The following is a 115343-nucleotide window of genomic DNA, read 5'->3' as shown; positions in this document are numbered from 1 at the left end:
GGCGTCCGCGCCGCCCCAGCTATCGCCCGATGCGGTTGGATGCCAATGACTTCGCACCCGAAACCGCCCTGCACGGTACGCAATTCGCCTATACCGTGCCGAATTTCTCTAACCCCACCGGGCGCTTGGTGCCGCTGGCCGATCGTCAGGCGTTAGTCGCCGCTGCGCAAGCCACTGGCACTTGGCTGATCGAGGATGACCCCTACGGCACGCTTTACTACGACAGCGCCCCCTTGGCGCGTATGCTGACGCTTGCGGCGACGGGCGGGGCCTATGATGGCCCGGTGATCTACCTTGGCACCCTGTCCAAAGAACTCGCCCCCGGTTTTCGCGTTGGTTGGGTGATCGCAGCCCCTGAAATGATCCAAGCCCTTGTGATGGCGAAGCAAGGCTCTGACATGTCCACCTCTGGCATCGGCCAGCGCATCACGCTGGATGCTTTCGCCTCTGGCCTGACTGACAGTATCCTGCCCAACATCCTGAACCTCTACCGCGACCGCCGCGATGCGCTGTGCGCCGCGATGCGAACCCATCTCGCCGACCTGTTCGATTGGCAAACACCGGAAGGCGGCATGTTCGTCTGGGCCACCGCCCGCAATCCGGCGCTGAACACCGACCATCTGCTGCGCGCCGCCCTTGCCAATGGCACCTGCATCACGCCCTCCAGCGTGTTCGACCCCACAGGGCAGAACCGCCGCGCCATCCGCATCAACTTCACCTTCAACCCGCCCGAAAAACTGACCGAAGGCATCCGCCGTCTGGCCACCGCCACCCGCGCCTGCCTTGCCGAAGCCGCCTGATCCACCTGAACCAAGAAAGGGACTGCCATGCACCTGAAGTCGTATCTGCCGCTCGCCACGCTGTTTGCCTTGGCGCTGGGCACCGCCGCCCAAGCCGAAGACCCCGGCCTGTGGAAAGTCTATAACGACAGCTTAAAATCGGCGAAATATGTCGATCTGACCCACACCATCACCCCCGACATTCCGGTCTGGGCGGGCTTTGGTGGCCCCACCTTTGCGCCCGCCACCGCTGGCGTCGCGACGGAGGGCTATGTCGCCAAGGGCGATGCCTTCACCTACGAAAAGCATGGGTTCGAAGCCACAAACTACATCCTGCGGACCGATCAGCTTGGCACGCAGCTGGACCCGCCAGCACATTGGGCCCCGGAATATCCGGCGATTGATGAACTGCCTGCCACCTACACTTTGCGCCCGTTGGTGGTGATCAACATGGAGCCGCAAGTTGAAAAGGACTTTGGCTATGCGCTGAAAGTCTCGGATATCGAGGCGTTCGAGGCGGAATATGGCCGTATCCCCGAAGGCTCGGTGGTGATGGTGCGCTCGGGCTGGTCGAAAGGTTGGCCGGACAAAGAATTTGCGGCCCGCGCGCCATTCCCCGGTGTCAGCCTTGATGCGCTGAAATTCCTGCATCTGGAACGCCACATCCTGTTCCACGGCCACGAGCCTTTGGATACCGACGCCACGCCCACGCTGGAAGGCGAATACTGGCTGATGCACAACGGCTTTGCCCAGGCCGAGGGCGTCGCCAATCTCGATAAAGTCCCGCCAGTGGGTGCGCTGGTCGCCATCGGTTTCCCGAAATTCGGCGGCGGTTTGGGCGGCTATGCCCGTTACATCGCGATCTGCCCGCCGGATTGGAAATATGGCGTCTCGGTTGGCGAAGTCGCTGAAGCGCCGCTGCCGAAATCCGACAAGCCGCTTGCTTTTGATGAAAAGCTTGGCATGCGCGTGCGGAAATAGCCCATCAGCCAGCCGCCACCCCGGCGGCTGGCCCACTACTCAAGGACAGCACATGCCCGTCACACAAGCCAATCCAACGCTTGACGCCATACCACACGAGCTGCTGGCCCGCTGGCAGCGCATCCCTGTCTCGGTGGCGGTTGATCTGGTCCCCACGCAGCAAATCAGCCCGCTGATCCGCCCCCTGCGCCCCGCAGGCCAACAACCCCGCCTCTGCGCCCGCGCTGTCACCGTCCACTGCACCGCCCCCGATTTCGGCGCGGTGCTGCATGCCATCGGCCAAACCGGCGCGGGACAGGTCTTGGTAATCGCCGCCGCAGGCCATGCCGCACATGCGATGATCGGCGACGTTCTGGGAGGACAACTCCACACCCAAGGCGCGGCGGGCATTGTCTGCGACGGTGCTATTCGCGACACGGGCACCCTTGCCGGTCTGGATAACTTCGCCGTCTACAGCCGAGCGATCACCCCGCGTGGCCCGACCGGAGCCGACCATGGCGCAGTCAATGTTCCCGTCAGCTTTGGCGGCATTGTCGTGCAACCCGGTGATCTGATCTTGGGCGACGACGATGGCCTTGTCGCTCTTCCCGTGACCAGTCTTGCCGAACTGATCGACGTTGCCGAGGCCAAACTGCGGCTAGAGGCCGAATGGAGCCGCCGTCTGGCCGCAGGTGATCCGGTCAGCAGCATCTTCAGGCTCGACTGAACCCATCCAGAATCAGCAGGCGCGCGGAACTGCCGCGCGCCGCCGCTTGCGCAGAAGAAATTTCCCCCGCGCCCCGGAACTTTGGAAAAATAAATCACGATTAGTTTGATAGAGTAATCAGAAGCAACACAGCGAGGCCGCTATGGTGAAAACGCTTCTGGTTCCCGGTCTGGATGGATCGCCCGCACCGCATTGGCAAGATTGGTGGGCTGCAACGGACCCTGATGCGCTGATGGTCGATCTGTCCGACCCCGCCCGCCCCGATCCGGCCCGGTGGGAGGCTGAACTGGCAGGCAGCATCCTGCGCCACCCCGGCGCCGTTCTGGTTGGCCATAGCCTTGGCGCTGTGCTGATTGCCCGTGTGCTGACAGCTTGGCCACAACTCAACGCCCGCGCGGCCCTGTTGGTCGCCCCGGCTGAACCCGCAGGCCAACCGCGCATCCAATCCTTCGCGCCCATCCGCGAAACGCCACTACACATCCCCGCTACCGTTGTCGCCAGCCGCAACGATCCGTGGATGCGCTTCCACCGCGCCCGCCATCTGGCAACGGCATGGCGCGCCGATCTGGTGGACCTTGGCTTTGCCGGGCACATCAACGTCGTCTCAGGCTTTGGCCCCTGGCCACTCGGCAAAATCCTGCGCGATGATCTGCTGCTGCAATCCGCCCCGCGCTTGGCCCGCCCCGCGCGGCACCCTCAGCCTTTCCCCCCAGCGATAGGAGATACCGATGTTCTACTGCGGTTATGATCCCGGTCTTGAAGCCTACCTTGCCCACCAAGACACCGATGTTGTCACACCCCCCGCACCCGGCCATCTCTGGGCGGCCACCGGCCTGCTAGCGATCACCATCGTCAGCCTGATCACTATAGGCCTGCTATGAACGATCTGTTCATCCCGCCCTCCACCGCCGCCACAACGCCGGCCAACCTGTCCTCTGGTCCGCCGAAAGGCGCGCATGTCGCCATCATCGGCGGTGGGGCGAGTGGTGTGCTGATGGCGGTGCATTTGCTGCGTCACCCCGACACCGCCCGCGTTACCCTGATCGAGCGCACGGGCGCGATGGGTGCGGGCATCGCCTACAGCACCATCGACCCCGAGCATCTGCTGAACACCCGCGTCCATAACATGAGCGGCTTTCCCGATGATCCGCAGCACTTCCACGCATGGCTGCAACGCTATCATGACACCACGGTCAGCGATCAGGGCTTTGTCAGCCGTGCCACCTATGGCAGCTATCTGGGCGCATTGCTGGCCGAGTGGGATGCCGATCCCCGGCTGATCCGCATCTACCAGAACGTCACCGATCTCGCCGAAACCACCGAGGGCGTCGCCCTGCATCTGGCCGATGGCCAATCCCTGCGCGCCGACCGGGCCGTGCTGGCAACCGGCCATGTCGTGCCCGATCAGGCCCGCGAATGGCCGTTGACCGACGCGTGGAGCCCGCAGGAACCCCCGCCGCCGCAATCGCGCATCATCATCATCGGATCGGGCCTGTCGATGGTCGATCAGGTGCTGACCATCCTGCGCTCGGGCCACACCGGGCCGATCCTGTCACTGTCCCGCCGGGGCCTGCTGCCGCGGGATCACACCGCCACCAAACCGATGCAGCTTGACGCCAAACACCTGCCGCGCGGGGCCACGGCCTCTGCCCTGCTGGCTTGGGCGCGCGGTCTGACCCGTGCCGCCATCGCGCAAGGCGGCACGTGGCGCGATGCCGTCGATGGCATCCGCCCGCATGTCGCAACCCTGTGGCGCAGCCTGCCGACGCCCGAGCGCGCCCGCTTCCTGCGCCACGGGGCGACGTGGTGGGACGTGCATCGCCACCGCATCCCGCCACAGTCACAAGCCGCCGTGCATCAAGCCATTCTGGACGGCCAACTGATCATTCGCAAAGCCGCCTTTCAGGATGCCGTGCCGCGCGCCGAGGGTGGATTCTTCGCCTATGTCCGCCCCTTTGGCAGTGCAGACAGCGAGGCCATCGCCGCCGCCCGCATCATTGATTGCCGTGGCATCCGCCGCGACCCCGAACAAAACGCAACGCCCTTGGTGAAAAGCCTGCTGGCGCAAAAAGCCGCCCGCATCGACCCCTTGCGCATCGGGCTCGAGGTCGATGCCCACTGCCGCCTGATCCGCGCAGATGGCAGCACCAGCCCGCGCATCCACGTCATCGGCCCCGCCTCCCGCGCCGCCTTCTGGGAAATCACCGCCATCCCCGACATCCGCGAACAGGTGGCGGGGTTGGCCGCCGAAATCGCAGTGGTGTGATTTGCAAGACACCCCCAGACCGTCAAGCGCCCTAGTCCCAAAAGCGCGTGGCCGCGTCTCAGATAAACAGCAGCGATGCATCCAACTGCGTGACATCAATCCCGCTGAGCAGAACGGTGACACCTTGATACGAAAACAACGCGCCATCGGCCGTTTGTGAAAACGCGGCCAATGCTTCGTCCGCATTTGCGAAATGCAGGCCGCGAAAGTTCAATATGTCCTGACTGGGGTCGAAATCGGTGATGCGATCTGCGCCGCTTCCTGCTTGAAACACGAAGTTATCGCGATCTGCTCCGCCCGTCAGCACGTCATTGTTCGCGCCACCTACAAGCGTATCGCGCCCAGCACCCCCCGACAGCCTGTCGTAGCCATAACCGCCATAGATTAGATCGTTACCCAAGCCACCGGTCAAAACGTCATTCCCAGCCTCACCAAGCAGGCGATCGTTACCAGCCCCACCGTTCAATCGGTCCGCTCCCAGACCGCCAGCGATGCTATCGTTAAAACGTGTGCCAAGCATATGCTCATCGCCATTTTTGCCGTGAAGATCTACCGCCGCAAGTCGGGGATCAATGATCTGGGTCAGCAGATCAGGGCGGTCAAATGGCCCAGCCTGAACAGAATATGTGATTGACACACGCCCATCGGCAAGCGTTGAAACGGTAGGGCTGGTTGCCCAGTTCGCGGCAGCCTGCTCAACGATGAAAGGCGCCTCAGCCGTGCTGCCGTCCGCACCAATGATCCGTGCAACGACATGGGTGAACCTTTCATTCAAGTCAGAGTTAAAGGTATATTCTGTCCAGGCCGTGATGAACCGGCCGTCTTGCAACGCGGTGATGGTGGGATTTACCGGTGACATACCCGCCGCCGCGACAGAAATCTCCGTCTCTGGCGTAACGGCCGCGCCGGTGCTGCTGAAAACGCGCGTTACGATTGTGTCGATGGTGCGACCCAAGCCATCTGTTGTATCGACGCTATGCTGCCACACCATCGCGATATTGCCACCCGCAAGCACTGTTACGGCAAGCGCATGGCTTATATCATGGCTGCCATTGATGCTTTGGTTCACCCGGAACGGTGCGGAAATCGGCGTGCCATCGGCCTGAAACAGCCGCGCCACTTGCGAAGCGCCATCAACCAAACTGTAAGGGCCGCCCTGATCGGTCCAGACAGCAACAAATCCGCCGCCCTCCAAGGCCTGTATCTCGGGATAACCTTGTGAACCCCGGACAAAGGCGTTCAACTGCACCACCGGCGAGACGGCGACTCCGCTGGCGTCATACGTCTGCGCGTAGCACTCGTAAGACCTGTTGTGATATTGTCCCCATGCCGCAACGAACCCGCCGTTTGAAAGCGCGGTGATATCCAGCCCGTCAGACCCGTTCCCCCCGCTAACCGGATCGGCCTGTGTTACCGGCGTCAAAGCCGTGCCCTGCGCATCAAACATCCGAAACAACGCATGCACGCCCACGCCAGCCACATAGAGGCTTGTCCACGACACCACAAAATTGCCATTCGCCAGTGCCACGACCTCGGGCAACGTAGAACGCGCGCTTTCAGCGCCAAGATCAAGCGTGATCTCAGCGCCAACGGTGCCCACAACGCTGTCGATGATCCGTATCTTGAACCCTTCCGAAACGGGGGTATGCCCCTCCATCCGGTCTTGCTGCCAAAAGGCCAGCACGTTGCCATTCCCAAGGCCGATGCCGCCGCCCACTTCATCAGAAATCGGGTTTGTGGCTGTCGGGATCGGGCGGCCTAGAAAAACGGGGCGCGGCATACTCGGACTCCAAAGACAAAATCATCTGTTGATCAATGCTTAGAAGGTCGCATTTGCAAGTCAATTCAAAGCTGCCTCGCCGTCCGGGTGACGAAAACAAGAAACCCCGCAGCAATCAAGCTGCGGGGTTTTCTGTAAGACTTGGTGCCCAGGAGAGGACTCGAACCTCCACGTCTTGCAACACTGGTACCTGAAACCAGCGCGTCTACCAATTCCGCCACCAGGGCAAGTGTCGTGGGGGCGATGTAGCCGCGCCGTTGGGGGGAGTCAACAGGGGCAAAACGAAAAATCTGGAAAATCTGTCGCGGTGAATGGACTTGCCGCATTAGACTTGCCGCTGTGGCCCGGTCAGATTATTCAGGCAGCAACCACATCGGCGGCCAAAGGGGTTACGCATGAGCAAGCTTGTCACGATCTACGGCGGATCGGGTTTCGTTGGCCGCTACATTGCGCGCCGGATGGCGAAACAGGGCTGGCGCGTCCGCGTCGCCTGCCGCCGCCCGAATGAGGCTTTGTTTGTCAAACCCTACGGCACACCGGGTCAGGTCGAGCCTGTGTTCTGCAACATCCGCGATGATGCTTCGGTGCTGGCCGCGATGGCCGGGGCAGATGCGGTGGTGAACTGCGTCGGCACCTTTGATCGTGGCGGCAAGAACAATTTCGCCGCCGTGCAGTCCGAAGGCGCTGGCCGCATCGCGCGTCTGGCCGCACAGCAAGGCATTGCAAGCTTGGTGCATATCTCGGCCATCGGGGCCGATGTGAACGGTGCCAGCCTTTACGCGCAATCCAAGGGCGAGGGCGAGGCTGCCATTCTTGCTGCCTATCCGACAGCCATGATCCTGCGCCCCTCGGTAATTTTCGGCAACGAGGACGGCTTCTTCAACCGCTTTGGTGCGATGTCGCGTCTTGGGCCGATCCTGCCTTTGGTCGGCGCGCAGACCAAGTTCCAGCCGGTTTATGTCGATGATGTCGCGCAAGCCGCCGTCAAAGGCATTCTGGGTGAGGCGACGGGCATCTATGAGCTTGGCGGCCCCGATGCCGAAAGCTTCCGCGACATCATCACCAAGATGCTTGGCGTGATCCGTCGCCGCCGTCTGGTGCTGAACTTGCCGTTTCCCATCGCTTTGATCCCGGCCAGCCTGCTGGATTTCGCATCCTTCGCGACCGGCGGTATCTTCAAGAACAGCATGATCACCCGCGATCAAGTCGCCTCGCTGCGCAGCGACAACGTCGTCGCCCCTGGTGCCAAAACCTTGGCCGATCTGGGCATCCCCGCCACCGATTACGCTTCGGTGATCCCGGAATATCTGTGGCGCTACCGCCCCTCGGGCCAATATGCCGCGATCAAGGAATCGGCCAAGAACCTCAAGAAAGCCTGATCGCCCGAGGGAATCGCCATGCAATACCTCAGCGACATCCTGCTTGGCGTGATCGAAGGCATTACCGAGTTTCTGCCCATCTCCAGCACCGGCCATCTTCTTTTGGCCGAACACTGGCTGGGTGCGCGGTCTGACACCTATAATATCGTCATTCAGGCTGGGGCGATTCTGGCGGTGACGCTGATCTATTGGCGGCGCATCATGGATCTGCTGTTGAACTTCCGCGTGCCGGAAAACCGCGATTACCTGATCAAGCTGACACTCGCCTTCCTGATCACCGCCATCCTCGGCCTGATCGTCAAGAAACTCGGCTTTCAACTGCCAGACACCATCCAGCCCATCGCTTGGGCCTTGGTGATCGGTGGCATCTGGATGCTGGTGGCCGAGCATTTCGCCGCCAAACTGCCAGACAGCAGCCGCATCACACTGCGCGTCGCCATCGCTGTCGGTCTGGCGCAAGTCGTCGCGGGGGTGTTCCCCGGCACCTCGCGCTCTGCCGCCACGATCTTTGTCGCCATGCTTCTGGGCACCTCGAACCGCGCCGCCGCCACCGAATTCGCCTTCCTCGTCGGTATCCCGACCATGTATGCCGCCAGCGGCTACGAGTTGCTGAAACAGGTTAGCCACGGCGGCACAGAGGGCGATTGGCTCTCGCTCGCCATCGCCTTTGTTGTCTCTACCATCACCGCCTTTGTCGCGGTGAAATGGCTGCTCACCTATATCCGCAGCCACCGATTCACCGCCTTTGCGATCTACCGCATCGCCTTCGGCGGCCTGCTGCTGGCGCTAACGGCTGCGGGTATCCTCGCCTGACAATCCCGAATCGCCTTGAGATTGAGCAGAAAATGGCTCGTTTTCCCGATATAGGTAACGAATGCTGACCTATATTTCAGTCGATCCGTCAGAAATGTTGACCTAACAGCGTTAAAACTGAAAGATAGGTCAATCATACTGACTTTTATTTGATTCCGTTCCAAAGTATCAACGCCCAACAGTGACATTCCACCTAAGGGGCAGATCATGGCCGGGCAGAAAATGCTGAAATTCGTGACGCTGGGCAAAGAGATGCCCACCAAGCGCGATGCTGACACCCGCAGCCATGATTTCGATGAAATCTATCGTCAGTTCGCGGTCGAAAAAGCCGCCGAGCAGGCCTCGCGGTGCAGCCAATGCGGCGTGCCCTATTGCCAGTCGCATTGCCCGTTGCACAACAACATCCCCGATTGGCTGCGCCTCACCGCCGAGGGCCGTCTGGAAGAAGCCTATGAGCTTAGCCAAGCCACCAACACCTTCCCGGAAATCTGCGGTCGCATCTGCCCGCAGGATCGCCTTTGCGAAGGCAACTGTGTGATTGAGCAATCCGGCCATGGCACCGTCACCATCGGCTCGGTCGAGAAATACCTGACCGACAAGGCCTGGGAAATGGGCTGGGTCAAGCCTATCGCCCCCCGCGCGCAACGCTCGGAATCCGTCGGCATCATCGGCGCTGGCCCCGGTGGCCTTGCCGCCGCTGACGTTTTGCGCCGCGCTGGTGTGCAAGTCACCGTCTATGACCGCTACGACCGCGCAGGCGGCTTGCTCACCTACGGCATCCCCGGCTTCAAACTGGAAAAACCCGTGGTGATGCAGCGCATCGAACAGCTTGAGGCCGGCGGCGTGTCCTTCGTGCTGAACTGCAAGGTCGGCGAGGATCTGTCGTTTGACGCCATCCGTGGCCAGCATGACGCCATCCTGATCGCCACCGGTGTCTATAAAGCCCGTGATATCGAGGCCCCCGGTGTTGGTGCAAAAGGCATCGTGCGCGCGCTCGATTATCTCACCGCGTCCAACCGCAAATCCTTTGGCGACGAGGTTGCCGAATTTGACAGCGGCGAGCTGAACGCCGAGGGCAAGCGCGTCGTCGTCATCGGCGGTGGCGATACCGCGATGGATTGCGTCCGCACCGCCATCCGTCAGGGGGCCACGTCGGTGAAATGCCTCTACCGCCGCGACAAAGCCAACATGCCGGGCAGCCAACGCGAGACGCAAAACGCCGAGGAAGAAGGCGTCGAGTTCGTCTGGCTCTCCGCCCCCAAAGGTTTCACCGGCGGCACCACGGTTGAAGGCGTCATGGTGCAGAAAATGCGCCTCGGCGCGCCGGATTCCTCTGGCCGCCAAACCCCCGAACTGATCGAAGGCGCCGACTATATCGAACCCGCCGATCTTGTCGTGCAAGCGCTCGGCTTTGAACCCGAAGCCGTCCCCACCCTCTGGGGCGTCCCCGACCTCGCCGTCACCCGCTGGGGCACGATCAAGGCCGATTTCCGCACCCACGCCACCAACCTGCCCGGTGTCTACGCCGCAGGTGACATCGTGCGCGGTGCAAGCCTTGTGGTCTGGGCGATCCGCGACGGCCGCGAAGCCGCCGACAGCATCTTGGCATATCTGGCACAACCGGCCTCGGTTGCGGCAGAGTGATCCCACACCGATCACAGCTTTAAGGACATTGAACCATGCGGATTGCCCTGCTTCCCCTGTTCTTCCTCGCCGCTCCCGCCCTCGCGGGCAGCTTCACCCCACCCGAGGGTTGCACCGCCACCCTCACCGTGCAGGGGCGCGGCTGCTATGTCGCGAACTACTACACCTGTGCTGCGGACAATCCCGGCGACAAATGGCGTGCGGATTTCGATCAGGAAGGCATGTTCTACCTGTCGAAAATCGACCGCGAGACCCAGTGGATCGAAAGCTATGATCTGAACCCCACCGTCAAGCAAACCCTTGATCCGAACCCGGCAGACCCGGCGAACTTCTCCAGCCTTCTTGCCACGGGCCGCGATGATTTCGAATTCGGCCTGACGAAAGACGACGGCGAACACACCAATGTCAAAGGCTTCGACAAGCTGACCGGCGAGACTGCCACCATCGACGGCGTTACCCTGCAACGCACTCAGTTCGAATATGTCGAAACCGATGACGCCGGGAATGAGCTGCGCAAGGCCCGCGGCCACGAATACATCAGCGCCGAGTGGCGGAATTTCTTCTCGGGCCAGTCCGAATGGTGGGATGGCACGCAGTGGCTGCCGCTGGAAGGCAGCCCAGTCGAATTCATTCTGCCCGGTGAGAAAGGCTTCGCCGCCACCCAACCGATTTTTGAATGTGATGCCGTGATGTCCGAAGCCACCCCGCTTGAACAGTTGTGGAGAGCATCCGATGGCCGATGAACGCACCGCCCAATGTCTTTGCGGCGCAGTCCGCTTGCAGATCAGCGGATTGAGCCCAGACATCCACGCCTGCCATTGCGAAAACTGCCGCCGCCATTCCGGTGCCCTTGGCATGACAGTGATCGTGCCACATGATGCGGTGATCGTTCACGGTGGAGAATCCGTATCGACCTATCAATCCTCGGATTGGGCGGCACGCAGCTTTTGCAGCCGTTGTGGCTCGGGCCTTTGGTATCGCTTCACAGAACCGGGCGATCAGGCCGATTACTTCCTGTCCGCAGGTCTGTTGGATGATTTGCGTGGGCTGAAGCTGACTCAGGAAATCTACTATGACCGCAAGCCCGATGCCTGGGCCTTTGCGGGTAACACGCAAAAACTGACAGGGGCCGAAGTGGAAGCCCTTTACGCAGCCAGCCCCAAGGAGTGAGCCATGACGATTTATGATGAAGCCTGGGTGCGTGCCGAAGAAGCCAAGCGCGCCTATATGGATGCCAACAGCCTGTATAAATCCGAAGACGAACATTCGTCCTGCGGCGTGGGTCTGGTGGTCGCAGTATCGGGCAAGCCTTCCCGCAAAGTGGTCGAAAACGGCATCAACGCGCTGAAAGCGATCTGGCACCGCGGCGCCGTCGATGCGGATGGCAAAACCGGCGATGGCGCGGGCATCCATGTGCAGATTCCGGTCAAATTCTTCTACGATCAGGTCCGCCGCACCGGGCACGAGCCTGACATCCACAAGTTGATCGCCGTCGGCCAGGTCTTTCTGCCGCGCACCGATTTCGGCGCGCAAGAGCGTTGCCGCACGATTGTAGAGGCTGAAGTCCTCCGCATGGGCCACTACATCTACGGCTGGCGTCACGTCCCGGTCGATACCAGCGTGCTGGGCGAGAAAGCCAATGCGACCCGGCCCGAGATCGAACAGATCCTGATCCGCAACGACAAGGGCATCGACGAGGAACAGTTCGAACGCGAGCTTTACATCATCCGCCGCCGCATCGAAAAGGCCGCCCTCGCCAGCCAGATTCAGGGCATGTATCTGTGCAGCCTGTCGTGCCGCAGCATCATCTACAAAGGCATGATGCTGGCCGAGCAGGTCGCCACCTTCTACCCCGATCTGCAAGACGAGCGTTTCGAATCCGCCTTCGCGATCTACCATCAGCGCTATTCCACCAACACTTTCCCACAGTGGTGGCTGGCGCAACCCTTCCGCATGTTGGCCCATAATGGTGAGATCAACACGCTGAAAGGCAACGTCAACTGGATGAAATCCCACGAGATTCGGATGGCGTCCAACAACTTTGGCGACGCCGCCGAAGATATCAAGCCGATCATCCCCGCAGGCACCTCTGACTCCGGTGCGCTCGATGCCGTGTTCGAGGCCCTCGTGCGTTCGGGCCGCAATGCTCCCCTTGCCAAAACCATGCTGGTCCCCGAAGCGTGGAGCAAAGCCACCACTGACATGAAGCCCGCTTGGGCCGATATGTATGCCTATTGCAACTCAGTGATCGAACCATGGGACGGCCCCGCTGCCCTTGCGATGACAGATGGCCGCTGGGTTTGCGGCGGGCTTGATCGCAACGGCCTGCGCCCGATGCGCTATGTGGTGACGGGTGATGGCCTGCTGATCGCAGGCTCCGAAGCTGGCATGGTCCCGGTCGATGAAGCCACCATCCGCGAAAAAGGCGCGCTTGGGCCGGGGCAGATGATCGCTGTCGATATGGCCGAGGGCAAACTTTACCACGACGTCGCGCTGAAAGACAAACTCGCCGCCGCCCAGCCCTATGCCGACTGGATTCAGAAGATCGTCGATCTGAACGCTTTGCTGCGCGACGTGCCGGAAGTGGCGATGTACGAAGGTGCCGAGCTGCGCAAGCGCCAGATCGCCGCTGGCTTTACCGTCGAAGAACTCGAACAAGTCCTCGCCCCGATGGCCGAGGATGGCAAGGAAATGATCGCCTCAATGGGTGATGATACCCCTGCCGCCGTGCTGTCGTCGGTCTACCGGCCTCTGTCGCATTTCTTCCGGCAGAACTTCAGCCAAGTCACCAACCCGCCGATCGACTCGCTTCGCGAAGGCCGGGTGATGTCGCTGAAAACCCGCTTTGGAAACCTGCGCAACGTGCTGGATGAAACCAACGCCCAGTCGGAAATTCTGGTCTTGGAAAGCCCGTTCCTTGCCAATGCCGAATTTGATGTGCTGGTGAAACGCTTCGGTGATCAGGTCGCCTTCATCGACTGTACCTTCCCGGCCAACGCTGGTCCCGACGCCCTGCGCCAAGGTCTGGAACGTATCCGCGCCGAGGCCGAAGACGCCGTGCGTTCGGGTGCTGGCCAGTTGGTGATGACCGATCAGCATCAGTCTCCCGAAAAGGTGGCAATGCCGATGATTCTGGCCACCTCAGCCGTGCATAGCTGGCTGACCCGCAAGGGCCTGCGCACCTTCTGCTCGGTCAACGTCCGCAGCGCCGAGTGCATCGACCCCCACTATTTCGCCGTCCTGATCGGCTCGGGCGCTACCACCGTCAACGCTTACCTTGCGCAAGATAGCATCGCCGACCGTATCCGTCGTGGTCTGATCGAGGGCAGCTTGGTCGATGCGATGCGCCGCTATGGCTATGCCGTCGATGCGGGCCTGCTGAAAATCATGTCCAAAATGGGCATTTCGGTGATCTCGTCCTATCGCGGCGGCCTGAACTTTGAAGCCGTGGGCCTGTCGCGCGCCATGGTGGCCGAGTATTTCCCCGGCATGCAAAGCCGCATCTCGGGCATCGGTCTGCAAGGCTTGCAGATGAAGGTCGAGGAAGTCCACGCCAAAGGCTGGCTTGGTGGCGCAGACGTTTTGCCCATCGGTGGCTTCTACAAGGCGCGGCGTTCCGGCGAAAAGCACGCATGGGAAGCGCAGACGATGCACATGCTGCAAGCCGCCTGCGACCGCGCCAGCTTTGATTTGTGGAAGCAATACTCCGCCGCGATGCGGTCGAACCCGCCCATCCATATCCGCGATCTGTTGGATATCAAGAGCTTGGGCAAGCCGGTGCCGATCGAGGAAGTTGAATCCATCACCTCGATCCGCAAACGGTTTGTGACGCCGGGCATGTCGCTGGGGGCCCTCGGGCCAGAGGCGCACAAGACCCTGAACGTCGCGATGAACCGCATCGGCGCGAAGTCGGACTCTGGCGAGGGCGGTGAAGATCCCGCCCACTTCCTGCCGGAAGCCAATGGCGACAACCCTTCGGCCAAGATCAAACAGGTGGCTTCGGGCCGTTTCGGTGTCACCGCCGAATACCTAAACGCCTGTGAAGAATTGGAAATCAAAGTCGCCCAAGGTGCCAAACCCGGCGAAGGTGGCCAGCTTCCCGGCATGAAAGTGACCGAATTGATCGCCCGCTTGCGCCATTCCACCAAAGGCGTGACGCTGATCAGCCCGCCGCCGCACCACGACATCTATTCCATCGAAGACCTCGCGCAACTGATCTACGACCTGAAGCAGATCAACCCGCGCGCCAAAGTCACGGTGAAACTGGTGTCGGCATCGGGCGTCGGAACCATCGCCGCAGGCGTGGCCAAGGCCAAGGCCGACATCATCCTGATCTCGGGCCACAACGGCGGCACCGGGGCATCCCCCGGCACTTCGATCAAATACGCCGGCCTGCCGTGGGAAATGGGTCTGACCGAGGCGCATCAGGTGCTGTCGATGAACAACCTGCGCGAACGCGTGACGCTCCGCACCGATGGCGGCTTGCGCACGGGACGCGATGTGGTGATGGCGGCCATGCTGGGGGCCGAGGAATACGGCATCGGCACCGCTGCCCTGATCGCCATGGGCTGCATCATGGTACGTCAGTGCCAAAGCAACACCTGCCCGGTCGGCGTCTGCACCCAAGACACCACCCTGCGTGCCAAATTCACCGGCACGGCGGATAAGGTCGTCAACCTGATCACCTTCTACGCACAGGAAGTCCGCGAAATCCTCGCGCAAATCGGCGCGCGCAGCATGGATGAAATCATCGGTCGCGCTGACCTGCTGAGCCAAGTTTCGCGTGGCTCGGCCCATCTCGACGATCTTGACCTCAACCCGCTCTTGATCACCGTCGATGGCGCGCAGAAGATCACCTATGACCGCTCGAAACCCCGCAACCACGTCCCCGATACGCTGGACGCCGAAATCGTCAAAGACGGCGCGCGGTTCTTTGAAGACGGCGAGAAGATGCAGCTTTCGTATGCTGTCAGAAACACCCTGCGCACCATCGGCACGCGGGCCTCATCGCATATCGTCAAGAAATTCGGTATGCGCAACACCCTGCAACCCGACCATCTGACGGTGAAACTGCACGGCTCTTGCGGCCAGTCGCTTGGCGCCTTCGCGGTCAACGGGCTAAAGCTGGAAGTCCAAGGCGACGCCAACGACTATGTCGGCAAAGGCCTGTCCGGTGCCACCATCGTCGTGCGCCCGCAAATGTCGTCGCCGCTGAAGGCCGAGGATAACACCATCATCGGCAACACCGTGCTGTATGGCGCAACCGCAGGCTTCCTGTTTGCAAGCGGTCGCGCGGGTGAGCGCTTCGCCGTCCGCAACTCGGGTGCATCGGTGGTGGTCGAAGGCTGTGGTTCCAACGGCTGCGAATATATGACCGGCGGCGTCGCGGTGATCCTGGGCCGCATCGGTGCCAACTTCGGCGCGGGCATGACCGGGGGCATGGCCTATGTCTACGACCCCCACGCCACGGCGGAAGATTTCGTCAACGACGAAACCGTCCTCACCTGCGCCGTCGCCCATCCGCATTGGGAGCTGCAACTGCGCGGCCTGATCCAGCGCCACGCGGCCGAAACCGGCTCGCGCATCGCCGCCCGCATCCTTGCCGATTGGGTGAACGAACGCGCCAACTTCCTGCAAATCTGCCCGAAAGAGATGCTGCCCCACCTGTCGCATCCCTTGTCCGACGAAGTGCAGAAAGTTCCTGCAGAGTAACGACAAAAGGCCCCCGATAGGGGGCCTTTTTCAATCGTGAACCAAAGCTTACTTCAGGCGGGAAACAACGCCGTCAGCAAACGCGTTCACCATCGCGTTGTAATAGACCTTGCCATCTGCATCAGCGGCGGTGAAGTCATAGCCCTGCGGCAACAGCGGTTTGGCCGCGTTCACGTCGACCGTCAGGTCATAGGCGTCGTCGCCCACGTGGTTCTTGTCGTCCTGCACCAGAACGTTACCCGTCAGCGTGGTCTCGCCCAGACCCAGCTTCTCTTGGAAGCCATTGGCCAGCGAAACATCATCAATGCGGATCTTGATCACATAGGCAGCCTCGTCGTCAGACGGTGCCACTTTGGTCAGGATCGACGCCTTCAGATCGTCTTGCAGCGTGCCCCAATACGCAGCAGCCTGCGGGTTGCCGATGCCGGCGGTGTCAACCTTGACCTCAACCTCGCGGATGGGTTTCAGGTCTTGTGCCAGCGACGGGAAAGCCACAGCGGTTGCCATAAGGAAGGCAGCGATGGAAGTGCGAAACATGATGATCTCCATTGTTACACAGCGGCTCGGTTTCCCAAGCCCTATGCAGCAAGAACCCACAACATGTGTTTTCGTTCCCCCAGGCGCTGCGATTTAATCCGTGACGCCACGTCACGACCGCAGCCGTGCGCCGTCCGGGTCAAGAAACGCCCGCCGCGAAATCACTGCTTTCACGCCGTCGACGAGCACTTCTGCCCCATCCACAGCATAGGCTTTCTCGATATGGGCCGAGGCCAGAACTGCCCCCACCGAATAGCCGTGATCGCTGTAGGTCACATGCCCCACCCGGCGGCCATCGACCATCACCGCAGCGCCCTCTGCGGCCGGAACGTCCCCCTCCAGCCGCAGCCCGACCCATGCCGTCGCCACGCCCGCATCGCGCGCCCGCAGCAACGCCTCGCGCCCGATGAAATCGCCCTTGTCGAATTTGATGAACGCATCGGTGCCGACATGAAACGGCGTCACGCTTTCATCCATATCAATGCCATGCGCCGGATACAGCTTTTCCAGCCCCAGCGTGAACATCGCCTGCACGCCGTAGGGCCGCAACCCATATGCCCCGCCCGCCGCCAACAACCCGTTCCACACCGTCGCCGCCTCGTCCGAGGGCACGAACAACTCAAACCCCAATTCCCCCGTCACCCCGGTGCGTGAGATCATCACCCGCGTCTCGCCAAAATGCCCCCAGGTGAAGCTCCACCGCTTCAGCGCCATAAAATCCGCGTCAGGGATCAGCCGTTGCAGCAGCGCCCGTGATTTCGGCCCCTGCACCGTCGGAAACGCAATCGCCGCCGTGATGTCGGTAACATAAGCCCGCCGCCCCACCGCATGCTGCATCGCCCAATCGCGGATTTTCAGCCGATTGCGGCTGCCCGAGACGATCAGAAAATGCTCATCCCCCAGCCGGAACACCGTCAGATCATCCATCACTCCGCCATCCGGCGCACAGACGCTGGCATACCGCGCCGCGCCCACCTTCATGGCGGCTGCATCATTGACGATCAGATAATTCACCAGTGCCTCGGCCTCTGGTCCCTTCACGTCGATCTTGCCCATGGTGGAAAGATCCTGCACGCCGACATTGCTGCGGGTGTTCAGATGTTCAGCCTTCACATCACCATAATGATGCGCGTTGACAAACCCGCCCCCCACCGGCCCCATCTGCGCGCCATAGGCCGAGGCAAGGGCATAAAACGGCGTGCGACGTAGCGGCATGGGAACTCCGGGGTTGGGATTTGGCAAACCGTAGGCAACCAACCTTACATCTGCAGCGTCGTCCGCGACATTATTTGTCGGGATTGCAAGGTCTCTGCCGCGCAAAGCAACGCGCAGATGGCGCGCAGCCGGTGGTGCGCGATGCAGTTCTGGCCTTTCGACCGGGCAGAGCGTTGTCACTCCGCAAGCAAATCTTAAAAGAATATGAACGATTTTCGGTAACGCGTTGAAATCACATAGCACTCCAACAGTCCCAACGCGGGACCAGCCTAAAACCCGCGCCAAACCCTTGACCAAACCGCAAGCTTCGGGCCTAAGCTGCCGCATGGTCGATACCCCGAAAAAACCACGCAAAAAGGCCGAACCCGCGCCCGAGCCGAAACTGCTCGCCTCCGAATCTCGGGGCAGGCGGATCAAACGCTGGATTCTGCGCGGCCTTGGCGGCATCGCCGCCTTCTACGGCCTGCTGATCGTTCTCTTCAGCTTCCTGCCGCCGCCGATCAACCTGTATCAACTCTCCGAAAGCTGGCGCTTGGGTGGCATCAGCAAGGATTGGGTGAACTGGGATGAAATCGCCCCAGTGATGGGCCGCTCTGTCGTCGCGGCAGAGGATGCCAATTTCTGCCTGCACTGGGGCTTTGACATGGCCGCCATCCGCGCCGCTGCCGAACAGGGCGGAACCCGTGGGGCCTCGACCCTGACCCAACAGGTCGCCAAGAACGTGTTCCTCTGGCAGGGCCGCAGCTGGATCCGCAAAGCCATCGAGGCGGGCCTGACACCGGTTGTCGAACTGGTCTGGTCCAAGCAGCGCATTCTTGAGGTCTACCTCAACGTCGCCGAATTCGACGAAGGTGTGTTCGGCGTGCAAGCCGCCGCCCAGCATTACTTTGGCGTCGATGCCCGCGACCTGTCAGCCCTGCAAGCCGCCCGCCTTGCCGCCGTTCTGCCCGACCCGAAAGGCCGATCAGCCTCGAAACCCAGCAATTTCGTGCGCAAACGCACCGGGGCTATCATGTCGGGGGCCGAGACCATTCTGGCGGATGGCCGCGCGGATTGTTTTCAGGACCGCGAATAGCCGGGGATTGTGGTTGAATTCCGCGCCCCGTCGCGGCATTGAAGACCAAACCGCCATAAAAAGACCAGATACCGCATGATCCGCCTGTATCACTTCCCGCTCTCCCCGTTCTGCCGCAAAGTGCGCCTGACCCTGGCCGAGAAGCGGCTTGAGGTGGAACTGATCGAAGAGCGGTATTGGGAACCTTCCCCCGATTTCCTGCGCCGCAATCCGGCGGGCAAAGTCCCGGTGCTAAGGATCGAGAACAAGGTGCTGTCGGAAAGTCAGGCGATCTGCGAATATCTGGAAGAAGCCTTCCCCAGCCCCGCCCTGATGCCCCGCGACATCGACATGCGCTTTGAGGTCCGCCGCCTGTGCGCGTGGTTCGATGACAAATTCCACGCTGAAGTCACCTCGAAACTGCTGTACGAGCGTGTGAACAAAAAGATCATGGCGCAGGGCTATCCGGATTCCAAAGCGGTGAAATCCGGGGCAGGGCGGATCAAGTATCACCTCGATTACCTCGGCTGGCTGCTGGATCAGCGCCGCTGGCTGGCGGGTGATGTGATGACCCTCGCCGATCTGACCGCCGCCGCGCATATCTCGTGCCTCGATTACATCTCGGACGTTGACTGGAACCGCAACGCGACGGTGAAAGACTGGTATGCCAAGATCAAATCGCGCCCCTGTTTCCGCACCCTTCTGGCCGATCAGGTGCCGGGTTTCCCGCCGCCCGCCCATTACGCCGATCTGGACTTCTAGTTGACGCCGCCGGGGTTTCACACCCCGGACCCCGTGGAGTATTTTCGCCAAGATGAAGGGGCTGAAGGACGCTCTGATTGCGCGGGCCTTGGAGGAGGGGTTCTCTAAGGTTGGCATCTGTCCGCCCGATGCAGCGCCTGATACTGCGGGTCGGCTGGCTGCATTCCTGCAGGCCGACTATCACGGTCAAATGTCTTGGATGGCGGAGCGCACGCATTGGCGTGGCAATGCGGCGGCGCTGTGGCGCGAGGCGCGCTCGGTGATCATGCTGGCCGAGGTTTATACCCCCGAGGCCGATCCGATGGCGGTGATCGGCCAGCCTGAACGGGCGGCGATTTCAGTCTATGCGCAGGGCAAGGACTATCATGATCTGGTGAAACGGCGGTTGAAACGTCTGGGCGGCTGGTTTGCCACCGCCGCAAAGGCCGAGATCAAGGTCTTCGTCGATACCGCCCCGGTCATGGAAAAGCCACTGGCACAGGCGGCGGGCTTGGGTTGGCAGGGCAAGCACACCAACCTGCTGGCGCGCGATCTGGGCAACTGGTTCTTTTTGGGCGCGATCTTTACCACCGCCGATCTGCCGAAAGACGCAGCCGAGGTCAGCCATTGCGGCAGTTGCACCGCTTGTCTCGATGCCTGCCCGACCAAGGCCTTTCCTGCGCCCTATCAGTTGGATGCGCGGCGCTGCATTTCTTATCTGACCATCGAACACAAGGGCCCGGTGGACCCCGATCTGCGCGCGCTGATGGGCAACCGGATTTATGGCTGCGACGATTGCCTTGCCGCCTGCCCGTGGAACAAATTCGCGCAATCTGCCCGCGACATCGGCTATCAGCCGCGCGTCGGCGCGCCGGAACTGGCGGAGCTTGTGGCGTTGGATGACGCCACCTTTCGGGCGCGCTTTGCGGGCAGCCCAATCAAACGCATCGGGCGCGACCGCTTTGTCCGCAACGTGCTCTATGCGATCGGCAATTCAGGCCTGCCCGATCTGGCCGGCCACGCGGCGGTGTTGCAAGCTGATCCAGAGCCGACCGTGGCCGAAGCCGCTGCTTGGGCGCTCGCCCGGCTTAATACGCGATCGTGACCACAACATTGTCGGTATAGGTGCCGATGTTGGCGGTCTGGTTGCCAAAAATCCGCCCGTAGATGGTATAGACCTGCGCCGCCCCTGCGCCGGTGCCCGCAACGTTGTTGCCCAAGCTGTCGCCCCAAGGCTGGCTGCGGCCCGGATCCTGAAACAGGCCATAGGTCAGGGTCGACAGCAAATTTCTCATCTTGCGCGCAGCAGGGTCGCTGACCCCCGGCCCGCCCCCCAGACCCAACGAGACGCGATAGGGCGTGCCGCCCGTGCAGCGCACCTCAACCGTCGCCGTCTTGTCGATGGGTTGCGTCAGTTGCGCCGGGATATTGCCGAAATCCAGCGCCGTGGTCGAGACATCGCAGCTGGACGCCGCCTGTGCCCGCACGGCAAAGCCGCCCGCCGCCTGATCCTGCGCCAGAAGATTGCACGACAGCACGCCCACCCGCATTCTGACGCCATTCTGCCCGCCGCTGGCATAGCTGGCATTATAGGCCCCGGTGGGCAGTTGCACCGATTGCGACAGCACATCGGCATAGATCGGCACCGTGACGCTGCCATTGCCCAACAGCATCAGCACCTCCACAAAAATCTGTGTCATCGGTGCGCCACCGCTGGTTTGTCGCAACTGATACTCCAGAAACGAGCCGCCGGGCCCGACCATATAGCGCCGTGGCGGGCTGCCACCATCATTGGCGCTGCCGCCGCCATAGGTCAGGCAGATGCCATACGGCCGCACCACACCGCTGATGATGCCGCCGGTGCATGTCACCTTCACGCTGCCCGAGGTTTGATTGACCGCACCCGCCCGCAGGCTGACGCTGCCGAAATCGAAATCGGTGGTCTGCGCCGTGCAGGTCTCGGCAGCGGCAACGCCGGTTTGCAGGATCAATCCAAACAGCAGAAGGCAAAGCCAGCGCATCATTGGCAGGGCACCCCTTCAATCATCTGCAAGCCGCCAGACTTCGGAGCAAAATCGAAACTCGCGGTGCAACGCCCGGTGTCAGATTGCACGACCAGCCGGTTGTGGCGTTTCAGCCCCTGCACCAAGGTCTCACCGCCAAAGCCCACGAAAAACTCCTCACCGCCGCCGTTCAGCAGGGCTGTCATACCCGCCTCTAGCGGCGCACCATTCGGCCCGGTCAGCACTACGACTGCGCTGTCATCGCTGTCGCCGCTGAACTTTACCTTTACGCCCGCGCCAATCCCCGGCACCACATCCATGCCCGAGGCATCCAGAGCCAGATCGGCAGGCAGATCGTCCAGATCAACCGAGACGCGGTTGCGGTGGTTCGATTGCAGGCCCGTCACCAAGGCCTTGCCGCCTCGCCCCGTGCGCGCCACCGGGCGATTATGCACCGAAACCGGCACCCCCGCCGCGCCGACATCGACGATGGCAAAGCTGTCGGTCACGCGGTTGCCAAAGGCCATGGCGCCGCCCGCCATTGCCACCGCGCCATCCATCTGCGCCCGCACCCCCGTGGCGCCATCGCCCGAGCGGACCTCAAGCCCCACCTGACCAAACCGCCCCAGATAATCGCCGCGCCCGCTGAAGCGGATCGCCCCGCCGGAATCGCGCTGCACCTCGGCGGCATAGCCATAGTCGCCCTGACGGTCAGAGATCGCGCGGGCGACATAGACCCCGCCCAGTGCATTGCCCTCTGGGTCCACCGAACTGGTCGCGCGCAGCGATTTGCGCTTGCCCAGCGGCATCGACACCCCTACCGCCGCCCGCGTATCGCCGCTTTGCAGATCATGCGAGCCATAGACCGACAGCGAGCCGTCCCAGATTCCCAGATCGCGACCGTAAGACGCCGTCACCAGTTCATCACGCGAAGAGCTGCGGGTAGAGCTGACGTAGCCCATACCAAGATTGCCGCCACCCAACGGCACCGACACGCTCAGGGCGGTCTGCAACGTGGGCACTTCCAGCAAAGATGCGCTATCCTCGATCGCCGTCTGGCCCAGATAATCCACGCCCGTGGCATAGGCCAGGTCGGCAAACCCCTGCTGTGACCACCGCACCGAGCCGTTGATTTCCACCGCACCCACCTGGGTTTGCAGCGCGCCATAAGCGAAGCTTGCCGTCTTGCCAGCATAGTCGCTGACCCCGCCCGCCAAACTGACCTCGGCCAGATTGAACGGCACGGTGGTAAAGCCCAGACCCACCATCGTCAGATCGGATTTCGACTGCACCTGTGCTTCCATCGTCACCCGTTCAGTCAGGCCAAAGCGCAGGCTGCCCGATAGGAAACCATCGCTGCCGTAATCGTTGCTTTCCAGCCCATAGCCTTCCCGCGCGCGACCTGCCTCGATCGAGAAATCCAGCAAGCCCTTTTTCAACAGCTTGCGCGAAACATAGAACGACACCGCCTTGGTGGTCCGTCGGCCATTCTCATCCGTCACCACGATCAGCGCCTCACCCGCACCCGCCCGCACTGGCAGATCCTCCAACCGAAACGGCCCGGCATCGCGCCCGGTGCTATAGGCACGGTTGTTGTCGATGAACACATCCACGCTTGACGGCACCGCCGCCGCACCATCGAAGGACAGCAACTGCTGCGTGACCAGATCGCTGCGCAGACCGAAATCGCGGCGCAACTGCACCCCCGCCATACGAACCGAGCGCGACCATGCCAAAGACGAGCTTTGCACATCTCCCACCGCCAGCGTCAGCCGCCGCTTTGGGCTTGAAACCTGATAGGTCGTCTCAAGCCGCAAGGCTTCGCGGCCGGTGCTGTCATCAATCAGATCACGCACCACACCCGAAGACCGCAGCACGCCAAACGGTGCAAAGATCCAGCCGTCAAAGCTGGCCGCTGTGCTAACGATGTCAGAGGCCAAAGGCTGCTTTTGCAAACCCGCATCCAGACTGTAGTTCAGCACCGCGCCATAGCTGCGCTCTGCGTCCAACTGCTCGGCCTCGGGCATCGCCGAAACCACTTCAGTGCGCATCGCTGCCACTGGCACCTGCAGATCAATCTTCTGCCCCGGCTCGTCATAGACAAAGCGCAGACCGGGGATGCTGCGCAAATCGACCATGCCCGCCGACAGGTGCTTGCCATCCAGCCCCACCTGCACAAGCTCGGATTTCGGTGAAAACATCCGCCCGCTGCCCGGCTCCAGCGCGAATTCGGCCACCAGATTGGTGGGCTTGCCGTTCACGGTCACTTCCAGATACAGCGGCACCCGGCCTGCATCCGCCTCTGTCAGATCGGCAGAGACGCTTAGACCCGCTGCGTCGCCTTCTTGTCCGTCACCTTCCTGGGCGCATGCAAGATCAGCCTGTGCCAGACACAGCGCCGTCGCCACGCAAACCAAACCGATCCTGTGCATGTAAACCCCCGTTCTCTGCAACCGGAGCGGGCCATGCAAGGCCCACCCCCCGCGACCCCTGCGGGACCGCGCTTTGCGTCATCTGGTCAAGATTCAAAACACAGCGGAACCGATTGGCGGATCTGCAACTTCACCGCCTGCGGGTCTTTGCTTTTAGTTGGCAGACGGTCGATCAGCACGCGATAGCATTCGCTGCCCCGCACCGCCTTGTTCGCCGTCCGCACAATGCGCAGGGTCAGTTCCTGCCGGTTGCCCAGCTTGGCGGCGGGCGGGCTGACCTGCACCATTTTGGTGGCTTTCAGATTGTTCGGATCGGTGCCTTTTTTCCAGGCCATCACCCGAATTTGCACCACAGCCTGACCCTTGCCTTCGGCCTTGATGGTCATGGTGGTGGCCTGTGCCGGGGCAGGCACGGTCAGCCGGGTCGGCGAGACCGCCAGGCTGTCCGCAAAGGATGCACCAGGCAGCGCCAGCACAAAGGCTGCAACGGCTGCGCGAAATTTGGAACTGCTCGACATGATGTTAACCTCTGGTTTTATGGGTTGGAAACAGGGCGCTCTTGTTGGCGCCTTGAACTGGTCAGTAATTCAGCGTCACGCGGACGGTGTCGGTATAGACCCCGGCGGCATAGTTTCCGGCAGGCACTTGGCCATAGACCGGGAAGATGTTTGGCGCGACAGCGTTCAGCGGCCCGGTGTAAAGTGCGCCGTCAATCGCCACCGGCGTGGTATGCGCCGCGTCCGAGGTGATCACATAGGGCAGCAGATCATTGGTGTTGTTCTTCATATAACGCTTGCCCGCAGCGGCATTGTCGCCACCTTCCATCTTGACCGAGACATTGGGTTTCGCCGCGGTGCAAACCACAGCAACAGAACCTTGCACGGTCTGATTGGTGGCGGTGCCGGTGTTGACGCTGGCAAACACCAACCCGGTCGGGGCGGTGACAACGCAGCTATCCAGCACCGTCGCGGTGACGGAAAGATTGGTGCTGGCGACTTCGGCGGCGTGCAACGCAAGCGGGGCACTGGCAACGAAGGCAACTAAGGTAAGGCAAGGCGTCAGTTTCATTGTCGTCTATCCTGTTCGGGCCAGGCGCTTGGCGGCTGGGCGGGGTGTCTGGTCTGATCGGTTGCCGCAAAGCTGAGAAAGTGTCTTGCGGTCGATGTGTTAATGTTTGTCCGGATTTCATGGCGGCGATGAGGCGCGGTTCTGGCTGCGGCAGGCTCATCTCGGCGGGAAAATGGCAAAACCCCCTGATTTATAAGGATTTGCCGCAGTCATGACGCAATTGCCCGTAGAGGCTGATGCTGGCGGACTTGGCGGAAAATGGCTGGGGGTTGTTCGAGAATTGCAAGCAACACGTAAGGGTTGCAACCCGGCGAATCGGTCCGCTAGCAGGCGCCTGACCCCCTCCCCTCAAGCCAGCGGCCGCCATCGGGGGCATCGAGCCCCCTCCTGCGGCGTTGCCACGGAGGGCGGATCACTGGCCGCAAGCCGGATGCGGCATAGCGGATGGCGCTGCTTCTGGCGTGGATTGCGCCCGCAAATCTGCCGCGATCCGCGCAAAAGTTAAGAAAGCGTTAAAACGCATGACCTATGTTATTGCAATAAATAACATTTATTTGGTCCCGAGTTGGGACCATACCGATTTCGCCTCAGGGCGCGGTCAAATTCAACAGCCGGTCATCCATCGAAATCAGTTTCGCCTGTCTGATGCGGCTCAGATAGACATCGACAGGCTCGATCTGCGGCCCCGGTGCAGGGGCGGTCTCTGACCGCAGCACCAGCAGCATCGCAAGCCCCAGCCCAGCCGGATTGACCACCAGCGCAGGCTTGCCTGCCCCGGCCTCAGCCACCGGAAACGCCACCCGCAGCTTGCCCGGTTCCGGCTGGGTCGTGCCCGGCAAAAGCTGCAAAACCTGCCCCGACCCATCCACCACCGCGGCCGAGACATAGCCCGCATCTGCAGGCAGGGTCAGGTCGATCACCGGGTTCTGCCCGGTCACATAATGCCCGTCCGGGTTGGGATCGGCCCGATCACCATAGCCCAACGCCACGGCAATCTGCCCAGACACCAGCGGCGGCAGGCCGTTTAACACGGCGCAGATCGACGGGTTCAGCCGCTGCAATGACAGTTCCACCGGCCTGCCCTCTGCCGCTGCCGCCACGCTGGTTTGCAGCGCGTCGGCGCTGGCATCAGAGGCGGTGCGCCCGCTGATCTGCACGACCTCGCCCGCCGCATACCCAGTGGTGGGTGGGCTGGTCAGGCGAAGCGGCCCGCAATCCTGCTGCCGCGCCAGCAGATCGGTGACTGCCGCCAAGCTGAGGACGGCAGGTTGGGCGGGCGCGGGGGCTGGCGTTGCTGGGGCAGGCTTCACGCTGGGCGTATCGGCGACCTCGACGGGTTTCACGGTGAACGCACCCGAGAAATACGCCACAGCGCTGGTGGCCAGCATGACTGCGATGGCGATCAGCAGAAGCGGCGATTTCGATGCGGCTTTCTGCACCACAGGCGGCGGAGGTGCGAGGGCAGCAGTGCCGAACGGGCTGGCATCTTGCGCTTGAAGCGGCGCAATCCCACCCGGATTTGGCAGAGGCGTGCCGATGATCTGGGTGGCGTTGGGATCGGATACGCCCGGCATGGCGGGCACAGTCGCCGGGTTGTCCAACGCTGCAATCACCTGCGCCATCGACGCAGGCCGCGCTGCAGGATCGGGGGCCAGCATCCACCGCAGCAGCGGGAGCAGATCGGGGGCAACCCCACTCAGGTCCGGCACAGATGCCCGCTTACCCACCGCATCGACGATCGAATCCCCCATCGGCAGAACCGCGCCCCTGCTGGCAGCAGCCGCCACCAGACCCAGCGAATAGATATCCGACCGCGCATCGACATGGCCGCCAAAGGCCCCCAACTGCTCGGGCGCGACCCAGTTGAACTTGCCGGCGAACTGGCCCTGCAACAAGGTGCCGGCCCCAATGGCCGAGGATTTGGCGATGCCAAAGTCGATCAACTTGGCATGTTCCACCATGCCTTCTTCCAGAATGATGTTGTCGGGCGACATATCACGGTGGATCACCCCCGCGCGATGTGCCTTGTCGAGACCTGAGGCGACGCGGCGCAGCATCACCTTGACCTCGTCCAGCGGCATCGGGCCTGCGGTGATGCGGTCAGACACCGGGGTGCCGGAAACAAACTCCATCACCAGACAGGGTCGTCCGATGCCCGGATCGTTGGTAAAGACGTGATAGCGCACGATGGCTTCGTGGCTGAGCCGTGAGAGGGTGGTGCTTTCTTTCTGGAACAACGCCACGATTTTCGGATCATGTGCCAGACTGGGCAGCACGATCTTGATCGCCACAGGCTCGCCATTGTGGATGTTGTGGCCGCGATAGACCTCGCCCATGCCGCCAGCGCTGATCAGCTTGTCGATCTCATAGGTGCCAATGATCCGGGTGCCGCCTGATACGGTGGTGGCGCGTTCGGATGCGGGTGTGATGGGGGTCTCTGTCATCTACATACACCCGCCCAAAGCCCATTCCTTCAGGCCAAGCTTAAAGGTCTGCCCCAAAGGATGCGGTTTGCTCAGTGCCTCGGCCGCTTCGGGTTTGGTATAGGTTTTGGCTTGATCACACAGGCTGGCTTTGGTCCAAGCATGGCAGTTCGCGCAGGATTTGTCGCGCCAGGCTTCGTCTGGTAGGCCCTCAATCGGGGCGAATTGCGGAGAGCCGGTGGCGATCAGATCGGCAATCGACTGGCCTTTCACATGCTCGCCCGATGGCAATGGGGTGGTGAAGGTCAACCCGGCCAACTCATCTTCGGCAGGTGCTGCCGGAGCCGGGGCAAGCGCGATCAGGGCCAGTTCACTTTGTGCAAGTGCTGCGAACATGCCCTGCGGGTAGGCCGCCAGATAGGCCTCATAATCCGCAGCGGATTTTGAGGTTTGCGCGGCAGTGATCAGATCGCGCTGCTGGGCATAGCCTTCCACCGCCTCAACTGGCATCAAGCCAAGCCCGCGAGCTTTGGTAAGGTTCTGTGCAAGCAGGCCCTGCGCCTCGGCCAGATGCGGGCTTTGCGGGTGATCTTTGACAAAACCCTGCAGCAGGCCGATGTCCTGCGATTGCCGCGCGGCTTGCCAAGCGGTGTCTTCATCACTCTGAGCGTGCAGACCCGTGGCGCCGAAGGCCAGCGCCAGTGTCAGCCCGCATATCCACCACATCGCCTGCATTTACGGCTGCACCAGCGTAAATTCGATCCGGCGGTTGCGGGATTTATGCTCGGGCGTGTCATTGTCGAACAGCGGTTTATCCTCGCCATAGCCCATGGCGGTGAAACGGTCGGCGGCAAGGCCTTTTTTCACCAGATAGCGCACCACCGCCTTGGCGCGCTGCTGCGACAGATACTGGTTGGCGCTGGGTGAACCATCGGCATCGGTGTGGCCCGAGACTTCAATCTTCAGGCCGGGGCAGCGCGCGATGATATCGGCGACGCTATCCAGCAATGCGGAACTGTCAGCCTGCAGGCGGGCCGAGCCGGAGTGGAAGTTGATATTGCCGCTGCGCGACAGGATTTCAAAGCGGCCCTTACAGGCCTCAAGATCCAGATCGCCGGTCGGCTCCAACGCTGTCACCGCTGGCGCAACCTCAGGGGCCGCGGGTGGCGCTGGAGCAGTGGCCACCGGGGCTTCTGTGGCGGGGGCTTCGACGGCTGGTGCGGCAGGTGCCGGGGCTGCGCCGCCGTTGCGCTTCAAGGTCAGATCAAAGCTGACGGTGCCAGACGGTATGATCACCACATTCGCGGCCTCTTGCAGCTTTTGCACCCCCTCGGCCAAGCCGAAATCATCGGTGGCGATCACTACGGGCACAGTCGAGGAGACCACCACCGTTGCATCATCCACCATGGTGACGGCCACGTCCGTCTCTAGCTGTTTCTGCACACCGTGCAGGTCCAGCGTGTAGGTCAGATGCACGGTCTTGCGCCGCAGTTTCGGCAGATCAGCCAGATCGGCGGGGTTGATCTTGGCGGTGATCACCGCTTCGGGGAAGCGGAAGGTTTCGAACAGCAAAAACCGCATCCGCACATTGCGCAGATCGATCTTGGTATCGACCGAGTCCAGAAACACATGCAGCGAAAGTGTGCCATCAGCATCCAGCGCGCCTGAAAATGCGGCAAAGGTGCTGGATTCAACCTTGGTGACATTCTTCACCGATTGAAACCGCAACTGCGAGCTTTGCGCATCGACCTGCCATCCGGGGGCAAAGCTGGCATCCTGAGCGGCCAGCGGCACAGGCGCACACAGCAGCATGAGCGCCAGACACAACCGCAAACGGCTGAGAGCATGGAATAGGCCAGTCATCGAAAGCTCCTGATCAGCGGGGCGGTCTGGCGGGCATTAAGACGGCAACAGGTTAAAATAATCCAATACATTCAGCGTATCGAAAGCCCCAACACCGCGCAAGGCCGCTGGCACGGTTGCCAGATGGGCGAATCAGCGGCGGTGCGGGCTGCGGGCTTTGGAGTGCGGCGCGCTAAAGGGCTGCAATATATAGATAATATTGAAACAATTCGCAGCCATTGTTTCGCCTTGAAAAACGATGCTGATGGCAAGTCATGACAGGCGCTGTCAGGCAAATCCCTCATCACGCCCTTGGCGCAGAGCTGCCGCACAGCAAACACATTGCTGCCTGATTTGAATCTCAGCCCAGAGAGGTCTGCTGCTTTAACCGATCGAGGTTTGTCATGTCTGCTGCCCAATCCAGCGCCGCTTTTGCATCATCAACTGCAGCGGTTCCGGTGATCACGATTGCCGCCGGAAGCTCTGCCTCTGTAATACAGGCAGCCATCAATGCGGCCACGCCGGGCACGCATATCGTCTTGCAGCAGGGCACCTACACGTTCAACAAAACCGTGGTGATCAACAAGGATGGCATAACGCTGGAAGGGCAGGGCAACGTCACCATCATCGCGGACAAATCACTGGCCGGGGCACCTGCGGTGCAAGTCGGTGCTGGCTTGTTCCGCGAGACGGAGAGCAATGCGATGAAACTGACGGCGGCGGCTCAGGAGGGGGCCAGCAGCCTGAAGGTGGCGAATGGTGCGGCGCTAAAGGTCGGCGATGTGCTGTGGATCGAACGACCCAACGACGCGGCCCTGTTCGCCGAGATTGGCGATACCCAGTGGCAACAGGACAAACCGCTGCGCACGGCGATGGTGGTGGTGACGGCGGTGAATGGCAACACGGTCTCGCTGGATCGCCCGCTGCCATTTGCCTTTGATGCGGCGACAACAACGGTTGCGGTGGCGGATACGGTCGAGGACGTGACCCTGCGCAACCTGACCTTTCAAGGCGCTTACGGCACTGCGGACCCCAGCAACTTCAACAACATCAACCGGGCCGAAGATGGCGGCATGATGGTGCTGGTCAACAGTTCGGTGCGCACGGTGGTCGAGCATGTCGATATCATCAATCCCGGTTCCAACGGTCTGGTGCTGGGCCGCTCGATTGATGCTGTGGTGGATGATGTGACGGTGACGGGCGCTCAGAACAAAGGCGATGGCGGCAACGGCTATGGTTTCTGGATCCGCGATGTTTACGACAGCGTGTTCACGCATTTGCAGGCCGTGGACACCCGACATGCTGTGCTGTTCGCCAGCTATACTTCGGCAGCGAACAACACGATCGAGGTGGATTTCACCAACCGCGACATCAACTTTCACGGCGGTCTGGATCACGGCAATACGGTGATCGTGCATAACTCGGTCCGCAATGCGATTGAGCAGGCATACATGGCATCCGTCAGCTTTTTCAATCCGGGCACCACCTACGGCGCGCCGACCGATGCAGACGCCAATGTCATCAAGTTTGAAAATGTCGTGGCGACGGTGCGGGCCGATGCGGTGGTGGCAGTCGACACCGGGGCGCGGATCAGCACTTTGTCGGGAAATGACAGCGTGGCAGGTGGCGCGGGCAATGATTGGATTGATCTCGGCACAGGGTCTGATCTGGTTGTGGCCTCGGCGGGGGACGATACGATCAACGGCGGGCAGGGTGTAGATCGGCTGGTGATGGGTCTGCACAGCTCACAAGTCCTGGTGACAACCATCGGTGGCCAAAGCGTTGTCCTTAGCGCTTTGGGTCGCACCTTCATCTCGGGGATTGAGGAGTTTCAGTTCACAGACGGCGTAAGGGCCGTCAGCAGCAGAACCTTGTCCGTGGTGTCGGCCCCGGCATCAGCAACAACCGGCACGCCATCGCAGATTGATGTGTCCAGTGACAGCATGGCGGACAGTTCGGTTCAGGACATGCGGATTACCGGTCGAGCCGATGTTGATGTGCTGGGCAACAGCAGCGGAAATCGCATCATCGGCAATTCTGGCAGCAACATCATCTTCGGCGAGGCCGGCAATGATCGACTGCATGGATACGCCGGCAATGATCTTCTGAACGGCGGCACCGGAAATGATGTGCTTTCAGGTGGTTTGGGCAGCGACACACTGAATGGCGGCAGTGGCCTAGATAATATGCTTGGCGGGCAGGGCGCAGATGTGTTCATCGCCAGCGCAGGCAGCAACACCGTGCGCGATTTCAGCATGGATGCGGAGGACACACTGGTATTCTTTGGGTTTACTGAAACTGATCTGGCCGACTCGCTGACGCATTGGCTGGATGGCGCATTGTCCGCGGCCGATGATTTTGCAATCACCGCACAGGTGCGCGGTCAGACAAGTTTCTTGACGATGACGTCTGACTTGGGCGATTCGCTGACCCTGACGAACGTCGATGCCGTGGCCTTGCGCGACTACCTTTTGCACTGATCTGATCGCAAATCGCCGCAAGTTTGGTCCATGCCCTGGCCTATTGCTGTCAGGCGTTGCGAAAGCCATTTGTCGTGCTGTCAGGAAATGCCTTTCAACGCAGATTCTGGCGGGATGCCCAACTAGGCATTTGCCCGAAATTCCGCCGATTCGTGCATCATCCTCAGCGATTATGCGCTTGAAGCACCATGCCCCCAGTAGGGCGTTATTGTGTCGTTACGAAGCCTGCGCATACTAAGCACGTATGACGTTAAGAGGTGACATTGTTTCAATCGGGGGGAGCCGGTTTAGATCTATCCATTTTCCATGTGGCACCAGTCATCGCTTTGGTGTCGCAATGCCCACCCCCCAAAGGAACGCCAAATGTTTGCCGAAGACCAGACGCTCCACTTGGTCGTGATCGACAAAGACCCGATGTTTGCGCTGGGATTGTGCGCTTTGCTGGAAAAGCGCCCTCAGATACGCGCCTTTGCGAAATCCCCCGCCGATCTGCTGGAGGCCGCGCATGATCCAGCAAGCCAGAACACTACGCCGGTCGATATGGTTTTGCTCGACCCTGCGCAACTCGACCTGACCCCAGCCAGATTGGCGCAACGCTTGTTTGAGCGTTTTGGAACGCGTCGTCTGATCAGTTATACCAACGATCCATCAACTGCCTTGGCGAAAGCCTGCCTTGCCTCAGGCTTTCGCGGGGTGCTGCCGCGCAGTATCGGGCTAGAACAGTTAGAGCAGGCCATTTCGGTGGTGCATGGCGGGGCGACTTGTATCGATCCCAGCTTCTCGAATCTGTTCGAGGCCGCACAACCCATGTCGGGCACGCTACGCCAGCGCGATCTGACAGAGCGTGAAATCTATGTTCTGAAGTCGGTCGCCTTTGGCAAAAGCCTGAAAGAGATCGGCCTGGAACTGGCGCTTTCCTCGAAAACCATCGAGACCTACAAAGCGCGGGGCAGCAGCAAACTTAACCTGCAAGGCCGCCGTGCCATCGTCGAATATGCGATTCGCAATGGCTGGGTTCAATCGCAAGAACGTCTCGGCTAATCCTTAATAACCCTGAAAAAAACATGCCGCCGGGCGCATCTTTTGGTGCGTCCGGCAGCGCGCGTTCGTTTTCTGCATTGCAGCATAAACCTTTCGGTTTTGCCTGACAGTATACCGAATTGTGTAAGGCGTTTACGCGAAAATACGACAAAAATAAGGGTTTAGCCTGACTTTCCAAATCTCTTTGGCCGTCCTTAATGTGCCGTTAATGCTGCACTGCCGCATTTTCGCCGCAGGAATGCCACATTAGAGGGACGATTGAGATGGCCAAAATTGTCGTGTTCGGGATCGGTTATGTGGGTGTTGTCTCGGCGGCTTGCCTAGCCAAAGACGGCCACGAGGTGATCGCGGTGGACGTTGATCCGGGTAAGGTTGCCTCGATCAACGCGGGCCTTTCCCCCATCGTGGAACACGGCCTGCCAGAGCTGATCGCCGAGGTTTTTGCCGCAGGCAAGCTGACCGCCACGTTGGACGCCGCTGCCGCTGTGCGCGCCGCCGATGCGTCGTTCGTCTGCGTTGGCACGCCTTCGGCCGAGGATGGCTCCATCGGCTTGAAATACGTGGAAAGCTGCTGCCGTGCGATTGCGGCAGCGCTTCCGGGCAAAGACGGTTTCCATTCGGTGATCGTGCGCTCCACCATCGTTCCGGGCACGATGGAAAAGGTCTGCATCCCGATCCTTGAGGAATACTCGGGCATGGAAGCGGGTGTTGGTTTCGGCGTTGGCTATTACCCCGAGTTCCTGCGCGAAAGCACGGCCATTCAGGATTACTACGACCCAGGCCTGATCGTGTTCGGCGCACTGGAACAGAAGACCGCCGACTTCCTGACGATGCTGAACAAAGATCTGCCCTGCGCTGTCAATGTCGTGGATGTGCGCTCGGCCGAGATGATCAAATACACCTCGAACGCCTGGCGCGCGGTGAAGGTCACGTTTGCGAATGAGATCGGCAATATCGCCAAGGCCTGTGGGCTGGATGGCCAAGCGGTGATGAAAATCCTCTGCTCGGACCACAAAGTCTCAATGAGCCCGTATTTCATGCGCCCCGGTTTTGCCTTTGGCGGTTCGTGCCTGCCGAAAGACGTGCGCGCCCTGCGCTCGATTGCCGCTGACATCAACGTCGCCTCGCCGCTGCTGGATGCGGTTCTGGTCGCCAATGCCGAACAGATCAACCGGGCCGAGGCTATGGTGAAGGCTTCCGGCTCTACCTCGGTTGGGCTTGTCGGCATCAGCTTCAAGCCCGGCACCGATGATATGCGCGAAAGCCCGTTGGCCGAACTGGCGGCGCGGCTGATTGATCAGGGCATGACCCTGAACGTCTACGACCCCTTCGTGCATGAAGCCTACGCCAATGACATGAGCGCGGCAGGTCGTGGCAACGATTACAACATTGATCTGAAAGACCGTCTGGTGCCGACGATCAAGGAACTGCTGGCCAAGTCTGACATCGTTCTCGTCGGCAACAAATACGATGACACGCTGGAAGAACTAAATGCCTCGACCCATCCAGTGATTGATCTCACGCGCATTCAGGCCGGCAAGCGTTCGGGCGGCAGCTATCAGGGCATCTGCTGGTGATGATGATGCTGGGACATATCGCCTTTATCGCGGTGATGTTGGGGCTTGGCCTTAGCCTGCCTTTCCACGCGATTGGCGATGTGGGCAGCGCCTTGGTTGTGGTCGGGGTGATTGGCCTGTGGCGCTACACTTGGGCCGCGATCAACTTCTCACGCGCCGCGCTGTTCCTGAAATGGGTCTACCCCCGGCGCAAAGCGAGGGCGATGGCGGCCTATGCAGCCTTGCCCACGCCTGCCCATGCCTACTTCCTTGTCACCAGCTACAAGATCGAACCCGAAGTCACGACGCGCGTTTATCAGGCCTTATTCCGCGCGGCGGCAGCTTCGGCGGGTGGCGCGACTGTGGTGTGTTCGGTGGTGGATACCGCCGATGCCCGGCTTATCCGCAACATCTTTGATCGCATGGCGGTGGATACCTCGACGACCCGCCTGATGGTTGATCAGATCGCCGGCACCGGCAAACGCGATGCTTTGGCACGATCACTGCGCCTGATCGCAGGCGAGGCCCCAACCCGTCGCGACATCGTGCTGTTTGTCGATGGCGACAGCTGCGTGCCCGAAGATATTGTCGCTGCCACCGCACCCTTCTTCACCAACCCGGATATGGGTGCCGTGACCACCGACGAAAAGGTCGAAATCCGCGCCACCGACATGCCCTTGTTCCGCGACTGGTTCATGCTGCGCTTTAACCAGCGGCAGGTGATGATGTCGTCGATGGGCCTGTCAGACCGCGTTCTGACCCTGACCGGGCGGATGAGCGTGGTGCGCGCCGACCTAGCCACCAACGCGGGCTTTATCAATCAGGTGCAAAGCGACTTCATCGACCATTGGCGGCTTGGTCGGGTGAATTTCCTCACGGGCGATGACAAGTCCACCTGGTTCTGGCTGCTGAAGAATGGCTACAAGATGGGCTATCTGCCCGATGTCGCCTCGCTGTCGATGGAAAGCCAGCCGCGCCCCGGCTTTGTGGATTCCGCCCTGACCCTGATGATGCGCTGGTTTGGCAACATGCTGCGCACCAATGGCCGTGCGCTGTCGCTTTCCCCCAACAGCATCGGATGGTTCACCTGGTGGTCGATCCTGGATCAGCGCGTGGGCATCTGGACGACGCTCGCGGGCCCGATCTCGGTGCTGCTGGGCGCGGCATTCATTGAGCCGTTAGCGCTACCCGTCTACATCGCCTGGATCATGTTCACCCGCTACACCTATTGCTGGATTCTGGCGACGGTGCGGATGCAGCCCTTCCCGATCACCTATCCGTTCTTGCTGTATTTCAGCCAGATCACCGGGGCGGCAGTTAAAAGCTTCGTGCTGTTCCGCCTCGACCGCCAACGCTGGACCCGGCAATCCGCCCGCAAGGCCCGCGCTGTGGCGCTTCCCTTTGGCCAACGCCTGCAAGGCTGGTCTTCCACATTCTCTCACGCTCTCGCCATCGGATGGCTGACTTTGGGCGTGGTTCTTTTGTCTGGCATCGTCTGAATTCGTGAAGGATCGCTGAAATGGACACCAACACCGCCCAGAATACCGTTACGACCCAAACACTGCCCAACCTGCCAGTGCAGGGCGAGCATCCTTTGCTGGATATTCCCTTTGTCGTCGGTATCGACGGGCGGCAATTCAAGGGCGAGCGGCTGTCGCTGGTCGCGGCTGAGATCACCGGGTTGATGGACCCAGCCTTGGATGGCGCGACCCGCCTGATGCGCTTCATGTTCCCGTTCAAAGGCTTCAGCGTCACGCTTGAGGTGCTGGGCCAGGTGCAGGCGCTGGATCGCGGCAATGGTCACGCCACGGTCAGCTTCGTCGATCCGGCGGGCGAGCATTTGCCGCAGTTGCGCCATCTGATCAATTCCTACATTGCGGGCGATCTGGTTGCCTTGGGCGAGGTGATTGGCGTTGCCCCGTCGATCCCCTCACCTGCCAACCGCGCCGCCGCAATGAATGCCAAACGGCTGACCTTCAGCCGTGTTGTGGGCAGCGCCGGGCTGGCAGTGGCCACGCTGGCCCTGATCGCAGCGGTTGGCACTCTGGCCTATAACCGCATCTTCACCCAGCCACTGACCGCCCCCGGCTTGGCTGTTCAAGACGGCATGACGCTGACCGCCACTGCTGGCGGGCAGGTCGATTATGTCAACCTCGCCGCCGCCAAGGGCGAGGTCGCCTTCACCATCCGCGCCACCTCGGGCGAGATGTTGTCGATTGCGATGCCCTGCGATTGCACGGCCACCGCGCTGGCCGCCACCGTCGGTGCCACAGTGACAGCAGGTGAGCCGATGCTAAGCGTTCATACCGCCGACGCTCCTATAGTGATCGCCGCAACCGTGCCTGCCGCCGATGTGCTGACACTCGCCTTCGCCGATCACGTCAAGGTGCAGTTTGGCGATGGCAGCACGATCAACGCTGCCGTCGATTCCGCGAGCCTGCGCGCCGAGCCGACGGATGCGGGCCTGCCGGTGCGGCTGATCCCCTCAACGCCTTTGCCAGCCGACCAATCCGGTCAATTCGCCAAACTAACCATCATCAAGAAATCCTGGTTCTAGCCTGACAGTCACGCCTTCTACCCCTCTTTTTCAGACTTCCACTTTGGGCAACGTCTCAGCGGAGCACGCAATGAAAACGTCGATTTACCCTTTGGTTCTTTGCGGTGGCATGGGATCGCGGCTCTGGCCGATGTCTCGGGTCGAGCAGCCAAAGCAGTTTCAGCCCGTGCAGGGCAAGGGTAGCCTCAGCTACTTTCAGACCACCCTGCAACGCCATCGCGGCGGTGTTTTCAAGCCACCGATCATCGTGACCAGCGCGGGGCATACCCAACTGGTCACGCGGCAAATGCGTGATCTGCAACTGACGGGGACGGTGCTTGCAGAGCCGATGGGCCGCAACACTGGCCCCGCAGTTCTGGCGGCGGCACTGGTCGCCATCGCCGAAGACCCTGAAGCGCAGCTTTTGGTGCTGCCATCGGATCACATCATCACCGGCGATCTGAACGCCACTGTGGTGGCCATGCAGCAAGCCGCCGACAATGGCCGCATCGTGCTGTTCGGCGTTCCGCCAGCCTACCCGGAAATCGGCTATGGCTATATTGTCGATGGCGGCGGTTACACCAATTATCCCGGCCTGCACCGGGTAGAAACCTTCATCGAAAAGCCGCCCTACGAACGCGCGCAGGCGCTGATTTCTGGAGGTTATTCCTATTGGGCCTCTGGCATCAGCCTGTTCCGCGCCGATGTGCTGATCGAGGAATTTCACCGCTTCGAGCCTGAAACCTTCTACGCCGTCTCTGCCGCCGTCAGCGCGGGCAAGATGATCAACGGCGCGCTGCATCTGGAAGAAACCGCCTTTGTCAAAGCCAAATCAGAACCGACCGAGCGGCTGGTGTTTGAACGCTCCACCGCCGTCGCCTTGGCCCCGGCCCGTGACATCCAGTGGGATGATGTTGGTGCTTGGAATGCGGTACAGAAAATCTCTGCCCGCAATGCATTGGGCAATGTGATCAACGGCGATGTTCTGGCGCTGGATACCCATAACTCGCTGATCCAAAGCGACTCGCGTCTGGTGGCAGTAATTGGTCTGCGCGACATGATCGTTGTCGATACGCCGGATGCACTGCTGGTGATGAACCGCGACCATTCGCAGGACGTCAAGCAGGTGGTCGAGCATTTGAAGGGCTTGAACCGCCCCGAAGTCACCAGCCACCTATTGCGTGATACCAACTGGGGTCAGGTCGAACTGCTGGCCAAGGATGATGGCTATGACATGCGGATGCTGGTGATTGCCCCCGGTGCATCCCTGCGCGTCAACGGCACCGGCCACGGCCCCAGCCTGCTGACCTTCCTGACTGGCGGTGGCGTTTATGAACGTGAGGGCCAGATGGTGGTGGTCGCACGCGGTGACAGCGTCACCATTCCTGCCGATGTGACCTTGCCGCTGACCAACACCGGCTCGAAAGAACTGCGAGCCATGCAGCTTTTGATGACGCATGACGCCGAAAGCGTGGCTGAAGTTGCGGCCTCGGCGGTCAAGGCGGTGGCGTCGTTGTTCACCAAGCCCGAAGCTGCTGCTGCGGTGACAGGGGCAGTGCTGTAGGATGGCGCGCGCTTTGGCATATCTGCTGGTGGCGGCGCTTGGCAGCGCTTCTGCGATGCAGGCGGCACCGCAACCTGTCGACAGTGTCGCCTTGCAGGCCGACATTGCGGCGCTGCATCGGCAGGCCGATGCGATGGGCTCGGTGGATTTTGCTTATGATGCCGTGGCGCAGATGGCCGGACTTTACGGTCTGACACCCGAGGCCAAACCGCAATCCCTGCCCGCAGCACTTTTGCCGTCGGGCGATGCGGCTAAAGTTGCCATGGGCGATACCCAGATCGCGCTGACCCAGCTTTCGATCTCGGAAGGCACCAACAATCAGTTGCGCGTCCAACAGGCCCAGCACGGCAGTAAGGCTGCGATCTTTCTCAGCGCCGGGGTGATCAGCCTGCAAGACCTGGCCGTTGCGGCCAAATCAGATGGCATCGACGGCATTGCAATGGTCGATGGCGTTGTCACCCTGTCGCGTCCTTTGGTGATCTGGCAGGGGGCTACCTTGCTGATCCACCCCGGCGATATCTTGCAGTTGCAATCCGCAGGCGGCGCATTCCTGCTGAACTTCGGCAAGATTGATCTGCGCGGTGCCACGCTGCGCAGTGACGTTGCAGCATCGCAGCCCGAGTCCACCTATCGCCCCTTCGTGCTGACCTCTGGCTCGGGTCAGGTCTATGCCGAAGCCAATAGGTTGCAGGGCCTTGGCATGGCGGGGCTGGGGCCTTTTGCGGGCTTCGTGATTTCGACCCAAGGGCTGTTTGCGGCCACCGAAACCTCTATTCTGCGCGCCAATCGGTTTGAGGATTTGGGCGGTGTTGCTCTGATCGGCCCTAAATCGGTGGAAGTCACCCAGAACGCCTTTCTATCCTCGCGCGGTGGTGCCCTGACCTTGGCCCAGATCGGCAAGGCAGCGGTGCTGGGCAATACGATTTACGCCACCCGAAATGGTGCTGGATTGCGGATCACCGCGCGTTCGCAAGACATGCTGGTCGCGGGCAATCTGGTGCTGGGCGGGCAGGGAAACGGCGTGCAGGTTGATGGCGGCAGCTTTGGCGTCACCCTGCGCGGCAACGCTTTGCTGCAAAATGCGCAGACCGGGCTTGCCAGCAAGACCGCCGATTGTCTGTCCGTGCAAGGCAACGTGATTGCCGCCAATGGCGCCAGTGCCCTGCGGCTGACCAAGACCGGATATACGCAGATCCTTGGCAATGCCTTGGATGGCAACGCGGGCTCTGCGATCGAGGTGGGCGCGCAACTGCCCAAGGCGCGGATGGATGTTTCCGGCAACCTGCTGGCCAAGAACCGCATCGGCCTCACCGGTGCCGCGCTGCACCTTGTCACCCTGCGCGGCAACGATCTGTCGCAGCAACTGCCCCGGATGTTCGACGGCGAGTTCGCCCAGCACCAGGCCGCCTATCTTTCCGCAGGCCGCACCGACCAGACGGCCATTTTCCAGATTTCGAGTGCTGCGGCAGATGATGCCGATTTCGCCTCGGTTTGCGCTCAGGAGTAGCACCATGGTCTTTTCATCGGAAACCTTCCTGTTTCTGTTTCTGCCCCTGTTCCTGATCATCTACTATCTGACGCCCGCCCGTGGGCGCTCGATGGTCATCCTTTTCGCGTCCTATCTGTTCTACGGCTGGTGGCGGTTTGATTTTCTGCTGCTGCTGTTTGCAACAACACTGTGGACCTTCTGCATCGGCCTGATGATCGCCAAGAATCTCGATACGCCGCGCGCAAAAGTCTGGTGCGGTATCGGGGTGGCGGGCTGCCTTTGCGTGCTGGGCGTGTTCAAGTATCTGAACTTCTTCATCGACAGCCTCGCGCAACTGTTTGGCACCGATGCCGCGGGGCTTGGTGTGCATTGGCGGCTGATCCTGCCGATTGGCGTGTCGTTCTACGTGTTCCACTCGATCAGCTATTTGGTTGATGTCACCCGCAAAGACGCCGATGCCACGCTGAAATTCTTCGATTTCGCCGCCTTCATCGCGCTGTTCCCGCAACTGGTGGCAGGCCCGATCCTGCGGTTCAAGGATCTGGCCGATCAGTTCAAACACCGCACCCATTCGCTGGTGCTGTTCACCGATGGTCTCGCCCTGTTCATCGTCGGCTTGGGCAAAAAAGTGCTGCTGGCAGATACCGTTGCCCCCTTGGCCGACATTGCCTTTACCACACCCGACCCTTCTGCGGCGCTGTCGTGGCTGGGGTCGGTTGCCTATATGATGCAGCTTTACTTCGACTTTTCGGGCTATTCCGATATGGCGATGGGGCTGGGTCTGATGATGGGCTTCCGGTTCCGCAAGAACTTCGACATGCCCTATATCAGCCGCTCGATCACCGAGTTCTGGCGGCGCTGGCATATCTCGCTGTCGGTCTGGCTGCGCGATTACCTCTACATCCCTTTGGGCGGCAATCGGGTGGGGCCGACCCGCACCTATGTCAACCTGATGACGGTGATGGTGCTGGGCGGGCTTTGGCACGGCGCCAACATGACATTCTTGGCCTGGGGCATCTGGCACGGCGCTTGGCTTGCGATTGAACGTGCAACCGGCTGGGCCAATCGCAGCTCGACCGTCGGGCTGATCCAAACCCTGCTGCTGGTGCTGATCGGCTGGGTTGCCTTCCGCGCCGTCGACATGCACCAGGCGATGGATGTCTATGCTGGCATGATCGGCCTGCACGGCTTTGCCATCCCGATGGACATTGCCTTCCAGATCAGCGGCGAAAGCATGGTGATGTTGGTGATCGGGATGCTCTATTGCGCCGCCGAGCCGCAGATCAATCGCATCGGCAAAGAGATGTATTTCGCCCCGCAAGGTGGCATCGGCGTCAGCGGCACTGGCACTCTGACCGCTGCCACATCCTTGCTGCCCGTCGCCGTGGTGTCGCTGATCGCCATGCTGGCGATCATGAAACTGGCCGAGGCCAGCTTCTCGCCCTTTCTTTACTTCCAGTTCTGATGGAGCCTGTCATGCAAAGACTTTATCGGATGTCGCGGTACTTCCTGCCGGTGGTGTTCTTCGGCTATGTCCCCTTTGCCAATCTGGCGGTTTATGAAGAACCCGGCGGCAAGCTGGCCGCCTTTGACATGGCGGCTTTGCGCGGCACTGTCACCCACAGCTTTGATACGCTTTACAAAACCGCGATGCCGCACCGCGCGCCGTCGATTGGCGTGATGGGTGCAGCGCGCTATTTGCTGATCGGCGAAGGCCGCAAGGGCGTGGTCGTGGGCCACGATGGCTGGCTGTTCACGGCTGAGGAAACCCGCCCTCTGCCCGTCAGCCTGTCGCCTTCCGTTGCCAAGATTGCCGAGGTTCGCGATCTGCTGGCCGCCCATGGCGCGCGTCTGGTTGTGGTGCCGCTGCCCGCCAAGGTGGATGTCGAGGCTGCCAAAGCAGGCACCCCCGAATTGTCAGCCGAGATGGCAGGCTTCTATGCCGATCTGCTGGCAAGGCTGAAAGCGGCTGACATTGCCGCCGTCGACGCCCGCACGCCACTGGTCGATCTGGTGAAAACCAAACCCGCCTTTTTCGCTACGGATACGCACTGGACACTCGACGGTGCTGCGACCGTGGCGGCTGCCGTGGCGAGATCCGGGCTGATCCCGCTGGGCACTGCCGAAATGACCCGCACCGAAGAACCGAAAACCGAGTTTGCCGGTGATCTGGTGTCTTATGTCACCACTGAAGGCATCGCGCCGATGCTGGGTCTGGATCGTGAAGACGCCAACCCCTACGTCGTGGCCGCCCCCGCAGACACGTCCGACATCTTCGCCGCTGCGCAGGTTGATGTGGTTCTGGTCGGCACGTCCTACAGCGCCAATCCGCGCTGGAGCTTTGCCGAAGCACTGAAGCTTGACCTGCACCAAGACGTGCTGAACGCCGCCGAACAGGGGCAGGGGCCGGTCAAACCGATGGATAGCTATCTGGCTTCTGACAGCTTCCGCGACACCCCGCCCAAGGTGGTGATCTGGGAAATTCCGCTGCGCTACCTGACCGATCCGAAACTTTGGGACGGACACAAGATTGGTGAGGAACTCGCCAGTGCAAACTAACTTGAAACTCGTCGCGGCGGTGATGATCAGCGGCTTGCTGGCGGCCCCCGCCTTTGCCGAAAAGGTCGAGCCTCGCGCCGTGCCGCCGACGGTGGTGTCGAAGGTCTATCTCAGCAAAGCACAAAAAGCTGCGAAACTGGCCGAACGATTGGCTCAGCAGAAGGCGGCGCGTTTGGCCGCAAAACCCCCGGTTGACCCCGCGGTGGCACGCTTGAAAACCCTGCACAAACGCATGGTCGCCAAGCAAGAACTGACCCCCAGCGAAATGCAGGAACTGGCGGATTCCGGCGATGGTCTCGCCGCGTTCTATTACGCCCGCAAGTTGGAGGAGTCTGGCAGAACAAGCGTGCTTCCCACCGCGGTGCATTACTATGCAATGGCGTCCTATCTTGGCCGCGAATTCGCGATGAACCGGATGATCGCACTGATGAAATCGCCGGACGTTACCCTGTCTGACAAACAGATCAAAAGCGGCAAGGATGCGCTGGTCAAGCTGGCGCAGTCAGGCACTCCCGCCGCCGCCCTTGGTCTGTCTGACATGTATGCCATCGGTCGGCCTTTCCCCCAAGACACCGCCGAGTCGCGCAAATGGCTGATGCAGGCCGCCAAGGCAGGCGATGCCAATGCCGCACAAAAACTAGCTCAGGCCGCGATGATGCCACAAGACGGCAGCGCCCCTGATCTGCCCGCCGCCCGCGCCGCCCTGGCGTTGATGCTTGCCTCGAACGAACCCGGCAAAGTCGCGATGGCGCAGGCCTTGCTGGCCCGCCTTGATGCCACAGCCCCAACGGAGGTTTCCCAATGAACGCAGCTTTTCAGTTTGCGGCGGCGCTTGGCCTGTCCCTCGCAGCGGCGCCCGTGATGGCGCAAACCGCCTCGCATTTTGATTGCTCGAATTACGAGTTCAACACCGCGCTGCCCGCAATTGAAGGCAAGGACGGTGTGTTCTTCCGCACCTTCGCCGATCTACGTATGCAGCACCCGCTGGATGATCGCACCGTGCATATGATGGGCCAATTGGCGAAAGTGCTGAAAGAAAACGGCACGACGCTGATCTATGTCACCATCCCGTCGAAATCGCAGGGCATGCCGCAATATCTGCCTGCCCACGCCGCCGATTACGGCTTTCAGCCCGAAGTGGCCGACGCGATCTACACCGATTTCGTAACGCGCCTGAACAAGGCCGGCGTTGATGCACCCGATATGATGACCGCACTGCGCGCAAACAAAGGTGGCGAGCGCGCATTCTTCGGGGCCGATTTTCACTGGACATCGCAAGGCGCGCGACTGGGCGCGCAGGCCATTGCAGCGCGGATCAAGGCCGACCCCGCCTATGCCGATCTGCCAAAGCAAACCTTTGTCACCACCCCGATCGCGCCAGAAGTTGCGTTCTCGGGGATGCGCCGCACCCTGCAAGGCTATTGCGCCAACGCGCTGCCGCCGACCGAGACGATGGCCTACAAGACCGAAGCCGTCGCCAGCGACAGCGCGGCCGCCTCGGGCCTCGATATCTTTGCCGCTGACGATTCCGTGCTGCCCGCCGTTCTGGTCGGCACCTCGTATTCGGACAGCCCGATCAACAACTTCGCCGGTTTTCTTGCGGAATATGCGCAACTGGAAATCGTCAACTACGCCATCACCGGCGGCAACCAGTTCGGTTCGATGACGTCCTACATGACGTCAGACGAATTCAAGGCGCAGCGCCCGCGGTTCCTGATCTGGGAAAACCCGATCTACAATAACCTCGCGCAATACGGTGCTGCCCCGCTGGAAGAACTGATCGCCGCAGCAGGCAACACCTGCACCAAATCTTTGCCTGTGACCAAGCTTGACGCCAACACCGTCGAGGCTTCGCTGGAGAGTCTGAAGGTCGGCTCTGACGATGCGATCTATGCCAATTTTGGCGGGGAAGGTCCGCGCGTCGCCAATTTTAGCATCGAATCTGCCGCCGGATTAATCCGCCACTCAAAAATAGAGCGCAGTCAAAGGCTGCGGGCTACTGGGAATTTCTACTTAGGGTTGTCGGCTTTCACCATGCCCAATATCACGAAAGTGACGGTGCATTTTGATCGCCCTGTCAGTGACTCCACAACCCTGAACTTCTGCGCGAATACCAAAGGAGACGCGTCATGACGAAGAATAGCAGCTTGTTGATTGCCCTATGTGCAGGGCTTTGTGGTCTGTATGCCACCGCGGGGCTGGCTCAGGACGGCGGCCTTTATGAAGACGTGCCAGACCCTAGCGCCAGCTTTGTGCGCGTGGTCGCTGCTGCCCCGACCAATGCGGTGATCGACACCAAAACCTTCAATCAACTGGATAGTGGCATTTCCGGTTATGTCGTCGTTGCCAAACCCGGTGAGATCAAGCTTGTGACAGGTGTCGATGATGCCACCGTCAACGTCGAGGCGGGCAAGTATTACTCTTATGTCGTCGGCGCTGATGGCACCAAAACTCTGGTGCCGGAAGATATCACCTCGAACCCCGCGCAGGCGGTGATCAGCTTCTTCAACCTCAGCGATCTGGCGAAGGTCGATCTTTACGTGCCTGCCGCCAAAGCGGTGGCGGTGCCGGGCGTGGCGATGAACAGCGCCGCGAATGTGGCGCTGAAGGCGCCTCTGACGCTGGATTTTGAAGTGCGCGATGGCGACAAGGTGCTGGCCTCGTTGCCAGCGGTTGATCTGAAACGGCGCGGGGGCGTGGCGATCGTGCTGCGCGGCACGGCGGGCAACTACACCGTCGCCAGCTCTGACTCGGCGCTTGCCAACTAGCTTTAACGCCAGAACGTCGCGCAGATCATTCTGCGCGGCGTCATCCCGGCCAAAGGATAACACCATGACACGCGCCGCAGCCCTGCTTTCCCGCCCGATCCTGCCGCTTTGCCTTGCTATGCTGACGGGTCTGCCCGCCTTTGCGCAAACTGCAAGCCCGCAGACCGTCGCGGTCAATTTCGAGCCGCCGCGCATCGAGGTCGAAAAGATCTGCGCGCCCAGCACGCCGGACGAACAACTTGCGGCGCAATGGGCGAAATGGGATGGTAAGGCCCTGCCCGATGTTGCCCCCGATCTGATCCAGCGCGATCTGCGCCGCCTGATGGATGCCGACGCGATCCGTTGGTTTGACACCATCGAAAAGGCGCAAGCCCTGATGCCAACCGTTGATCCGCAATTTGGTGCTGACAAGGCCCTGCTGGCGCGGATCGAACTGCTGATCGCCGCAGGTCGGCTGAAGGAGTTGACCAATCAGCGGCTGGTCGATCAGTTGATGGCCACCGAAAACGGCGGCTCGCCACGGCTGCAGAACATTCTGGCCGATTATCTGATGGATGGCACCGGCATCGCGGTCGACAAGGAAAAAGGCATGAAAATGCTGGTCGCCGCAGGCTATGGCGGCAATGCCGATGCTTTGCTGAAGATCGTCGCCTTGCAGGAAAAAGGCACCGAGATCCCCGGTTGGGATGTGCCGCCCGATATCGCCGTGACGATGGCCTTCGGCGCCCTTGTCGGCAAGATGGACCCGATGATCTGTGATCGTGTCGCCCGCATCGCGCGCGAATACATGAATGGCACCACCGTGACCCGCGATGTCGGGCTGGCCGAAAAATGGTTCCGCTTTGCCGCCGATATGGGCGATGGTCCCTCGGCCTGGAAAGTGGCCGAGATGCACATGCGGTCTGAAGATCTGGTGAAATCCAACGACATCCTGATCACCTATATGACCAAAGCCGCCGACGCTGGCCTGCCCTATGCACAGGTGGCTTTGGGGCGGCTTTATGAACAGGGCGCTTTGGTGGGCAAGAAAGACGTGGACCACGCCCGCAAGCTGTATGAAGCCGCCGCCAAGTTCGGCGATCGCGCTGGTCTTTTGCGCAACGCGCTGTTTTTGCAATCCGAAGCCAAAACCGATGCGGCCTACCAGCCCGCCTATCGCGCCGCGCTTGAGGAATTTGCCAAGCGCGCTGATGCGCCTGCGTGGATTTTCATCGCCTTGGGCGATTTCGAAATCGCCGACAAGGGCCGCTGGGGTGGTGAAGCCGCCGCCGTTGCCTATTATGAAAAAGCCGAGGCGATGGGCGAGGTTGATGCCACCAAACGCCTGACGCCGATCCGTTTTCGCTATGCTGAAACGCCCAAGCAGTTCTATCAGGTCATCGACGAAGTCATCGACACCGTTCACACCGGCGGCGAGATTGACCCGATGAACGGCCTGAAGAACGCCTTCACCTGCCGCGCCTCACAAGCCCCGCAACGCACAGAAGCGTTGTATTGGGATGGGATCAGCGCCGCTACCGGCACCAAAACCGTGGAATTCAGCCCAGCCGGTCTGCTGGCCCTTGTCGCCAGTCCCAGCCCGCAAGACATTGCACGTCTGCAAAGCCAGGCACTCTATGGCCGCCCCAGCGCCATCGCGCAGTATATGGCTTACTTGCAGCGCAGTCAGGCACCTGCCGAAGAGCGCGCCTTCTGGGAGGAATATTCCAAACGCTTTGAAGGCATCAACACTGCACGCGGTCGGCTAGAGCGTAAGTTTGCCAAGATCGGCCAGAACCTCAGCGATCCTACGACCTATCTGAACGCCGCGATTGCCGAAGGCGATGCGACCGCCGAGATTGATCTGGCCGAAATCATGCTGGAACAAGACCCCACCGCCAACACCGCCGCCGCCCTTGCCGCGGTAGAGCCTTTGGCGGAAAACGGCATCGGTGCAGCCATGCGGATGCTGCCAACGCTCGATGCGAAAAGCTATCCCGATCTGAAAGCCGTCTATGCCAAATATGCCGAAGTGATCGCAGCGCGCGGGGATTTTGACGCCGTCGTCTTGGCGCTGCCGTTTCAGCCTGATGCAGGGCAGCGGCTGGATTACGTGCACCGTGCCACCGCAGCCACCGATTGCACTTTCGACCAAATCACCAGCCTTGCTGATGCGATGGGTCATCTTGGCGATCATGCCGCCTTTGCGAAATGGATAGATGTGGCCGAATTCCTCAGCGAAAATGATGCTTGGCGTTTGGTGCAACTGGGCGACCTGTTGCGGCTTTACGGCGGCGAGTCGATGCAGACCGCCGAGGTTGCCTTCTATCAGCGTGGCTATGAAGGCGGAAACACCACGGCGATTCACCGCTTGCTGGATGTCTATGGCCGCGCTGGCGCGCCGCAGTTCAACGTGGCCAAAGCGGCCGATCTTTATGTCGCGCTGGTGCAGAACAGCCAACCCGACGACATTCCGCGCGCGCTGTCGCGGCTTGCCGTTGCATCGCCGACCATTCAGGAAAGCGCCTATGCCCGGTTGGATGTGCCCAAGCTTTACCGCACCGCAGCCGAGGCTGGCAATCCGGCGGGGATGCGCGAATATGGCAAGCTGTTGCAAGTCAGTGCAAAATCCTCAGCCGAGCTGGAGGCTTCGACCCTCTGGATCGCCAAAGCCGCCGAGGCTGGCGATGTTCCGGCGATGCTGACCTATGCCGATGCCTTGGCGTTCGGTCTGGGCATTCCTGCGTCGCGTGAAAAGGCGTTGGTCTGGCTGCAAAAAGCTGCTGATGCGGGCAACACCGATGCCAGCGCCAAAGTCCGTAGCCTGAAGCTGCAACCAGAGGTCAGCCAATGAAACATGCCCTTACCTCGGCTGCCATGATCTTGGCTTTGCTGGCCCCCGCGCAGTCGGCACCAGCACAAACTGCGCCAGAAACGGCTGAACCCAAGGCTTTTGTCTGCTTTGATCCGGTGCCACCCGTCACCGCTCTGGCAATCCCCAGCCGCTATAAGGACGACAGCAAGAACCGCTCAGATTTCGATGCCGAGGCCAATGCGGCGGTCGAGGCTGCGCTGAATCCGCTGGATGATTTCATCAACCTGCTGGTCAAGAACGCCAATGCCGCGCTTCAGATCACCACCCCGGCAGAGGCTGATCCCGAAACGCCGCCCGATCTTGCCCGGCAAACTCTGATCGCTGATTGCGTGGTGGACCGCATCCACGATTGGGCCGCTGCGGATGCCTTGGCCGATATGAAAACCCAAGGCGCGCAGCTTTCGGTGCCCAGCCGGATTGCAGGCCTTGCGATGGCCTATGCACAGGTGCGCGGCCTTGCCACTCAGGACGCACGCCAGCCTGCGATTGAGGCTTGGCTGACGGCGCGGATGCAATCCAGCATGGTGTTTTTTGATACCGAAGCCCCGCCGAAATCGCGCGAAAACAATCTGCGCGCTTGGGCGGCCTTGGCGGCGGCGCAGGTGGGGCTGCTGCAGAACGACACCGTCATGACCACTTGGGCCGCAGATTCCGTCAAGCTGGTGCTGTGCACCTCCACGCCCGAAGGTGCTTTGCCGAATGAGATGTGGCGCGGCAAACTGGCGCTGCACTATCAGATTCATGCGGTGGGGCCGCTTGTGACCACCACCGCACTGCTGCAACCCGGCTTTCCCGACCTGCTGACCACCTGCGACAACGCCTTGCTGCGTGTCGCGCGCTTTACGTTGAAAGCGGTGGAAGACCCGAAGCTGGTCGAGGTCATCGCGGGCAAGCCGCAAAAGTTTGACTCCGCCGCCGAAATGAAGCGGGCTTTCCAGTTTGCTTGGCTCGCGCCTTTGGAAACACTGGCCCCCGAACCGGCGTTCACGGCCTTTGCCGCCAAGTTCGATCTGCTGAGCAATTCCAAACTGGGCGGCAAGCAAAGCCTGCTCTGGCCCGCACTGGATGCCAAAGACGCCACAGCGCCGTAACATTGGCGCTGCTGATCGGGGCAGGGGGCAACTTCTGCTCTATCGCCGGTAAGCCTCGACATTGCGATCACATATTTTATACTTGAAGCGATTTCCCACCGGAGTTCGCTATGACCGAGGCCTATATCTGCGACTATATCCGCACACCGATTGGCCGCTTTGGCGGCAGCCTTTCGTCGGTGCGCACCGATGATCTGGCCGCAAACCCGCTGCGGGCGCTGATGGCGCGCAATCCGGGGGTGGATTGGGCGGCGGTGGATGATGTGGCGTTTGGCTGCGCCAATCAGGCGGGCGAGGATAACCGCAACGTGGCGCGGATGGCTTTGCTGCTCGCGGGGTTGCCGCAGACCGTCAGTGGCACCACGATCAACCGGCTGTGTGGGTCAGGCATGGATGCGGTGCTGCTGGCTGCCCGGCAGATCAAGGCGGGCGAGGCTGATCTGATCATTGCAGGGGGCGTCGAGTCGATGTCGCGCGCGCCGTTTGTGATGCCCAAAGCCGAAACCGCCTTTTCGCGGGCGGCAGAGATTCACGATACCACCATTGGCTGGCGTTTCATCAATCCGCTGATGCAGGCGCAATACGGCACGGATTCGATGCCCGAAACCGCCGAGAATGTCGCCGAAGATTGCGCCATTTCCCGCGCTGATCAGGATGCCTTTGCGCTGCGCAGCCAAGCTCGCGCCAGTGCTGCGCAAGAAAACGGCCGTTTGGCGCAAGAAATCACCCCGGTCAGCATCCCGCAGCGCAAGGGCGATGCGGTGCTGGTAGCCCGCGATGAACATCCCCGTGCGACGACAATCGAAGCGCTGGCGAAACTTGGCACGCCGTTCCGCAAAGGCGGCAGTGTGACGGCGGGCAATGCCAGTGGTGTGAATGACGGGGCGGCTGCGCTGATCATCGCCTCGGCTGAGGCTGCCCGCAAACATGGGCTGACCCCGATTGCCCGCATCTTTGGCGGCGCGACGGCGGGTGTCGCGCCCCGCGTGATGGGTCTGGGCCCGATCCCGGCCAGCGAGAAGCTGATGGCACGGTTGAACCTGAGCCAAACCGACTTTGCGGTGATCGAGTTGAATGAGGCTTTTGCCTCGCAAGGCCTTGCCACTCTGCGCGCGCTGGGCATTGCGGATGATGATCCGCGGGTGAACCCAAATGGCGGCGCGATTGCGCTTGGTCATCCGCTGGGCATGACCGGCGCGCGGATCACCGGGACGGCGGCTTTGCAACTGCAATCCGGTCAGCGCGCTTTGGCGACCATGTGTATCGGCGTGGGTCAAGGCATAGCCATCGCGCTGGAACGGGTCTGAGGCCCGGTCAAGCCTGACGCGAAACAGCTTTCCCATCTGGGAATGACTTGTGGAAAGCGCGCGTTTTTAGCCCGCTTTCCACAATATGTAGTGTGTCGGGCCTGAAAGCTTAGGAAAACCGCTTTTTCCAGAACCACCGCCGCCCCTCGCGCAACGACCTGTTCGAGCGGCTGACCAGCATCAACAGCGATGGCGTCACGATCAGCGTCAGGATGGTCGCAAAGGCCAAGCCGTAGACAATCGCCGACGACAGCGAGATCCACCATTGGGTGGATGGCGCGCCAATCGTTGTCTCATGGGTCAGCAGTTCAAGGTTCAAGCCAAAGGCAATCGGGAACACCCCGAAAATCGCCGTCAGCGCGGTCAGCACCACCGGGCGGGCACGTTCGCGGCAGGTTTCCAGCACGGCCTCGATCTTGTCCATGCCCTCGTCACGCAGGCTGTCATAGGTGGCGATCAACACGATATTGTTGTTCACCACCACCCCGGCGAGGGCAATCACGCCGATCCCGGTCATCACCACGCCAAAAGGCTGGCCCATGATCATCAGGCCCAGGAACACCCCAATCGTTGACATCAGCACCGCCGACAGCACCAGACCCACCGAGATAAACTTGTTGAACTGCGCCAGCAGCACCACGAAAATCAGGAAGATCGCCGCACCAAAGGCTTTGCCCAGAAACGCGCCAGCCTCGGCCTGTTCCTGATCTTCGCCAGCCATGTTCCAGCGGAGTCCGGCCTTGGCATAGCCATCTTCGGCAAAGCTTTTCTCCAGCATCGCCTGCACGTCTTGCCGCACCAGATCGGGCTGCACGCCTTCTGCCGCTGCAATCCCCGCCTGCACGGTGATCGTGCGCGCGCCGCCCAGCCGGGTCAGCGTGCCGGTGGTGGCCGCCGCGCTACGCGTCACAAAGTTGGAAATCGGCACCGGTCCATCGGGTGTTTCAATCCGCAACTGATCCAGCGCGGAAATCGTGCGCTGCTCGGGCGGCAGGCGCAGCACGATATCCACCGGGTCATCCGAGCCTGCCGGGCGGTATTCCGACAGTTTCAGGCCAGATGTGACCATCTGCACGACTGCGCCCACCGCGGCGGGGGATGCGCCATAGCGCGCGGCCTCGCCCCTATCGACCTGAAGTTCCCAATCCACCCCCGGCAGGGGCAGGCCGTTGGAGACATCGATCACATTCGGAATCGCCTTGAGCTTTTCGGCAATCGCGCGGGCGGCATCGTTCAGCCCGGCAGGATCATCCGCCGAGAGTTCAATCTGAATGGCCTTGCCAGTGGGCGGGCCAGCGGCGGGCACGGAAACCTCGATATCCACGCCGGGAATGCCCAGCATGGCCACCCGCAAATCGGCCAGAATATCATTGGCGGGCTTACGCTCGCGCCAATCGACGAATTCATACTGGATGGTGCCGATGGTATCGGCAGGGGCCTCGCTTGCGCCATTTCCGGCGCTGCCGACGCGGGTGTAAACCGTTTTCAGCCCCGGCCAGCCGAGAATCCGCGACTCTGCCTGCCGCACCAGCGCGTCTTTTTCCTCAATCGACAGGTTGCCGCGCGCTTTTACATAAAGCAGGCCATAGTCCGGTTCGACATTCGGGAAGAATTCCACCCCATTGCCGTATTTGCCATAGGTCACAGGCACCGCAACCAGCGCCGCCACCGCCAGAAACAGCACGATGAACGGATGCCGGATCGCCTTGCCGACCACCCACATATAGGCGCCGTCCTTGTGGCGCGGCGGTTCGGCGAAGGGGCGCGCGATGATCGCGCCCAAGGTTGGCACAAAGATCAGCGCGTAAAGCATACTGGCCGACAGCGTCGCAATCAGCGTGATCGGCATGTATTTCATGAACTCGCCCACCACCCCGGGCCAGAATAGCAGCGGCGAGAACGCCGCAATCCGGGTGAGGGTCGAGGCGATCACCGGCCCGGCCATCTTGTGACTGGCCTCGGCAAAGGCATCGCGCCTGTCCATGCCTTCGTTCATCCGCCGCTCGGCATATTCCACCACGATGATGGCATCATCCACCAGCATCCCCACGGCCAGAATAAGGCTGAACAGCACCACAAGGTTCACCGTCAACCCGGCCAGCGACAGCCCCAGAATCCCCATCAGGAAGGATGAGGGAATAGCCAGACCGATCAGGATCGAAGACCGCACCGACAGCGCATACAGGATCACGATGAATACCAGGATCACCGCCGTCAGCACCGAGTTTTGCAGATCGTGCAGCATCTGGCGGATGGTGGTGGATTTGTCCTGGCTGAACGACACCACCACGCCGGGCGGCATCTGCTTTTGCAACTCGGCGGTCACGGCCTTAACCGTATCCACGGTATCAATGAGGTTGGCACCGATGCGCTTGGAGACCTCGATCGCCACGGCCGATTTGCCATCCAGCCGGGTGATGGTCTGCGGGTCTTTCAGCGCGGGCCGGATTTCGGCCAGATCGCTGACGCGCACAATCGCATTGCCCTCGGCCACCACCGGCAGGCTGGCCAGATCGTTCACCGTTTCAATCAGGGACGGCACCTTGATGGCATAGCGGCCCTCGGCGCCTTCCAGCGAGCCTGCGGCAATCAGGCGGTTGTTGGCGTTGAAACCGGCGATCATCGTATCGGGGCGCAGGCCGTAGGACGACAGTTTGGCCGGATCAATCACGATCTCGACCACATCATCACGCACGCCCTGCAAGGCCGCGTCCAGCACGCCCGGAATATCCTCAATCCGGTCACGCAAGGTCCGTGCGGTGGCGTTCAGCGTGCGTTCCGGCACATCGCCCGACAGGGTGACAACCAGCACCGGGAATTCCGACAGGTTGACCTCGTTCACCGTCGGCTCATCCACCTCCGCGGGCAGATCTCGGCGGGCGTCGTCGACTTTGTCTTTCACATCAGACTTCGCCTTGGCCAGATCGGCCCCGGCCTGAAACTCCAACAGCACGTTGCCGCCGCCCTGATAGGCGGTCGCTGTCATTTTCTTGATGCCCTGAATCGATTTCAGCGCGGTTTCCATCGGTCGCAGCAACAGGCGTTCGGAATCCTCGGGCGAAATCCCGTCCAGTGTCATCGAGACATAGATGATCGGAATCTGAACGTCTGGTTCGGCCTCTTTCGGGATCGAGTAATAGGCCATGCCGCCGGACAGGATCAGAAAGATCAGCACCGACAGCGTCAGGCGGGCGTTGCGGATGGCAAGTTCAACCAGCTTCATTTCAGCGCCTCGGCTGCTTGCGCCGGGGTCAGTTCGGAAACCGTCACCAGATCGCCATCCGACACCAGATCCTGCCCGGCCACGATCACCCGCAGATCGGTCGGAACGCCCGTCACCACCATGCCCGCTTCGCCGTCGTCAATCACCGTCACCGGCGCGAAAGCCGCCTTGTCATCCGGCCCGACCACCCGCAGACCGATCACGCCAGCCTCGTTGATGGTGATGATCGAGCGCGGCACCACCACTGCAGGCACCGCCGCTGTATATAGCCGCACCTCGGCGGTCATGCCTGCCGGGATCGCGTGATCGCCATTCGGCAAGGCCACTTCAACCCCAAAGGTCCGCGTCTTGTCCGAGGCTTGGGCCGAGACGTGCCGCACCACGCCCTCCATCTCGACCCCATCGACCAGCCGCACCTTAGCTTTGGAACCCACCGTCACAAAACCCACATCCCGCTCGCTGACCTCGGCCTTCACCACAATTGGGTCCAGCGCCAGAATGGTGGCAATCGACGCGCCGGTCTGCACCCATTCGCCCAGTTCGACATCCACCGAATCCACCGTGCCCGCGAACGGCGCTTTCAGCAGCAGCCGGTCCTGCGCGGCCTTCGCCTGCGACAACCCGGCCTCTGCCGCAGCCTTTGCGGCGCGGCGGGTGATCAGTTCCAATTCCGGCAAGGTGCCCTTGTCAAACAAGGCCTGGCCCACCCGCAGGGTTTCAGTCGCCTGTTCCAGCGCGGCCTGCGCGGTATCGACGCCAGCGATCACATCCGATCCTTCCAGCTCTACCACCAGCGCACCTTCTGCAATCTCGCCGCCCTTCACCACGCCCAGCTTGGCCACGATGCCCGAAGCCCGCGCCGCCAGCACCGCCTGCTTATCCGCCTGCGTTGCCCCCGAGATGCGGATTTCCCGCGCATAGTCGACGAATTGCGGCTTCACCGCCGCCACCGTCCGCCGCACCGCCGGTGTTTCCGGTGCCGCCGCTGCGTCACCTGTGGCCGTGGCATCGTCTTGCTTCACTTCCTGACTGCCCACAGCCGAAAATTCGCCCGTCGCCACCCAAGCGGCTGCCGCTACAAAAACCACAAGGGCGGTGACACGATGAGCGGTAAAGAATGACATGTTAATAACCCTGAGTATTTGCAAAAGCCCTGAGCGACGCCCGCAGCATCGCTGTATCCGTTTCGATCACCAAGAGTTTATCTGTTTGCGGGAAAGGTCAATGCAGCGTGTCACCAAGGCGGTGCGTTTCGAACGGATCAGTTCAAGTCAGGGGTCTTATCAAGCTGCGGCTCGGCCAAATCTGCCAAGGCGATCAGCATCTCGATCAGTTGTGCCGTGCGCGCTGGGCCATAATCGGCCTCAAGCTGCTGATAAATCGCCGTCGAATCCGGTGCCACCGCCTGCAACAGCGCGCGTCCCTGCGGCGCGATTGACAGCATCACCCGCCGTCCGTCGCTGGCGTCGCGGGCGCGGCTGATCAGCCCGCGCTCGGTCATCGCCTTGATCATCCGCGTCAGCGAAGGTGCCAGAATATTCGCCCGCACCGCCACTTCGGTCGCATCCAAGCTGTCGACCTCGCCCAGCACCCGGATTACCCGCCATTGCTGTTCGTTGATGTCATGCGCCGCCAGCATCGGGCGAAAGCGGGTCATCACGGCCTCACGCGCACGCAAAAGCGCCATCGGCAAAGCGTGGCGGGTATCGCGTGGCGGGGGGCTATCGTGGCTCATTCCCCAACTATCGCCTTTGTGCGGATTGCTGCAAGCCACCTGACGCCGAACGAGCCGCTGTTGTCTGCGGGCATCCATGCTATGAAACCCGCAAATCCGCTTGCACTGAAAGGAAAGCCCATGCCCGCGCCGAAAAACCACCTGAAAGCCGCGCTGGCTGCCAAACAGCCGCAATTTGGCATCTGGCTGAACCTCGCCAGTCCCTATTCGGCGGAGTTGTTGTCGGGCTGCGGCTTTGACTGGCTGCTGATTGATGGCGAACACGGGCCAAACTCGATCCCCACCATGCTGGTGCAGGCGCAAACCGTGGGCCAGCGCACCAGCACCGTGGTGCGGATTCCGGTGGGTGAGACTCATCTGGTCAAGCAAGTGCTGGATCTGGGTATACAGACCGTGATGGTGCCAATGATCGAAACCGCAGCCCATGCCGAACAGATGGTGCGCGCGATGAAATACCCGCCCGAAGGCGTGCGGGGTTTGGGGGCTGCCGTGGCGCGGGCTGCCGATTTTGGCCGTGTTAGTGACTATCTGGCCACTGCCAACGCCGAGACTTGCCTGATCCTGCAAGTCGAAAGCCGTGCTGGACTGGCGGCTTTGCCCGAGATTCTGGCGCTGCCAGGTGTTGACTGCGTGTTCATCGGCCCGTCTGATCTGGCCGCTGATATGGGCTTTCCCGGCAATACCGCCGCGCCGCAGGTGCAGGCGGCGATTGATGATGCGATGCGCCAGATCATCGCCAGCGGCAAAGCGGCGGGGATTTTGACCTTTGATCTGGCCTTGGCCAAGCACTACCGCGAGATGGGCGTGACTTTCCTCGGTGTCGGCGGCGACATTCCCTTGCTGCTGAACGCTGCCAATGCTTTGGCTGCGGCTGCGCGGAAATAGGCTCTAACCCGCCTGATTGCGCGCCCGAAATGCCGCCAGTTCGGCGGCAGTCGGGGCATGGCCGGTGAAGATCAGCACATAATCCGGGATATTGTGCAGACGGTATTCCAGCGACTCTTCTGTCCGCATCGAGATATAGCCCACCTGCGTCAGATACACCGTCTGCGCCCGAACCCGCGCCTCGTGTTCAGGGTAAGAAAACGTCTCGAACATGGCGGTTAGAGCCTGCACCCGCACCACATCCGCCTGCCGCAGCACCTCGGCCAAGGCCGGATCGGTCAGCGCCCAAGTGCGGATGGCAAACTCCATCCGGCTGTCAAACAACGCGGGCGTGATCCAGCAATCGTTGACGTTCAGCATAGCCTCGGCAATCGTCGCGGCCGGGGCTTGGGTGCGGGCGATCAGGTTGGCGGTGTTCTGGCTTTGCCAGCGCGCGATCAGCCCGGCCAACAGCGCCTCGCGGTCGGCGAAATGCCAATAGAAACTGGTGCGCGACAGGCCCAGTTTGGCCGCCAGAGGCATCACCTTCACTGCCTCGACCCCGCCTTCGACCAGCAGATCATAGGCGGCGTCCAGCCACAATTCGGGTGTGCCGCGCCAGCCGCGCTCGGGTGTTTGTGCCGTATCCATCCATCCAGACTAAGGCCGCGCCCCCCGGTTGACAACCTCTCGACAGGAAACTTGACACATATGTCGATTTCTGTTTCCCTCAACCAAACCCCAGCCAGTGCGAGGCCCCATGTCGACCGATCCCCTGTTGCAGCCCTATCAGTTGAAACACCTCACCCTGCGCAACCGCATCATGACCACCAGTCATGAACCGGCCTATCCCGAGGACGGGATGCCGAAGGATCGCTATCGCCTGTATCATCTGGAACGCGCCAAGGCAGGCGTCGCGCTGACCATGACGGCAGGCTCGGCGGCAGTGTCGAAAGACTCTCCACCTGTGTTCAACAACATCCTCGCCTACAAGGATGAGGTGGTGAAATGGATGAAGCAACTGACCGATGATTGCCACGAGGCTGGGGCCGCCGTGATGATCCAGTTGACCCACCTTGGCCGCCGCACCCGCTGGGACAAGGGCGATTGGCTGCCGGTGGTGGGCGCGAGTTCTTCCCGCGAACCCAGCCACCGCGCCTTTCCGAAGGTGATCGAAGATTGGGACATTGACCGTATCATCACCGATTACGCCGATGCCGCCGAGCGGATGAAAGAGGCCGGTCTCGATGGTGTGGAGTTCGAATGCTACGGGCATTTGATGGACCAGTTCATGTCGCCCTTCACCAACACGCTGGACGCACCTTACGGTGGCAGCTTGGAAAACCGCGCCCGTTTCGCGATGGAGGTTCTGGCCGCCTGCCGCAAGCGTGTCGGCGAAAACTTCCTGCTGGGGATGCGCTATACGGCGGATGAGGTTGAACAGGGCGGCATCACCGCCGATGAAGGTATCGCCATCGGCAAGATGTTCCGCGACTCGGGGTTGGTGGATTTCGTCAACATCATCAAGGGCCGCATCTTCACCGATGCCGCGATGACCGATGTGATCCCGATTCACGGCATGAAATCGGCACCGCATTTGGATTTTGCGGGCCGGATGCGGGCCGAGGTTGGCTTGCCCACCTTCCACGCCGCCCGCATCCCCGATGTCGCCACTGCGCGCCACGCCATTGCCACCGGGCAGTTGGATATGGTCGGCATGACCCGCGCGCATATGGCCGATCCGCATGTGGTGCAAAAGATCGTCGAGGGGCGTGAGGATGACATCCGCCCCTGCGTCGGTGCCACCTATTGCCTTGACCGCATCTACCAAGGCGGCATGGCTCTGTGCATTCACAACCCCTCGACAGGTCGCGAGGAGACCCAGCCGCACACCATCAAACCCGCCGCCACTAAGCGGCAGGTGGTCGTCGTCGGCGCTGGCCCGGCAGGCCTTGAAGCTGCCCGCGTCGCGGCAGAGCGCGGTCATAAGGTGACGGTGTTCGAGGTTGCCGCGAACCCCGGCGGCCAGGTGCGCCTGACCGCACAGACCAAACGCCGTGCCGAGTTGATCGGCATCATCGACTGGCGCATGGCACAATGCGCCGCACTGGGGGTGGAGTTCCGCTTCAATACTTGGGCCGAAGTTGACATTGTTCTGGCCGAAAACCCCGATGTGGTGATCATCGCCACGGGTGGCTTGCCGGAGAAAGACATTCTGAAATTCGGCAATGATCTGACCGTTTCGGCATGGGACATTCTGTCAGGCGATGTGAAACCCGGCAGCAACGTGTTGCTTTACGACGATGCGGGCGACCATACGGCTCTGCAAGCCGCACAGACACTGACTGAGGCTGGCGCGAAGGTGGAAATCATGACCCCGGATCGCAGCTTTGCGCCGGAAGTGATGGCGATGAACCTTGTGCCCTATATGCGCGCGTTGCAGGACAAGAATGTCACCTTCACCGTCACCTACCGCCTGACCGGGGTGGAAAAAGATGGCAACCAGATCAAGGCCACCGTCGATTCCGATTACATGACCTTGGGCAAGACCAGCCATTATGATCAGATCGTGGTCAACCACGGCACGCAGCCGCTGGCCGACATTTACTTCGATCTGAAGCCGAAATCGGTCAACCTTGGCGCGGTCGATTACGATGCGCTGATCGCAGGCCAGCCGCAAACCTACGGCGGCGGTCCGGCTGGTTTTCAGTTGTTCCGTATCGGTGACGCGGTAGAGGCCCGCAACATCCATGCCGCGATCTATGACGCCCTGCGTCTGGTGCGCGAAATCTGAACCAATCCGGTGCGCCCGATCATCGGGCGCGTCACCTCAGGCGAGCCGATAGCAGCGGCTCGCCCGGTCAAAGCCGACAATCCGCGCGCCCTCTGCCATGCGTTCCTGCAGGGCCGCGCGCAACTTCATCCGCAGGGCAGAGGCCGCCGTCCTATCCTGCGCCAGCAGCATATCCAGATCATCCGGCAAGGGCAGGGGAAGCAGCACGCCCTCGGCCTCGCTCATCTCTCCCTTCGCGCGCGCGGCGACCTGCGGCGCATCCAGCCGCCAATCCACCAGTAACCGATCCGAGGCGATGCCGCGGTTGATCCCCTCCATTTCGCCGTAATAGTCCACCAGATAGCGGCCCGATTGCGCCCCCAGCCGGTGAATGTTCAGGCTGGCATTGATATGGCGCAGCGGGTCATAGGTCCATTCGACCCGCGAAATCCCCCGCGCCAGACACCAGTCGCGCTGATACCATTTCAGCCTTATTCCCAGCCCAAAACCGCGCGCGTCCGGCAGAACCGCCAGCCGGTGCGAGTGCTGCACGGCAGGGTCGCGTGAGGGCAGGCCAAAGATATAGCCCATCAACCGGCCCGCCACGAAAGCCCCGCCGACCAGCCCGCCCAGACCCTGCACCACCATCATCAAATCTGCCGGATCGGGCTGATCTCCCGCCCCCCAGACCGCGCGCTGCAAGTCTTCTGCCGCGCGAAACTCGGCCATGCCCGACAGGTCGCGAAAGCTGATCTCGGTCATGCCGTGATGCTTTCATGGCTGAGTGTGGCGGTTTTCAGGTAATCGAGATCCAGCGTTACCCCAATCCCCGCCCCCTGTGGCACCGGCATCCGCCCCGCCGTGGTTTCCAGCTTTTGCTCGATGATATCCCGCATGAAATAGCGGCTGGCGGATGAGGTATCGCCCGGCTTGGTGAAATTCGGCAGGGTCGAAAGGTGGATGTTATGCGCCCGCCCGATCCCCGATTCCAGCATCCCGCCGCACCAGACCGGCACCGCAAACGCCTCGCACAGATCATGGATGCGCAGCGCATTGGCATAGCCGCCCACGCGCCCAACCTTGATATTCACCACCCGCGCCGCATCCGTTTGCAGCGCCTTGCGGGCGTGATCGACGGTGCGGATACACTCATCCAGACAGATCGGCGTGCGCAGCCGGGTTTGCAGCGTGGCGTGGTCGTGAATGTCGTCCCAGGCCAAGGGCTGCTCGATGTAATCGAGATCAAAGGCATCCATCTGCTGTAACAGCGCGGTATCGGCCAGAGTGTAGCAGGAATTGGCGTCTACCGTCAGATGCGCGGCGGGAAATTCCGCCCGCGCCGCCCGCAACAGGGCCAGATCGTGCCCCGGCTTTACCTTCAGCTTGATGCGTTTGTAGCCCTGATCCAGATGGCTGGCGATCCGCTGCATGGTGCTGTCAATCGGCCCGATCCCCAGCGAAACCCCAACGTCAATCGCATCCCCCGAGCCGCCCAAAAGGCTCTGTAATGGCAGATTCAGCGATTTTGCCCACAAATCCCAGAACGCCATCTCGACCGTGGCCTTGGCCATGTGGTTGGCCCGCCACGGCACCAGTTTGCGCGCCAATTCCTGCGGATGCGCAAAGCTGTGGCCCACGACTTGCGGCAGCAACACATCGCGCAGCAGGCCCATCGCGCCCGCCACGGTTTCCTCCAGATAATCCGGCAGCGGGTCCATCACGCCCTCGGCATAGCCTTCGATGCCATCCGCTTTCAGCACCAGCAGCGGGAAAATCTTTTCCGTCATCGTGCCGGTGGCGATGGTGAACGGCGTTACCAAGGGCAGGCGCACCAGCCGCAGTTCGGCGGCTTCGATGCGCAGGGGCGTGCGGGTCTGGGTCATGGCTGGCCTCGTCTTGGGGTCGGTTCAGGCTAGATTTATTTCAGTTTACTTGCAAGCTTGACCGATTGAAAGAATCCTGACAGTCTTTTCCCACAGCTGAAAGGACTCCCGGATTTGCCGCAGGATGACCCGCATTTGTCGCAAGAACAGGCCGCCGCGGGCGATTTGCGGCAACGTCTGACCACGGCGCATACGGATGGCACCCCGTCAGATCGTGCGATTGCGGGCTTTCTGCTGGGTAATCTGCAATCGCTGCCGTTTGAAACCGCCGCTTCGGTCGCAGCGAAAGTCGGCGTGTCCGAGGCCACGGTGGGCCGGTTTTGCCGCACCTTGGGCTATCGCCACCTGAAAGACCTGAAAGGCAGCCTTCAGCTTGATCTGGGCGACAAGGCCTGGCTGATCGGTGACCGTTTGCAGGATTTCCACCGCCGCAGCCAAAGCGGCAACGCCGAACTTTCCCGCGCGTTAGAGCGTGAGATTGCCGCCCTTGTCGCGGTCTACGAAATGGCCGCCACCCCGGCCTTTGACGCCACCGTCAAACGTCTGTCGCACCGCCGCGCCGTCTGGGTCGCCGGGTTTCAGACCGAACGCGGCCGCGCCGCCGAACTGGTCCATAACCTGCAATACCTGCGCGCAGGCGTGCAACTGGCCGACATTTCCGCAGGCCATTTCGCCGAGGTTCTGCTGGACGACCCGGCCGAGACCACCCTCGTTTTGATCGACGGTCGCCGCTATTCCCGGCTGACCCGCGATCTGGCGCTTGCCGCCCGCGACGAGGGCATTCCGGTGACGCTGATCACCGATCCCTATTGTTCCTGGGCGCATGACACCGTGACCGAAGTCTTTGCCGTGCCCACCGATCTGAACCATTTCTGGGACACCACCTCGGCAATGTCGGCTCTGATCGGGCTGATGGTCAATGGTGTGTTCCGCGAACTTGGCGCGCAGGTCGAGGCCCGGATGGCCCGCGTCTCGGCGCTGCATGGCGAATTCATCGGCCATATCGGCTCGGCCCGTGGCCCCAACAAACCCAATCCATAATTGATAAAAGCCAACAGAAGAGGATAAGACCATGACCCTAAGTCTTCGCAAAACGCTGTTGTCCGCCAGCGTCAGCCTGTTCGCGCTGTTCGCCGCCCAAACCGTGACCGCGCAAGAGGCCGTGTTCGTGCTGAACACCAGCGAGGTCGGCGCGCCCACCTATAACCCGATCAAGGCCACCAACCTGAACAAGGCCACCACGTTGATCTTTGACCGCCTTGTCAGCCAAGCCGCCGATCTGTCCTATCATCCGTGGTTGGCGGAATCGTGGGAAGAGGCCCCCGATGGCATGTCCTGGACCTTCCATCTGAAACCCGGCGTCAAGTTCCACAATGGCGAGCCGTTCAACGCCGCCACCATCGCGGCTTGGCTGCAAATCTTCAAAACCAGCGAAAACGCTTATATGACCGAAGCCATCGCATCGGTCGAAGTCGTGGATGATCTGACGGTGAAATTCGTCATGTCGCGGCCCGAGCCGAACATGCTGTATAACCTGTCCTCCAGCTATATGTCGGTGATCGAGCCGAAATCCTACACCGCCTTGGGCGACAACTATGGCGTGACCGAAGTCTATGGCACTGGCCCGTTCAAGCTGGAAAGCTTCACTGTCGGTCAGGAAACCGTGCTGACCCGCAACGATGATTACACCTGGGGCTCGCCCTTGGCGAAAAACACCGGCCCCGCGCATATCGCCAAAGTCACCTTCCGCGAGATCGCCGAGGATTCCACCGCGTTTCTGGAGTTGAAAACCGGCGGCGTCGATATGCTGCTGGGCGTCCCTGCAGACCTGCTGCCGGAAGTGAAAAAAGAGCCTAACCTTGCCGTTTTGACCATGCCCGGTCAAGACGTCTACTACATGCCGATCAATGTCACCAAGGCCCCCTTCGATGATATCAAGGTGCGCGAGGCGGTGGCCAAGGCGATCAACCAAGAAGAAATTCTGGCTTCGGTGTTCGGTGGCGTCGGTTCCATCGCCGACACCTTCCTGATCTCGGCCCTGCCGGAAAGCCATGTCTCTGATGCCGCGAAAATCCACTACGACCCCGCCCGCGCCAACGCTCTGCTGGATGAGGCTGGCTGGGTGATGGGTGCCGATGGTGTCCGCGCCAAGGACGGCGTGCCGCTGAAGGTCAGCCTGTGGACGCAAAGCGACAGCATCTTCCGCCGTCTGACCGAAGTCGTGCAGGCGCAGTTGAAAGCGGTGGGGGTCGAGGCCGAAATCACCACTTTCGACAGCTCGATGATCCGCGATCAGTATAAGACCGGCACCCAGCAACTCGCCGTCCGCTCGTATAACTGGGACAACGCCGATATCGTCGATTGGTTCTTCGGTGGCGATCGTCTGGGCTATCCGAACATCTCGATGTTCAACGATCCCAAGGCGGAAGAATTGCGGAAAACGGCCATGACAGGCTCGAAAAACATGGCCGAGCGGGTGACGAACTTCACCGCCTATCATGAATATGTGCTGACGCAATTCCCGATGGCGCCGATCTATCAGCCTGTCGATTCCGTCGCCTATAACGCCGACCGGCTGGTGCTGCCCGAAGTGCTGAACTCCCCCGGTGTCGGCTCGACGGCGGTGATGGACATGGAAGTGAAGGAATAACGGCGCAGGGCAGGGGCATCGGCCATGTATTCATATCTGATCCGTCGGGTCTTGATGCTAGTGCCGGTGTTCCTTGCCGTGTCCTTGGTGATTTTCCTGATCCTGCATTTCATCCCCGGCGATCCGGTGGATAACTTGCTGAAAGTCGGGTCCTCGCCCTCTGCACGGGCCGAGATCGAGGCCCGCTATGGTCTCGATCAGCCCTTGGCGGTGCAATATGGCATCTGGCTGGGCCGGGTGATGCAGGGCGATCTTGGCACCGCGATTGTCGCCCGCCGCCCGGTGGCTGATCTGATCCTGCAAGCCCTGCCGCATTCGCTGCGCTTGGGCGGGCTGGCAATGCTGTTCTCGTCTGTTGTGGGGGTTGCCTTGGGCGTTGTCGCCGCACTGAACCGTGACAAATGGCCGGATAGAGCTGTTATGGGTGGCGTTCTGCTTGGCTCTACCATGCCCAGCTTCTGGCTGGGGTTGATCCTGATGCTGATCTTTTCGGTCTGGCTTGGCTGGTTCCCGGTCTCTGGTGCGCGCAGCGCCAGCGCTTTGGTGCTGCCAGTGCTGACCATCGGCCTGGGCGGCACCGCTCTGGTCGCCCGCATCACCCGCGTCGCGATGATTGAGGCTTCGGGCCGCGATTTCGTCACGCTGCTGCATGCCAAGGGCCTGTCGCCGCTGCGCATCCAACTGCGCCACGTCCTGCGCCACGCGCTGATCCCGGTTGTCACCATCCTTGCCCTGCGCATCGGCTGGATCTTGGGCGGTGCAGTAACGGTTGAGGTCGTGTTCGCCCGCCCCGGCCTTGGCACCCTGCTGATCAAATCGCTCAGCCAGCACGATTACCCCGTCGTGCAGGCCTGCCTGTTGATGCTGGCGATGGCCGTGATGCTCGGCACCCTGTTGGGCGACATTCTGCAAGCCGCGATGGACCCGCGCGTGCGGGCGGCACTGGCATGACGCTTCCCGCCCCGATCCGCGCGCTGCGCCGCCCCGCTGGAGCTCCGGCTGGCCTTTGGCTGCTGCTTGTCATTGCGGCGGCCATCGCAGCCCCGCTGCTGACCCCCTATGCCTATGATATCCAAGAACTTCCAGCCGCGTGGCAACCGCCCTCTGCCGCGCATTGGCTGGGCACCGACGAATTCGGTCGCGATCTGCTGACCCGGCTGATCTACGGCGCGCGCACCTCTCTTTCGGTCAGCGGCATCGCCATCAGCATCTCGGTCCTCTGCGGCATGACCCTCGGCGCCGCCGCCGCTTGGTTCGGCGGCTGGTTCGACCGCGCCGTCACCACCGTGGTTGACCTGACATGGAGCTTCCCGGAAATCCTGATCGCGCTGATCCTCGTCGCTATCATCGGCCCCGGCACCACCGGCACCATGGTCGCGATTTCCGTCGCCTACCTCGCGCAATTCACCCGCCTGACCCGCGCCCAGATCATGACGCTGAAGGGCGAAACCTTTATCGAAGCCGCCGCCAGCCTTGGTGCCGGCAACGCCCACATCCTGTTCCGCCACCTCTTGCCCAACGCCCTCGCCCCCGTCCTTGTCAGCGCCATGCTCGCCACCGGCGACGCCATCATCCTTGAGGCCACACTCGGCTTCTTCGGCCTTGGCGCACAGCCCCCGGTGCCATCCTGGGGCGGCATGATGTCGGCAGGCTCGGCGCTGGTGTTCAAAGCGCCGTGGATCATCATCTTTCCCGGCCTCGCCGTCGCAATCACCGTCGTCGCCATCAACCTATATGGCGATGCGCTGATCGCCGAACTCGACATCCGCGCCCGGATGCGGAGGGCGGTATGAGCGCGCTGTTGGAACTGCAAAACATCAGCGTCTCCATCGGTTCGGCGCAACTGCTGGATGGCGTCAGCCTGCGGCTTGAACGCGGTCAAACCCTTGGCCTTGTCGGCGAATCCGGCTCTGGCAAATCCTTGACGGCCATGGCCGCGATGGGCCTGCTGCCGCTGATCGGAGGCCATGTTAGTGACGGTTCTGTGCGGTTCGACGGCCAAGATCTCGCCAGCCTCAATGATACCCAACGCCGCGCTTTGCGCGGCAGGCGCATCGGCTTTGTCACCCAAAACCCGATGACCGCGCTTGACCCTGTGCAGCGCATTGGCGCGCAGATTGACGTGGTCTCGCGCCTGCATTTGGGATTAACCAAACAAGCCGCCCGCGCCCGCACCATTGACCTTTTGACGCAACTGCGCATCCCCGAAGCGCAAGCGGTGGCCGAGGCTTGGCCGCATCAGCTTTCGGGTGGCATGAAGCAGCGCATCGTCATCGCCATGGCGCTGACGGGCGATCCCGAACTGATCATCGCGGACGAGCCGACAACGGCACTGGATGTCACTGTGCAGGCCCAAATCATCCAGATCCTCGCGGGTTTGGTGCGTGAAAAGGGCGTGGCCTTGCTGCTGATCACGCATGACATGGGCGTGGTCGCGCAGATCTGTGACCGGGTTGCGGTGCTTTACGCGGGGCGTCTGGCCGAGGAAGGCCCGGTCGCCCCGATCTTTGCCGCCCCGCAGCACCCCTATACCACCGCCCTGATCAACTGCATCCCGCAAGAGGGCATGGCGCGCGGCACTTTGCGCGGCATCCCCGGCGCTGTGCCCTCGGCCCGCCAATATCCCAGCGGCTGCCGTTTTCATCCGCGCTGCACCCGCGCCACCGCCGATTGTGCGGCTCTAACACCGCCCCTGATCACCCGCGGCGATGGTCAAGCCGCCTGCCTGCATCTGCCAGAGGTCGCACTATGACCGCCCCGATGATCGAGATAGAGCACCTCTCGAAGCGCTTCCAGACCGGCGGCGGTTTCCTCAAACGCCCGCGCGCTATGCTGGCCGTGCGCGACGTGTCGCTGACCATCGCCAAGGGTGAGGTCGTCGGCGTTGTCGGCGAAAGCGGTTGTGGCAAATCCACCCTCGCACGCCTCGTTTTGCGCTTGTTAGAGCCGAGTTCGGGCCGTGTCGTGCTGGATGGCACCGACCTTACGAGCCTTACCGCACGCGACTTGCGCGCGGCGCGCAAGCGGATGGCGATGGTGTTTCAAGACCCGTATTCCTCGCTCGACCCGCGCTATTCGGTTGCTGATGTGCTGACCGAACCTTTCACGGTGCAGCGCCGCCCGCTGCCCCCCGGCCAGATCGCCGAAATGCTCACCGCCGTCGGCCTTCCGACCGAAATGGCCGCCAGCCACCCGCATCAGCTTTCCGGCGGTCAGCGTCAGCGCGTCGGCATTGCCCGCGCCTTGGCGCTGCGCCCGGATTTCGTCGTTCTGGATGAACCCACGGCGTCGCTGGACGTCTCTATTCAGGCCCAAATCATCGATTTGCTGGCCAGCTTGCGCGATCAGATGGGCTTGACCTATCTGTTCATCAGCCACGATCTTGGCCTTGTGCGCTACTTCTGTGATCGCATCGTGGTGATGTATCTGGGCGCTGTCGTGGAAATCCTGCCAACCGCCGATGCCGCCCCGCGTCACCCCTACACCCGCGCCCTGATCGACAGCGGTTTCGTCCCTGATCCCGCCCGCCGCCGTGCCATAGCCCCCCTCAGCGGAGAGATTCCCAGCCCGTTCGATCTGCCCCCCGGCTGCGCCTTTGCCGGGCGCTGCCCCCGCGCAACCGATCGCTGCCGTGCCGAGCGTCCCACGCTTGACGATACCACCCATCCCACCGCCTGTTTCCATCCGCTTTGAAAGTCGCACCATGCCCTTCCACATCCTGACCGCCGCCTTCGTCCACGAAAGCAACACCTTCAAAAAGGGCGAGACGGGCTTGCAGGATTTCCGCAACGATGTGCTGGACGAAGGCCAGATCGCGGTGGATCGCTTCGGCGACGTGAACGAAGAACTCGCCGGCTTTCTCGATGTCGGTCGCGCCGCGGGCTGGCAGATCACCCACACGGTTTCCGCCCATGCCACCCCCGGCGCGCGGGTGTCGCGTGAGGCGTTTGACCATATCGCAGGCCTGATCTGCGACGGCGCGCGCCAGCACCGCGACAGCCTTCATGCCATTCTGCTCAGCCTGCACGGCTCAATGGTGCCGACCTTCTGCGAGGATGGTGAGGGCGAGTTGCTGGCCCGTCTGCGCGCCATCGTCGGCCCGGATATGCCCATCGCCGTGACACTCGATCTGCACGCGATGGTGACGCCCGCCATGGTGGCGCGGGCGCAGATCATGGTCAGCTATAAAACCTACCCGCATATCGACATGCGAGAGACGGGCCGCCACGCCGCTCGCCTGCTGGATGCGGCTCTAAACGGCCAAAATTGCCCCAAGACTCTGCGCGCCCACCGCCCCATGCTGGACGAAGCCAACGCAGGCCGCACCGATGTGCCGCAAACCGCCGCGCTCTATACCCGCGCCAAACAGCACGAATCCGAACCCGGTATTCTTGCCGTTTCGATCAACGCAGGCTTTGCCGAGGCGGATATTCTAGAGGCTGGCCCGACCGTTCTGGTCAGCTACGATCAGAACATCCCCACTGCTGCCGACCGCGCCCGCAGCATTGCCGAAAGCCTCGCCGATACGATCTGGGCGCAGCGCGACTCGGTGTCGAATGATTTCCTCACCCCCGCCGCTGCCGCCCAGCAAGCCCGCGATTTCGACGCCGCCCAAGGCCCGCTGATCATCGCCGATTACGCCGACAACCCCGGCGCGGGCGCTTACGGCGATGCCACCGCCCTGCTGCAAGCGCTGTTCGATGTCGGAGCCACAGGCGGCGCTTTTGCCCCGATGATCGACCCCGAAGCCGCAAGCGTCCTGCACAGTCACAACATCGGCGATACCGTGACGCTGGCGCTTGGCGGCAAGCAAGACCCCAGCTTTGGTGGCCCGCCCTTGACCCTGACCGGCGAAATCGTCCATCTGTCGGACGGCAGCTATACCGGCGATGGCCCGATCCTTGCTGGTATCACCCACAGCTTCGGCCCGACCGCCGTACTGCGCGTGCAAGGCATTGATATCCTTGTCGTGACCCAGCCGGGCCAAATGCTCGATCTGATGCAGGTGCGCAGCTTTGGCATCGAACCCAGTGCTTTGCGCTTTCTCGTGGTGAAATCCATGCAGCATTTCCGCGCCGCTTTTGAACCCATCGCGGGCAAGGTCATCGTCTGCGACACTGGCGCGCTGGCCACGCCGCAAGCGCATCTGCGCCCCTACACCCGCATCCGTCGTCCCGTCTGGCCGCTGGATCGCACGGGCTTCGCGATCCCATAAGCAGGCTCTAAGCGTCCTTCAGAGCCTGTTTTCGTCAAAAAACCGCACCATCCGCCCCGCGATCACATCGCGGTCTGCCGGGGTGTTCAAAGACGCACGCGCCTGTGCGGCCACCTCGGTGGGCAGTTTGCCCGCATATTCCGCCACCAGCGCCGCCATGAAGCCATGCGTCATCTCGGGGTGATATTGCGTGGTCAGCACAGACCGCCCGATGGCAAAGCTGCCCACCGCACATTCCGCATTGCCACCCAGCACAACCGCCCCCTCTGGCACCACTAGAACTTGCTCTTTATGTGCCGCGTAGAGCCGAATCTGCTGCCCCTCCATCACCGTATCCACCGCGCCAAACACCCAGCCGCCGGGATTGTCGCCCACCACGCCCCCCAGCGCCAAGGCTATCGCCTGATGGCCAAAGCACGCGCCGAACAGTCGATCCCCCCGCGCCACGATCTGCCGGATCAGCCCGAACAACTGCGCCACCCAAGCGTCAGAATCATGCACCGAGGCCGGGCTGCCGGTGATGATCCAGCCGTCAAACTGCGCCCCTGCTGCGGGAAATTCGCCATCCTTCACCGAAAAACTGCTGACCCGCCAATCGGGCCGCTGCTCGTGCAACAGCGTTGCAAACTTCGCGCCATCCTTTGGATGCCCCTGCGCAAACGCGCTTTCATCGGTGTTCGCCACCAGCACCGCGATATGCATGATCTTTCTCTTTACATATTTATGAACATGTATAGCATATTTATAAATCAGCCCCACGGCAAGCGAGGAAATATGACGCTTTGGACCCCCACCGACGATGGCCATGCCGATCTGTCCAGCCATGATGCCTTTGCCAACGGGGCCCCGCTTAATACCTTCGCCCGCCTGCGCCGTGATGATCCGATGCACTGGACGGAATATGCGCAGGGCGAAAACTACTGGTCCGTCACCCGCCACGCCGACATTCTGGAGCTGAACCGCCAGACCGATCTGCTCTCGTCAGCCCGTGGCATCCGCATCGAGGATCAATCCTACGAAGAATATCTCGCCCGCCGCACCTTTCAGGAAACCGACGGGGCCGAGCATATGGCCACCCGCATCCGCGTCGCCAAGGCGTTTTCCCGCCCGGTGATCGCGCAGTTTGAACAGGTGATCCGCGATATTTGTGTCGATATTCTCGACAACACTCTGCCGAAAGGCAGCTTCGACGCCACTGCCGAGATCGCCCGCCAACTGCCGATGCGGATGTTGGGTCGCATCATGGGCACGCCGGATGAAGACCTGCCGTGGCTGGTCGCCAAGGGTGATGCGCTGATCGCCAACACCGACCCCGATTTCACCACCCATGTGCTTGACAAGATGACCACCGATGAATTCCGCATGATGCCGTTCAACTCTCCGGCGGGGGCGGAACTGTTCGTCTACGCCAAGGATCTGATGGCGCGCAAAGCCGCCTCGGGTGATCGTTCCGGCATTCTGCCCTTGATCATGGAGCCTGCCGCTGATGGCTCGGTGATGCCCGAACACGAGTTTCGCAATTTCTTCTGCCTGCTGGTCGCCGCGGGCAACGACACCACGCGCTATTCGATCGCCGCAGGGCTGCAAGCCCTCGCGCATCAGCCCGAACTGCTGCCGCTGCTGCAAACCGGCACCGTCTGGGATACTGCGCCCGATGAAATCATCCGTTGGGCGACGCCTGCCATCTACTTCCGCCGCACCGCGACGCGCGATTTTGAATACCACGGCAAGCAGATCAAGGCCGGGCAAAAGGTGGTCTACTGGTTCCTCTCCGGCAACCGCGATGAGACCGCTTTCGACAACCCGATGCGCGTCAATCTCGCCCGCCAGAACAACCGCCACATGGCGTTCGGCCAAGGCGGCCCGCATGTCTGCCTGGGCATGTGGCTGGCGCGTCTCGAAGTACGCGTGCTGTTCGAAGAACTTGCCAAACGCATCCGCAAGATCGAACCTGCGGGCGATCACAAATACCTGCGTTCCAACTTTGTCGGCGGTCTGAAATCATTGCCCGTGACCGTCACGCTTAACTAAGCGGCCATCAGAGCCGTATTCAGGGAGCTATCATGTCTGACCACCCCCAGCGCCTGCGCGCGATGTTCTGCGATCATCTGTCGATCATGCGCGGCAAATACCTGCCCGCCAGCAAGATGAAAGACGATGAAAGCCGCTTCGCCCGCCCGACCTTCTCGGTGCATTACGACAAAGACCTGCTGATCGAAGCGCCGGGAACCATGTGTCTGGAGGGGCTGCCGGATATGGCCCTGCGCTGGAAAGGTGCCGAAATCCGCCAAGGCTGGGAGCCGAACACCCGCGTCGTCACCGGCGATCTCTATGGCGGCGATGGCAATACCATCCCGATGTGCCCGCGCTCTGCCCTGAAACGCGCGGTGGCGGCATGGGAGAAGCACGGCCTAACCCCGAAAGTCGGCATCGAGCTTGAGGCCTACGCTTTCATCCGCCGTGACGACGGCCAGATCGTCCCCTACGACACCCCCGGCGGCGTGGTCTATGGCACCGGCAACTTCACCGATCCGCGCCGGTTCACCGATGCGATCTGGAACAAGGCGCAGGAAATCGGTCTGCCGCTGGATCTGATCACCGCCGAATATGACACGCCGCAGTATGAATTCACCCTGACCTTCGATTCCGCCGTCGCCCATGTCGATACCGTGGTGCTGTTCCGCCAGATGGCGCGCGAGATTGCGCTGGATCACGGGATCATCCTGACATTCCTGCCCAAACCGATCCCCGGCAAGGGCGGCAACGGCATGCACATCAACCTGTCCTTCACCGACAATCGCGACCACAACGCGCTGGCCAATGGCGACCATGGCGATCCCGCCAACCTGAATGCTCTGGCGAAAGGCTGCATCGCCGGCTGGATGCAGCACCACAAGGCGATGGCCGGCCTGATCGCCCCCAACGCCCAAAGCTATAACCGCCTGCAACCCGCCAGCCTGTCGGGCTATTGGTGCAACTGGGGTGGCGACAACCGCAACGTCACCGTCCGCGTCAGCGCCGAGGGCGGCAAGAAGGCCCGCCTCGAACACCGCATGGCCGACGCCGCCGCCAACCCCTACACCGCCGTCGCCACGGTCTTGCAAGCCGCCCTGCTGGGGTATGAGGGCAAATACAAACTGCCGCCGATGGAAACCGGCAACGGCTTTGCCACCAACGACGCCGCCCACGGCACCGCCGCCTCGCTTGCCGAAGCCCTCGATGACCTGCAATCCGACACCGCCCTCAGCAATGCCCTAGGCGCGGGCCTTGTTGAAAACCACCTCTACATGAAACGCACCGAGGTCGAGAAAACCGCCGCCCTCGATCCCGACGCCCTGCGCGACTGGTATATCTGGTATCTATGACCCCAGCCGTTTCATCTGTCCTCAAATATCCCGGGGGTCCGGGGGCTGGCCCCCGGCTTCCGCAACGGAGCATCCCATGCACGCCACCTGGCACCTGCCCAACGGCACCACCCGCACCGAAACCGTCAAACCCGGCCAATCGCTGATGGAGGCCGCCGTCGCCCACAACATCCCCGGCGTCATTGGTGAATGTGGCGGCTCGCTGTCCTGCGCCACCTGCCACGTCGTCGTCGATCCCGCCTGGGCCGCCCGCACCGGCACCGCCTCGGCCTTTGAAGACGACATGCTCGACGTCACCGACGTCGACCGCCAGCCCACCTCGCGCCTGTCCTGCCAGATCCGCATGACCGAGGCGCTCGATGGCCTCATCCTCCACGTTCCGGGCTAAGCGCGCCCCACTTACCCGGCCTTAACCCCCCCACGGCACCCTGCCCACAACAGGAGGCCCCATGATCATCCACATCCCCACCGCCGAAATCCTCGACAACGCCCTGCTGCGTGACCGCGCCCTGCTCGACGACACAGCCATCGAAGACCTCGCCGCCTCGATCCACCGCGACGGCCTGCGCCAACCGATCGAGGTCTGGGCCCTGTCGCAACCCACCGAGACCCACCGCTACGGCCTGATCTCGGGCCTGCGCCGCCTCACCGCCACCCGCCTGCTGCACAGCCGCAACCGCGCCACCAATACCACCATCGCCGCCTTCCTGCGCACCCCCGCCTCGATCCCCGACGCCATGGCGCAGATGATCGCCGAAAACGAAATCCGCGAGAACCTCACCCCGTGGGAGCGCGGCCTCACCCTCGCCCGCGCAGTCGCCTGCGACCTGTTTCCCACCATCGACGCCGCCATCGCCGCCCTGCACCCCACCGCCACCAAGCAGAAACGCACCCGCCTGCGCACCCTCGCCCTTGTCGCCGAAGAGTTTGAGGATTGCTTCGCCACCCCCGAACTGCTGTCGCAAAACCAGATAGAGCGCCTCGCCGCCTGCCTGCGCGGCGGCCTCACCCCGGTGATCCACCAGATTCTCAAGGAAAACCGCAAAGCCAGCCTACCCACCCAATGGGCCGCCCTCACCCCCACGCTAAGCGAAGCCCTCGACCCCGAGTCCGACCCCACCCCCACCAAACCCGGCCGCCCGCGCCGGCTGCTGACGCTGAAACAGGGGCTGACGATAAGACGAGAACGCTGCGCGGGCGGCTGGTCCCTGAAATTCACCGGCCCCCACGCCCGCAAAGGCGGGTTGATGGACGACGTGATGGACCACATCGAGAGGTGGTTTCAGCCGGAGTATTTTTTATCTAGCTTCAACGGTCACAGGTAAAGCGAGGCGCTCTAATGCGTGGAGACTATGGCCGCGACCAACCAATCCGGCAACCGGTCGAGTATAAACGGATCATTCCAATTGGCTGTCTCTATTCCTGACTTAAAGTTAGCTTCTATAAGTATGGGGCTGTCTAGATTCTTAGCGCTCACCTCGAGCCATATTTTCCCAATCGTGTTTTCATCGCCAAAGACATAGAAACTGGTGCTATAGCTTTGTTTTGCGCGAAATTCATCACAGACAAGAGCCGCCTCCGTTTTCTTGGTATCTGGTGGCTCTAGCCAGTAGAAACCAGTGGGATCACGCCGCTGATCTCTCATCGGCATCTGAAGGTTCTCAAAACGACTGTTGGAAAAGATATCAGTTGGGGGTGACGGCGGTTTTTCAGCTTGTAACACTCCACCAAAGCTTTCCATCTGCCTTGCGCCAGCGATCATTATGAAGTTACCAGAGCAATTCATAGATACCCGCAGATTTATAGCGGTTACGTTGCTTCTGTTTATGATGGAGAAACTAACTTCACCAAACCGAAATGCCTCTTTAATCGACGAGTGAAGGCAAGCGATTTTCTGCCTCCATCGTGCTATGTACAGTTCATATTCCGTCCTGTAGGATGAGACTTGCTCACCAGTTATGCCACCTACACCCAATGTCATCCCATTAAAGACGGTAGCAGTTTTTTTCACTTCCTTTATTGGAAATTGGTGTCTAATCGAATCAGTGATTATATCTAATTGGGTGTTTGACAATGGTGCCAACTCTGGAATCGGCAAATAGATCATATCTTCTTTGAATATTCCGGTTAGACGCGCGTCTATTAGAGGCCAATTGGCTTTTGCCTCTTTTAGTTCGGCCTCTAATCTAGAAATCTTCTTTTCAGATTCATCTTGTTGCGCAGGTAAGCCCCAATTCTCAGGCGAGCTAATTGCGTGCAAATTCACAGATCTCGCACGAATGAGCGGCCCAGTATCGAAGCTAAGGAGAGTAGGTGGACCTTCTAAGGGTTCCGTTAAAGCGGAAGCAATCAATTGATCATCGGGCCTGTTTACATCTAGCTTTGGATACAATGACCAGCTTACGGGAGGTGCAACTGCGACAACAATATTAACTCGAAAAGGCACAACTTTTAGTTCGAGGCGCATACCAACATTCCTAGATGCCTCCTCGATCATCTTAAGGGCCGCGCGACACCTTTTTCTAATGCGATCATTCTTTTCAGTTTTCAAACGGTCAAGCTCGTCTATGACAATAGGCGCGACAAAAATATCAAGCTCCGTTACGTTCGGGAAGATTTCCTTCCAAGGTAAGTCTTTTAGGTCGCGCAAATGTAAAAAACAGTTTGTGTCAACAAAGATGCGATGCAACAATTGTGAGTGTCCTCTGCAAATTAGCATTTAATATGTAGCTTACCGGCATACATGCTGCACCAGCAAGTATTTGACAATATTGCGTTCTGCAAAGCGATAAGTCTACCTATGATTCGGAATAACTTTTTCGGCGTGGAGATTAGTCATTGATCGGTTTTGTGCTGTTCGTCCTCTACTCTGGGCACTCTAAACCTTAACAAATCCTTAAATCCACTACCTCAACCCATTGACATAAAACAACAAAAAAAGGTCCCGAGTTGGGACCCTACCCAATCTGCCCCCGAACCCCGCCCGTCTGGCCCCGGTCCAGCAGGATATGGTCGGCCAGAACGCAGGCCATCATCGCCTCGCCCACCGGCACCGCCCGGATGCCAACGCAGGGGTCGTGCCGCCCCTTCGTCACCAGATCAATCTCGGCCCCCGTCCCGTCAATCGTTGCCCGAGGTGTCAAAATCGACGAGGTCGGCTTCACCGCGAACCGCACCACCACCGGCTGCCCCGAGGATATCCCGCCCAGTATCCCCCCCGCATGGTTCGACAGAAACTCCGGCCCCGCAGCCCCCATCCTGATCTCATCCGCGTTCTCAACGCCGGTCAGGCTGGCTGCCGCGAACCCGTCGCCAATCTCGACCCCCTTCACCGCATTGATCGACATCATCGCCGAGGCCAGGTCCGAGTCCAGCTTCCCATACAGCGGCGCCCCCAACCCCGCAGGCACGCCCGAGGCCGTCACCTCAATCACCGCGCCCACCGAATTGTGGGCCAGCCGCAGCCCGTCCAGATAGTCCGCCCAAACCGTCACCGCAGCGGCATCCGGGCACCAGAACGGGTTGCCCTCGATCACCGCCGCTTCGAACCGGGCCCGATCAATCGCATGCACCCCCATCTGCACCATATAGCCGGTAATCTTCAGCCCCGGCGCCAACGAAGCCAGCACCGCCCGCGCCACCCCGCCCGCCGCCACCCGAGACGCGGTTTCCCGCGCCGAACTGCGACCCCCGCCGCGATAATCCCGCACCCCGTATTTCTGATGGTAGGTGATGTCCGCATGCCCCGGCCGAAACGCCTGCGCGATGTTGCTGTAATCCTTGCTGCGCTGGTCGGTGTTCTCGATCATCAACTGGATCGGCGTGCCCGTCGTCACCCCTTCGAAAACCCCCGACAGGATACGCACCTGATCCGCCTCTTGCCGCTGGGTGGTGAACTTGCTGGTCCCCGGTTTGCGGCGATCCAGCCAAGGCTGCAAATCCGCCTCTGACAGCTTGATCCCTGGCGGGCAGCCATCCACCGTGCAGCCAATCGCCGGGCCATGGCTTTCGCCCCAAGTGGTAACGCGAAACAGATGACCGAAGGTGTTCAGGCTCATGAGCGGGCTCCTCTTTGCCACCCCAATAAGCCAAGCCATGCCCCCGATAAACCCTTAAAGCGGTTGCTGGCGCGATCTGGCACGCTTGTGTGACCCACGGCATGTGCTATTCCCAGCTGGGAATGACTTGTGTGTCCAAGCTGGTTTGACTGCATTTTCTACCATATCTAGTGTTTGGATGATCTACACCCTAGTGAAACTTGGTTAATAATCACAAGATTTGCGACACCCTTGATGCCAATGCCCCGGCGCCCATTTGGCACCATCCAAATAGTCCCCTTGCAGCCCCGCCGGTTTTCCCTATGCTCATCCCCACCTCGGGGAGCCCCCGGTCGTTTTCTTGAAACGACCAAAAGGCTGAGATGCGAAAGCGAACCCGTCGAACCTGAACCGGATCATACCGGCGGAGGGAAGGTGCATGGGTTCTCCATTGCCGACCAATTCCGTCGCAACTTGGAGACTGCAATGAACACCAAACTCCTCGCTGCGGGCCTCGCTGTTTTCGCCTTTCAGGCGGCAGCCGATACCCCCACGCTTACCGTGCTGACCTATGACAGCTTTACCTCGGAGTGGGGCCCAGGCCCTGCGATTGAAAAGGGATTCGAGACCACCTGTGGCTGCGATGTGAAATTCGTGACCGCAGGCGATGGCGCGGCGCTGCTGGCGCGGGTCAAGCTGGAAGGCCGCGACAGCAAGGCCGATGTTGTGGTTGGCCTCGACACCAACCTGACCGCCGATGCCACGGCAACCGGGCTGTTCGCCCCGGTGGCGGCGCAGCCCAATTCGTTGCCGGTGCCGTTCACTGACCCAAACTTTGTGCCGTTTGACTGGGGCTATTTCGCCTTTGTTTACGATAAGACCAAGGTTGCCACTCCGCCGACCTCGTTCACCGAACTGGCGGCGTCAAATCTGAAAGTGGTGATCGAAGACCCGCGATCTTCGACGCCCGGTCTGGGGCTGGTGCTGTGGGTGAAGGATGCCTACGGTGACAAGGCCCCGCAAATCTGGGCGGATCTGGCCGACAACATCATCACCGTCACCCCCGGCTGGTCGGAGGCCTATGGCATGTTCACCGAGGGACAGGCCGATATGGTGCTGTCTTACACCACATCGCCCGCCTATCACCTGATCGCCGAGAATGATGACAGCAAGGCGGCGGCGGCTTTCACCGAAGGCCATTACATGCAGGTCGAAGTGGCGGGCAAGCTGGCGACGGCCCCGCAACCCGCATTGGCGGATCAGTTTCTGGCATACCTCACCTCGGACGCTGCGCAATCGGTGCTGATCACGACGAACTGGATGTATCCGGCGAAAACGCCTGCGGAAGGGCTGCCGAAGGGGTTTGAAACGCTGGTTCAGCCAGTGAAATCGCTGCTGATGTCGGCCGAAGCGGCAGAGGCTGCCCGCGCGCCTGCGATTGCCGAATGGCAAGCCGCGCTTTCCCGCTAAGCCCGGCCCAAGGGCTAGGCCTTGCCATCGCCGCGCTGATCTTGGGTAGCGCGGCGATGGTGGCTGTGCGGGCGGAAAGTTTCGCGCTGGCCCCGGCGGATTGGCAGGCGTTGCGATTTACCGTGCTGCAAGCCAGCCTGTCGGCGGCGGTCTCTAGCCTGCTGGCGATTCCGGTGGCGCGGGCGCTGTTCCGGCGGCGGTTTGCCGGGCGGGGTGTGCTGATCCGGCTGCTGTCGGCGCCGTTCGTGCTACCAGTGGTGGTGGCGGTGATGGGCTTGCTGACGGTGTTTGGCCGGGGCGGGCCGGTGAATGCGGCGCTGGTCTGGCTTGGTCTGCCCGAGGTGTCGATCTTTGGCCTGCATGGCATCGTTCTGGCGAATGTGTTCTTCAACATGCCGCTGGCGACGCGGATGCTGCTGCATGGCTGGCAGGCGATCCCGGCAGAGCGGTTTCGGCTGGCGCAGTCGTTGGGCCTGCCTGCGGGCGCGCAGTTTCGGCATCTGGAGGCACCGATGCTGCGCGCGCAACTGCCGGGGATTTTTGCGGTGATCCTGCTGATTTGCCTCGCCAGCTTTGCGATTGCCCTGATGCTGGGCGGTGGGCCGAAAGCCAGCACGCTGGAGCTTGCTATCTACCAATCGTTGCGGTTTGAATTTGATCTGGGCCGCGCGGCCCTGCTGGCGGCGGTGCAGTTTGCGCTGTGTGGGGCGATTACGCTGGCGGCGGCGGGGTTGACCTTGCCGCAGGGCTTTGGCGCGGGTTTGGGGCGTAGCGTGCAGATCGCGGCCCCCGGTGGCTGGCGCAGGGTCGTGGATGTGCTGGCGATTGCGGGCGCGGCGGTGTTTCTGTTTGCACCGCTGCTGGCGGTGGTGATCAAGGGCTTGCCGGGGTTGGCGGCCTTGCCGACGGGGCTGTGGCCTGCGGTGATCCGCTCGGTTGCGGTTGCGGTGGTGTCGGCCCTGCTGGCCACCGGCATGGCCCTGACGCTGGCCGTTGGCGCGGCGCGCAGCCAAAGCCGGGTGATCGAGTTGGCGGCCATGTTGCCGCTGGCGGCGAGTGCGCTGGTGCTGGGCACGGGGCTGTTTCTGATCGTGCGGCCGTTCATAACGCCGGAAAGCGTGGCGCTGCCGATCACGGTGCTGGTCAACGCTGTGCTGACCTTGCCCTATCTGTTCCGGCTGTTGCTGCCCGAGGCGCGGCAGATCGTGGCCGATTATGGCCGGTTGACGACCAGTCTGGGCCTGCCGCCGCTCAGCGTGTTGCGGTTTGTCACGCTGCCGCGGCTGGCGCGACCCTTGGGGTATGGTGCGGGGCTGGCGGCGGCCTTGTCGATGGGTGATCTGGGGGTGATTGCGCTGTTTGCGGGCGATGGCGGTGCGACGCTGCCACTGTTCGTGCAGCATTTGATCGGGGCGTATCGGTTGCAACAGGCGGCGGCGGGGTCGCTTATGCTGGTGGTGATCAGCTTTGCGCTGTTCTGGGGGTTTGACAGATTGGGAAGTCGCTATGCTGACAGTTGAGGCGCTGGTGCTGCAACAGGATGATTTCCGCCTTGCCGCAGATTGGTCTGTCGGCGCGGGCGAGCGGGTGGCGCTGATCGGGCCGTCGGGGGCGGGGAAGTCGACGCTGCTGATGGCTTTGGCCGGGTTTATCGCGCCTGCACAGGGCCGCGTGCTGTGGCAGGGGGATGATCTGGCGGCGGTGGCGCCGGGGCAGAGGCCAATGACGATCCTGTTTCAGGATCAGAACCTGTTTCCGCATCTGACGCTGGCGCAGAACCTTGGGCTGGGCCTGTCCCCACGTCTGCGCCTGACGCCTGTGCAGGTTGCCCAAATCGACACGGCACTGGCGCGCGTGGGGTTGGGAGGCATGGGGGCGCGCAAGCCCGGTCAGCTCTCGGGCGGGCAGCAGGGCAGGGCGGCTTTGGCGCGCGCCTTGCTGCGGGCGCGGCCTGTGCTGCTGCTGGACGAACCCTTCGCGGCACTTGGGCCAGCCCTGAAGGCCGAGATGCTGGATTTGCTGGACGAGGTTGCGACCGAGACCGGGGCGACGGTGCTGATGGTCACGCATGACCCCAGCGATGCCAAACGCTTTGCGGGCAAAACCGTGCTGGTGGCGGATGGCGTGGCGCAGCCGCCAGTGCTGACGGCGGCGCTGTTTGCCAGCCCGCCGCAAGCGCTGATAGACTATCTCGGCCAATAAAAAACCCCGCGCGAGGCGGGGTTTTTCTTGCAGCGTGATCCGCAGGATCAGTGCAGTTTCTTGCCTTTGACATTCGCCCAAAGCCGCTTGTTCGTCAGATACAGCAGCGACGACAGGATGATCAGGAACAGCACCGCCTTGAAGCCCACGTCCTTGCGGGCGTTCAGCTTGGGTTCTGCCGTCCACATCAGGAAAGCGGCCACGTCTTCGGCCATATGCTTGACGTCATTCGGCGAACCGTCGGCGAACTCCACCTGACCATCGGCCAAGGGCGGCGGCATCTTGATCCAGCCGGTCGAGAAGGTGTGGTTTTCGTAGAAGGTCGAACCCGCTTCTTCCTTTTCCTCACCGGTATAGCCGTGGAGGATCGAGACGATGTATTCCGGGCCACCGATGCCGTGCAGCAACTGGTTGATGCCCAGACCATAGGGGCCGTGGAAGCCCGCCCGTGCCTTCGCCATCAGCGAAAGATCGGGAGCGCCTGCGCCGGTGTTGGCCGGGAAGTTATCGGTCGGCAAGCCATCACGATCTTCGCCCGTGTCCTTGTCGGTCACAGAAAAGTTCTTGGCATAGGCGCGCACCTGATCTTCGGGCAGGTGCGGGCCGCCTTCATCCGACAGCGCGCGGATCGGCACGAACTTCAGCCCGTGGCAAGCCGCGCAGACTTCGGTGTAAACCTGAAGCCCGCGCTGAAGCTGATGCTCGTCGTAGGTGCCGAACGGGCCCTCAAAGCTGAACGGCACGTCCTCGACATGGCCGCCACCCTCTGCCGCGAAGGCAGCGCCCGTCATCAGACCCAGTGCAGAGACAGCGCTGATTGCGATTTTGCGAAACATCTCAGTCAGTTCCTTTCTCTCACTCAGCCGGTTCGGCGTAGTGCGACTTGAAGTCTTCTTCAATCGTAGCGGGTTGCGGCAGCGGTTTTTCCAACACGCCCAACAGCGGCATGATCACAAGGAAATACGCGAACCAGTAGGTCGAAGCGATCAGCGAGATGTAGGGGTAGATCCCGTCGGTCGGCATTGCACCCACCCACATCAGCACCACAAAGTCGATGGCGAGCAGCCAGAACCACGCCTTGAACTTCGGACGATATTTGCCCGAACGCACCGAGGAGGTGTCCAGCCACGGCACCAGCGCCATGACCGCAATCGCGCCAAACATCGCGACCACGCCGAAGAATTTGGCGTCGACGATGCCGAAGGTCACGAAATGCACCAGTTGCACCACCCAAACGTCGGCGGTGAAGGCGCGCAGGATGGCGTAGAACGGCAGGAAGTACCATTCCGGCACGATATGCGCAGGCGTCGAAAGCGCGTTGGCTTCGATGTAGTTGTCGGGGTGGCCCAGGAAGTTCGGCATGAAGGCGACAACGGCAAAGAAGATCACCAGAACCACAGCCAGCGCGAACAGGTCTTTGATCACATAATAGGGCCAGAACGGCACGGTGTCTTTCGCGGCCTCTTCCTTCGAGGCGCGGCGAACTTCAACACCCGTCGGGTTGTTGTTGCCGGTGTTGTGGAAAGCCCAGATGTGCAGGGCAACAAGGCCTGCGATCACGAAGGGCAGCAGGTAGTGCAAGCTGAAGAAACGGTTCAGCGTCGCATTGTCCACGGCCGGGCCACCCAACAGCCATTCCTGAATGGTCGGGCCAACGCCGGGGATCGCGCCGAACAGGCCGGTGATCACCGTGGCACCCCAGAACGACATCTGACCCCAGGGCAGAACGTAGCCCATAAAGCCGGTCGCCATCATCGCCAGATAGATCAACATGCCGATGATCCAGGTCACTTCGCGCGGGGCTTTGTACGAGCCATAGTAAAGGCCGCGGAAGATGTGCAGGTAGACGGCAAAGAAGAACAGCGATGCGCCGTTGGCGTGGATGTAACGCAGCATATAGCCGCCGTTCACGTCACGCATGATGTGTTCAACGGATTTGAACGCAAAGTCGACATGCGGGGTGTAATGCATCGCCAGCACGATGCCGGTGATGATTTGCAGCCCCAGACAGAACGCCAGAACGATGCCCCAGATCCACATCCAGTTCAGGTTCTTCGGCGTCGGGATCATCAAGGTGTCGTAAGCCATGCCAACGATCGGCAGGCGCTTGTGCAGCCAGGTTTGAAAGCCCGGCGTTGGTTCGTAATGGTCGTGCGGAATTCCGGCCATGTTTTCTATCCCTTACCCGAGCTTGATCGTGGTTTCGTTTTCGAACTTCGCCACCGGAACTGGCAGGTTGCGCGGCGCCGGGCCTTTGCGGATACGGCCAGCCATATCGTAGTGCGAACCATGGCAGGGGCAGAACCAGCCGTCGAAATCGCCTGCGTCGCCCAAGGGCACGCAACCCAGGTGGGTGCAAACGCCCATCATCACCAACCACTCGCCCGCTTCATCCAGCGTGCGGTTCTTGTCTTCCGCCGTGGCGGTCGCATCAAGGTTGGCGTTTTCGGCGTTGGTGTCGACCAGATCGGTCAGCGCGACGGCGCGACCCTTTTCGATGTCGTCCGGGGTGCGGCGGCGGATGAACACCGGCTTGCCGCGCCATTTCACGGTGATCTGGGTTCCAGCCTCAACGCCCGAGACATCGACCATGATCGAAGCCAGCGCGCGGGTGTCTGCCGAGGGGTTCATCTGGTTGACCAGCGGCCAAACCGCTGCGCCAGTGGCAACAACGCCCGCCCCGGCGGTTGCGTAATACAGGAAATCCCTGCGGGTGCCTGCGTGATCGTCTGCGTGGGACACGAGAACTTCTCCCTTCAAAGGCCGCGAGGCGCGCGACCCATATATCAATGCGGCCCCGGTTTCCCGGCGCCTTGCAGGCCGGGTTTAGCCACAGAAAGCGCGGTCGTCCAGCGGACAAAGGCGCGCAGGGGCAGCGGAAATCAGCTTTTCGCGAAGTGCGACCTTGAAGCTACGCAATTCATTCCTAGAGGCTGACGATTCCCTGCCCATCTGCAGCAAGTAAAGCGATTTTGTCAGGTTTCCAGTGTTACACCGCCACGGGTTTCGTCGAAGCCATCGACGGACGTTTGGCAAACTCTGCCACCCATGCCGCAAGCTTGGGCCGCCCATTGCGCCAGCCCCGCGCATCCAGCCGGAAATCGAGATACTCCAGCGCGCAGCCCATCGCGATCTGCGGCATGGTCAGCGGGCCGGACAGCTGATCCATCCATTCGGTCTCGATGGCGTCCAGCGCGCGTGCGGCCTTAAGCCATTGTGCTTCAATCCATTCCGGGAATTGCTTGTCAGCGGGGCGCAGCCGCACTTCATAAACCATTGCTAGTGCCGCTTCGAGAATACCGTCGATCGTGGCCTCGAGTGTCAGGGTTTTCCACAGCGCCGCCCCGGTCGGATACAGCGCTGCTCCGGTCCGGTCGTTCAGATAGCGGCTGATCACCCGGCTGTCATAGATCACGCCATCATCGGTTTGCAGCGCCGGGATTTTGCCCAACGGGTTCTGATCCACAGGCAGTGTTCCGGGGGCCAGCGGTGTGCCCATCACATCGACAACCTCGATCTTGTCCCGCAGCCCAAGCTCGAGAATCAGCACCATGATCTTGCGTCCGAAGGGTGTGGTGGGGGATGAAAAAAGCCGCATGGGGTCTCCGATGACAAGGCGATGATTCGTTTGGATGCCGACAGTTAAGCCGTGCAGCGCCGCCCATGACAACACTTGTCAGTTGCCAACCGCGCCCACCCCGTCGCAGGCTGTCGCAACCCGAACCGGAGCCTGACCGTGCGCGCCTTGATCCTTGCCGCCTTCCTTGCCACACCCGCGATGGCACAAGATGCGTTTCAATGGGTCGCCAAGCCCGGTTTTCAGGATGCCGGGGCCGCGCATCAGGGTGTGGTGCCGCTGAAGCAGGGTGATCTCTGGGGGCTGATGGGGCGCGATGGCCAATGGGTCGCGACCCCGCAGTATCAAGCCGTGGGCGATCCGGGGCAGGGCTGGTTTCCGGTGCAGCAGGGCGGCAAATGGGGCACGGTCGATCTGTCCGGCGCGGTGATTGCCAGCTTTGATTACGACGCCATCGGCAAACCCGCCACCTACACGCCGTTCAAATACCAAGGCATGTGGTATGCACTCGCCCCCGATGGCAATTTCGTCACCACGCCGCTGCCGTTCGACACGTTGCTGGCCAATGACGGCACCTGCATCACCGGCACGCAGAACAACACTTTCGTCAGCTATTCCGGCGGGGCCGAGCCATTCGTGCAAACCCTGTCCGACGTGCAAGACGCGCTGCCGCCATCCGAGGGCATGGTTGCCGTCAAACTGCCCGGCGGCTGGGTGCAGATCAACTGCGCCGATGGCTCCATGGTGATCGGCGATGATGCGCCATTCGTCGCAACACGGCCCGTCAGCGATGGCTATGCGGCGGTGCAGGCCGATCTGGGCTGGGGCTATGCCACGCCCTACGGCGTCGGCATCGAATTTGGCGGCGATTACAAAGCTGCGGGCGATTTCTCGGAAGGCCTCGCGCCGGTGCAGGTCGCGGATGGCAAATGGGGCTATATCAACAAGCAAAACCAGATGGTGATTCCCGCCACCTTTGACCGCGCCTATGGCTTTGCCGATGGCATTGCAGGCGTGCTGATCGGCGACAAACGCGGCTTTATCACGCCAGACGGCGAACAGGTCGCCGCTGCGCAGTTTGACGATTTCTGGCGGCATGACGGCGGGGTGATTCCGGTGCGGCAGGGCGATCTTTGGGGCGTGATTGCCCCTGATGCCACCGATCCCGCCACCCGCTTCAACCTGCCCTTGGCCAGCCTGGCCGCCGCACAAGCAGGCCAGACGCAAGCGTTCGATCTGGTGCCGTCAAACCCGCATTACTACGTCGCGCAGGATGATGTGTCGTTGCATTCCATCAGCTTTGCACAAGACGGCACGGTGATGCTGACGGTGCTCGCCAATGGCTTCAACGCTGAACTCGCGCTGTGGGACATGCGCAGCCACCGCCTGATCCGCAAGGTCAAACAGCCCGATCTGACCCAAGCCATGCTGCTGCCCGCCAGCAATTTGGTGCTGGCAGGCTATGTCTCGGGCCATATCGCGGTGCTGGATGCGCTGACGGGGGCCGAGGTGTTCCGCCTGCACCCGTTCAAAGGCCCGGTGCTGGATATGGTCGTCTCGCCCGATGGCAAACTGCTGGCGATGACCGATGGTATCGAGATCGGTATCTGGAACCTGACGACGGGTGCCGCGCTGTCTGCGATGGCAGACCCAGCGCATAAACTGCGTTTCACCGCCGATTCGACACAAATCTGGGCGGCAAATCAGCAAGGTGGCTTGGTGCGCCGCGCGCTGACTGGCGAGATTCTGGCGCGTGTGCCCGAAGGCCCGCCGCCCGAATATGCCATGGGCCTGACCACGGCGATTCCGACAATCGCGCTTGGGCCGGATGGCACTTTGGTGATGGCAGGCAATCAGTTGGTGCAGCAGCCGGATGGGTTTTACAAACCGCAGAACTGGCTGACCGTGATCACCGAAACCGGCAGCCGCCGCATTGATCTGCCTGCCAGCATTGATCGTGTGATGACGCTGGATATCTCGGGCGATGGCAAGACGCTGGCCTATTCTGCCACGCAATCCGATCCCTACGTCGCCTATCTGGCTACGCTGACACTTGCAGATGGCAAAGAGATCGCCGCGCAAAACCTTGATAACTCGGCAGAAGCGCAGGCCAAGGGGATGCCGCGCGCGATGTCGGCGCTGGACAGGCTTAGTTTTTCGCCCGATGGCGGGCTTGTTCTGATCGGCTCGGAAGGCACCGATATTCTGACGGTTGATCCGGCAACGCTGACCAAACAGGCCACCTTCGCCACGCCGCTTGCCAATGCGCAGAATGGCACAGCGCTGTTGGACGGGGATCGGTTTTTCACCACCGATGGCGGCGGTGGCGTCTGGGTGTGGAACCTTGCGCAGGCACGGCTAGAAACGCATGTGGCGATGAGTGATGCCAGCTTTGGGGTGGAGGAACAGATCGAACCCGCAGGGGATCGGTTCTACCTCTATTCGGGGCTAGAGGAGGGTTTGGCCGCCGCGTTTGATATGAAAACCATGGCGCAAATCCCGCTGAGCCAGGATGAAGCCAATGCCTTTCTGGCCGATGTCGATTACGACCCCTCGCTGCCCTACAGCGATGAACTGAACGCCGAGTTTCGCGCGCTGAACGTCGATGGCCACCGTGCCGCCGTGCTGGGCGGGCGCGTTGGGGTGGTGATTGATCCGGTGGGCCTGCACCGCGCCTATGATCTGAAATCCGGCGCGCTGCTGGCCGAGTTTCTGGCAACCCCCGATGGCGAATGGCTGATGCTGACGCCCGAAGGCTTCTTCGCGGCCTCTCCCAACGGTGCGCAACTGGTGTCGGTGTCAAACGGCCTGCGGGCGTTCTCGGTCGATCAGGTCTATCAGGCCTTGTATCGCCCCGATCTGGTGGCGGCGAAACTGGCGGGCGACCCCGATGGACTGGTGGCGAAGGCGGCGGCAGAGTTGGACCTTGCCCGCGTCCTTGGTTCTGGCCCCGCGCCGATCACCCGCTTCAAACTGCCCACCGCCAAATCCTCGGAGCCTGACTACGAGGTCGAGATCGAATTGCAGGACGAAGGCGGCGGCATCGGTCGCGTCGAATGGCGGCTGAACGGCATGACGGTTGAAGTGCAGCCCACCCGCGCGCCCGTGGCGCTGGACGAAGACCTGCCCACCGCCAAAACCCGCGTGGCGCTCGACCCCGGTGAGAATATCATCGAGGTGGTGGCCTATAACGCCGCTGGCCTCGTCGCCTCGCCCCCCCGGCAAATGGTGGTGACGTGGGATGGCGTTGCAAGTTCGGAACCGCCGTCGCTTTACGTGCTGGCAGTGGGCGTGAACGATTATGCCGATGGCCGCCTGCAGTTGAAATACGCCGCAGCCGATGCGCAAGCCTTTGCCAATGCGATGAAAAAATCCGGCGCGGGGGTGTTCAAATCGGTGAATGTCACCACACTGCTGGACCGTGACGTGACCGAGGCCAAGCTGGACGCGGCTTTCACCGAGATGGGCAAACAAGCGAAATCGCAGGATGTGTTCCTGTTCTTCCTTGCCGGGCATGGCAAGACGGTTGAGGGCAAGTATTACTTCATCCCGCAGGACTTCCGCTTTGAAGGTGATGATCCGATCCGCGCCAAGGGCATCGACCAAGACCGCTGGCAGGAATGGGCGGCGCGGGTCAAGGCGAAGAAATCGGTGATGATCTATGACACCTGCGAAAGCGGCAGCCTGACCGGCACGCGATCTGTCGATGCCGCGATGGCGCAATCGGCGGCGGTCGAACGGCTGACCCGCGCGATGGGCCGCACGATCCTGTCCGCCTCGACCGACGACGCCCCGGCGCTGGAAGGCTATAACGGCCATGGCGTGATGACCTGGGCGATGCTGGATGCGATGGGGCAGGCTGATACCAACGGCAATGCCACCATCGAAGTCACCGAACTCGCCAGCTTTCTGGATGTGAAAGTGCCCGAGGTTTCCTTCGCCGCCTTCGGCCTGCGGCAAGTGCCGCAAATGTCGATCAAGGGCAGCGATTTCGCCTTGGGATCAAAGGTTTCCGTGCTGGATGCCAGCGCCGAAAGCTTCCCCGCCACGCTGACGCATGTGGTCGCAGGCGGCACCGCTGTGCTGGACGCCCCGGCGGGCGCGCAGGTGCAGGTTATCGCGGAGGGCGTGTTCGCGGGCGTCTACAAGATCGAAGAGAAAGACGGCTTTGCCCGCATCGCCAAGGATGGCAAGGCGCTGGGCTGGGTTGCTGTGGCTGCGCTGACGCCGCTGCAATAGGCACTGATCGCTTGCCCCCTTCCCCTCGCCGCCCCGGATCAAGTCCGGGGCGGCGAGGGGAAGGGGGCAGGCTATGCCAAATCCCGACGCATCAGCGCGGCGATGGCCTGCGCGCCGGGATCGGTCTGCTGCGCCAGATGATCGGCTGCGCGTGCCCGCACTTCTGGCGTCTTGTTCTGGTTCAGCTTCCAGGTGCCCTCAACCGCCGTCACATCAAACCGAAGCGGCAAGATCATCCGCATCATTCGCGGCATCGCCCCTTCCGACATCTTGTCCGACACCCACGGCTGCTTTGGCAACAGCCGAGTCTCATGCTCGGCTGACAAGGCATCGACATGGTCGCGCAAGTGATCTTCGGGCAAGGCCTGCAGCACCCCGCGCAGATGCACCGCGATGTAATTCCACGTCGGCACTTGATCATCTGCGCCATACCAATCGGGCGAGACATAGGCATCGGGGCCGGAAACTGCGATCAGCGCCGCAATCGGCCCCGCCAAAGCCGCCCGCCCCACCGGGTTAGACCGCGCCAGATGCAATTCGGCAAAGTCCCCGTCTGCCGAAAGCAAGAACGGCACATGCGCGGCCAAGGGCCCCTCGGCCCCGTTCACCGACAAAACGCCAAAGCCCCGCGCCCGCGCGAAAGCCAGATTCTGATCCATCGGCGTGGCGCGGAACGCAGGATTGGGGTGCATGGCTGGCCTTTGACTGTTGAAATCTGTTCCGCCTCATCGGCGCACTTGCTTGCGGCAACCGCAGCAAATGAAAAAGCCGCCAGAGATTTCTCTCGGCGGCCTATTCGGTGCTGCTGCGCGCGATCAACCCTGACGGGCCTTGTAGCGCTTTTGCGTCTTGTTGATCACATAGACGCGGCCTTTGCGGCGCACGACCTGGCAATCACGATGACGCGTCTTCAGCGAGCGGAGCGAGTTTGCAACCTTCATGGCTGTCTCCCTTGTTCGCGGCGCGTCTTCGCGCCAGTTGAAAAGCGTAGCCCCCCGAAGGGAACGGTGAATGGTGGGCGGTACTGGGATCGAACCAGTGGCCACTACGATGTCAACGTAGTGCTCTACCGCTGAGCTAACCGCCCACAAACCTGACGTTCCCGCCCCCACATTTCGCCCAAGCCTTGCGACCCAAACAAAAGGACGCGGGCGGAACCGCGTCGGATGGCTGGGCTATAAACAGAGTCGGCAGGCTGTTCAAGGGGGTAAAGGGGGGTATCGGCAAAGGATATTTTGCAGTTATATCACAAAGTAACAGGAGTGTGGCGTGTCGCAGGTTTACCAGATCCATCGGCCAGAGCGGCAGAATACGGCTGTGGTGTTTGCCTCGCCGCACTCTGGGCGGGCCTATTCGGCGGCGTTTCTGGCGCAAACGGTGCTGTCGAGTGCGGCGATTCGCTCATCGGAAGATGCCTTTGTCGATCAAGTGTTTGGCAGCGCACCGCGCCACGGTGCGCCCCTGCTGGTGGCCGATGTGCCGCGCGCCTATCTTGATCTGAACCGCGCGCCGGATGAATTTGACCCTGCCGTCATCGAGGGCATTGCCCGCGTGCCGCATAATCCGCGCATCTCATCCGGCCTTGGGGTGATTCCCCGTGTGGTCTCGGGTGGGCGGCTGATTTATCGCGGCAAACTCCCGCTGGCCGAGGCCGAGGCGCGGATTACCGAGGTCTGGCACCCCTATCACCGCGCCTTGCGGCAGTTGCTGGAGGAGACTCACGCCAGCTTTGGCGAGGCCGTGTTGATCGACTGCCACTCAATGCCGCATGAGGCGATCGAGGGCCACGGTCGCCCCGGTCAGCCAAAACCCGACGTGGTGCTGGGGGACCGCTTTGGCGCGGCGGCGGGGCGGCATGTGATGGATGCAGTCGAGGCCGCGTTCAAGCGCGCGGGCCTGCGGGTCGCGCGCAACACCCCTTTCGCCGGGGCCTTCATCGCGCAAAGCTATGGCCGCCCTTCGGCCCGCCGCCATGTGATTCAGGTGGAAATTGATCGCGGTCTGTACATGGACGAGGCGACGATCACCCCGCACGCGGGCTTTGACGATTTCCGCGCCCTGATGGCCGAGGTGATCGCCGAAATCGCCGGTATCGGTCGCGCCAGCCTGCCGCTGGCGGCGGAATAACCCCCAACACCCCGGCGCCCCGGACTTGATCCGGGGCCTCATGGGCAGCGGAGAGGCCCCGGATCAAGTCCGGGGCGGCGAAGCTCTTGTGGCTACCGCAGCGCCCGTCCCTTGATAATCGCCTCACGCCCAAACCGCGCCCGGATCGCATCCGTGGCCCGCTCGGCTGCCGCTCTCTTGCCCGCATTGGGGTCCAAAAGGTCGGCAGAAAGGTCTGCTTCGGCCTCGGGGGCAAGCTCGCTGATCCCCACCCCGATCAACCGATACGGCCCCTTGTTGCCCACCTGATCAAACAAGGCCCGCGCGGCCCGATAGATCCGGTCGCCAAGCTGGGTCGGGTCGGTCAGGCTGTGGCGGCGGCTGATCAGTTGGAAATCGCCGCGCTTCAGTTTCAGCGTCACCGTCCGCCCGGCCAGCGCCTTGGCCTTGGCCCGGTCCGCCACCTGCTCGGCCAGCCGCCACAGATGCCCGTCCAGCAGATCAGGGTCCGAGGTATCCTCAAAGAACGTGGTTTCCTTGCTGATCGACTTCAGTTTCTCATCCCGCGTCACCCGCCGCGTGTCCTGCCCGCGCGCCAGATGCCACAGCCTGTCGCCCATGCTGCCAAAGCGGGCGGTCAGATCGGCGCGGTCCCAGCGCAGCAGATCGTTGATGGTGCGGATGCCGGCCTTTTCCAACGCCGCCTGACTGGCGGTGCCGACCCCCCAGATGATCCGCACCGGCTTGGGCCGCAGGAAACTTTCCGTCTCGGCCCGCCCGATCACCGAAAACCCGCGCGGTTTGTCGAGGTCTGACGCGATCTTGGCCAGAAACTTGTTGTGCGACAGACCAATGGAGCCAGACAGCCCCAACTCCTCCTCCATCCGCTTGACCAGCCGCGCCAGCACCACCACAGGCGGCGCGCCGTGCAGGCGTTCGGTGCCGGTCAGGTCCAGAAATGCCTCATCCAGCGAAAGCGGTTCAATCGCGGGGGTCAGCACCTCCATCATCGCGCGGATGGCGCGCGAGGCTTCGACATAGACTGACATCCGCGGCTTCACCACCACGGCCTCGGGGCAGAGTTTCAGCGCCTGAAACATCGGCATCGCCGAGCGCACGCCCTTGATCCGGGCAAGATAGCAGCAGGTGGAAACCACCCCCCGCGTGCCGCCCCCCACGATCACCGCCTTGTCGCGCAGTTCAGGATTATCGCGCTTTTCCACGCTGGCATAGAAGGCGTCGCAATCCATGTGCGCGATGGAGAGGCTGTTCAACTCGGCATGCGCAAGCAGACGCGGAGAGCGGCACTTGGGGCAGCGCGCACCGGCATCGAACTGGGTCAGGCAATCGCGGCAGAGGGTGGGCATGGCGGGATTATGCCAGATGGCGGATAGGGTTGTCCACGCGGGCAGATGGCTGGCTTGGCCGGGGAATCCCGGTATAACGGGCCGGATGGGCAATGTGATCAATCAAACTTTGGTGGTGGGGGCCAGCGGGCGCGTGGGCCGCTTGCTGGCGCGCGCTTGGGTGCGGGGCGGTGTTGCCCCGACCTTGCAGCATCGCGGCGCGGGATTGGCCAGCGATTTGCCGCAAATGGCATGGCAGCCGCTGACGGAAGCCTTGCCGCCAGCGCGGCAGTTCCACGCGATGATCGTGCTGGCCGGGGCGGTGCGCGGCGATCTGACGCTGAACGCGCAACTGGCTGAGGCCTGCTGTGCGGCAGCGGTGCAGGCGGGGATCGGGCCGGTTTTGCTGGCGTCATCCTCGGCGGTTTATGGGGTGAATGGCGGTCTGCCCTGCCGCGAGGATACCCGGACGCATCCGGTCAACGACTATGGCCGCGCCAAGCTGGAGGCCGAGGCGGTGGCCGACCGCTGGCGCGCGCGTGGGCTGGCGATCACGGCGCTGCGGATCGGCAACGTGGCCGGGGCGGATGCTTTGCTGGGTGGGATGCAGCCCGGAAAGCCCACCAGAATCGACCGCTTTGCCGATGGCGGCAGCCCGGTGCGCAGCTATATCGGCCCGGTGACATTGGCGGATGTGCTGGCCAAACTGCTGGGGCAAGACCTGCCGCCCATTCTGAACATCGGCGCGCCGCAGCCGGTTGCGATGGCCGATCTGGCGCAGGCGGCGCAGGCGGATTGGCAGTGTCAGGCGGCACCCGCGACCGCCTATCAACGGATTACTCTTGATTGCAGCAAGCTTGCGCAGCATTACCGCTTTTCCGAAAACCAGTCAGACGCCGCCGCGATGGTGGCCGAATGGCACGCTGCCCGAGGCCCACAATGACCCCGATGAAACGCTTTCTGGATGTGCTGGCGGTGCTGGTGCTCGCCATCCCACTGCTGCCGTTGGGGTTACTCACGGCGCTGGCCATCCTGATCATGGATGGTCGCCCGGTGATCTATTGGGCCGAGCGGATGAAAACGCCCACCCAAAGCTTCAAGCTGGCAAAGTTCCGCAGCATGACGGTGCGGCCTGCGGAAACCGGGGTTTCGGGCGGTGACAAGGCCAGCCGGATCACCCGCACGGGACGGTTTATCCGCCGCACCCGGCTGGATGAGTTGCCGCAGTTGTGGAACGTGCTCAAAGGCGACATCAGCTTTGTCGGCCCGCGCCCGCCGCTGCGCGAATATGTCGAGCGGTTCCCCGAGATTTACGCCGAAGTGCTGAAATCACGCCCCGGCATCACCGGCCTTGCCACCATCGTCTATCATCGGCACGAGGAATTGCTGCTGGCGCGCTGCAAGACGGCGGCAGAAACCGATGCGGTCTATGCGCGGGCCTGCGTGCCGCGCAAGGCCAAGCTGGATTTGCTGTATCAAAAGCGGCGCAATCTGCGGTTTGATTTTTACCTGATGCTGAAAACCGTGTTCAAGCGCCTGCCGCTTTAGGCATTCACATCAACTACAACACGGCCCTGCACATCGCCCTTCAGGATCGCCGCCCCTAGTGCCGGAACCTCTGCCAAAGCGGCGGGTTGCACCATGCTTTCCAGCAGATCCAGCGGCAGATCGCGGGCGATGCGTTGCCATGCCTGCAACCGCCGTGGCGTCGGGCACATCACGCTGTCGATGCCCAGCAGATTGACACCGCGCAGCAGGAACGGCACCACCGACGCAGGCAGGGCAGAGCCGCCCGCAAGGCCCACGGCGGCGACCGACGCGCCATAGCGCATCTGCCCCAGCACGCGCGCCAGCATGGCACCGCCGACGGCATCGACGCAACCGGCCCACACTTCCGTCTCAAGCGGGCGCTTGACGGTTTCCGCCAGATCGGCGCGCGGCACGATGCGGGCGGCGCCAAGGCGGGACAGGTAATCGGCGGTTTCCGGGCGTCCGGTGACAGCGGCAACCTCATACCCCAGCCGCGCCAGAATGGCCGTGGCGACCGATCCCACGCCCCCCGCCGCGCCCGTCACCAGCACCGGGCCATTGCCGGGTGTCAGCCCGTGATCTTCCAGCGCCATCACGGCCAGCATGGCAGTAAAGCCCGCCGTGCCCACCGCCATCGCCTGCCGCGTGGTCAGCCCTGCGGGCAGCGGCACCAGCCAGTCGGCCTTGACGCGGGCGCGGGTTGCGTAGCCGCCCCAATGCGCCTCGCCCACGCGCCAGCCGGTCAGCACCACCTTGTCGCCGGGGGCGTAGCGGGGATCGTCGCTGTGTTCGACGCTGCCAGCAAAGTCGATGCCGGGGATATGCGGATACGTCCGCACCAGCCCGCCGCCGGGGCCAAGGCACAGCCCATCCTTGTAGTTCAGGGTCGAATATTCGACCGCCACCGTCACCTCACCCGCAGGCAGGGCGGTATCGTCCTGCATCTCAACCGCCGCCGAGATGCTGCCATCCTCGGCCTTTGTCACCAGCAATGCGCGAAAGCTCATGGATCGGTCTCCTGTGTTCGGGGGCAGTTTCAGGCGGCAACCGCAAGGGTGCGGGCAAATATCAGCCGGGTTTCATCGGATTGCGCGGGGCGATAGCTGTAGCCACCAAGATCAAAGCTGCGCAGGTCATCAGGGTTGGTCAGATGGTGCTGACAGATAAAGCGTGCCATTGCGCCGCGCGCTTTCTTGGCCCAGAAGCTGACGACTTTGGCATCGCCGTCGCGTTCTTCCAGAAACACCGGCGTCACCACCCGCAGCTTCAGCGCCTTCAGATCAACCGCGCCAAAATACTCTGCCGAGGCGCAGTTGATCAGCGCCACAGCGCCATTTTCTGCCGCCAGCCCATTCAACGCCTTGGCAATCTTGCTGCCCCAGAACGCGTAAAGATCGTGACCTTTCGGGTTTTCCAGCCTGCTGCCCATTTCCAGCCGATAGGGCTGAATCGCATCCATGGGCCGCAGCAAACCGTAAAGGCCGGACAGAATCCGCAAATGCCCCTGCGCCCATTGCAGCGTGTCAGGCTCCATCTGCCGCGCCTCAAGCCCTGCGTAGGTGTCACCGTCGAACATGAAGGCAGCGGGCGCGCCCGCTGCGTCGGCGCGGAAGGATTTGAAGCGCGCGGCGTTCAACTGGCCCAAGGCGGGCGAAATATCCATCAGCGCGCAAAGGTCATCGGCGGAAAGCGCGCGGGCGGTTTTGGCCAGTTGCAGCGCATCCTTGGCGAACTGCGGGCGCGTCGGTGCGGCATCGGTGGCATGGGGTGTTTCGTTCAGCCGCTTGGCCGGAGAAATAACGCTTAGCATGTCAGTATCCTTTTCCGGCAGGACATAGAGCTTTCACCCTTCGCGCAAAACTTCAAGGAAGGCTTGGCCGAAACGGTCGATCTTCTGATCGCCCATGCCCTGAATGTTCGCCAACTCGGCCAGGGTAGAGGGCCGACGCTCGGCAATGTGGCGCAGGGTGGATTGCGTGCAGGACAGGTGCTTGCCGATGCCATCCGGGCCGCGCGCCAGTTGCACCTGCACATCGTTCAGCCGGTCATAAACCGCCCCGGCATCGCGCCCCGCCAGCGCGCGCCGGGCCGGGTGCATCGGCTGCGCCGCCGCGCCGGTGATGATCTGCAAGAAGGCGGCACCATAGCTTTCCAGCTTTTTCGCGCCCACCCCGGTGATGCCCATCATCGCATCCAGAGTGGCGGGCCGCACCTCGGCCATCTCGATCAAGGTGCGATCGGCAAAGATCACATAGGCCGGCACGCCCGCCGCCTCGGCCAAGGCCCGCCGTTTGGCCTTCAGGGCCGACAGCAGGCTGGCATCTTCCTCAGACACCTGCGTTTTGATCGCCACGCGCGGCACGGCTTTGTCAACGGTATCGCGGCGCAGGGTGATCTGCGCTTCGCCGCGCAGGATCGGGCGGGCGGCGTCGGTCATCCGCAGCGCGCCAAACCGATCCGAGTCGGGGCGGACCAGATCGCGGCCCATCATTTGCCGGAACACCGCGCCCCAAGCCGGTTTCGACAGATCGCGCCCAACCGCAAAGGTGGGCAGTTGGTCATGCCCCTTTTCACGCACTTTCTGCGTGGCGTTTCCGGTCAGAATATCAATCAGATGGCCCGCACCAAACCATTCGCCTGTGCGAAGGATCGCCGACAGCGCCTTGCGCACGGCATCGGTGGCGTCAAACAACAGCGCGGGGCGCTGGCACAGATCGCAGTTGCCGCAGGGTTCAGAGACCTCGCCGAAATACCCCAGCAGAACCTGCCGCCGACAGGCCGCAGCCTCGGCCAGACCCAGCAGCGCGTTCAGGCGGCCATGGTCGGCGGCCTTGCGATCCGCCGGGGCGGCCCCTTCGTCAATCTGCGTGCGGCGCAGGCGAATGTCGTCGGGGCCATAGAGCGTCATCGTTTCGGCAGGCGCACCATCGCGACCCGCGCGGCCGATTTCCTGATAATAGCCCTCGATGGATTTTGGCAGATCGGCATGGGCCACCCAGCGGATATCGGGCTTGTCGATGCCCATCCCGAACGCGATGGTGGCGACCACGATCAACCCGTCTTCCTGCTGAAACCGGATCTCCACGCGGCGGCGATCTTCGGCATCCATGCCGCCGTGATAGAAACAGGCCGAATGCGCCTCGGCCTTCAATGCCTGCGCCAGGGTCTCGGTTTTCGCCCGTGTCGCGCAATAGACGATGCCCGATTGACCCCGCCGCGCCGCTGCAAAGCGCAAGATCTGATCGCGCGGGCTGTCCTTGACCGCAAAAGCCAGATGGATATTCGGGCGATCAAAGCCGCGCAGAAAGCTTTCCGGGGCCTTGCCATCAAACAGCCGGTTGACGATTTCGGCGCGGGTTTCCTCATCTGCCGTCGCGGTGAACGCGGCGAGCGGCACGTTCAGCGCGCGGCGCAATTCGCCGATGCGCAGATAGTCCGGGCGGAAATCATGGCCCCACTGGCTGACGCAATGCGCCTCATCCACCGCAATCAGCGTGCAGTTGATCCGGCGCAGCAGGGCGGTGGTGCCAGAGGCCGCCAACCGCTCGGGCGCCATATAGAGCAGCTTCAGCCGCCCCTCATCCAGTGCCGCAAAAACGCCTTCCGTCTCTTCCTCGGTATTGCCCGAGGTCAGCGCGCCCGCCTCAACCCCTGCCTCCCGCAACGCCCGCACCTGATCCCGCATCAGCGCGATCAGCGGCGAGATTACCACCGTCACACCATCACGGCACAGCGCAGGCAGTTGAAAACACAGCGATTTCCCGCCACCCGTCGGCATGATTGCCAAGGTGTTGCGCCCCGCCATCACGGCATCGACAATCTCCTCTTGCCCCGGACGAAAGCCGGGGAAGCCGAAAATCGAATGCAAAAGGTCTTGCGGTGCGGGCATGGGCTTTCTTCGCGCCAAACCGGCGCTGAGGGGATCAGATCAGGAAAAGCTGTACATATTGTTATAGACCACAATGCGCAGCGCATAGATCGCCAGCAGCACGATCAGCGGTGCCAGATCCAGCCCCGGCGTGTTCGGCAAAATCTGCCGCACGCGGCTGTAGATCGGGTCCAGCAGGCGGTTCAGCCCATACCAGATTTGCGCCACCAGCGGCTGCCGCAGGTTCAGCACCTGAAAATTGATCAGCCAGCTCATGATGATGTGGATCAGGATGATCCATTTGGCGATATCCAGCACCATCAGCAGAATCTGCAACACAGAGGTCATCGGCGGCTCCAACCACAAGCTATTGTGGCAGAGGTAACGCCACACCCCCAAAAGGGCAATGCTTTCCGCAGCGTTTTGGTTGACGCAGCCCGCGACAAAAGGCACTTCAGGCGCCGGAGGTGGCCGATGTATCCCTATATCCGCATGGCGAATGAGCTTTGGAAGTTTCGCAAAGCGCCACCTTTGGGCCTGTTTGACCCGCATATCAGCACGCATCGCATCTGGCCGTGGGATCTGGACCCGTGGCGCGAGTTGAACAATGGCCGCACCCTGACGCTGTTTGATCTGGGCCGCATCCCGATGTCGGTGCGGATGGGGTTTGAGAAGGTCGCCAAGGCAAACGGCTGGGGCATCACCGTGGCGGGCAACACCACGCGCTATCGCAAGCGGGTGACGGTGTTTCAAAAGCTGACGCAAATCAGCCGGGTTGTCGGCTGGGATGATCGCTTTGGCTATATCGAGCAAAGCTTCTGGCGCGGCGACGAATGCACCAACCACATGCTGCTGCGCTATGCGTTCATTTCGAAAGGCGGCATCGTCAAGCCCGCGCAGGTGATCGCGGCCCTTGGGTATCCCACCGAAAGCCCTGCGATGCCGGATTGGATCACCGCCTGGATCACCGCTGATGCGCTGCGACCCTGGCCTCCGCTACGCCACTAACGGAGCTTGCGTGGGCGCGGTTTTTCAGGCTTGATCACCGAAAACCGCACGAAGGTGCACGGAGGGGGCAGGGGCATGGCAACGCAACGGCAGCGCATCTGGGGCTGGTGGTTTTACGATTGGGCCAGCCAACCCTACAACACCTTGTTGCTGACCTTCATCTTTGGCCCATATTTCGCCGAAGTCGCCCGCGGCTATTTCATGGGCACCGGGATGGAGGAAGAAGCCGCCAAAGCCGCCGCGCAAAGCTATTGGGGTTTCTGGTATGCGATATTCTCATTGATCATCGCATTCATGGCGCCGATTTTGGGCGCTGTCGCGCAAGGCACCGGGCGTCGCTTGGTCTGGGTCTGGGCATTCTCGATCCTTTACGTCGTCGGTGCGTGGAGCCTGTGGAACCTGACCCCCGGAGCAGATTTAAGCGGGCTGCGCGGGGCGGCGATCCTGTTCGGCATTGGCCTGATCGGCATGGAATTTACCGCGATCTTCACCAATGCGCTGATGCCCACCCTGTCAGACGACACCAACATGGGCAAAATCTCGGGCAGCGGCTTTGCCTTTGGCTATCTGGGCGGGCTGATCGCGCTGGCGATTATGCTGTCGTTTTTCGTGCTGAAGGGCGATTCCGAAGTCACCCGCGCCGGGATTGATCCCACCATCTTTGGGCTGGATACCGAAGCCCGCGAGGAAACCCGCATCGTCGGCCCGCTGAGTGCGGCGTGGTATATCGTGTTCATGATCCCGTTTGCGCTGTGGGTGAAAGAACCCAAAGGCGGGGCCGGTTCGCTGCATATCGGGGCTGCGATGGCCAGCCTGATGGATAACCTGAAAAGCCTGCGCTTTCGCCGCAGCTTGGCCGCCTATCTGGGATCGACGCTGGCCTATAGCGATGCGCTGACCGGGGTTTATGCGTTTGGGGGGATTTACGCCTCGAACGTGCTGGGCTGGGATATTGGCAAGATCGGCGTGTTCGGCATCCTTGGCGGCGTCACCGCGATGATTGCAAGCTGGCTGGGCGGGAAACTCGACAGCCGCTTTGGTCCGAAACCCGTGATCGTCGGCTCGATACTGGTGCTGATCACCGTCTGCCTTGTGATCGTCGGGATGGAGCGTGACAGCCTGTGGGGCATCGCGATGGACCCGGCCTCCACCACGCCTGACCTTATCTTTTACGTCTGCGGCGGCCTGATCGGTGCCGCAGGTGGGCCGCTGCAAGCCGCCAGCCGCACCATGGTGCTGCGCCACACCACGCCTGATCGCGCGACCGAGGCGTTTGGGCTGTTCGCACTGTCTGGCAAAGTCACCAGCTTTATCGCGCCGGTGCTGATCACGATTGCGACAGACATCACGCAAAATGCCCGTTTGGGAATTTCGCCGATTGTCGCCCTGTTCATCATCGGGTTAATTTTGATGATCTGGGTCAATCCAAGGGGCGAACAGGCATGATCCGAAAGCTTATTCTTTGCGCGGCCCTGCTGGCACCGCTGCCCGCCAATGCCGAGAAACTGGCGAACAAACTGTTCGGCGCGGTGGATCAGCCCAGCCAGCAAGACCCGATGCCCATCGGCTCTTATGCGCGCGGCTGTGCGGCGGGGCTGGTGGAACTGCCAGAGACCGGGCCGACATGGCAGGCGATGCGCCTGTCGCGCCACCGCAATTTCGGCCATCCGGTGCTGGTGCAATATCTGGAAGACCTGTCACAAACCGCGACGCAGATCGGTTGGCGCGGGCTTTACATCGGCGATATGGGCCAGCCGCGCGGTGGCCCGATGACATCCGGCCATGCCAGCCATCAGATTGGCCTCGACGCCGATATCTGGATGCTGCCGCCGAAATCGCTGAACCTGTCGCGCAAGGACCGCGAGAATATCAGCTCGATCCCGGTGCGGTCCGCCGATCAGAGGTCGGTGACAGCCAACTGGACGCCGCGCCATGCCGCCCTGCTGAAAGCCGCAGCCTCTGACCCGCGCGTTGACCGGATTTTCGTGGCCGCTGCCGTCAAGATCGAGATGTGTAAATCCGCCAAGCGGTCTGACAAGAAATGGCTGCAAAAAATCCGCCCGATTGCAGGCCACGACACGCATTTCCACGTGCGCCTGAAATGCCCGAAAGGGGCGACGCTGTGTCAAACCCAAACCCCCACGGTTTCCGAACTTTCCAATGGCGGCGATGGCTGTGATGACACGCTGGCATGGTGGGTCTCGGACGAATATCTTAACCCCAAGCCGAGCAAAAAGCCTGGCAAGCCCGCCCCCCACAAGAAAGGCCCGCGTGAATTCACGATGGCCGATTTGCCGCGCCAATGCGTAGACGTGCTTTCCTCGCCGTAACGGCGGGGCTTGTGCTGATCGCGGGCCTTGAGGGCAGCGCCAGCCCAACCCCGCCGCCCGGCTTTCTGGACACCTACCGCTGGAAGATGGACGATCCCCGCTTTGGCGGATTTTCCGGCATAGAAGTTGCCGCCAACGGTCGCGACTTCATCGCGCTGTCGGACAAGGGCGCTTACACCACCGGGCGCATCACCCGCGACGATGCCGGACGGATCAAGTCGATCACCGCAAACCCGGTTGCCCTGCTGCAAGGCCCGGACGGCAATCCGCTGAAACCCGGCATGTCCGATAGCGAAGGCATCGCCTTGGCGGCTGATGGTTCGGTCTATGTCTCGTTTGAAGGCCGCGCCCGTGTGCTGCATTATCCCAAACTGAACGCGAAGCCCAAAGCCCTGCCCATCGCCGATGGCTTCAAAACCATGCAGCGCAACTCGGCGCTAGAGGCTTTGGCCATCGACGCCAACGGCGTGATCTATACCCTGCCCGAACGCTCGGGGGCCGAGGACAAGCCGTTTCCGGTCTATCGCTTCAAGGCCGGCAAATGGGACAAACGCCTGCAAATCCCGCGCAGCGGAAACTATCTCGCCGTGGGGGCAGACTTTGGCCCCGATGGCGAGTTCTATCTGTTAGAGCGTGATTTTCGCGGCCTCGCCGGATTTTCCAGCCGTCTGCGCCGCTTTACATTGGGTGCCAAGGGTTTTGACGATGGTGAAACCCTGCTGGAAACCCCGGTTGGGCTTTACGACAATCTGGAAGGCGTCTCGATCTGGCGCGATGCGGCGGGCCGTCTGACGGCGACGATGATCTCGGACGACAATTTCACCTTCTTCCTGCGCACGCAGATCGTCGAATACCAACTGCCCGATTGACACCCCGCCCCACCCCGCGCTAAGCCGCCGCGTCCCGTCAGGGGCATCTTTGCTGAACCAAGTCTCCGCGACCTTGTAAAAAACGGATCAAACATGAACAAACTGCTGCCTGGCGTGATCGCCATGGCCATCATCGTGGTGGCCTCAAACATTCTGGTGCAATATCCGATTGGCCAATGGCTGACCTGGGGCGCCTTCACCTATCCCTTCGCCTTTCTGGTGTCCGAACTGGTCAACCGTTTTCAGGGGCCGAAGGCCGCCCGCCGCGTGGTTTACGCAGGCTTTGCGGTGGGCCTGATCTGCTCGGTGATCGGCACGCAAATCATTGGCGAATTTGGCCCGCTGGTCACGTTGCGCGTGGCCATCGGTTCCGGCGCTGCCTTTTTAATAGGCCAACTGCTCGACGTGACGGTGTTTGACAAACTGCGCCGCAGCGCTTGGTGGCGGGCACCTTTCCTCGGCTCTTTCTTTGGCTCCAGCGTCGATACGGTGCTGTTCTTCACTCTGGCATTTTCCAGTGCTTTCATCTGGTTGGACCCGGCAAGCGATGTTTCCTGGGCCGCAGCGCAAGTGCCGCTGCTGGGCTTTGGCCCCGAAGTGCCGCTGTGGGTTTCGCTGGGGGCGGCGGATTTCTGTGTCAAAGTTGCCGTCGATTTAATCGCCTTGATGCCGTTCAGACTCGCAATCGCAAAATACACATCGCGCCCTGCGTAAAACCTTTTGACAATGCGAAAAACTGTGTCACGCTTTCCTTATCGGCAACATTTTGAAAGGAGGTGACCCAGTGTCTAGAGTGATATTGGAGAGCGGTGTCGGGACAGTTATGGGGGGTGTTTTCTAGGGGCAGCCCTCTAGCAAACCTACCTGTGATTGGGCTTTTGATACCTAACTGGCCCATCTCCTTAGATCTCGGAAAGGGTTGCCACGTACAGGCTGGCAGCCCTTTCTCTTTTTCCGAACCCCCGTTAGTTTAGCGAAATGTTGTGGATCACTGACACCATTTCGATTGCCGATTGGGAGCTGAGCGAAAGCTTCGTGCGCGCCTCTGGTCCGGGTGGGCAAAACGTCAACAAGGTCTCAACAGCCGTCGAATTGCGGTTTGAGGCCGAGCGTTCGCCAAACCTGCCCGCAGGCGTCAAGGCGCGGCTGAAAAAACTCGCCGGGCGGCGTTGGACGCTGGAAGGCGCGCTGATCCTGCAAGTGGAAGACACCCGCAGTCAGGCTCGCAACCGCGAAATCGCACGTGAGCGGTTGGCCGATCTGATCCGCGCCGCCTTGGTCGCCCCCAAGCGGCGCATTGCAACCAAACCCAGCTACGGCAGCCAGTTGCGCCGCGTCGCCGCGAAAGTGCAGCGCGGCGAGGTCAAGGCACTGCGCGGCAAGCCGGGTGAGGATGAATGACGATTGAAGCGCTGGCAGACGAAGCCGTAAGCCATTGGAATGGCAAAGTTATCCGTATGCTGCGTAACCGCGAGAATGCGGTGTTCGAGGTCGCCTTGCCTACCGGGCGCGCCGCTCTTCGCCTGCACCGTATGGGTTATCAGGATGATGCCGCGATCCGGTCCGAACTGTGGTGGTGTGCGGCTTTGGCGGCCAAAGGTGTCGCCGTGCCCGCGGCCTTGCCCAGCCGTTCGGGCGATTTTCTGGTGAAATTGTCAAACGGGCGCAACGCCTCGACCATCGACTGGATGGAGGGTGACGCGTTTGGTGAGGCGGGCCAGCCCTTGCCATGCCCGCCCGATCAGCGTTTGCCGCGTCATCATGCGCTTGGAGTGCTGCTGGCGCAGGTTCACACCGCCACCGATCAACTGACGCTACCGCCTGATTTCACCCGCCCGCGCTGGGATATTGACGGGCTGGTGGGCGAAGCGCCGTTCTGGGGCCGGTTCTGGGACCATCCCGCAGCCACCCCCGCCCAAGCCGAAACCCTGCGCGCCGCCCGCGATTTTCTGCGCGCCCAGATCAGCGAGCATAAGCAAAACGGCGGCGATTTTGGCCCGATCCATGCCGACGTGCTGCGCGAGAATATCCTTGTGAACAAAGATTCACTTTCGCTGATCGACTTTGACGACTCTGGCTTTGGCTTCCGTCTCTACGATCTTGGTACCGCCCTCAGCCAGAACCTGCACGAGCCGGACTATCCAGAAATCCGTGATGCCCTAGTGGCTGGATACGCCCAAACCCGCCCGGCCACAGCCGCGCTGGCCGATCTTTTCACCCTCGCGCGCTGCTGTGCTTCGGTCGGATGGGCGGCACCACGGCTGGCGGCGGATGATCCGGTGCACACCTCACACCTTGCCCGCGCGGTGAATTGCGCGCAGCGGGTGATGGCCTAAACCACCACCGCCTGCGCCTGCTGTTCCCCCACGCCAAACACCCGTTTGTAACGCGCAATCTCATCCGCGGGGCCCATCGCCTTGTTCGGGTTGTCCGACAGCTTCACCGTCGGCCGCCCATTTGCAGCAATCGCCTTGCACACCACGCTGAACGGTGCCAGCGCATCATCTGGCGCCAAGCCACGGAAATCATTGGTCAACATCGTGCCCCAACCAAACGAGACCTTCACCCGGCCACGGAATTGCGCCTGCAATTCAACGATCTTGTCCACATCCAGCCCGTCCGAGAAGATCACCAGCTTCTGCCGGGGATCTTCGCCACGCTCTTTCCACCAGGCAATCGCAATCTCGGCCCCCGCCGCCGGATCGCCGCTGTCGATGCGAATACCCGTCCAGCTTGCCAGCCAATCCGGCGCATGTTTCAGAAAGCCCGCCGTGCCGAATGTGTCGGGCAGGATGATGCGCAGATTGCCGTCGTGCTCTTCCTGCCAATCGGCCAGAACCTGATACGGCGTCTGCGCCAGTTCGGCATCGGAATCCGCAAGGGCGGCATAGACCATCGGCAGTTCATGCGCGTTGGTGCCAATCGCCTCAACCTCGCGGCGCATCGCGATCAGGCAGTTCGAGGTGCCGGTGAACTTGCCCTCCAGCCCCTCTTGCATGGCTTGCACCGCCCAATCCTGCCACAGAAACGAATGCCGCCGCCGCGTGCCGAAATCGGCGATCCGCAAGCCGTCAATCTCGCGCAACTGGGTGATCTTTTCCCACAGCTTGGTCATCGCGCGGGCGTAAAGCACCTGCAACTCGAACCGGCCCTGCTTTTGCAACACGGCACGGCTGCGCAATTCCATCAGCACCGACAGCGCCGGGATTTCCCACAGCATCACGTCGGGCCAACTGCCTTCAAACGTCAATTCATACTGACCATCGCGCTTTTCCAGATGGTAGGCGGGCAGCCGCATCCCCTCGAACCACTCCATGAAATCCGGTCGGAACATCTGACGTTTGCCGTAGAACGTATTGCCGCGCAGCCAGGTGCTTTCACCGCGCGTCAGGCTCAGCGAGCGGACATGATCCAGTTGTTCGCGCAACTCGCCTTCATCCACCAGCTCGGCCAAGCGCACCGATTTGGATCGGTTGATCAAGCTGAAGGTCACGGTCGTATCCGGCCTGTTGCGGAAAATAGATTGGCACATCAACAGCTTGTAAAAGTCCGTGTCGATCAGCGAGCGGACGATCGGGTCGATTTTCCATTTGTGGTTCCAGACGCGTGCGGCAATATCGACCATGGCTGCTCTCCTTTTGCCGACCTGTCTACGGCATGAAGGGGGGCGGCGTCAAAACGATCCCGCGCGGCGGCGGTGCGTTCCAGCAGGGCGTAAAGCTCGGCACGAATCAAGGGTTTGGTCAAAACCGCATCCATCCCGGCAGCCAGACACAGATCAGCCTCTTCGGCGGCGGCATAGGCGGTCAGCGCCACGATCGGGCAGCGCGGCAGGCTATGCTCTGCCTCAAACCGGCGGATGGCGCGGGTGGCATCCTGCCCGTGCATTTCCGGCATCGACACATCCATCAGCACCAGATCGGGCGGCGCGCGCATGTAACTCGCCACCGCCAGCTTGCCGTTTTCGGCCTCGGCAATGGTTGCGACCGAGCGTTCGAGCAGTTTGCGCGTCACCAGCATGTTGGTGCGATTGTCTTCGGCCACCAGCAGCCGCAGGTTGGTCTGCGGCGCGCGCTGCACTTTCGCCACGGTGACGGCGCTATCTGGCGCGCGCAACAGCCGCAAAACCACGGTAAAGACCGAGCCGACACCCAGTTCAGACTCCACCTCAATATCGCCGCCCATCTGCTGCGCCAGCAGACGCGAGATGGTCAGGCCCAGCCCGGTGCCGCCAAACTGCCGCGAAATCGTGGTGTCGGCCTGCGCAAAGCTGTCAAACACATGCCCGATGCGGTCGGGGGCGATGCCGATGCCGCTGTCGGCGATGGCAATGCGAATTTCGTCGTGCAGGCCTTCTGGCCGGACAACGGCCGAGACCTTTACGCTGCCCGATGCCGTGAACTTCACGGCATTTCCCAGCAGATTCAACAAGATCTGCCGCAACCTGCCGGCATCCCCCAGATGCAGGTGCTGCATATCCGGCAAGTCTGCGTGCAGGGTGATGGCCTTTTTCAACGCGGTAGGCCGCAACAGATCCAACGCCCGGGCTACGCCTTCGTGGATCGAGAACGGTTCATTCACCAGATCAAACTTGCCCGCCTGCAGTTTTGACAGGTCAAGCACGTCATTGATGATGGTCAAAAGCGCGCGGCTGGAATCGACCACGGTGCTGACATAGTGCCGCTGCACCGGATCAAGCGGGGTTTCTTCCAGCAGTTCGGCCACGCCGATCACCCCGTTCATCGGGGTGCGAATTTCATGGCTCATCGTGGCGAGAAACTGCGATTTAGCGCGGGCGGCAGCTTCGGCGGCGATCCGCGCTTGGGCCAGTTCTGCCGCATGGGCTTTGGCTTCGGTAATGTCACGCTCTACTGCGATGAAAAGGCTGGGCTTTCCATCCGGCCCCAGCACGGGCGACATCGACACATCCACCCAGATCACCCGGCCCGATCTGGTGCGGTTCTGAATCTCCAACCGCACCGGCTTGCACTTTTCGCGCGCGTCCGACAGCGCCGCTAACGCCTCGGCACTGGTTTCGTCACTGTTCAGCAACGCCCCCGGATCCTGCCCGACAGCCTCGTCAAAACTATAGCCGGTGACACGGGTAAAGCCTTCATTCACCCATTCGATGCGGCCATCCGGCGCGGTGAACACGATGGAATCGGTCGCATGTTGCGCGACCAGCGCCAGCCGTTCGGCCTTGTGCGCAGCATCGGCCGCGGCGATTCTGGCGCTGTCCAGCGCAACGCTTTCTTGCAAAAGCGCCTGTTCGAACCGCAAACGCTCTGTCTGACCACGTTCGACCGCGCGCACAAACAGCGTGGCAGTATAGGCCATGATCAGCACCGAAATGAACAAGAACCAAGATTCCGCATGCAGCTGGTACGCATCCGAGCGCATGTCAGACAGCAGCATCGCCAGGCACGTCGCCCCATAGACCGCCAACCGCAGGCTGGTGCCAAACGGGAAATACCGCCGCACCAACCCGGCGTTGATCGAAGCTGACATCAGAAACGCCGCCGCAAAAAACCGCGCGCCTTGCAGCGGGATCAGCCGCCAGCAGATCATCACGCAGGCGGCGATCGTCATCGCCTGTAGCAGGCCTGAAAGTGCTGCAAACACCCTTGCAGCCTTTGGAACATGCGGTTGGGAAAACCGGCGCGAGATGGCGTAAAGCACGCTGCAATCTATCACTTCTCCCACAAGGGCCAACCCAGCAGCCACGCCGCCAAGCCAAAGCGAAGACAGCGCCGCGATGCTCAGCGCGCCGACCACCGTCATGGTCTGGCGCATCAGAAAGCCGCGCGCACGACCGCGTGCATAGCGCAGAAACAGGCCGTCCTTGCTGTTGCGGGCGGTAAACTGCCCGATTTCATGGCTGATCGCAGGGTTCATCGCAGGCGGCCTTTTGCATCTTGCCGCGCCACCCTACCGGGCAAGCGTTAACGCGAGGTGAGCGTCACACCACCCACTGCACGCCCGCCGCAATGCACTTCGCACGGGCCTCGGCCAGACTGCCGTTCAGATCAATCGCGCGGCAGGCACGTTCCAGCAGCTTTACAGAGAACCCCAGTTCGGCGGCATCCAAGGCTGAATAGGCCACGCAGAAATCGGTCGCCAAACCCACCAGAGTCAGCGTGGTAATGCCCCGCGCGCGCAAATAGCCTTCCAACCCGGTGGGGGTTTTGTGATCATTCTCGAAAAACGCGGAATAGCTGTCGATCCCGGCACGAAAGCCTTTGCGCACAATCAGTTGCGCCGGATCGGTCTGCAAATCCGCATGAAACTCGGCCCCGGCAGAGCCTTGCACGCAATGCACCGGCCACAGAACCTGCGGGCCATAGGGCATCTCGATCAGCGAAAACGCTTCGGCCCCGGGATGGTTGGCCGCAAAAGACGAATGGTCGGCGGGATGCCAGTCTTGCGTCAGCACCACGCAGCCGAACTCGGCCATCAAAGCGTTGATCTGCGGGATGATCGCATCGCCATCTGCCACCGCCAAAGCACCACCGGGGCAGAAATCATTCTGCAAATCAATCACGATCAGGGCTTCATGAGCTTGGCGCATCGCAGTCTCCGGTTGCTGTGCCTTTGGGTTAAGCGCCACCAGCGTCTCGGTCAACCGAAAGCCGCCCTAAAGATATGGCTGTCAAACATATTGCTCTGCGGCGGCGCAGCGCTTAAATCGCCGCTATGCAGACCGTTGCCGCGCTTTATCACTTCACCCGCTTCCCCGATCCTGCAGCCCTGCGCGGGCCGCTGGCCGATCTGTGCGCGCAGCACGGCGTGAAAGGTTCGCTGTTGCTGGCCAACGAAGGCATCAACGGCACAATCGCCGGGCCTGCCGAGGGGATCGCGGCTGTGCTGGCGCATTTGCGCAGCCTGCCCGGCTGTGCGGCGCTGGAGCATAAGGAAAGCTTCGCCGCCGAAATGCCGTTTGGTCGCATGAAGGTGAAGCTGAAGCGCGAGATCGTCACCATGGGCCAGCCCGATGTCGATCCGGTCGCACGCGTCGGCTCTTATGTCGCGCCGCAGGATTGGAACGCGCTGATCGCTTCCCCCGACGTGGCGCTGATCGACACCCGCAATGATTATGAGGTCGGCATCGGCACCTTCCAGGGCGCGGTCGATCCCGACATCCGCACCTTCCGCGATTTCCCCGCCTGGTGGGAGGCGCATAAGGACGAATACCGCGGCAAGCGCATTGCGATGTTCTGCACTGGCGGCATTCGCTGTGAGAAATCAACGAATTACCTGCTGGGCCAAGGCGTGAATGAGGTGTTCCACCTCAAGGGCGGCATCCTGAAATACCTCGAAGAAGTGCCTGCCGAATCCTCCATGTGGGATGGCGAGTGCTATGTGTTCGATGGCCGTGTTTCGGTCGGCCATGGCTTGATCCCCGGCGAATACGACAGTTGCCACGCCTGCCGCCGCCCGATCAGCGCCGCAGATAAACAGCGCCCGGAATACGAACGCGGCGCCTGCTGCCACCATTGCGTTGGCGAATACACCGAAGCCGACCGCACCCGTTTCCGCGAGCGTCAGCGCCAGATGGATCTGGCCGAAGCGCGCGGCGAACGGCATTTCAGCGACTGAACCATTCATCGCGAACAATCTGACGAAGGCCATCGCCTTCGTCACGCGGTAAAGTGTGCGCTGAACCCGCCGGGCCTCAAGGTCTACAGAGTGAAGCCGCCCACGCAGGCGGGGAAACGCAATGCGTTTCCTGTTTCCGCCCGCAACGCGCGGTCCCCTAGCGCATCACTGATCAACCGTTAGCCATGCTCCGGAAACCGCCAGCTTTCCGCCTCGGCCGCGATCTCGCTTGCTGCCTGCATCACCTGCGCGGCCTGTGCCTCTAGCCCCTGCAACGTGCTGCGCGCGGTGCTCGAGGTGATCGACACCGCGCCAATCATCCGGCCCGACCGCACCCGAATAGGCGCCGCCACGCAGATGATCCCCGCCTCATGTTCTTCATTGTCAAAGGCATAGCCGCGTGCCCGGATCGCCGCCAGTTCCTGCATCAGCCCCGCGCTATCCATTGTCCGCGCGGTAAACGGGTGAAAACTCTGCCGCGCCAGCGCGTCATTCAGCGCCGCCTCCGGCATGAACGCCAGCATCGCCTTGCCCACCCCGGTGCAATAGGCTGGCCCCACTTTCCCGGCCTGCGAAAACATCTCCAACGGGCGGGCGGCGTTGCGCTTGTCGACATACAGCACCTGCCCCTGATCCATCTGCGCCAGATGCACCGTCTCTCCGGTCGCCGCAGCCAGATCATCCAGCGCTCGCCGCGCCAATGGTGCCAGTGAGCTTTGCGCCCAAGCCCCATGCGCCAACCGCACCAGCCGCAGGCCCAGACTATAGCTGCCGCGCGCCTCGTCATAGGCCAGCATCCCCTGATGCGTCAGGGTTTGCAGCAGGCGATACAGTGTCGCCTTCGGATAGCCACCGCGCGCCAGCAGATCGCTGAACCGCACCGGAGCAAGTGCGGCCACCGTTTCCAGCACATCCAGCGCCTTGCCGACAGTGCCATCTTGCGCATTGTTCTGCATGGACCCTCGCAGGAATTGACAGCGCCTAGGGTAGGTCGCATAGTTATCAATATGCAAGACTTAGTTTCAAATAATGGAACCAACATGACGCCTGAATGGATCGCCGTCGATTGGGGCACCTCAAACCTGCGGGCTTGGGCGATGGGCGCGCAGGGTGTGCTGGCCAGCGCAGGCTCGGATGATGGCATGGGCAAGCTGGCTCCGGCGCAGTTTGAAGCGGCGCTGCTGCGGGTGATCGCGCCGTGGCTTGGCAGCGGTGTGACCCCGGTGATCGCCTGCGGCATGGTCGGCGCGCGACAGGGCTGGGTCGAGGCGCCCTATCGCGCCGTGCCTTGCGCCCCCGCTGCCCCCGGTGATCTGATGGCCGTCGCCACCGCCGATCCGCGCCTGCAAGTGATGATCGCGCCGGGTCTGCGGCAGGATAAACCCGCCGATGTGATGCGCGGCGAAGAAACCCAGATCGCCGGGGCCTTGGCACTGCTGCCCAACTTTGACGGCGTGTTCTGCCTGCCCGGCACGCATTCGAAATGGGCGCATGTCTCGGCGGGCGAGGTGGTGTCTTTCCAAACCTTCATGACCGGCGAATTGTTCGCGCTGCTGTCGCAACAATCGGTGCTGCGGCACGGAATGGGCGGCGAAGGCGACGATGACGCTGCCTTCCAGCAAGGTTTTGCAGATGCGCTAGAGCGGCCGGAAAAGGTTTCCGCACGTTTGTTCACATTGCGCGCCGAAGGCCTGCTGAATGGTCTATCTCCGGCCTCGGCACGGTCGCGGCTGTCTGGTCTGCTGATCGGATTGGAGCTCGCCGCCGCCAAACCCTATTGGCTGGGCCAACGCATCGCCCTGATCGGCGCGCCCGCACTTTCCGCCCGCTATACCGCCGCACTCGCCGCGCAAGGGGCCGCATCCGAAACCCTCGACGCCACCGCCTGCACCCTTGCAGGCCTTGCCGCAGCACGCGGTGTTTTGCAGAAAGCCAAGCCATGACACGCCCCCTGATCGCCATCCTGCGTGGCATCACCCCCTCCGAAGCCGTCCCGGTCGCCGAGGCACTGATCGCCGCAGGCATCACCCGGATCGAGGTGCCGCTGAACTCGCCCGATCCGCTGGTATCCATCGCTGCGATGGCTAAGGCCTTCTCATCGCAGGCAGAAATCGGTGCGGGCACGGTGCTGACCGTGCAGGACGTGGCTGATGTGGCGGCGGCGGGCGGGCGGCTGATCGTCTCGCCCAACTGCAATCCCGACGTGATCCGCGCCAGCAAAGCCGCTGGCATGGCCAGTTGGCCGGGGGTGATGACCCCCACCGAATGTTTCACCGCCCTCGCCGCTGGGGCCGATGGCTTGAAGATTTTCCCGGCCAGTCTGATTGGCACCGAAGGCCTGAAAGCCATCCGCGCCGTGCTGCCGAAAAGCTGTTCGGTTTATGCCGTGGGTGGTGCGGGCGCGTCCAATTTCGCCGAGTGGATCAAGGCGGGCGCCAGCGGTTTCGGCATCGGCACAGCCCTTTACACCCCCGGATTGTCGATCGCCGAAATCGCCGCAAAAGCCCGTGCGATCGTCACCGCTTACGACGAGGCCAGCGCATGATTTTCGATTCCCGCCTGTGTGAACTGGGTGAAGGCCCACTCTGGCATCCCATTCGTGAACAAATGTTCTGGTTTGATATCAACAACCAGAAACTGCTGTCGCAAGACCGCGACGGCCCCCGCGAATGGCGCTTTCCCGAGATCGTTTCGGCGGCGGGCTGGGTCAGCGAAGACGTTCTACTGATCGCCGGAGAGCGCGATCTTTTCCTGTTCGATCTGGAGACGGAGGAGGTCGAAACCCTCTGCCTGCTGGAGCAAGACAAACCGAAAAACCGCCCCAATGATGGCCGCGCCGATCCGCAAGGCGGGTTCTGGATCGGCACGATGGCCAAGGATGAGGCGCCGGGCGCAGGCGCGATCTACCGCTATTATCGCGGCGAATTGCGCAAGCTTTACAGCGACATATCCATCCCGAACGCGATCTGCTTCCCGCCCAGCGGTGCTTTCGCGCATTTCACCGATACCGTGACGCAAAAGGTGATGAAGGTCGCGCTGGACGCTGAAGGCTGGCCCAATGCTGCCCCGGAAGTCTTCCTCGATCTGACCACCGAAGGCCTTTACCCCGATGGTGCGGTGATTGATGCGGCAGGCGTGATGTGGCTGGCGCAATGGGGCGCGTCCCGGGTTGCCGCCTATGATCCCAATGGCAAATTCCTGCGCGCGATTGCTGTCGACGCACCGCAAACCACCTGCCCATCCTTCGCAGGCCCCAGCCTAAGTGCGATGATCGTGACCTCGGCACGCAAGAATCTGGGCGCCGAAGCCCTGCAAGCCGCCCCGCTTTCGGGGGCGACTTTCGTGGTCGAAGGCGTCGCCAAAGGGCAACGTGAACATCAGGTCATATTGGACTGAAGCCACCCAAACCACGCCGCCCCGGACTTGATCCGGGGCCTCCGTTCACCACACAGGAGGCCCCGGATCAAGTCCGGGGCGGCGCGGAGGATGAACTCAGGCCCGCACCGAAACCGCCCCATCCACCGGCAGAAACGCAAACCCATTCGGCCCCAAAGTCAGCCGCGTGCCGTCAAGGCTGACATTCTGCGATGGCCCTTCCAGCGCCGTAACCCCTTCCACTGCAACAGAAACCTCGGCAGGCGACAGGTTGAACACACACAACAGTGCATCACCCCGCGTGAATGCCAAGATCGGCTCGGGCACATGGAAAAACACCGTCGCCCCCGCCTTCAGCGCATCGGACCCGCGTCGATAGGCCAGCATGGCGCGGTAGGTTTCCAGCACCGATCCCGCCACGCCCACCTGAGACGCCACATTCCGCGCCAGTTGCGGCGCTTTTACCGGCAACCACGGCTTGCCCGTGGTAAACCCGCCAGTCGGCGAGGCGTCCCACACCATCGGCGTCCGCGTATTATCCCGCCCAACCGGCTCCGGCCAAAAGTTGATGCCCTGCGGATCGGTCAATTCCTCAAACCCCAAGACGGTATCGGTCTGGCCAATCTCTTCGCCCTCCCACAGGCAGATCGAGCCCTGAAACGACAGCAACAACGCCCCCGCCTGCCGTGCCAAAGCATCCTGAGAAACCCCATGCTTGGCCCAGCGCGAGGCCTGCCGCACCACGTCATGATTGGAAAACGCCCACATTGGCCAACCATTCGGCGCGCCGGTGAAGAATTCCTCGATCTTGCCCCGGAAGAACGCGGCCGAATAATCGTAGCCCATCATCTCGAACGAATAGCACTGATGCAAGCGACCGGGCGCGGTGTATTCGCCCATCATCCGAATGGCATGATGCGCCTCGCCCATCTCGCCCACCGTGGCGCGGTCGGTGTATTCATCCATCACCCGCCGGATACGCTCCATCCAGCCCAGATTCTCGGGCTGACCCTTTGAAAACAAATGATATTGCATCTCATAGGGGTTGCCGTCTGGCTTGGTCTTCACCCGGAAATCGGCGGCATCATTGCGGAACAAGGCATCCTTGTAGAAGTAATTCACCGTATCAAAGCGGAAGCCATCCACCCCGCGATCCAGCCAGAACCGCAGCACGGATTCCATATATTCGACCACCGCCGGATTGCGGTAATTGAAGTCCGGCTGCTGCGGCAGGAACGAGTGCATGTAATACTGTTTGCGCCGCGCATCCCAAGTGAAGGCCGGGCCGCCGAACACCGATAGCCAGTTGCAGGGCGGCGTGCCATCCGGGCGCGGGTCCACCCAGATATACCAATCCGATTTGTCATTATCGCTGCTTTTGCGGCTTTGCGCAAAGAACGGATGCTTGTCGGACGAATGGTTCAACACCTGATCAATGATCACCTTCAGGCCCAGATCATGCGCCCGCGCCACCAGCGCATCGAAATCCGCCAGCGTGCCGAACACCGGGTCAACATCGGTGTAATCGGCCACGTCATAGCCCATATCCAGCATCGGCGAGGTGAAGAACGGCGACAGCCAAACCGCATCGCAGCCCAGATCGGCGATATGGTCCAGTCGCCGGGTGATGCCCTTCAGATCGCCAATCCCGTCGCCGTTATCGTCCTGAAACGACCGCGGGTAGACCTGATATGTCACCGACCCGCGCCACCATTCCGTCATGCTCCGCCTCCGAATATCTGATTTTCCTTAAACCTAAACCGCTTTGAACGCCCTGCACAATCCGCGCCGCCGTTGTGTCCGCACAATTCTGCCGTTGACGCCGCCACGCTGTCGGCTAACCGTGCTGCCAAGCAGGAGCCGCCCCATGATCCAGACCTCCCCCAAATCCAGCATCTTCACCCCCGTCCTGATCTCAGGTTGCGTGATCCTGATGCTGGGCTTCGCCATCCGCGCTAGTTTCGGCGTGTTTCAGATTCCGATTGCCGCCGAGTTCAACTGGCCACGCGCCGAGTTTTCCATGGCCATCGCCATCCAGAATCTTGCGTGGGGCGTGGGTCAGCCGATCTTTGGCGCTATTGCCGAACGGTTTGGCGACCGCCGCGCCATCATTGCCGGGGCCATCCTTTACGCGCTGGGGCTGGTGCTTTCCAGCTTTGCCGTCACGCCCGGCCAGATGCAACTGCTGGAAATCCTTGTCGGTTTCGGCATCGCAGGCACCGGCTTTGGCGTGATCCTGGCCATCGTCGGCCGTGCCGCCAAGCCTGAAAACCGCTCGCTCGCCTTGGGCATCGCCACCGCCGCCGGGTCTGCGGGGCAAGTGTTTGGCGCACCCGCCGCGCAAATCATGCTGCAATATTATCACTGGCAAACCGTGTTCATCATCTTCGCCGTGGTGATCCTTTGCGCCCTGTTCGCGCTGCCGTTCCTGCGCTCGCCCAGCATGGCGACCAAGGCGGAACTCGATGAATCCCTCGGCACCGTGCTGAAACGCGCCTTCAAAGACCCGTCCTTTACCATGATCTTCGTGGGGTTCTTTTCTTGCGGCTATCAGTTGGGCTTTATCACCGCCCACTTCCCGGCCTTCATCACCGAGAAATGCGGCGCGATTGATCCAACCGGCCTGCTGGCGGATCTTGGCATCAGCACCACCTCGATTCTGGGGGCAATCGCGATTTCCGTGATCGGCCTTGCCAATATCGTCGGCAGCATCATGTCGGGCTGGCTGGGCAAACGCTACACCAAGAAATACCTGCTGTCGGGCATCTATGTGGCGCGCACCGTGGCCTCGGCCCTGTTCATCCTGCTGCCGATCACGCCCGCCTCTGTGCTGATCTTCTCGCTTGTGATGGGCAGCCTGTGGCTGGCAACCGTGCCGCTAACCTCTGGCCTTGTCGCCCACATCTATGGCCTGCGCTATATGGGCACACTGTATGGGGTGGTGTTCTTCTCGCACCAACTCGGCAGCTTCCTCGGTGTCTGGTTGGGGGGCAAACTGTATGACATGACCGGCGGCTATGACACCGTCTGGTGGATCGGCGTGGGCGTCGGGGCCTTTTCGGCGCTGGTGCATCTGCCCATCCGCGAGAAACCCCTGCTAGCACAACCCGCCTGAACCGATAGGAAACCCATGCGCGTCGGTATCGCGGCCCTGATGGTGGCCTATGTGCTCAGCCAGTTCTACCGTGCCTTTCTGGCGGTGCTGTCGCCCGTGCTAAAGGCCGAGATCGGCGCCACCGCCGAAAACCTCGCCTCGGCCTCGGGGCTGTGGTTTCTGGCCTTTGCGCTGATGCAGATTCCGGTCGGCGCGGCGCTGGACCGGATCGGCCCCCGCATCACCGCATCGGTTCTGCTGGCAGTGGGCGGCGCGGGGGCTGCGGTGTTCGCGCTGGCGACAGGGCCGATGGCGATCAACGTCGCCATGGTGCTGATCGGCATGGGCTGCGCGCCCGTGCTGATGGC

Annotated in this window: 98 protein-coding genes, 2 tRNA genes and 1 riboswitch (2 of these 101 only partly in view); of the genes, 63 read left to right on the top strand and 37 right to left on the bottom strand. The window is 61.7% G+C overall.

The window, feature by feature from the left end; translation table 11 throughout:
- From ACFOGH_RS14135 to ACFOGH_RS14110, 6 genes are all read left to right on the top strand, one after another.
- Positions 1-800: the 3' portion of an aminotransferase-like domain-containing protein gene (locus ACFOGH_RS14135; protein ID WP_380073717.1), read on the top strand. It extends 409 nt beyond the left edge of the window; only the last 800 of its 1209 coding nucleotides appear in the window; the start codon falls outside the window, past its left edge; the stop codon is at positions 798-800.
- A 27-nt stretch (positions 801-827) separates the two neighbouring features.
- Positions 828-1760 (top strand): cyclase family protein, encoded by a 933-nt coding sequence (locus ACFOGH_RS14130; protein WP_380073716.1) that lies wholly within the window; start codon positions 828-830, stop codon positions 1758-1760.
- Positions 1761-1812: 52 nt separating this feature from the next.
- Positions 1813-2466 carry an RraA family protein gene (locus tag ACFOGH_RS14125; RefSeq protein WP_380073715.1) on the top strand — a complete coding sequence of 218 codons (654 nt, stop codon included), beginning with the start codon at positions 1813-1815 and terminating at the stop codon, positions 2464-2466.
- Positions 2467-2608: 142 nt separating this feature from the next.
- Positions 2609-3214, top strand: coding sequence for an RBBP9/YdeN family alpha/beta hydrolase (locus ACFOGH_RS14120; RefSeq protein WP_380073714.1), 606 nt, complete (start codon positions 2609-2611; stop codon positions 3212-3214).
- On the top strand, positions 3195-3347 hold the full coding sequence (locus tag ACFOGH_RS14115) for a hypothetical protein (RefSeq protein WP_380073713.1): 153 nt from the start codon (positions 3195-3197) through the stop codon (positions 3345-3347). The genes ACFOGH_RS14120 and ACFOGH_RS14115 overlap by 20 nt, the downstream gene beginning before the upstream one ends.
- On the top strand, positions 3344-4732 hold the full coding sequence (locus ACFOGH_RS14110; RefSeq protein WP_380073712.1) for an FAD/NAD(P)-binding protein: 1389 nt from the start codon (positions 3344-3346) through the stop codon (positions 4730-4732). The genes ACFOGH_RS14115 and ACFOGH_RS14110 overlap by 4 nt, the downstream gene beginning before the upstream one ends.
- Positions 4733-4790: 58 nt before the next feature.
- On the opposite strand, the gene ACFOGH_RS14105 is transcribed toward ACFOGH_RS14110, so the two are convergent.
- Complete coding sequence (locus ACFOGH_RS14105; protein ID WP_380073711.1) at positions 4791-6260, bottom strand: hypothetical protein; 1470 nt, start codon at positions 6258-6260, stop codon at positions 4791-4793.
- A gap of 394 nt (positions 6261-6654) precedes the next feature.
- Positions 6655-6739, bottom strand: a tRNA-Leu gene (locus tag ACFOGH_RS14100).
- A 168-nt stretch (positions 6740-6907) separates the two neighbouring features.
- On the opposite strand from ACFOGH_RS14100, the gene ACFOGH_RS14095 reads away from it, so the two are divergent.
- From ACFOGH_RS14095 to gltB, 6 genes are all read left to right on the top strand, one after another.
- Entirely contained in the window at positions 6908-7891 is a 984-nt protein-coding gene (locus ACFOGH_RS14095) for a complex I NDUFA9 subunit family protein (RefSeq protein ID WP_380073710.1), read from the top strand.
- 18 nt (positions 7892-7909) lie between these two features.
- The gene (locus ACFOGH_RS14090; RefSeq protein ID WP_380073709.1) at positions 7910-8704 is read left to right on the top strand and encodes an undecaprenyl-diphosphate phosphatase; all 795 of its coding nucleotides are present in this window, start codon (positions 7910-7912) and stop codon (positions 8702-8704) included.
- A 207-nt stretch (positions 8705-8911) separates the two neighbouring features.
- Entirely contained in the window at positions 8912-10348 is a 1437-nt protein-coding gene (locus ACFOGH_RS14085) for an NAD(P)-dependent oxidoreductase (protein ID WP_380073708.1), read from the top strand.
- Between the two features lie 35 nt (positions 10349-10383).
- Positions 10384-11091, top strand: coding sequence for a hypothetical protein (locus tag ACFOGH_RS14080; RefSeq protein WP_380073707.1), 708 nt, complete (start codon positions 10384-10386; stop codon positions 11089-11091).
- Positions 11081-11518 carry a GFA family protein gene (locus tag ACFOGH_RS14075; protein ID WP_380073706.1) on the top strand — a complete coding sequence of 146 codons (438 nt, stop codon included), beginning with the start codon at positions 11081-11083 and terminating at the stop codon, positions 11516-11518. The genes ACFOGH_RS14080 and ACFOGH_RS14075 overlap by 11 nt, the downstream gene beginning before the upstream one ends.
- Before the next feature lie 3 nt (positions 11519-11521).
- A complete protein-coding gene (gene gltB / locus ACFOGH_RS14070) occupies positions 11522-16060 on the top strand; it encodes a glutamate synthase large subunit (RefSeq protein ID WP_380073705.1) in 4539 nt (1512 codons plus the stop codon).
- 48 nt (positions 16061-16108) lie between these two features.
- Here gltB and ACFOGH_RS14065 read toward each other — a convergent pair whose 3' ends face one another.
- Together ACFOGH_RS14065 and ACFOGH_RS14060 are read right to left on the bottom strand one after the other, a co-directional pair.
- Positions 16109-16597, bottom strand: coding sequence for a hypothetical protein (locus ACFOGH_RS14065; protein WP_380073704.1), 489 nt, complete (start codon positions 16595-16597; stop codon positions 16109-16111).
- Positions 16598-16708: 111 nt separating this feature from the next.
- Positions 16709-17812, bottom strand: a complete 1104-nt coding sequence (locus ACFOGH_RS14060; protein WP_380073703.1) for an aminomethyltransferase family protein — start codon at positions 17810-17812, stop codon at positions 16709-16711.
- Positions 17813-18137: 325 nt separating this feature from the next.
- On the opposite strand from ACFOGH_RS14060, the gene mtgA reads away from it, so the two are divergent.
- From mtgA to queG, 3 genes are all read left to right on the top strand, one after another.
- Positions 18138-18887, top strand: a complete 750-nt coding sequence (gene mtgA / locus ACFOGH_RS14055) for a monofunctional biosynthetic peptidoglycan transglycosylase (RefSeq protein ID WP_380073702.1) — start codon at positions 18138-18140, stop codon at positions 18885-18887.
- A gap of 75 nt (positions 18888-18962) precedes the next feature.
- Positions 18963-19628 carry an FtsZ-binding protein FzlA gene (fzlA, locus tag ACFOGH_RS14050; protein ID WP_380073701.1) on the top strand — a complete coding sequence of 222 codons (666 nt, stop codon included), beginning with the start codon at positions 18963-18965 and terminating at the stop codon, positions 19626-19628.
- Between the two features lie 52 nt (positions 19629-19680).
- Positions 19681-20712, top strand: a complete 1032-nt coding sequence (gene queG, locus ACFOGH_RS14045; protein ID WP_380073700.1) for a tRNA epoxyqueuosine(34) reductase QueG — start codon at positions 19681-19683, stop codon at positions 20710-20712.
- Here the strand turns inward: queG and ACFOGH_RS14040 are convergent.
- The 7 genes from ACFOGH_RS14040 to ACFOGH_RS14010 form a co-directional block, all read right to left on the bottom strand.
- Positions 20696-21631, bottom strand: a complete 936-nt coding sequence (locus ACFOGH_RS14040; protein WP_380073699.1) for a Csu type fimbrial protein — start codon at positions 21629-21631, stop codon at positions 20696-20698. The genes queG and ACFOGH_RS14040 overlap by 17 nt on opposite strands.
- Positions 21628-24042, bottom strand: coding sequence for a fimbria/pilus outer membrane usher protein (locus ACFOGH_RS14035; protein WP_380073698.1), 2415 nt, complete (start codon positions 24040-24042; stop codon positions 21628-21630). Before ACFOGH_RS14035 ends, ACFOGH_RS14040 begins: the two co-directional genes overlap by 4 nt.
- 86 nt (positions 24043-24128) lie before the next feature.
- Positions 24129-24560 carry a fimbrial biogenesis chaperone gene (locus ACFOGH_RS14030; protein WP_380073697.1) on the bottom strand — a complete coding sequence of 144 codons (432 nt, stop codon included), beginning with the start codon at positions 24558-24560 and terminating at the stop codon, positions 24129-24131.
- A gap of 61 nt (positions 24561-24621) precedes the next feature.
- Positions 24622-25110 carry a Csu type fimbrial protein gene (locus tag ACFOGH_RS14025; RefSeq protein ID WP_380073696.1) on the bottom strand — a complete coding sequence of 163 codons (489 nt, stop codon included), beginning with the start codon at positions 25108-25110 and terminating at the stop codon, positions 24622-24624.
- Between the two features lie 587 nt (positions 25111-25697).
- A complete protein-coding gene (locus ACFOGH_RS14020; protein WP_380073695.1) occupies positions 25698-27554 on the bottom strand; it encodes a serine/threonine-protein kinase in 1857 nt (618 codons plus the stop codon).
- Positions 27555-28268, bottom strand: a complete 714-nt coding sequence (locus ACFOGH_RS14015) for a hypothetical protein (RefSeq protein WP_380073694.1) — start codon at positions 28266-28268, stop codon at positions 27555-27557.
- Positions 28269-29396 carry an OmpA family protein gene (locus ACFOGH_RS14010; RefSeq protein WP_380073693.1) on the bottom strand — a complete coding sequence of 376 codons (1128 nt, stop codon included), beginning with the start codon at positions 29394-29396 and terminating at the stop codon, positions 28269-28271. It abuts the gene before it with no gap.
- A 437-nt stretch (positions 29397-29833) separates the two neighbouring features.
- Between ACFOGH_RS14010 and ACFOGH_RS14005 the strand changes: the two genes are divergently transcribed.
- The 15 genes from ACFOGH_RS14005 (at position 29834) to pcaF (ending at position 50620) form a co-directional block, all read left to right on the top strand.
- Positions 29834-31855 carry a hypothetical protein gene (locus ACFOGH_RS14005; RefSeq protein WP_380073692.1) on the top strand — a complete coding sequence of 674 codons (2022 nt, stop codon included), beginning with the start codon at positions 29834-29836 and terminating at the stop codon, positions 31853-31855.
- 363 nt (positions 31856-32218) lie between these two features.
- The gene (locus ACFOGH_RS14000; RefSeq protein WP_380073691.1) at positions 32219-32896 is read left to right on the top strand and encodes a helix-turn-helix transcriptional regulator; all 678 of its coding nucleotides are present in this window, start codon (positions 32219-32221) and stop codon (positions 32894-32896) included.
- 263 nt (positions 32897-33159) lie between these two features.
- Entirely contained in the window at positions 33160-34473 is a 1314-nt protein-coding gene (locus tag ACFOGH_RS13995; protein WP_380073690.1) for a nucleotide sugar dehydrogenase, read from the top strand.
- A gap of 5 nt (positions 34474-34478) precedes the next feature.
- Positions 34479-35951, top strand: a complete 1473-nt coding sequence (locus ACFOGH_RS13990) for a glycosyltransferase (protein ID WP_380073689.1) — start codon at positions 34479-34481, stop codon at positions 35949-35951.
- Between the two features lie 20 nt (positions 35952-35971).
- Positions 35972-37009 (top strand): hypothetical protein, encoded by a 1038-nt coding sequence (locus ACFOGH_RS13985; protein ID WP_380073688.1) that lies wholly within the window; start codon positions 35972-35974, stop codon positions 37007-37009.
- A 70-nt stretch (positions 37010-37079) separates the two neighbouring features.
- The gene (locus ACFOGH_RS13980; RefSeq protein ID WP_380073687.1) at positions 37080-38552 is read left to right on the top strand and encodes a mannose-1-phosphate guanylyltransferase; all 1473 of its coding nucleotides are present in this window, start codon (positions 37080-37082) and stop codon (positions 38550-38552) included.
- A gap of 1 nt (position 38553) precedes the next feature.
- Positions 38554-40059, top strand: a complete 1506-nt coding sequence (locus ACFOGH_RS13975; RefSeq protein ID WP_380073686.1) for a right-handed parallel beta-helix repeat-containing protein — start codon at positions 38554-38556, stop codon at positions 40057-40059.
- A 4-nt stretch (positions 40060-40063) separates the two neighbouring features.
- Positions 40064-41506 (top strand): MBOAT family O-acyltransferase, encoded by a 1443-nt coding sequence (locus ACFOGH_RS13970; protein ID WP_380073685.1) that lies wholly within the window; start codon positions 40064-40066, stop codon positions 41504-41506.
- Positions 41507-41517: 11 nt separating this feature from the next.
- Entirely contained in the window at positions 41518-42600 is a 1083-nt protein-coding gene (locus tag ACFOGH_RS13965; protein ID WP_380073684.1) for an alginate O-acetyltransferase AlgX-related protein, read from the top strand.
- Entirely contained in the window at positions 42590-43405 is an 816-nt protein-coding gene (locus ACFOGH_RS13960) for a hypothetical protein (RefSeq protein WP_380073683.1), read from the top strand. The genes ACFOGH_RS13965 and ACFOGH_RS13960 overlap by 11 nt, the downstream gene beginning before the upstream one ends.
- Complete coding sequence (locus tag ACFOGH_RS13955) at positions 43402-44733, top strand: alginate O-acetyltransferase AlgX-related protein (RefSeq protein ID WP_380073682.1); 1332 nt, start codon at positions 43402-43404, stop codon at positions 44731-44733. The genes ACFOGH_RS13960 and ACFOGH_RS13955 overlap by 4 nt, the downstream gene beginning before the upstream one ends.
- On the top strand, positions 44730-45368 hold the full coding sequence (locus ACFOGH_RS13950) for an alginate O-acetyltransferase AlgF (protein WP_380073681.1): 639 nt from the start codon (positions 44730-44732) through the stop codon (positions 45366-45368). Before ACFOGH_RS13955 ends, ACFOGH_RS13950 begins: the two co-directional genes overlap by 4 nt.
- 64 nt (positions 45369-45432) lie before the next feature.
- A complete protein-coding gene (locus ACFOGH_RS13945; RefSeq protein WP_380073680.1) occupies positions 45433-48201 on the top strand; it encodes a tetratricopeptide repeat protein in 2769 nt (922 codons plus the stop codon).
- A complete protein-coding gene (locus ACFOGH_RS13940) occupies positions 48198-49313 on the top strand; it encodes an alginate lyase family protein (RefSeq protein ID WP_380073679.1) in 1116 nt (371 codons plus the stop codon). Before ACFOGH_RS13945 ends, ACFOGH_RS13940 begins: the two co-directional genes overlap by 4 nt.
- A gap of 110 nt (positions 49314-49423) precedes the next feature.
- Positions 49424-50620, top strand: a complete 1197-nt coding sequence (gene pcaF, locus ACFOGH_RS13935) for a 3-oxoadipyl-CoA thiolase (RefSeq protein ID WP_380073678.1) — start codon at positions 49424-49426, stop codon at positions 50618-50620.
- Positions 50621-50729: 109 nt separating this feature from the next.
- Here the strand turns inward: pcaF and ACFOGH_RS13930 are convergent, their stop codons facing one another.
- From ACFOGH_RS13930 to hpaR, 3 genes are all read right to left on the bottom strand, one after another.
- On the bottom strand, positions 50730-53843 hold the full coding sequence (locus ACFOGH_RS13930; protein ID WP_380073677.1) for an efflux RND transporter permease subunit: 3114 nt from the start codon (positions 53841-53843) through the stop codon (positions 50730-50732).
- Positions 53840-54967 (bottom strand): efflux RND transporter periplasmic adaptor subunit, encoded by a 1128-nt coding sequence (locus tag ACFOGH_RS13925; RefSeq protein WP_380073676.1) that lies wholly within the window; start codon positions 54965-54967, stop codon positions 53840-53842. Before ACFOGH_RS13925 ends, ACFOGH_RS13930 begins: the two co-directional genes overlap by 4 nt.
- Positions 54968-55104: 137 nt before the next feature.
- Positions 55105-55578 carry a homoprotocatechuate degradation operon regulator HpaR gene (hpaR, locus tag ACFOGH_RS13920; RefSeq protein WP_380073675.1) on the bottom strand — a complete coding sequence of 158 codons (474 nt, stop codon included), beginning with the start codon at positions 55576-55578 and terminating at the stop codon, positions 55105-55107.
- A 120-nt stretch (positions 55579-55698) separates the two neighbouring features.
- Here hpaR and ACFOGH_RS13915 point away from each other — a divergent pair, with 120 nt between their 5' ends.
- The gene (locus ACFOGH_RS13915) at positions 55699-56463 is read left to right on the top strand and encodes an HpcH/HpaI aldolase family protein (protein ID WP_380073674.1); all 765 of its coding nucleotides are present in this window, start codon (positions 55699-55701) and stop codon (positions 56461-56463) included.
- A 3-nt stretch (positions 56464-56466) separates the two neighbouring features.
- On the opposite strand, the gene ACFOGH_RS13910 is transcribed toward ACFOGH_RS13915, so the two are convergent.
- Entirely contained in the window at positions 56467-57093 is a 627-nt protein-coding gene (locus ACFOGH_RS13910; protein ID WP_380073673.1) for a TetR/AcrR family transcriptional regulator, read from the bottom strand.
- A gap of 109 nt (positions 57094-57202) precedes the next feature.
- On the opposite strand from ACFOGH_RS13910, the gene ACFOGH_RS13905 reads away from it, so the two are divergent.
- Positions 57203-59236, top strand: a complete 2034-nt coding sequence (locus ACFOGH_RS13905; protein ID WP_380073672.1) for an oxidoreductase — start codon at positions 57203-57205, stop codon at positions 59234-59236.
- A gap of 36 nt (positions 59237-59272) precedes the next feature.
- Here ACFOGH_RS13905 and ACFOGH_RS13900 read toward each other — a convergent pair whose 3' ends face one another.
- Both ACFOGH_RS13900 and menC read right to left on the bottom strand, forming a co-directional pair.
- Positions 59273-59977, bottom strand: coding sequence for a GNAT family N-acetyltransferase (locus ACFOGH_RS13900; protein WP_380073671.1), 705 nt, complete (start codon positions 59975-59977; stop codon positions 59273-59275).
- Entirely contained in the window at positions 59974-61098 is a 1125-nt protein-coding gene (menC, locus tag ACFOGH_RS13895; protein ID WP_380073670.1) for an o-succinylbenzoate synthase, read from the bottom strand. Before menC ends, ACFOGH_RS13900 begins: the two co-directional genes overlap by 4 nt.
- A 114-nt stretch (positions 61099-61212) precedes the next feature.
- Here menC and ACFOGH_RS13890 point away from each other — a divergent pair, with 114 nt between their 5' ends.
- From ACFOGH_RS13890 to ACFOGH_RS13860, 7 genes are read left to right on the top strand one after another with little or no spacing between them, the layout of a single operon-like run.
- Positions 61213-62139 carry a MurR/RpiR family transcriptional regulator gene (locus tag ACFOGH_RS13890; RefSeq protein ID WP_380073669.1) on the top strand — a complete coding sequence of 309 codons (927 nt, stop codon included), beginning with the start codon at positions 61213-61215 and terminating at the stop codon, positions 62137-62139.
- A 31-nt stretch (positions 62140-62170) separates the two neighbouring features.
- Complete coding sequence (locus ACFOGH_RS13885; RefSeq protein WP_380073668.1) at positions 62171-63748, top strand: ABC transporter substrate-binding protein; 1578 nt, start codon at positions 62171-62173, stop codon at positions 63746-63748.
- A gap of 24 nt (positions 63749-63772) precedes the next feature.
- Positions 63773-64699, top strand: a complete 927-nt coding sequence (locus tag ACFOGH_RS13880; RefSeq protein WP_380073667.1) for an ABC transporter permease — start codon at positions 63773-63775, stop codon at positions 64697-64699.
- Positions 64696-65541 carry an ABC transporter permease gene (locus tag ACFOGH_RS13875; RefSeq protein WP_380073666.1) on the top strand — a complete coding sequence of 282 codons (846 nt, stop codon included), beginning with the start codon at positions 64696-64698 and terminating at the stop codon, positions 65539-65541. The genes ACFOGH_RS13880 and ACFOGH_RS13875 overlap by 4 nt, the downstream gene beginning before the upstream one ends.
- Positions 65538-66500 (top strand): ABC transporter ATP-binding protein, encoded by a 963-nt coding sequence (locus ACFOGH_RS13870; protein ID WP_380073665.1) that lies wholly within the window; start codon positions 65538-65540, stop codon positions 66498-66500. Before ACFOGH_RS13875 ends, ACFOGH_RS13870 begins: the two co-directional genes overlap by 4 nt.
- A gap of 8 nt (positions 66501-66508) precedes the next feature.
- On the top strand, positions 66509-67441 hold the full coding sequence (locus tag ACFOGH_RS13865; protein ID WP_380073664.1) for an ABC transporter ATP-binding protein: 933 nt from the start codon (positions 66509-66511) through the stop codon (positions 67439-67441).
- 10 nt (positions 67442-67451) lie between these two features.
- Positions 67452-68963, top strand: a complete 1512-nt coding sequence (locus ACFOGH_RS13860) for a M81 family metallopeptidase (protein ID WP_380073663.1) — start codon at positions 67452-67454, stop codon at positions 68961-68963.
- Positions 68964-68981: 18 nt separating this feature from the next.
- On the opposite strand, the gene ACFOGH_RS13855 is transcribed toward ACFOGH_RS13860, so the two are convergent.
- Positions 68982-69665 carry a type 1 glutamine amidotransferase gene (locus tag ACFOGH_RS13855; protein ID WP_380073662.1) on the bottom strand — a complete coding sequence of 228 codons (684 nt, stop codon included), beginning with the start codon at positions 69663-69665 and terminating at the stop codon, positions 68982-68984.
- Between the two features lie 72 nt (positions 69666-69737).
- On the opposite strand from ACFOGH_RS13855, the gene ACFOGH_RS13850 reads away from it, so the two are divergent.
- The 4 genes from ACFOGH_RS13850 (at position 69738) to ACFOGH_RS13835 (ending at position 73653) form a co-directional block, all read left to right on the top strand.
- Positions 69738-70994 carry a cytochrome P450 gene (locus ACFOGH_RS13850; protein ID WP_380073661.1) on the top strand — a complete coding sequence of 419 codons (1257 nt, stop codon included), beginning with the start codon at positions 69738-69740 and terminating at the stop codon, positions 70992-70994.
- Positions 70995-71026: 32 nt separating this feature from the next.
- Complete coding sequence (locus tag ACFOGH_RS13845) at positions 71027-72328, top strand: glutamine synthetase (protein ID WP_380073660.1); 1302 nt, start codon at positions 71027-71029, stop codon at positions 72326-72328.
- A gap of 76 nt (positions 72329-72404) precedes the next feature.
- Complete coding sequence (locus tag ACFOGH_RS13840) at positions 72405-72716, top strand: 2Fe-2S iron-sulfur cluster-binding protein (protein ID WP_380073659.1); 312 nt, start codon at positions 72405-72407, stop codon at positions 72714-72716.
- Positions 72717-72777: 61 nt separating this feature from the next.
- The gene (locus ACFOGH_RS13835) at positions 72778-73653 is read left to right on the top strand and encodes a ParB/RepB/Spo0J family partition protein (RefSeq protein WP_380073658.1); all 876 of its coding nucleotides are present in this window, start codon (positions 72778-72780) and stop codon (positions 73651-73653) included.
- Between the two features lie 11 nt (positions 73654-73664).
- Here ACFOGH_RS13835 and ACFOGH_RS13830 read toward each other — a convergent pair whose 3' ends face one another.
- A complete protein-coding gene (locus tag ACFOGH_RS13830; RefSeq protein WP_380073657.1) occupies positions 73665-75047 on the bottom strand; it encodes a PIN domain-containing protein in 1383 nt (460 codons plus the stop codon).
- 238 nt (positions 75048-75285) lie between these two features.
- Positions 75286-76386 (bottom strand): chorismate synthase, encoded by a 1101-nt coding sequence (gene aroC / locus ACFOGH_RS13825; protein ID WP_380073656.1) that lies wholly within the window; start codon positions 76384-76386, stop codon positions 75286-75288.
- Positions 76387-76694: 308 nt separating this feature from the next.
- Positions 76695-76815: riboswitch (TPP riboswitch) on the top strand.
- A 36-nt stretch (positions 76816-76851) separates the two neighbouring features.
- On the opposite strand from aroC, the gene thiB reads away from it, so the two are divergent.
- The 3 genes from thiB to ACFOGH_RS13810 are packed head-to-tail and all read left to right on the top strand — an operon-like array spanning position 76852 to position 80037.
- Positions 76852-77835 carry a thiamine ABC transporter substrate binding subunit gene (thiB, locus tag ACFOGH_RS13820; RefSeq protein WP_380073655.1) on the top strand — a complete coding sequence of 328 codons (984 nt, stop codon included), beginning with the start codon at positions 76852-76854 and terminating at the stop codon, positions 77833-77835.
- Positions 77811-79355: a thiamine/thiamine pyrophosphate ABC transporter permease ThiP gene (locus tag ACFOGH_RS13815; protein WP_380073654.1), complete on the top strand. Its 1545-nt coding sequence runs from the start codon at positions 77811-77813 to the stop codon at positions 79353-79355. The genes thiB and ACFOGH_RS13815 overlap by 25 nt, the downstream gene beginning before the upstream one ends.
- Positions 79342-80037 (top strand): thiamine ABC transporter ATP-binding protein, encoded by a 696-nt coding sequence (locus tag ACFOGH_RS13810; RefSeq protein WP_380073653.1) that lies wholly within the window; start codon positions 79342-79344, stop codon positions 80035-80037. Before ACFOGH_RS13815 ends, ACFOGH_RS13810 begins: the two co-directional genes overlap by 14 nt.
- 47 nt (positions 80038-80084) lie before the next feature.
- Here ACFOGH_RS13810 and ACFOGH_RS13805 read toward each other — a convergent pair whose 3' ends face one another.
- The 4 genes from ACFOGH_RS13805 to ACFOGH_RS13790 all read right to left on the bottom strand — a co-directional run bounded on the left by ACFOGH_RS13805 (position 80085) and on the right by ACFOGH_RS13790 (position 83635).
- Positions 80085-80873, bottom strand: coding sequence for a cytochrome c1 (locus tag ACFOGH_RS13805; RefSeq protein WP_380073652.1), 789 nt, complete (start codon positions 80871-80873; stop codon positions 80085-80087).
- A 19-nt stretch (positions 80874-80892) separates the two neighbouring features.
- Complete coding sequence (gene petB, locus ACFOGH_RS13800; RefSeq protein ID WP_380073651.1) at positions 80893-82206, bottom strand: cytochrome b; 1314 nt, start codon at positions 82204-82206, stop codon at positions 80893-80895.
- A gap of 12 nt (positions 82207-82218) precedes the next feature.
- A complete protein-coding gene (gene petA / locus ACFOGH_RS13795; protein ID WP_380073650.1) occupies positions 82219-82779 on the bottom strand; it encodes a ubiquinol-cytochrome c reductase iron-sulfur subunit in 561 nt (186 codons plus the stop codon).
- Between the two features lie 247 nt (positions 82780-83026).
- Entirely contained in the window at positions 83027-83635 is a 609-nt protein-coding gene (locus tag ACFOGH_RS13790) for a glutathione S-transferase family protein (RefSeq protein WP_380073649.1), read from the bottom strand.
- Positions 83636-83773: 138 nt separating this feature from the next.
- Between ACFOGH_RS13790 and ACFOGH_RS13785 the strand changes: the two genes are divergently transcribed.
- Positions 83774-87853 (top strand): WG repeat-containing protein, encoded by a 4080-nt coding sequence (locus ACFOGH_RS13785; protein ID WP_380073648.1) that lies wholly within the window; start codon positions 83774-83776, stop codon positions 87851-87853.
- A gap of 71 nt (positions 87854-87924) precedes the next feature.
- Here the strand turns inward: ACFOGH_RS13785 and ACFOGH_RS13780 are convergent, their stop codons facing one another.
- The 3 genes from ACFOGH_RS13780 to ACFOGH_RS13770 all read right to left on the bottom strand — a co-directional run bounded on the left by ACFOGH_RS13780 (position 87925) and on the right by ACFOGH_RS13770 (position 88940).
- Positions 87925-88545: an FMN-binding negative transcriptional regulator gene (locus tag ACFOGH_RS13780; RefSeq protein WP_380073647.1), complete on the bottom strand. Its 621-nt coding sequence runs from the start codon at positions 88543-88545 to the stop codon at positions 87925-87927.
- Between the two features lie 123 nt (positions 88546-88668).
- Entirely contained in the window at positions 88669-88794 is a 126-nt protein-coding gene (gene ykgO, locus ACFOGH_RS13775) for a type B 50S ribosomal protein L36 (protein WP_023666132.1), read from the bottom strand.
- 71 nt (positions 88795-88865) lie between these two features.
- A tRNA-Val gene (locus ACFOGH_RS13770) sits at positions 88866-88940 on the bottom strand.
- 182 nt (positions 88941-89122) lie between these two features.
- Here ACFOGH_RS13770 and ACFOGH_RS13765 point away from each other — a divergent pair.
- Positions 89123-89980 carry an N-formylglutamate amidohydrolase gene (locus ACFOGH_RS13765; RefSeq protein ID WP_380073646.1) on the top strand — a complete coding sequence of 286 codons (858 nt, stop codon included), beginning with the start codon at positions 89123-89125 and terminating at the stop codon, positions 89978-89980.
- Between the two features lie 92 nt (positions 89981-90072).
- On the opposite strand, the gene ACFOGH_RS13760 is transcribed toward ACFOGH_RS13765, so the two are convergent.
- Positions 90073-91326 (bottom strand): DNA polymerase IV, encoded by a 1254-nt coding sequence (locus ACFOGH_RS13760; protein ID WP_380073645.1) that lies wholly within the window; start codon positions 91324-91326, stop codon positions 90073-90075.
- A gap of 94 nt (positions 91327-91420) precedes the next feature.
- On the opposite strand from ACFOGH_RS13760, the gene ACFOGH_RS13755 reads away from it, so the two are divergent.
- Together ACFOGH_RS13755 and ACFOGH_RS13750 are read left to right on the top strand one after the other, a co-directional pair.
- Positions 91421-92248 carry an NAD-dependent epimerase/dehydratase family protein gene (locus ACFOGH_RS13755; protein ID WP_380073644.1) on the top strand — a complete coding sequence of 276 codons (828 nt, stop codon included), beginning with the start codon at positions 91421-91423 and terminating at the stop codon, positions 92246-92248.
- The gene (locus tag ACFOGH_RS13750) at positions 92245-92853 is read left to right on the top strand and encodes a sugar transferase (protein ID WP_380073643.1); all 609 of its coding nucleotides are present in this window, start codon (positions 92245-92247) and stop codon (positions 92851-92853) included. The genes ACFOGH_RS13755 and ACFOGH_RS13750 overlap by 4 nt, the downstream gene beginning before the upstream one ends.
- On the opposite strand, the gene ACFOGH_RS13745 is transcribed toward ACFOGH_RS13750, so the two are convergent.
- From ACFOGH_RS13745 to ACFOGH_RS13730, 4 genes are read right to left on the bottom strand one after another with little or no spacing between them, the layout of a single operon-like run.
- Positions 92850-93842 carry an MDR family oxidoreductase gene (locus tag ACFOGH_RS13745; protein ID WP_380073642.1) on the bottom strand — a complete coding sequence of 331 codons (993 nt, stop codon included), beginning with the start codon at positions 93840-93842 and terminating at the stop codon, positions 92850-92852. The two genes, ACFOGH_RS13750 and ACFOGH_RS13745, sit on opposite strands and share 4 nt — an antisense overlap.
- A gap of 29 nt (positions 93843-93871) precedes the next feature.
- A complete protein-coding gene (gene yaaA, locus ACFOGH_RS13740) occupies positions 93872-94645 on the bottom strand; it encodes a peroxide stress protein YaaA (protein WP_380073641.1) in 774 nt (257 codons plus the stop codon).
- Between the two features lie 33 nt (positions 94646-94678).
- Positions 94679-96724 carry a DNA helicase RecQ gene (gene recQ, locus ACFOGH_RS13735; RefSeq protein WP_380073640.1) on the bottom strand — a complete coding sequence of 682 codons (2046 nt, stop codon included), beginning with the start codon at positions 96722-96724 and terminating at the stop codon, positions 94679-94681.
- Between the two features lie 39 nt (positions 96725-96763).
- The gene (locus ACFOGH_RS13730) at positions 96764-97051 is read right to left on the bottom strand and encodes a YggT family protein (protein WP_380073639.1); all 288 of its coding nucleotides are present in this window, start codon (positions 97049-97051) and stop codon (positions 96764-96766) included.
- A gap of 126 nt (positions 97052-97177) precedes the next feature.
- On the opposite strand from ACFOGH_RS13730, the gene ACFOGH_RS13725 reads away from it, so the two are divergent.
- The 7 genes from ACFOGH_RS13725 to ACFOGH_RS13695 all read left to right on the top strand — a co-directional run bounded on the left by ACFOGH_RS13725 (position 97178) and on the right by ACFOGH_RS13695 (position 103246).
- Entirely contained in the window at positions 97178-97711 is a 534-nt protein-coding gene (locus tag ACFOGH_RS13725) for an acyl-CoA thioesterase (protein WP_380073638.1), read from the top strand.
- 75 nt (positions 97712-97786) lie between these two features.
- Positions 97787-99157 (top strand): MFS transporter, encoded by a 1371-nt coding sequence (locus ACFOGH_RS13720; RefSeq protein ID WP_380073637.1) that lies wholly within the window; start codon positions 97787-97789, stop codon positions 99155-99157.
- A complete protein-coding gene (mepA, locus tag ACFOGH_RS13715; protein ID WP_380073636.1) occupies positions 99154-100041 on the top strand; it encodes a penicillin-insensitive murein endopeptidase in 888 nt (295 codons plus the stop codon). Before ACFOGH_RS13720 ends, mepA begins: the two co-directional genes overlap by 4 nt.
- Entirely contained in the window at positions 100014-100910 is an 897-nt protein-coding gene (locus tag ACFOGH_RS13710) for an esterase-like activity of phytase family protein (protein ID WP_380073635.1), read from the top strand. Before mepA ends, ACFOGH_RS13710 begins: the two co-directional genes overlap by 28 nt.
- A gap of 93 nt (positions 100911-101003) precedes the next feature.
- Positions 101004-101624: a queuosine precursor transporter gene (locus tag ACFOGH_RS13705; RefSeq protein ID WP_380073634.1), complete on the top strand. Its 621-nt coding sequence runs from the start codon at positions 101004-101006 to the stop codon at positions 101622-101624.
- A 264-nt stretch (positions 101625-101888) separates the two neighbouring features.
- Positions 101889-102311 carry an alternative ribosome rescue aminoacyl-tRNA hydrolase ArfB gene (gene arfB / locus ACFOGH_RS13700; RefSeq protein ID WP_380073633.1) on the top strand — a complete coding sequence of 141 codons (423 nt, stop codon included), beginning with the start codon at positions 101889-101891 and terminating at the stop codon, positions 102309-102311.
- Positions 102308-103246, top strand: a complete 939-nt coding sequence (locus tag ACFOGH_RS13695) for a phosphotransferase enzyme family protein (protein ID WP_380073632.1) — start codon at positions 102308-102310, stop codon at positions 103244-103246. The genes arfB and ACFOGH_RS13695 overlap by 4 nt, the downstream gene beginning before the upstream one ends.
- On the opposite strand, the gene pncB is transcribed toward ACFOGH_RS13695, so the two are convergent.
- From pncB to pncA, 3 genes are all read right to left on the bottom strand, one after another.
- Positions 103243-104535 (bottom strand): nicotinate phosphoribosyltransferase, encoded by a 1293-nt coding sequence (gene pncB, locus ACFOGH_RS13690; RefSeq protein WP_380073631.1) that lies wholly within the window; start codon positions 104533-104535, stop codon positions 103243-103245. The two genes, ACFOGH_RS13695 and pncB, sit on opposite strands and share 4 nt — an antisense overlap.
- Positions 104469-106805, bottom strand: coding sequence for a hybrid sensor histidine kinase/response regulator (locus ACFOGH_RS13685; RefSeq protein WP_380073630.1), 2337 nt, complete (start codon positions 106803-106805; stop codon positions 104469-104471). Before ACFOGH_RS13685 ends, pncB begins: the two co-directional genes overlap by 67 nt.
- Positions 106806-106869: 64 nt before the next feature.
- The gene (gene pncA, locus ACFOGH_RS13680; protein ID WP_380073629.1) at positions 106870-107478 is read right to left on the bottom strand and encodes a bifunctional nicotinamidase/pyrazinamidase; all 609 of its coding nucleotides are present in this window, start codon (positions 107476-107478) and stop codon (positions 106870-106872) included.
- A 125-nt stretch (positions 107479-107603) separates the two neighbouring features.
- Between pncA and trhO the strand changes: the two genes are divergently transcribed.
- Entirely contained in the window at positions 107604-108506 is a 903-nt protein-coding gene (gene trhO, locus ACFOGH_RS13675; protein WP_380073628.1) for an oxygen-dependent tRNA uridine(34) hydroxylase TrhO, read from the top strand.
- A gap of 179 nt (positions 108507-108685) precedes the next feature.
- On the opposite strand, the gene ACFOGH_RS13670 is transcribed toward trhO, so the two are convergent.
- The gene (locus tag ACFOGH_RS13670; protein WP_380073627.1) at positions 108686-109462 is read right to left on the bottom strand and encodes an IclR family transcriptional regulator; all 777 of its coding nucleotides are present in this window, start codon (positions 109460-109462) and stop codon (positions 108686-108688) included.
- An 84-nt stretch (positions 109463-109546) separates the two neighbouring features.
- Between ACFOGH_RS13670 and ACFOGH_RS13665 the strand changes: the two genes are divergently transcribed.
- From ACFOGH_RS13665 to ACFOGH_RS13655, 3 genes are read left to right on the top strand one after another with little or no spacing between them, the layout of a single operon-like run.
- A complete protein-coding gene (locus tag ACFOGH_RS13665; protein WP_380073626.1) occupies positions 109547-110449 on the top strand; it encodes a 2-dehydro-3-deoxygalactonokinase in 903 nt (300 codons plus the stop codon).
- Complete coding sequence (locus ACFOGH_RS13660) at positions 110446-111051, top strand: 2-dehydro-3-deoxy-6-phosphogalactonate aldolase (RefSeq protein WP_380073625.1); 606 nt, start codon at positions 110446-110448, stop codon at positions 111049-111051. The genes ACFOGH_RS13665 and ACFOGH_RS13660 overlap by 4 nt, the downstream gene beginning before the upstream one ends.
- On the top strand, positions 111048-111902 hold the full coding sequence (locus ACFOGH_RS13655) for an SMP-30/gluconolactonase/LRE family protein (RefSeq protein WP_380073624.1): 855 nt from the start codon (positions 111048-111050) through the stop codon (positions 111900-111902). The genes ACFOGH_RS13660 and ACFOGH_RS13655 overlap by 4 nt, the downstream gene beginning before the upstream one ends.
- A 96-nt stretch (positions 111903-111998) precedes the next feature.
- Here the strand turns inward: ACFOGH_RS13655 and ACFOGH_RS13650 are convergent, their stop codons facing one another.
- The gene (locus ACFOGH_RS13650) at positions 111999-113603 is read right to left on the bottom strand and encodes an alpha-glucosidase (RefSeq protein WP_380073623.1); all 1605 of its coding nucleotides are present in this window, start codon (positions 113601-113603) and stop codon (positions 111999-112001) included.
- 145 nt (positions 113604-113748) lie between these two features.
- Between ACFOGH_RS13650 and ACFOGH_RS13645 the strand changes: the two genes are divergently transcribed.
- Positions 113749-114996, top strand: a complete 1248-nt coding sequence (locus ACFOGH_RS13645; protein WP_380073621.1) for an MFS transporter — start codon at positions 113749-113751, stop codon at positions 114994-114996.
- A 15-nt stretch (positions 114997-115011) separates the two neighbouring features.
- Positions 115012-115343 carry the 5' end (the start) of an MFS transporter gene (locus tag ACFOGH_RS13640; RefSeq protein WP_380073620.1) on the top strand. It continues 859 nt past the right edge of the window, so the window shows 332 of its 1191 coding nt (coding positions 1-332); its start codon is at positions 115012-115014; the stop codon falls past the right edge of the window.

The organism is Cypionkella sinensis, assembly GCF_042646385.1.
Taxonomy (GTDB): domain Bacteria; phylum Pseudomonadota; class Alphaproteobacteria; order Rhodobacterales; family Rhodobacteraceae; genus Cypionkella; species Cypionkella sinensis.
The sequence above is the reverse complement of the archived record's forward strand: the minus strand, read 5'-3'. Positions and strand labels throughout refer to the sequence as shown.

Bases quoted from the DNA above. Each gene is read 5' to 3' on its own strand.
- ACFOGH_RS14010 (WP_380073693.1), bottom strand. From the start codon at position 29,396: ATGACTGGCCTATTCCATGCTCTCAGCCGTTTGCGGTTGTGTCTGGCG.
- ACFOGH_RS14000 (WP_380073691.1), top strand. From the start codon at position 32,219: ATGTTTGCCGAAGACCAGACGCTCCACTTGGTCGTGATCGACAAAGAC.
- ACFOGH_RS14110 (WP_380073712.1), top strand. From the start codon at position 3,344: ATGAACGATCTGTTCATCCCGCCCTCCACCGCCGCCACAACGCCGGCC.
- ACFOGH_RS13835 (WP_380073658.1), top strand. From the start codon at position 72,778: ATGATCATCCACATCCCCACCGCCGAAATCCTCGACAACGCCCTGCTG.
- ACFOGH_RS13915 (WP_380073674.1), top strand. From the start codon at position 55,699: ATGCCCGCGCCGAAAAACCACCTGAAAGCCGCGCTGGCTGCCAAACAG.
- ACFOGH_RS14115 (WP_380073713.1), top strand. From the start codon at position 3,195: ATGTTCTACTGCGGTTATGATCCCGGTCTTGAAGCCTACCTTGCCCAC.
- ACFOGH_RS13850 (WP_380073661.1), top strand. From the start codon at position 69,738: ATGACGCTTTGGACCCCCACCGACGATGGCCATGCCGATCTGTCCAGC.
- ACFOGH_RS14075 (WP_380073706.1), top strand. From the start codon at position 11,081: ATGGCCGATGAACGCACCGCCCAATGTCTTTGCGGCGCAGTCCGCTTG.
- ACFOGH_RS13930 (WP_380073677.1), bottom strand. From the start codon at position 53,843: ATGAAGCTGGTTGAACTTGCCATCCGCAACGCCCGCCTGACGCTGTCG.
- ACFOGH_RS13975 (WP_380073686.1), top strand. From the start codon at position 38,554: ATGGCGCGCGCTTTGGCATATCTGCTGGTGGCGGCGCTTGGCAGCGCT.
- ACFOGH_RS13665 (WP_380073626.1), top strand. From the start codon at position 109,547: ATGACGCCTGAATGGATCGCCGTCGATTGGGGCACCTCAAACCTGCGG.
- pcaF (WP_380073678.1), top strand. From the start codon at position 49,424: ATGACCGAGGCCTATATCTGCGACTATATCCGCACACCGATTGGCCGC.
- ACFOGH_RS13815 (WP_380073654.1), top strand. From the start codon at position 77,811: ATGGCAAGCCGCGCTTTCCCGCTAAGCCCGGCCCAAGGGCTAGGCCTT.
- ACFOGH_RS13805 (WP_380073652.1), bottom strand. From the start codon at position 80,873: ATGTTTCGCAAAATCGCAATCAGCGCTGTCTCTGCACTGGGTCTGATG.
- ACFOGH_RS13860 (WP_380073663.1), top strand. From the start codon at position 67,452: ATGCCCTTCCACATCCTGACCGCCGCCTTCGTCCACGAAAGCAACACC.
- ACFOGH_RS14040 (WP_380073699.1), bottom strand. From the start codon at position 21,631: ATGATGCGCTGGCTTTGCCTTCTGCTGTTTGGATTGATCCTGCAAACC.
- aroC (WP_380073656.1), bottom strand. From the start codon at position 76,386: ATGAGCCTGAACACCTTCGGTCATCTGTTTCGCGTTACCACTTGGGGC.
- ACFOGH_RS13695 (WP_380073632.1), top strand. From the start codon at position 102,308: ATGACGATTGAAGCGCTGGCAGACGAAGCCGTAAGCCATTGGAATGGC.
- queG (WP_380073700.1), top strand. From the start codon at position 19,681: ATGAAGGGGCTGAAGGACGCTCTGATTGCGCGGGCCTTGGAGGAGGGG.
- ACFOGH_RS13810 (WP_380073653.1), top strand. From the start codon at position 79,342: ATGCTGACAGTTGAGGCGCTGGTGCTGCAACAGGATGATTTCCGCCTT.
- ACFOGH_RS13950 (WP_380073681.1), top strand. From the start codon at position 44,730: ATGACGAAGAATAGCAGCTTGTTGATTGCCCTATGTGCAGGGCTTTGT.
- ACFOGH_RS13730 (WP_380073639.1), bottom strand. From the start codon at position 97,051: ATGACCTCTGTGTTGCAGATTCTGCTGATGGTGCTGGATATCGCCAAA.
- ACFOGH_RS13905 (WP_380073672.1), top strand. From the start codon at position 57,203: ATGTCGACCGATCCCCTGTTGCAGCCCTATCAGTTGAAACACCTCACC.
- ACFOGH_RS14080 (WP_380073707.1), top strand. From the start codon at position 10,384: ATGCGGATTGCCCTGCTTCCCCTGTTCTTCCTCGCCGCTCCCGCCCTC.
- ACFOGH_RS14130 (WP_380073716.1), top strand. From the start codon at position 828: ATGCACCTGAAGTCGTATCTGCCGCTCGCCACGCTGTTTGCCTTGGCG.
- ACFOGH_RS13660 (WP_380073625.1), top strand. From the start codon at position 110,446: ATGACACGCCCCCTGATCGCCATCCTGCGTGGCATCACCCCCTCCGAA.
- ACFOGH_RS14035 (WP_380073698.1), bottom strand. From the start codon at position 24,042: ATGCACAGGATCGGTTTGGTTTGCGTGGCGACGGCGCTGTGTCTGGCA.
- ACFOGH_RS13870 (WP_380073665.1), top strand. From the start codon at position 65,538: ATGAGCGCGCTGTTGGAACTGCAAAACATCAGCGTCTCCATCGGTTCG.
- ACFOGH_RS13970 (WP_380073685.1), top strand. From the start codon at position 40,064: ATGGTCTTTTCATCGGAAACCTTCCTGTTTCTGTTTCTGCCCCTGTTC.
- ACFOGH_RS13875 (WP_380073666.1), top strand. From the start codon at position 64,696: ATGACGCTTCCCGCCCCGATCCGCGCGCTGCGCCGCCCCGCTGGAGCT.
- ACFOGH_RS13650 (WP_380073623.1), bottom strand. From the start codon at position 113,603: ATGACGGAATGGTGGCGCGGGTCGGTGACATATCAGGTCTACCCGCGG.
- ACFOGH_RS14030 (WP_380073697.1), bottom strand. From the start codon at position 24,560: ATGTCGAGCAGTTCCAAATTTCGCGCAGCCGTTGCAGCCTTTGTGCTG.
- ACFOGH_RS14125 (WP_380073715.1), top strand. From the start codon at position 1,813: ATGCCCGTCACACAAGCCAATCCAACGCTTGACGCCATACCACACGAG.
- ACFOGH_RS13845 (WP_380073660.1), top strand. From the start codon at position 71,027: ATGTCTGACCACCCCCAGCGCCTGCGCGCGATGTTCTGCGATCATCTG.
- ACFOGH_RS13780 (WP_380073647.1), bottom strand. From the start codon at position 88,545: ATGCACCCCAATCCTGCGTTCCGCGCCACGCCGATGGATCAGAATCTG.
- ACFOGH_RS13705 (WP_380073634.1), top strand. From the start codon at position 101,004: ATGAACAAACTGCTGCCTGGCGTGATCGCCATGGCCATCATCGTGGTG.
- ACFOGH_RS13940 (WP_380073679.1), top strand. From the start codon at position 48,198: ATGAAACATGCCCTTACCTCGGCTGCCATGATCTTGGCTTTGCTGGCC.
- ACFOGH_RS13840 (WP_380073659.1), top strand. From the start codon at position 72,405: ATGCACGCCACCTGGCACCTGCCCAACGGCACCACCCGCACCGAAACC.
- ACFOGH_RS13750 (WP_380073643.1), top strand. From the start codon at position 92,245: ATGACCCCGATGAAACGCTTTCTGGATGTGCTGGCGGTGCTGGTGCTC.
- arfB (WP_380073633.1), top strand. From the start codon at position 101,889: ATGTTGTGGATCACTGACACCATTTCGATTGCCGATTGGGAGCTGAGC.
- ACFOGH_RS14095 (WP_380073710.1), top strand. From the start codon at position 6,908: ATGAGCAAGCTTGTCACGATCTACGGCGGATCGGGTTTCGTTGGCCGC.
- ACFOGH_RS13980 (WP_380073687.1), top strand. From the start codon at position 37,080: ATGAAAACGTCGATTTACCCTTTGGTTCTTTGCGGTGGCATGGGATCG.
- ACFOGH_RS13745 (WP_380073642.1), bottom strand. From the start codon at position 93,842: ATGAGCTTTCGCGCATTGCTGGTGACAAAGGCCGAGGATGGCAGCATC.
- ACFOGH_RS14060 (WP_380073703.1), bottom strand. From the start codon at position 17,812: ATGCCGCTACGTCGCACGCCGTTTTATGCCCTTGCCTCGGCCTATGGC.
- ACFOGH_RS14020 (WP_380073695.1), bottom strand. From the start codon at position 27,554: ATGACAGAGACCCCCATCACACCCGCATCCGAACGCGCCACCACCGTA.
- pncA (WP_380073629.1), bottom strand. From the start codon at position 107,478: ATGCGCCAAGCTCATGAAGCCCTGATCGTGATTGATTTGCAGAATGAT.
- ACFOGH_RS14015 (WP_380073694.1), bottom strand. From the start codon at position 28,268: ATGCAGGCGATGTGGTGGATATGCGGGCTGACACTGGCGCTGGCCTTC.
- mepA (WP_380073636.1), top strand. From the start codon at position 99,154: ATGATCCGAAAGCTTATTCTTTGCGCGGCCCTGCTGGCACCGCTGCCC.
- ACFOGH_RS14120 (WP_380073714.1), top strand. From the start codon at position 2,609: ATGGTGAAAACGCTTCTGGTTCCCGGTCTGGATGGATCGCCCGCACCG.
- ACFOGH_RS13830 (WP_380073657.1), bottom strand. From the start codon at position 75,047: ATGCTAATTTGCAGAGGACACTCACAATTGTTGCATCGCATCTTTGTT.
- ACFOGH_RS13685 (WP_380073630.1), bottom strand. From the start codon at position 106,805: ATGAACCCTGCGATCAGCCATGAAATCGGGCAGTTTACCGCCCGCAAC.
- ACFOGH_RS13955 (WP_380073682.1), top strand. From the start codon at position 43,402: ATGAACGCAGCTTTTCAGTTTGCGGCGGCGCTTGGCCTGTCCCTCGCA.
- gltB (WP_380073705.1), top strand. From the start codon at position 11,522: ATGACGATTTATGATGAAGCCTGGGTGCGTGCCGAAGAAGCCAAGCGC.
- ACFOGH_RS13760 (WP_380073645.1), bottom strand. From the start codon at position 91,326: ATGCCCACCCTCTGCCGCGATTGCCTGACCCAGTTCGATGCCGGTGCG.
- ykgO (WP_023666132.1), bottom strand. From the start codon at position 88,794: ATGAAGGTTGCAAACTCGCTCCGCTCGCTGAAGACGCGTCATCGTGAT.
- ACFOGH_RS14025 (WP_380073696.1), bottom strand. From the start codon at position 25,110: ATGAAACTGACGCCTTGCCTTACCTTAGTTGCCTTCGTTGCCAGTGCC.
- ACFOGH_RS13995 (WP_380073690.1), top strand. From the start codon at position 33,160: ATGGCCAAAATTGTCGTGTTCGGGATCGGTTATGTGGGTGTTGTCTCG.
- ACFOGH_RS13880 (WP_380073667.1), top strand. From the start codon at position 63,773: ATGTATTCATATCTGATCCGTCGGGTCTTGATGCTAGTGCCGGTGTTC.
- petB (WP_380073651.1), bottom strand. From the start codon at position 82,206: ATGGCCGGAATTCCGCACGACCATTACGAACCAACGCCGGGCTTTCAA.
- ACFOGH_RS13645 (WP_380073621.1), top strand. From the start codon at position 113,749: ATGATCCAGACCTCCCCCAAATCCAGCATCTTCACCCCCGTCCTGATC.
- recQ (WP_380073640.1), bottom strand. From the start codon at position 96,724: ATGCCCGCACCGCAAGACCTTTTGCATTCGATTTTCGGCTTCCCCGGC.
- ACFOGH_RS13885 (WP_380073668.1), top strand. From the start codon at position 62,171: ATGACCCTAAGTCTTCGCAAAACGCTGTTGTCCGCCAGCGTCAGCCTG.
- ACFOGH_RS13670 (WP_380073627.1), bottom strand. From the start codon at position 109,462: ATGCAGAACAATGCGCAAGATGGCACTGTCGGCAAGGCGCTGGATGTG.
- trhO (WP_380073628.1), top strand. From the start codon at position 107,604: ATGCAGACCGTTGCCGCGCTTTATCACTTCACCCGCTTCCCCGATCCT.
- ACFOGH_RS13655 (WP_380073624.1), top strand. From the start codon at position 111,048: ATGATTTTCGATTCCCGCCTGTGTGAACTGGGTGAAGGCCCACTCTGG.
- ACFOGH_RS13910 (WP_380073673.1), bottom strand. From the start codon at position 57,093: ATGGATACGGCACAAACACCCGAGCGCGGCTGGCGCGGCACACCCGAA.
- menC (WP_380073670.1), bottom strand. From the start codon at position 61,098: ATGACCCAGACCCGCACGCCCCTGCGCATCGAAGCCGCCGAACTGCGG.
- ACFOGH_RS13855 (WP_380073662.1), bottom strand. From the start codon at position 69,665: ATGCATATCGCGGTGCTGGTGGCGAACACCGATGAAAGCGCGTTTGCG.
- ACFOGH_RS13900 (WP_380073671.1), bottom strand. From the start codon at position 59,977: ATGACCGAGATCAGCTTTCGCGACCTGTCGGGCATGGCCGAGTTTCGC.
- ACFOGH_RS13945 (WP_380073680.1), top strand. From the start codon at position 45,433: ATGACACGCGCCGCAGCCCTGCTTTCCCGCCCGATCCTGCCGCTTTGC.
- hpaR (WP_380073675.1), bottom strand. From the start codon at position 55,578: ATGAGCCACGATAGCCCCCCGCCACGCGATACCCGCCACGCTTTGCCG.
- ACFOGH_RS13725 (WP_380073638.1), top strand. From the start codon at position 97,178: ATGTATCCCTATATCCGCATGGCGAATGAGCTTTGGAAGTTTCGCAAA.
- ACFOGH_RS13720 (WP_380073637.1), top strand. From the start codon at position 97,787: ATGGCAACGCAACGGCAGCGCATCTGGGGCTGGTGGTTTTACGATTGG.
- ACFOGH_RS14090 (WP_380073709.1), top strand. From the start codon at position 7,910: ATGCAATACCTCAGCGACATCCTGCTTGGCGTGATCGAAGGCATTACC.
- ACFOGH_RS13925 (WP_380073676.1), bottom strand. From the start codon at position 54,967: ATGTCATTCTTTACCGCTCATCGTGTCACCGCCCTTGTGGTTTTTGTA.
- ACFOGH_RS14085 (WP_380073708.1), top strand. From the start codon at position 8,912: ATGGCCGGGCAGAAAATGCTGAAATTCGTGACGCTGGGCAAAGAGATG.
- ACFOGH_RS13790 (WP_380073649.1), bottom strand. From the start codon at position 83,635: ATGCGGCTTTTTTCATCCCCCACCACACCCTTCGGACGCAAGATCATG.
- ACFOGH_RS13965 (WP_380073684.1), top strand. From the start codon at position 41,518: ATGCAAAGACTTTATCGGATGTCGCGGTACTTCCTGCCGGTGGTGTTC.
- yaaA (WP_380073641.1), bottom strand. From the start codon at position 94,645: ATGCTAAGCGTTATTTCTCCGGCCAAGCGGCTGAACGAAACACCCCAT.
- ACFOGH_RS13865 (WP_380073664.1), top strand. From the start codon at position 66,509: ATGATCGAGATAGAGCACCTCTCGAAGCGCTTCCAGACCGGCGGCGGT.
- ACFOGH_RS13990 (WP_380073689.1), top strand. From the start codon at position 34,479: ATGCTGGGACATATCGCCTTTATCGCGGTGATGTTGGGGCTTGGCCTT.
- fzlA (WP_380073701.1), top strand. From the start codon at position 18,963: ATGATCCGCCTGTATCACTTCCCGCTCTCCCCGTTCTGCCGCAAAGTG.
- pncB (WP_380073631.1), bottom strand. From the start codon at position 104,535: ATGGTCGATATTGCCGCACGCGTCTGGAACCACAAATGGAAAATCGAC.
- ACFOGH_RS14065 (WP_380073704.1), bottom strand. From the start codon at position 16,597: ATGTTTCGCACTTCCATCGCTGCCTTCCTTATGGCAACCGCTGTGGCT.
- mtgA (WP_380073702.1), top strand. From the start codon at position 18,138: ATGGTCGATACCCCGAAAAAACCACGCAAAAAGGCCGAACCCGCGCCC.
- thiB (WP_380073655.1), top strand. From the start codon at position 76,852: ATGAACACCAAACTCCTCGCTGCGGGCCTCGCTGTTTTCGCCTTTCAG.
- ACFOGH_RS13985 (WP_380073688.1), top strand. From the start codon at position 35,972: ATGGACACCAACACCGCCCAGAATACCGTTACGACCCAAACACTGCCC.
- ACFOGH_RS13710 (WP_380073635.1), top strand. From the start codon at position 100,014: ATGCGTAGACGTGCTTTCCTCGCCGTAACGGCGGGGCTTGTGCTGATC.